This is a genomic window from Kitasatospora sp. NPDC058478, assembly GCF_042720345.1.
Classification (GTDB): Bacteria; Actinomycetota; Actinomycetes; order Streptomycetales; family Streptomycetaceae; genus Kitasatospora.
Map to the genome: position 1 here is coordinate 1 of NZ_JBHXML010000037.1, position 90,137 is coordinate 90,137.

Sequence of the window (90,137 nt, forward strand, 5' to 3'; positions counted from 1 at the left end):
CCACCGAGCGCAGGTGCAGGTCGGCCCCGGTGACGGCCTGGTCGCCGATCACCAGCGCCCGCACGCCGCCCTCGTCGGAGATCCGGACCAGCTTGCCGTCCGGGGTCCAGGACGGGACGCCCTGGAACAGCTCCAGCCAGACGTCGTCGCGCTCCTCGAACAGCACCTCGGTGGCGCCGGTGGCCACGTCGAGGCCGAGGATCAGCTGGCTGCGCTGGTCGCGGGCCTGGACGAGCAGCAGCGGCACGCCGCCCGCGGACCAGTGCACCCGGGCGAGGTACGGGTAGGCCGTGCGGTCCCAGACCACCTCGGTGCGGCCGCCGTCCAGGTCGAGCACCCAGAGGCCGACCTCGGCGTCGGCGGTGCCGGCAGCCGGGTAGGCAACCTCGGCGGGCTCGCGCTGCGGGTTGGCCGGGTCGGCGATCCACCAGCGGCGCACCGGGGTGTCGTCGGCGCGCTCGACCAGCAGCCGGTCGCCGTCGGGGGACCACCAGAAGCCCCGGTCGCGGCTCATCTCCTCCTGGGCGATGAACTCGGCCTGCCCCCAGGTGACGTTCGGGCCGTCGGGCTCGGCGAGCACCCGGTCGGCGGTGCCGTCGGTGCGGGTGAGGCGCAGTTCGCCGGCGGTGTTGGCGTAGGCGACGTGGCTGCCGTCCGGGGAGACCCGCGGGTCCAGCAGCGGGCCCTGGGCGGGCAGTTCGGCGGTGGCGCCGGTGGCCAGGTCGGCGGTGAACAGCCGGCCGGAGAGGGCGAAGGCGGCCAGTCGGCCGGCCGCGTCCAGGGCGTAGCCGACGATGCCGGCCGAGCCTTCGCGGCTGCGCTCGCGGCGGGCCTTCTCGGCGGGCGAGAGGTCCTCCTCGCCGCCGCCGAGCAGCACGGCCGGGTCGGCGGCGATCCGCTCCTCGCCGGTGGCGGTGTCGAGGGTCCAGAGCAGGTTGGCCCGGTCGCCGCCCGACCGGGAGCGCAGGAAGACGACCCGCGAGCCGTCCGGTGCGACGGAGAAGGAGCGGGGCGCGCCGACGGTGTAGCGCAGGGTCCGCGCGTACTGCCGGGGGAAGGTGTCCGCAGGGGTGTGGGAGGTCATGGCATCAGACCCTACGATGCCGTACTCCCGCTGCCGGGCGCCTGGTGATCACTCGTTCGGAGCATCGTTCCCGAGTGCGCCCCAAAGGCGCCCATACCCCCTCCGACCGGCCCATGCGCCCCACGAGTGCCCCCGTACCCCGGCGCGTGGAGACTCACCGAATGTAATGCTCCCCTTACCCATCGGGTATGACTGGTCGGGCGGGTGATCGTCGGGCCCGTCCCGGCCCCGGTCGCCCGACCGCAAGTCCCGTACGGTCCCACCGTCACCCTCCCCAGGGGGTGGCGCACCCGAGAAGGGGTGTGAGCCGACATGGCTTTGTCCGTCTCCGCAGCCATGCTGATGCTGGTCATCGTGGTGGTGCTGATCCGCCGCTCCGGGCTGAAGCTCGCGCACGCGATCATCTGCGCGCTGCTCGGCTTCTACCTGGCGTCCAGCTCGATCGCGCCGTCGATCAGCCAGGTCACCAGCAACCTCGCCGGGATGATCAACGGCCTGAAGCTCTGACCCCGCCACGGCGGTCGTTAGGCTTCCTCCCATGACCGCGACTACCGGCCGCCGCCTGCTCCTGGTGCACGCCCACCCCGACGACGAGTCGATCGGCAACGGCGCCACCATGGCCCGGTACGCCGCCGAGGGCGCCCAGGTCACCCTGGTGACCTGCACCCTCGGCGAGGGCGGCGAGGTGATCCCGCCCGGGCTGGCCCATCTGACGGCCGATCGGGAAGGAACCCTCGGCGCGTACCGGATCGGCGAGCTGACCGCGGCCATGCGCGCGCTCGGCGTCACCGACCTCCGCTTCCTCGGCGGCCCGGGCCGCTACCGCGACTCCGGGATGATGGGCCTGCCCGACAACGACGTGCCCGGCTGCTTCTGGCGGGCCGACGTCGACGAGGCGGCCGGCCACCTGGTCGCGGTGGTCCGCGAGGTCCGGCCGCAGGTGCTGGTCACCTACGACGAGAACGGCGGCTACGGGCACCCGGACCACATCCAGGCGCACCGGGTCGCGATGCGCGCGTACGAGCTGGCGGCCGATCCGACGCACCGCCCGGAGCTGGGCCCGGCCTGGCGGATCGCCAAGGTCTACTGGAACCGGATGCCCCGCTCGGTGATCGAGGCCGGGCTCGCCGAGACCGCCGCCCGGGCGCCCTTCCCCGGGACGGCCCGGCCGGCCGACGTTCCCGGGGTGGTGGCCGACGAGGTGGTCACCACCGTCCTGGACGGCTCCGCCTACGCCGGGCGCAAGGCCGCCGCGATGGCCGCGCACGCCACTCAGATCACCGTGGACGGCGCCTTCTTCGCGCTCTCCAACGACCTCGGCCAGCCGCTGGTCACCACCGAGTACTACCAGCTGGTACGCGGCCAGGCCGGGCCGGAGCGGCCCGAGGACGACCTGTTCGCCGGCCTGTCGCCCGCCGCCGACCCGCTGCCCACAACCGCCACCACCGCCACCGCCACCGCCACCGCCACCGCCGAGGAGAGCGTCCGATGACCGAGCCCGCCGCCGCCCGGCCGCCGCGCCGCTCGTTCCCGGCGGCCGTCCTCGGCACCCGCGAGGAACGGCTGGCCGAGCCTCAGCCCCCGCGCGGCGCCCGGATCACGGCCTACGCCCTGTTCTTCCTGCTGGGTGTCGCGGTGTCGGTCTGCGGATCCTTTGTGCAGGCCTTGTGGCCGCCCGTGGGGGTCCTGCTGGCGCTCGCCGCGACCGGCGCCACCTTCTACGGCGGCCTGCGGGTCACCGGCACCCGGCTGGGCGCGGCGCTGCCCGCGGCCGGCTGGTTCATGGCGATGCTGCTGGTGATCGTGCCCCGGCCGGAGGGCGACAACGTGCTGTGGTCCAACGCCACCTCGCTCGGCTGGCTGTTCGGCGGCTCGGTCCTGGGCGTGATCTGCGCCACCCTGCCGACCCGTAGCGGCTGGTTCCCGGGCGTTCCCGGCCCGCAGCGCTGAACCCGCCCGCGGGGCACGTACGGCACCGCGCACGACGCGCAGTCAGGAGCGCACGGCCGTACTCTCATACCGGAGGAACCGGACGTATCAGGATCTGTCCGAAGCCGTTCGTCGCTCTGTTCTTCCCAGTATGGTGGTCCCGCAGAACGCCGTACCCGACCGCCGCCCGCCCAGGCCCGGCGACCACGAACCGCGGTCGCGCCGCACGGCCCGCCCGCGAACCCGGAGCAGAGCAGCATTGAGCAGCCGCGAATCTGACAACGCCCACCCGACGCCCCGGCGTACGGGTCCGGACGCCTACCCGTCGGGCACCCCGCCCTACGGCACACCGGGACTCCCGGGCGGCGACCGGGCCGGTGCCGCCCAGGGCGCCGCGTCGGGCGGCGAGGACGACGGCCCGAAGACCGAGACCACCCTGACGACCCGGGTCCGGATCAACATCCCCGGGTCGCGTCCGATCCCGCCGGTCGTGGTCCGCAGCACCGTCAAGAACGAGGACGGCCCGGGCGAGGAGGCCCCGGCGGCCGCCCCCGAGCCGGGCGGCCCGCGGCACCGGTCCGCGCCCTCCTCCCCCGTCCTCGGGGTGATGGAGGGCGGCGCCCGCACGGCCACCCCGCCGGAGCTGCCGCCGGAGTGGCAGGTCCCGCCGATCCCGCCGGCGACGTCCGAGGCCGAGTCCACCGGCGCCTGGTTCCGGCCGCGGCAGAAGAAGGCCGAGCCGGCGCCGACCGCCGTACCGGCCGGTGCCCCGAACACCCCGGGCGCGCCGGAGGCCCCGGCCGCGCCCGCCGCCGCCGAGCCCCGGCCGACGGCCGCCCCGGCCCCCGGCGCCCGCCCGAACGGTGCCCGCCCCGCCCAGGGCGCGGCCCGTCCGAACGGCCGACCGGTGCCCGCCCAGGCCCCGAACCCGGCCCCGAACGGCTCGCCCGCCGCGCCGTTCCCCGCCGGCCCCGGTGCGCAGGCCCCGGCGGAGGAGCCCGGCGTGTACGAGGCCGCCTCCCCCTTCGCGCCGCCCACCGCCGACCCGTTCGCCCCGATGGCGCCCACGGCCGGAGCCCGCGGCCGGCGCGACGACCGCCCGCAGCAGGGCGCCCAGCAGAACGGCGGCCAGCAGAGCGGCAGGCAGCGCAACGGCCGGCAGCCCGACGGACGGCCGCAGCAGGGCCCGCGCCCGGGCGCCCGCCCGCAGGGCCCGGCGGCCGGCGCGACGGACCCGGAGGACACCTCGGTCGACGGCTTCGAGCCGATCCGCGAGGGCACCCCGCCGCCCGCCGCCATACCGGGCCTGCCGCAGAACGGCGCCGCGCACGGCGGCGAAGCCCGCCCGCAGCCCGGCCTGTTCGCCTCGGCCCCGGCCGGTGCCGACCCGTTCGCCGCCCAGCGCCCCGCCGGGCCGGGCCAGGACGCCTTCGCCCACCCGGCCCCCGGCGGGCTCTTCCCCGGCGCCCCCGGGCACCCGCAGCAGCAGCCCGGACCGGACCCGGAGGCCACCGAGCTCACCCCGCTGCCGACCCCCGCCCCGGGCTCCCGGCCCGCACCGCAGCCGGCCAAGACCGAGTCCGCGCCCGCGCCCGCGCCCGCCAAGGGTAAGGGCAAGGGCAAGGCCAAGCCGAAGGCCAGCGCCGGCAAGAAGCTGGTCAAGCTGGGCGTGTACGGCGTCGGCTTCGTGCTGTTCCTCGGCGCCGCCGCGTACGGCACCGGTCTGATGCTCAACCAGTCCGACATCCCCAAGGGCACCGTGGTGCTCGGCACCGACATCGGCGGCAACAGCCGCGACCAGGCGATCCACCAGCTCGACGAGACCGTCGGCAAGACCGGCCAGCAGCCGCTCAAGCTGAAGGTCGGCGACCAGGCGCTGAACCTCGACCCGACCGTCGCCGGGCTGAGCTTCGACACCACGGGCACCGTGGACGGCCTCGCCCAGCACAGCTACAGCCCGGTCGACGTCATCAAGTCGCTGAAGGGCGGCACCAAGGCGGTCGCACCGGACGTCAAGGTGGACCGGGCCAAGCTCAAGGCCGCCCTGGACACCCTGGCCTCCGGCTCGGGCCAGGGCCTTCAGGAGGGCTACGTCAAGTTCGCCGAGAACGGCGACCCGGTCGTGGTGCCCGGCCGGGCCGGCCAGGCCGTCGACTCGGCGAGCGCCCTCGACGTGGTCGAGCAGGCCTACCGCGACCGCGCCGCCGGCAAGCCCGACCAGCCGATCGCGCTCGCCGTCACGGCCGCCCAGCCCAAGGTCTCCCCGCAGGCCCTGCAAGCCGCCGCGGACAGCCTCGGCAGGTCCGCGCTCAACGGCAACGTGTACGTCCTGGCCGGCACCAAGAAGTGGATCTTCGGCAAGGTGGTCGCCGCCAAGACGCTCACGCTCGTCCCGGACGCCTCCGGCAAGATCGTGCCCAAGTGGGACCTCGACGCGCTGAACGGCCAGCTGGGCAGCGTGTTCGACAAGGTGAAGGTCAAGAAGAACGGCCAGACCGCCGCGATCACCCCGCAGGACGTCGCGGACGCCGTCACCTCGCTGCTCGACAAGACCGGCGAGAAGGACCGCACCTTCAAGTTCACCGTCGCCTGAGCAACGACCGCACCGATCGGGGGGCGGGCCGGCATCCGGCCCGCCCCTCGACAACTCCCCCTCCCGGTCAGCAAGATGTGACGCCACACCCTCCGCCACACCTTCCGCCACAGCCACCTCGGGGAGCACGCCGATGAGCCGCCGCCTCCAGCACCGGACGGCCCTGCTCGCCGGTCTCACCGCCCTGTCGCTCTCACTGACGCTCTGTTCGTGCGCCTCCGGCCAGGGCGGCGCCGCCGCGGACGGGCCGTCCGCCACCGGGGCCCCCAAGCTCACCTCGATCGACGTCAACCCGCGCGAGCGCTCCCAGCTGCGCCAGGGCGGCACCCTGCACCTGGCGATCGCCCAGTTCTCCCGCCAGTGGTCGCCGATCCAGACCGACGGCAGCGAGTCCTCGACGATCAGCGTCAGCAAGCCGCTGCTGCCGACCTTCTTCCGCTCCGACGCGGCCGGCACCCAGACCGTCAACCCGGCCTACCTGCAAGACGCCCACGCGGAGCTGCGGGACGGCCGGCAGGTCGTCGTCTGGACGCTCAACCCGAAGGCCCACTGGTCCGACGGCACCCCGATCACCTGGCGCGACCTCGAAGCCAACTGGCGCGCGCTGAACGGGAAGGACCCGGCCTACCGGCCCGCCAGCAACACCGGCTTCGAACAGGTCTCCTCGGTCGAGCGGGGCAAGGACGACTTCCAGGCGGTGATGACCTTCGACCGGCCGTTCTCCGAGTGGCAGTCGATGTTCAACGGCGCCGCCAACGCCCCGCTGCTGCCCGCGAGCCGGCTCGCCACCCCGGAGCTGTTCAACTCCGCCTACCTGGACGCGATCCCGGTCACCGCCGGCCCGTTCAAGGTCGAACGGCTGGACCGCGCCTCCCAGACCATCACCCTGGTCGCCGACCCCGCCTGGTGGGGCGACAAGCCGATGCTGGACCGGATCGTCTTCCACGCCATGCTGCCCAACGCCATGGCCCCCGCCTTCGCCAAGGGCGAGATCGACCTCTTCAACAACGGCCCGGACGTCGCTGGCTACCAGACCATCAAGAGCACCAAGGGCGCCGCCGTCCGCCGGGCCGGCGGGCCCGACTTCCGCCAGCTCACGCTCAACGCCCGCACCCCGGCGCTCAGCGACGCGACCGTCCGCCAGGCCGTCTTCCAGGCCGTCAACCGGGACGCCGTCATCCGCTCCGACCTGAACGGCCTGGACTGGCCCGCCGCCCCGCTCAACAACCACCTGCTGGTCGCCAACCAGAACGCCTACCGGGACAACTCCCTCGGCCTCAGCCGCTACGACCCCGCCGAGGCCGCCCGCAAGCTGGACGCGGCCGGCTGGCGGCTCGACGGCGACGTCCGCAAGCGCAACGGCCGCGAGCTGAACCTGCGGATGGTCATCCCGGCCGGCGTCACCCAGGCGCAGAGCGAGGCCGACAGCGCCACCAGGACGCTCAAGGACGTCGGCATCAAGGTCACCACGGTCACCGCCGCCGCCAACGAGTTCTTCGACAAGTACGTCAACCGCGGCGACTTCGACATCACCGCCTACTCGCTGCTCGGCACGCCCTTCCCGGCCAGCGGCAACCGCGCCGACTTCGTCCAGAACGGCGGCACCAACCACGTCGGCGCGGGCAGCCCGGCGGTGGACGCCGCCCTCGACCGGGCCGCCGCCGCACCCGACGCGGCCACCGCCTCCGAGGCGATCAACCAGGCCGACGGCGAGCTGTGGAAGGTGGCCGGCGTGCTGCCGCTCTACCAGCGCCCGCAGCTGTACGGCGCCCGCGCCAACCTCGCCAACATCGGCGCCCAGGGGCTGTCCGACATCGTCTGGGAGAACGTCGGCTTCGAGCGGTAGGCGGCGGCGACGCGTAGGCGCCCTCAGCCGTGCAGGGTCTCCCGCCAGAAGTGGCAGGCGCTGCGACGGCCCGGCAGTTCGGCGCCCTCGGCGTCCACCACCGGCACCAGCGGCGGGAGTTCGCTCAGGCAGCGGTCCTGCACCCGGTTGCAGCGCGGGTTGAACGCGCAGCCCTGCGGGACCTCCAGGAGGCTGGGCGGCAGGCCCTTGATGGCGTGGAGGTTCTGCCCCTTCTGGTCCAGCCGGGGGATCGAGTCGAGCAGGCCCCGGGTGTACGGGTGGGCGGGGCGCGCGTACAGGTCGCGCACCGGGGCCGTCTCGACGATCCGGCCCGCGTACATCACCGCGATCGTGTCCGCGACGTCGGCGACCACGCCGAGGTCGTGGGTGATCAGGATCAGCCCCATGTGGAACTCGTGCTGCAACTCGGCCAGCAGGTCCATCACCTGGGCCTGGACGGTGACGTCCAGCGCGGTGGTGGGCTCGTCCGCGATGATCAGGTCCGGCTCCATGGAGAGCGCCATGGCGATCATGATGCGCTGGCGCATGCCGCCGGAGAACTGGTGCGGGTAGTCGCCGACGCGCTGCCTGGCCGCCGGGATCCGCACCCGGTCCATCAGCTCGATGGCCCTCTCCCTGGCCTCCTTGCGGCTGGCGCCGCGGTGCACCTGGAACATCTCGCCGAGCTGGTAGCCCACGCTGAGCACCGGGTTGAGCGAGGACAGCGCGTCCTGGAAGATCATCGCGATCTTCTGGCCCCGGACGAACCGCCGGGCCTTGGAGCCCATGGTCAGCAGGTCCTCGCCGCGGTAGAGGATCCGCCCGCCGGTGATCCGCCCGGGCGGCACGTCCAGGATGCCCATGATCGCCTGCGCGGTCACCGACTTGCCCGAACCGGACTCGCCCAGCACCGCCAGCGTCTCCCCGGCCGACACCGAGTAGCTCACCCCGTTGACGGCCCTGGCCACGCCGTCCCGGGTACGGAACTCGACGTGCAGGTCGTCGACCTCCAGCAGCGGGGTCCCGGGCACCAGGTTCTCCCGACCGCCGCCGATCACCTCCACCATGTCCATCCGAGCAGCCCTCCCCCAGCGCGGCAGCGAGCACCTATACGCGCAGAGCAACTATCAACGACCCGACCCCACTTGCGGAATTGCGCGGCACGTCTCTTTTCCATCACAAGAAAGGGCGCACCCCCGGTGCGGGGGCGCGCCCTGGATCCCGCGAGCCGCTAACCGGGCCCGGCATCCCCCTGCCCAGCCTCGCGCTCCGCCGCGCCCTGCCCAGCCTCGCGCTCCGCCGCGCCCTGCCCAGCCTCGCGCTCCGCCGCGCTCTGCCCAATCTCGCGCTCCGCAGCGAAGTGACACGCCGAGTCGTGCCGGGCCGCCCCGCCCAGCCAGGACGGCGAGGCGAGCAGCGGGATCTCGGCCGCGCAGCGGTCCTGCGCCTTCCAGCAGCGGGTGCGGAAGCGGCAGCCGGACGGCGGGTTGGCCGGCGAGGGCACGTCCCCGGTGAGCACGATCCGGTCCCGCGACTCCCGGGCCGTCGGGTCCGGCACGGGGACGGCGGAGAGCAGCGCCTGGGTGTACGGGTGGGTGGCGTGGTCGTAGATCTCGGCATCGCTGCCAATCTCGACCATCTTGCCGAGGTACATCACGCCGACCCGGTCCGAGATGTGCCGGACGATGGAGAGGTCGTGCGCGATGAACATGTACGAGAGGTTGAACTCGCCCTGCAGCTTGTCCAGCAGGTTGATCACCTGCGCCTGGACGGACACGTCCAGCGCGGAGACCGGCTCGTCGCAGATGATGATCTCCGGCTTGAGCGCCAACCCCCGTGCGATGCCGATGCGTTGGCGCTGCCCGCCGGAGAACTGGTGCGGATAGCGGTTGATGTACTCGGGGTTGAGCCCGACCACGTCCAGCAGGTCCTGGACGGCCTTGCGGCGGTCGCCCTTGGGCGCCACCTCGGGGTGGATCTCGAACGGCTCCCCGATGATGTCGCCGACCGTCATGCGCGGGTTCAGCGAGGTGTACGGGTCCTGGAACACCATCTGGATGTTGCGGCGGACGGCCTTCAGCGCCGCCCCGGACAGCCGGGAGATCTCCTCTCCCTTGTAGCGGACCGATCCCCCGGTGGCCGGCTCCAGGTTCATCAGCACCTTGGCCAGCGTGGACTTCCCGCAGCCGGACTCGCCGACGACGCCCAGCGTCTCGCCCTGCCTCAGGTCGAAGGAGACCCCGTCGACGGCCTTCACGGCGCCGACCTGCTTCCTGAACAGCACGCCCTTGGTCAGCGGGAAGTGCTTGACCAGGTCCCGGACTTCGAGGATCGGCTCGCCGCGCGGCACCTCCTGGGCGAAGGCGGCCTCCTCCGGCACCGCGGCGCCCAGTGCGCTGGACCCGTTAGCGGCCATGGAGGGTCTCCTTCCAGAAGAAGCAGGCGCTGCCCCGCCCGGCCAGCGGGGCGCCGTCGTCCTCGGCGACCGGGTACAGCTCCGGCACCTCGGCCCGGCAGCGGTCCTGCGCCCGCGGGCAGCGCGGGTTGAAGGCGCAGCCCTGGGGGATCCGCAGCAGGTTGGGCGGCAGGCCCTTGATGGCGTACAGCTCCTGGCCCTTCTGGTCCAGCCGCGGGATGGAGTCCAGCAGGCCGCGGGTGTACGGGTGCGCGGGGCGCGCGTACAGGTCGTGCACCGGGGCGGTCTCGACGATCCGGCCGGCGTACATCACGGCGATCTTGTCGGCGACGTCGGCGACCACGCCGAGGTCGTGGGTGATCAGGATCAGGCCCATGTGGAACTCCGCCTGGAGCTCCGCGAGCAGGTCCATCACCTGGGCCTGCACGGTGACGTCCAGCGCGGTGGTGGGCTCGTCCGCGATGATCAGGTCCGGTTCCAGGGCCAGCGCCATGGCGATCATGATGCGCTGGCGCATGCCGCCGGAGAACTGGTGCGGGTAGTCGTTCACCCGCTGCTTGGCCGCCGGGATACGCACCCGCTCCATCAGCTCGACGGCCTTCTCCTTGGCCTCCTTGCGGGACGCCCCCCGGTGGGCGCGGAACATCTCGCCGAGCTGGAAGCCCACCGTCAGCACGGGGTTGAGCGAGGACAGCGCGTCCTGGAAGATCATCGCGATCTTCTGGCCGCGGATCCTGCGCCGCTCCTCGTTGCCCATCTTCAGCATGTCCCGGCCGCGGAAGCGGATCTCCCCGCGCGGGATCCGGGCCGGCGGCATGTCCAGGATGCCCATGATCGCCTGCGCGGTCACCGACTTGCCCGAGCCGGACTCGCCGAGCACCGCGAGCGTCTCCCCCGCCCGGACGCTGTAGTCGACCCCGTTGACCGCCTTGGCCACGCCGTCCCGGGTGACGAACTCGACGTGCAGGTCGCGGACGTCGAGCAGCGGCCCCTCGTACGACGCGGCCCGCTCGGACCTGGTGGCGTCCACGGCTGTACTCACGTTGCGCTCCCCTCGCTCAGCGAAGCTTCGGGTCTAGGGCGTCGCGCACCGCGTCGCCCAGCATGATGAAGGCCAGCACGGTGACGGAGAGCGCCACGGCCGGGAAGAACAGCACGTACGGCGCCGTCCGGATCACCTTCTGGGCGGAGGAGATGTCGATGCCCCAGGAGATGGTCGGGTCCTGCAGCCCGATGCCGAGGAAGCTCAGCGTCGCCTCGGTGGCGATGTAGCCGCCGAGCGCGATGGTGGCGACGACGATCACGGGGGCGATGGCGTTCGGCAGGATGTGCCGGAACATCAGCCGCCCCGTCCCGGCGCCGAGCGCCCGGCCGGCCACCACGTAGTCGGACTGTTTGACGGTCAGCACGGCGCCGCGCATGACGCGGGCGATCTGGGTCCAGCCGAGGAAGGCCAGCGCGATGACCACGCTCCACACCGTTCGGGTGGTGAAGGCGTTCAGCAGCACCAGGGCGCCGAGCAGCAGCGGGAGGCCGAAGAAGATGTCGGTGATCCGGGAGATCACCGCGTCGACGGCGCCGCCGAAGTAGCCGGCGACCATGCCGGCCAGTCCACCGAGCACGGTGACCGCCAGGGTCACGCAGATGCCGACGGTGATCGAGGCCCGGGCGCCGTACACCACCCGGGCGTAGATCGACCGGCCCTGCCCGTCGTAGCCGAACCAGCCGGCGCCGAAGAAGTCCGTCCAGTCCGGCCGCCTGAGGTAGTCGTGGATCAGGTCGGCCTTGCGCGGGTCGGCGTCGGTGAACGCCCAGGGGAAGATCGCCATGACGACCAGCAGCAGGATCAGCACGGCGGAGATCAGGAAGATCGGCCGCCGGCGCAGGTCCCGCCAGGCGTCGCCCCAGAGGCTGCGGGCCTCCTCCCGCTTGGCCGGGTCGGGCTCGACCAGGGTCTCCTGCTCGACCGCCATGCCCTGCTCCCCGGCGTAGTCGAGGTGTGAGACCCCGGGCTTGGGGTGCGGCTCGTAGGAGTTCTCGTCGTGGATGTCAGGCATAGCGGATCCTCGGGTCCAGGACCGCGTAGAGCAGGTCGACGAGCAGGCTGGCGACGAGGTAGACGATCACCAGGACGGTCACGATGCCGACCACGGTGGGGCCTTCCTTCTGGTTGATCGCCCGGTACAGGACGTTGCCGACGCCCTGCACGTTGAAGATGCCCTCGGTGACGATCGCCCCGCCCATCAGGGCGCCGAGGTCGGTGCCGAGGAAGGTGACCACCGGGATCAGCGAGTTGCGCAGCAGGTGGCGGGAGATGACGGTCCGCCGGGGCAGGCCCTTGGCGACCGCCGTGCGGATGTAGTCGGCCCGCAGGTTCTCGCCGATGGACGTCCGGGTGAGCCGGGCGACGTACGCGAGCGAGAGCGAGCCCAGCACGATCGCGGGCAGGATCAGCTGGGAGAGGTCGGTGGAGTCCTGCACCGTCGGGGTGACCCAGCCGAGGTTGGTGGCGAAGATCGTCTGTGCGATGTAGGCCAGCACGAAGACCGGGATCGAGATCACCACCAGGGTGAGGATCAGCACCAGGGTGTCCTGGATGCTGCCGCGCCGGAGGCCGGAGGCCATGCCGAGGGCGAGGCCGAGGACCACTTCGAAGACGAAGGCCATCAGCGCGAGCCGGATGGTGACCGGGAAGGCGGTCGCCATGATCTCGGAGACGGGACGGCCGGTGAAGCTCGTCCCGAAGTCCCCCTGGAAGAGGTTCCCCATGTAGTGCAGGTACTGCTTCCAGACCGGCTGGTCCAGGAAGTACTTGTGCTTGATGCTGGCCACGATGGCCGGGTCGGCGGCCTTCTCGCCGAACAGCGCCGACACCGGGTCGCCCGGCAGCGTGTAGACCATCAGGAAGATCAGCAGCGTGGTGCCAAAGAACACCGGGATCATCTGCAGCACCCGCCGCAGCACGTAACTGCCCATCCGAGCCTCCTTCCTAGACGTGCCCTGGGTGCACGGCCGGCCGGGGACGGTCGGCCGGGAGGGCCGGGCCCCGCCCTCCGTGCGGGAAGGGCGGGGCCGGCGCGAGGGGTCGGGGGATCAGCCCTTGACCTCGACCTGGGTCCAGGCCGGGTTGCCGAAGGAGTCGAACTTCACGTTCTGCACCTTGGTCGAGTAACCCGAGTTGGTGCGGTAGTACCAGAGCGGGATGGCCGGCATCCCGCTCGGCAGCACCGCCTCGGCCTGCTGGTAGCCGGTCACCGTGTCGGCGACGCTGGCGGCCTCGTCGGCCTTGGTGGCCGCCTGGTCGAACTGCGGGTTGCTGTAGCCGAAGTCGTTGGACGCGGCGCCGGTGCGGTACACGTCGGACAGGAAGTTGGCGTTCAGCGGGTAGTCCTGCACCCAGCCGGTGCGGAAGGCGCCGTTGACCTGGTGCCCGGTGATCGCGGCGCGCGCGGTCTTGAAGTCGGGCTTCGGGTCGCCGAGGCACTCGACGCCGGTGCTCTGCCGGATCGAGTTGCAGACCGCGTCGACCCACTCCTTGTGGCCGCCGTCGGAGTTGTAGGTGATCAGCAGCTTGTTGCCGGGGACGCCGCCGCCGTCGCTGATCAGCTGCTTGGCCTTCGCCGGGTCGAACTTGCAGAAGTCGCCGCAGGCGCCGTCCTTGTAGCCCTCGACGCCCTCGGCCACCCAGGCGGTGGCCGGCTTGCGGGAGTTCTGCAGCACCGTCTTGGTGATGGTGTCGCGGTCGATCGCCATGGACAGGCCCTGGCGCACCTTGGCCTTGTCGGGCGCGGCCCAGTCGGCCTGGTAGAGGGTGAAGCCGATGTTCTGGATGGCGCCCTGCGGGGCGTCGATCGCCCGGTCGCCGAGGTCGCTCTTGTACGTCGCCAGCGCGGACGGCGGCACCTGGTCCATCACGTCCAGGTTGCTGGACTGGAGGTCGGCGTAGGCGGCCTCGGACGTGGTGTACATCTTGAAGACGATGCCGCCGTTCTTCGGCTTGTCGACGCCCTGGTAGTCCGGGAAGGCCTTGGTGACGACCTCGGAGTTGTGGTTCCAGCTGACGAACTGGTAGGGGCCGTTGCCCACCGGCTTCTGCCCGTACCCGGTCGGGTCGTTGAAGAAGGCGTCCGGCAGCGGGGAGAAGGCGATGTAGCCGAGCTTGTACTCGAAGTACGAGACCTTGTTGCTGAGCTTGACGGTGAAGTGCAGGTCGTCGACCACGGTCAGGCCGGACATCTTGGTCGCGGTCGGCTGGCCGCTGACGGGGTGGACGTTCTGGTAGCCCTCGATGTCGGAGAACCAGGAGCTGTTGATCTGGTTGTTGCTGGTGGTCGCGCTCCAGTTCCAGGAGTCCACGAAGTTCTTGGCGTGCACCGGCGTGCCGTCGTGGAACTTCCAGCCGTCCTTCAGCGTGACGTCGAAGGTCTGGGAGTCACTGGTGTCGATCTTGTCGGCGACCTGCATCCGGATCTTGGCGGTGGCGGGGTCGTAGTCGACCAGCCCCTTGAAGAGGTTCTGGATGATGCGACCACCGCCGACCTCGTTCGCGTTGGCGGGCTGCAGCGGGTTCTGCGGCTCACTGCTCTGGTAGCTGAAGCTCTTGCTGCTGTCCGACGAGCTGTTGCTGCTTCCGCCGCCGCCGCTGCTGCACCCGGTGGCCACCAGGGCCACAGATGTCGCAGCGGCGAGGACCCAGCGAGCACGGGCGGCTACGGGCATGGAGGTCCCTCCTCGTGGTGTGTGTCGCATCACACCCCATGAGAAGCGCGCCCGGTCGACGGCGCGAGTCGAATGCACCCGGACGGGTGCGTTGAGCGCCCCGCGAGTTGACGGAACGACGGAAGGGCCCGCGGCGCGAAGCCACGGGCCCTTCCGGGGATGCCACGGGGAGTCAGGCGGCGGCCGGCTCCCGGACCTCGGCGAAGTGACAGGCCGACTCGTGCGCGGCCGGGCCCTTCAGCACCGAGGGCACCGCGAGCAGCGGGATCTCCTCGGCGCAGCGGTCCTCCGCCTTCCAGCAGCGGGTGCGGAAGCGGCAGCCGGACGGCGGGTTGGCCGGCGAGGGGATGTCACCGGTCAGGATGATCCGGTCGCGGTTCTCGCGCGCCGTCGGGTCCGGCACCGGCACCGCGGAGAGCAGCGCCTGGGTGTACGGGTGGGTGGCGTTGTCGTAGATCTGCTCGTCGGTGCCGATCTCGACCATCTTGCCGAGGTACATCACGCCGACGCGGTCGGAGATGTGCCGGACGATGGAGAGGTCGTGCGCGATGAACATGTACGACAGGCCGAAGTCGCCCTGCAGCTTCTCCAGCAGGTTGATCACCTGCGCCTGGACCGACACGTCCAGGGCGGAGACCGGCTCGTCGCAGATGATGATCTCGGGCTTGAGCGCGAGACCGCGGGCGATGCCGATGCGCTGGCGCTGGCCGCCGGAGAACTGGTGCGGGTACCGGTTGATGTACTCCGGGTTCAGACCCACGACGTCCAGCAGGTCCTGGACGGCCTTGCGGCGGTCGCCCTTGGGCGCCACCTCGGGGTGGATCTCGAACGGCTCCCCGATGATGTCGCCGACCGTCATGCGCGGGTTCAGCGAGGTGTACGGGTCCTGGAACACCATCTGGATGTTGCGGCGGACGGCCTTGAGGGCCTGGCCGGACAGCTTGGAGATGTCCTCGCCCTTGAACAGCACCTGGCCGGAGGTCGCCCGCTCCAGGTTCATCAGCACCTTGGCCAGCGTGGACTTGCCACAGCCGGACTCGCCGACGATGCCGAGCGTCTCGCCCTTCGCCAGCTCGAAGGAGATGCCGTCGACCGCCTTGACCGCGCCGACCTGCTTCTTGAAGAGGATGCCCTGGCTCAGCGGGTAGTGCTTGACCAGGTCCTTGACCTCCAGGATGGGCTCAGCCATGGAGGGTCTCCTTCCAGAGGTGGCACGCGCTGCGGCGGCCGGTGAGCTCCTTGCCGTCCTTGTCGGTCACCTGGTGCAGCGCCGGGATCTCCGTGCGGCACAGGTCGGTGGCGACGTCACAGCGGGGGTTGAACGCGCAGCCGGCCGGGACCTTCAGCAGGTTCGGGGGCAGGCCCTGGATCGCGTAGAGCTCCTGACCCTTCTGGTCCAGGCGCGGGATCGAGCGGAGCAGGCCCTTGGTGTACGGGTGCGCCGGGTTGGCGTACAGGTCGTGCACCGGGGCGGTCTCGACGATCCGGCCGGCGTACATCACGGCGATCTTGTCCGCGACGTCGGCGACCACGCCGAGGTCGTGGGTGATCAGGATCAGGCCCATGTTGTACTCGGCCTGGAGCTCCGCGAGCAGGTCCATCACCTGGGCCTGGACGGTGACGTCCAGGGCGGTGGTGGGCTCGTCCGCGATGATCAGGTCGGGCTGCATCGAGAGCGCCATGGCGATCATGATGCGCTGGCGCATGCCGCCGGAGAACTGGTGCGGGTAGTCGCCGACGCGCTGCCTGGCGGCCGGGATGCGCACCCGGTCCATCAGCTCGATGGCCTTCTCCTTGGCGTCCTTCTTGGAGGCGCCCTGGTGCACCCGGAACATCTCGCCGAGCTGGTAGCCCACGCTGAGCACGGGGTTGAGCGAGGACAGCGCGTCCTGGAAGATCATCGCGATCTTCTGGCCGCGGATCCTGCGCCGCTCCTCGTTGCCCATCTTGAGCATGTCCTGGCCGCGGTACAGGATCTCGCCCTGCGTCACCTTGCCGGGCGGCATGTCCAGGATGCCCATGATGGTCTGGGCGGTCACGGACTTGCCGGAGCCGGACTCTCCGAGCACGGCGAGCGTCTCGCCGGCCGCGACGGAGTAGTTGACGCCGTTCACGGCCTTCGCGATGCCGTCCCGGGTGTGGAACTCCACGTGGAGGTTCTTGACCTCCAGCAGCGGGGTGCCAACTTCGAGTCGGCCGCTCTTCTGGTTGTTGTTCTCGATCACGGTGGTCATCGGGTCGTCACCTCTTCTCTCAGCGGAGCTTCGGGTCGAGGGCGTCGCGCACCGCGTCGCCGAGCATGATGAAGGCCAGAACCGTGAGGCTCAGCATTCCGGCGGGGAAGAACAGGGCGAACGGGGCGGTCCGGATCACCTTCTGGGCGGTGTTGATGTCGATGCCCCAGGAGATGGTCGGGTCCTGCAGACCGATGCCGAGGAAGCTCAGCGTCGCCTCGGTGGCGATGTAGCCGCCGAGCGCGATGGTGGCGACGACGATCACCGGGGCGACCGCGTTCGGCAGGATGTGCTTCCACAGGATCCGGCTGGTGCCGGCGCCGAGCGCCTTGGCGGCCGTCACGAAGTCGGCCTGCTTGACCGTGATGACCGAACCGCGCATGACACGGGTCATCTGGGTCCAGCCCAGGGAGACCAGCGCGAAGACCACGCTCCAGATGGTGCGCGAGGTGAAGGCGTTGAGGATGACCAGGGCGCCGAGCAGCAGCGGGATGCCGAAGAAGATGTCGGTGACCCGGGAGATGATCGTGTCGACCCAGCCACCGAAGTAGCCGGCCAGCATGCCGGTGATGCCACCGAGGATGGTCACACCCGCCGTGACGCAGATGCCGACGACGACCGAGGCGCGGGCGCCGTAGATCACCCGGGCGTAGATACTGCGGCCCTGGAGGTCGTAGCCGAACCAGTCCGCCTGGAAGAAGTGGCTGTAGTTCGGCTTGGTCAGGTAGTGCAGACGCAGGTCGCCGGCGCGCGGGTCCGCCGAGGTGAACAGCCCGGGGGCGATCGCGATGACGATCAGCAGCAGGATCAGCAGCGCGGAGATCACGAAGATCGGCTTGCGGCGCAGGTCGTGCCAGGCGTCGGAGCCGAGGCTGCGGGCCTTCTCGGGCTTGGCCGCCGGGGTGTCGGCGCCACGCTGGGCCGGGATCTCCTCGGCCGTCTTCTTCTCGGTCAGGTCAGGCATAACGGATCCTCGGGTCCAGGACCGCGTAAAGCAGGTCGACGATCAGGCCGGCGGCCAGGTACACGAGCACCAGGAAGGCCACGAAGCCGGCGACCGTCGGGCCCTCCTTGTGGTTGATCGCCGCGTAGAGCGCGTTGCCGATGCCCTTGACGTTGAAGATGCCCTCGGTCACGATCGCGCCACCCATCAGGGCGCCCAGGTCGGTGCCGAGGAAGGTGACCACCGGGATCATCGAGTTGCGGAGCAGGTGGGTGCCGATCACCTTGCGCCGGGGCAGGCCCTTGGCCACCGCGGTGCGGACGTAGTCGGCCTTGATGTTCTCGGCTATGGAGGTACGGGTGAGACGCGCCACGTACGCCAGCGACAGCGAGCCGAGCACGAACGCCGGCAACACCAGCTGGGTGATGTCGTTGCTGTCCTGGACGGTCGGCGTGACCCACTTCAGGTTCTGCCCGAAGACCGTCTGGAAGATGAAGCCCAGCACCGGAACCGGGATCGAGATCAGCAGCAGGGTCAGGACCAGGGTGCTCTTGTCGAACGCCTTGCCGCGGCGCAGACCGGCGAAGAGGCCGATGGTGACGCCGAGCACGATCTCGATGGCGAACGCGAACAGCGCCAGCCGGGTGGTGACCGGCAGCGCATCGGTGATCACGTCGAGCACCGGCCGCTGGTCCAGGGTGGTTCCGAAGTCACCGGTGAGCAGCTTCCCCATGTAGTCGAGGTACTGCTGGACCAGCGGCTTGTCGAAGCCCATCTGGTGCCTCAGAGCGGCGAGCTGGGCCGGGTCCGGCGCCTTGTCGCCCCACATCGCGGCCACCGGGTCACCCGGCAGCGCGTGCACCATGAAAAAGATGAGCGCGGTCGTTCCGAGGAAGACCGGGATCATCTGGAGCAGTCGCCTTGCGACAAAGCGCCCCATCGTGCCTCCATGTATGACTCTGCCGGGCCCGTCATCCCGGCCAGAGATAAGTCGGCGTGCCAACGGCCGGTGCCAGTCCTCGCCCTTGTGGGGATGGGACGGGCACCGGCCGTTGTCACCGGGTCAGGCGGTGCCGACCGATTACTTCTTCTTGACCTCGACGTCGGTGTAGACCGGGTTGCCGAAGGAGTCGAACTTCACGTTCTGGACGTTGTTGGACCAGCCGGAGCTGGTCTTGTAGTACCAGAGCGGGATGGCCGGCATGTCCTTGGCCAGGACGGCCTCGGCCTGCTGGTAGAGCTCGGTGGTCTTCTCCACCGTGGTGGCCGCGTCGGCCTCCTTCGAGAGCTTGTCGAACTCCGGGCTGGAGTAGCCGGCGTCGTTCGCCGCCGCACCGGTGCCGTAGACGTCGCGCAGGAAGTTGGCGTTCAGCGGGTAGTCCTGCACCCAGCCGGTACGCATCATGCTCGACACCTGACGCTTGGTCACGATGTCGCGCGAGGTCTTGAAGTCCGGCTTCGGGTCACCGAGGCACTCGACGCCGGTGGCCTGGCGGATCGAGTTGCAGACCGCGTCGACCCACTCCTTGTGACCACCATCGGAGTTGTAGAGGATGGTGATCTTGTTGCCGGGCACACCGTTGCCCTCGGCGATCAGCTGCTTGGCCTTGGCCGGGTCGTACTTGCAGGCGTCACCGCAGGCGCCGGCCTTGTAGCCCATGACGCCGGGCGCCACGAAGCCGTCGGCGGGCTGACGCGTGCCGTTCAGCACGGTCTTGGTGATGGTGTCGCGGTCGATGGCCATCGACAGGCCCTGGCGGACCTTGGCCTTCTCCGGCGCGTTCCAGTCGGCGTTGTACAGCGCGAAGGAGATGTTCTGGATGGCGCCCTGCGGCTGGTCGACCGCGCGCTTGCCCAGGTCGTCCTTGTACTTGGGCAGGTCGGTCGAGTCGACCTGGTCCAGGACGTCGAGGGTGTCCGACATCAGGTCCTTGTACGCGGCCTCACCGGCGGTGTAGTTCCGGAAGACGATGCCGCCGTTCTTGGCCTTGTTCGTGCCCGCGTACTTGTCGAAGGCGGCCAGGGTGATGGCCTTGTTGTGCTCCCACGACACGAACTTGTACGGGCCGTTGCCGACCGGCTTCTGGCCGTAGCCCGCCGGGTCGGAGAAGAACCCGGTCGGCAGCGGGTAGAAGGCCGAGTAGCCGAGCTTGTACGTGAAGTACGAGACCGGGCTGCTCAGCTCGATGGTGAAGTGCGTGTCGTCGACGACCTTCAGACCGGACATGGTGTCGGCGGTCGGGTCACCCTTCTCCGGGTGAACGGCGTCGTAGCCGACGATGTCGGAGAACCAGTCCGAGTTGATCTGGTTGTTCTTGGTGTTCGCCGACCAGTTCCAGGAGTCCACGAAGGACTTGGCCGTCACCGGGGTGCCGTCGTGGAAGGTCCAACCGGACTTCAGCGTGACGGTGTAGTTCTTGGCGTCAGTGGTCTCGATCTTGTCGGCCACCTGGTTACGCAGGGCGCCGGTGGCGGGGTCGTAGTCGACGAGGCCCTGGAAGAGCTGCTTGACGATGCGGCCGCCCTGGTTCTCCATGGCGTTGGCCGGCTGCAGCGGACGCTGCGGCTCGCCGCTCTGGTAGCTGAACACGCCCTGGGCGTTGACCGCAGCGCCATCGGAGCTGCTCCCACCGGTGGAACCGCCACTGCTACAAGCAGTCGCGGCGAGGGCGACCGCAACAGCTGCGACAACCCACTTGGCCTGGCTCCCACCACGCATCGGTGTGCCTCCTGAATTCGACGTTGCAACGAGGAGGGCACTGCGGACGGGTGTTACCTGGCCCGCTGTGCCGTCCGCGCTCGTGGTTTCGGCGCGCACCCCTGCGCGTCACCCTTGACCCGAGCCTGACTGCACCCACTATCCGTCACGCACGGACACGAAAGTGACCAGTGACGATCTCAATTAGGTCACATGAACAGTCGGTAAGTTTCGAAAACCGGACATAAGAGACATAGCCAGACAGGCACCAAACGGACAGTCGTCATGAATGACGAACTGTCACGTTCGCTCAGCGGACACCTGGGAGTGATGAGCGCTATTCCGTTAATACGCCCGTCGACAACTTGGAGTAGTTGAAAAAGTTCGCCCCCCTCTCCATGGGAAAGGGGGGCGAAGCATTCCGGCCAAAGGCCGGTCAAGCCGTCCGGATCACGCCTTCTTGGCGCGCGAGGCGGTGCGGCCGCGGTCCTTCGCGTCGAGGACGACCTTACGGATGCGAACCGTCTCCGGGGTCACCTCGATGCACTCGTCCTCGCGGCAGAACTCCAGCGACTGCTCCAGCGAGAGCTTGCGCGGCGGGACGATCGACTCGGCCACGTCTGCGTTCGAGGAACGCATGTTGGTGAGCTTCTTCTCCTTGGTGATGTTGACGTCCATGTCGTCGGCGCGCGAGTTCTCGCCGACGATCATGCCCTCGTACACCTCGGTGCCCGGCTCGCAGAAGAGCACGCCGCGCTCCTGGAGGTTGGTCATCGCGAAGGCGGTGACCACACCGGACCGGTCGGCGACCAGCGAACCGTTGTTGCGGGTGGTCAGGGTGCCGAACCACGGCTCGTGGCCCTCGTGGATCGAGTGCGCGATGCCGGTGCCGCGGGTGCTGGTGAGGAACTCGGTCCGGAAACCGATCAGACCGCGGGACGGGACGACGAACTCCATCCGGACCCAGCCCGAACCGTGGTTGGACATGTTGTCCATCCGGCCCTTGCGGACGCCCATGAGCTGCGTGACCGCGCCCATGTGCTCCTCCGGCACGTCCACCGTGAGGCGCTCGACCGGCTCGTGGGTCTTGCCGTTGACCTGCTTGGTGACGACCTGCGGCTTGCCGACGGTCAGCTCGAAGCCCTCGCGGCGCATGGTCTCGATCAGGATGGCCAGCGCCAGCTCACCACGGCCCTGCACCTCCCAGGCGTCCGGGCGCTCGGTCTCCAGGACGCGCAGCGAGACGTTACCGATCAGCTCGCGGTCCAGGCGGTCCTTCACCTGGCGGGCGGTGACCTTGCGGTCCACCTTGCCGCTGGACTTCGCGTCCGCGCCCTTGCCGCTGCCGCCACGGCCGACCAGCGGCGAGGTGTTGGTGCCGATGGTCATCGAGATGGCCGGCTCGTCCACCGTGATCAGCGGCAGCGCGATCGGGTTCTCCGGGTCGGCGAGGGTCTCGCCGATCATGATCTCGGAGATGCCGGCGACGGCGCAGATGTCACCCGGGCCCGCCACCTCGGCCGGCTTGCGGGTGAGCGCCTCGGTCATCAGCAGCTCCGAGATGCGGACGCTGGAGATGGTGCCGTCGCGCTTGATCCAGGCCACGGTCTGGCCCTTGCGCAGCTCGCCCTGCTCGACGCGCAGCAGCGCGATGCGGCCGAGGAAGTTGTCGGCGTCGAGGTTGGTGACGTGGGCCTGGAGCGGCGCGTCGGCCTCGTACGTCGGGGCCGGGACGTGCTCCAGCAGGGTGGAGAAGAACGGCTCCAGGCTGGTGCTGTCGGCCGGGACGGTGCCGTTCTCCGGCTTGGTCAGCGAGGCGACGCCGTCACGGGCACAGGCGTAGACGATCGGGAACTCGATCTGGTCCTCGTCCGCGTCCAGGTCCAGGAACAGGTCGTAGGTCTCGTTGATGACCTCGTCGATCCGGGAGTCCGGGCGGTCCGTCTTGTTGATGCAGAGGATGACGGGCAGCCGGGCGGTGAGCGCCTTGCGGAGCACGAAGCGCGTCTGCGGCAGCGGGCCCTCGGAGGCGTCGACCAGCAGGACGACGGCGTCCACCATCGACAGACCGCGCTCGACCTCGCCACCGAAGTCGGCGTGGCCCGGGGTGTCGATGATGTTGATGGTGATCGGCGCGCCACCATCCTTCGGGTGGTACTTGACGGCGGTGTTCTTCGCGAGAATGGTGATGCCCTTCTCGCGCTCCAGGTCGTTCGAGTCCATCATCCGGTCGTCGAGGTGCTGGTGGGCGGCGAAGGCGCCGGCCTGCTTCAGCATGGCGTCGACCAGAGTGGTCTTGCCGTGGTCGACGTGGGCGACGATAGCGACGTTGCGGATGTCGTTGCGCGTGGGCATGCCTAGCTGATTCTCCTGGAATCGTGGGTTGCGGCGCCCGGCCGCGAGACGCCGACCAGCGATCCCTCTGGATCGCCGCCGCCCGTTCCGCCTGCTACTACCGGTCCACCCGCCGTGGCAACGGACATGCCTCGGCTTCCTCCTATCGTACGGGGAAGCGCCCAGGTGAGCAGAAACGGGCAGGTCGGGCGGGATCAAGATCACAGACAGGTCACCCGTTCGTCACCCGGTGTTCGCTCTCCGACCGGCTCCGACGGGCCCGGGGAACGGGCTCAGCCGCTCCACCCCACGTCCTGGAAGCGCGGCCAGCCGTACCCCCAGACCCCGGCGCCCGCGACGCCCGCCCGGACGCCGACCAGCTCGGGCCGCTGGTAGAGCGGCACCGAGTGGCCGAGCTGCCAGATCCGCACGTCCGCCTCCTGGAGCAGGCCGAGCCGGGCGGCCGGGTCGAGCTCGGCGGTGGCGCGGTCGAAGAGCCGGTCGATCTCCTCGGTTCCGCTGCGGGCGTAGTTGCTGCCGGGGTCGAGGGTGCCGTCGGCGTCGGGCCGTGGCTTGGCGTAGACGGGCCGCTGCTCGCTCGCCGGGCTGGTGCCGGCGGGCCAGGAGAACAGGGCGAGGTCGTACTCCCCGGCGGCCAGCTGGTCCTGGACGAAGGTGTCGGCGGACGCCGTCACGGCCTTCACCTCGACACCGGACTCGCCGAGGTCGGCGGTGAGCGCGTCGGCGGTCCGCTTGGCGGTCGCGGAGCCGGCCGGGACGAGCAGGGTGAGGGTGAGCTCCTTGTCGTCCTTGGTGCGGGTGCCGCCGGTGTCGGGCCGCTTCCAGCCCGCCTCGTCGAACAGCCGGGCTGCGTCGGCCGGGCCGGCGGCCGCACTGTTGTCGCGGTAGCCGTCCTGGTCGCCGGCGAGCAGGTGGCTGCCCAGCGGGGCGCCGGGCAGGCCGAGCGGGGTGAGCGCGGCGTCGGCGATCCGCCGCCGGTCGACGGCGCGGGTCAGGGCGAGCCGCAGGGCCGGGTCGGCGAGCGGGCCGTGGGCGGAGTTGAGGGTGAGCTGGGTGAGCGAGGCGCCGACGGCCCGGTGCACGATGACGCCGTGCAGTCCCTCGGCCCGCCGCAGGGCCAGCGCCGCGGCCTCGGGTGCGGCGCCCGGGGGCGCCGCCTCGGCGGTCGGCGTACCGGAGGCGGCCGGGGTGTCGGTCGGCGTGGCGGAGGCGGTGGGCGTTGCGGAGGCGGCCGGAGCGGGCGCGGGCACCGCCTGGTCCACCGCCGCGGTGAGCGGGGCGATGTCCAGCCGGTTCTGGTCGAGCGCGTCCAGCCGGCCCTCCGGCGGCGCGGCGATGAACTCGATCCGGTCGGTCTTCGGCTGGTCCCCCCACCACCGCGGGTTGCGGGCGAGGACGACCTGCCCGCCCGCGGCGTCGTACCCGGAGACGGTGTACGGCCCGGCGCTCAGGTGCTCGCCGCCGGTCAGCGCCCGGTTGAACGCGGCCGGGGTGGCCGTCTCGGCCGCCGGGTAGAGCGGGCCGAACAGCGAGCGCCATTCGGCGTACGGGCGCCGGAAGGTCACCCGGACTTCGTGCGGGTCGGCGCCCTGGGCGATCGCCTCGATGGCGTCGTACCCGGCCGGGCGGCCGCCCTGGTAGGCCGGGTCGAGGCCGGAGAGGGCGGCCCGCTGGGCGGTCAGGTCGGCGGCCGTGAGCGGGGTGCCGTCGCTCCAGACCGCGCGCGGGTTGAGCCGGTAGGTGACGACCTGCGGCTGCTTCCCGGGCGGGGTGGACTCGGCGCCGACCAGGTAGTCCGGGTCGGGGACGAGCCGGCCGTGCCCGTCGGGCCGGAACAGCGAGGGGTAGAGGGCGTGCGCGAGCAGTGCCGAGTCGGCGGTCGCCTCGCCCTGGTAGACGTTGAGCGTGGCCGGGACGCCGTCCACGGCCCAGCGCAGCCTGCCGCCGCCCCGGACGGCGGTGCGGTCGGCGGTCCGGACGTCCCCGGTGCCGGAGGTGGGGTCGGCCGAGGCCGGCGCGGGGTCGGGGGTACGGGCCGGATCCGGGCCGTCGGAGCAGCCGCCGAGGCCGGCGGCGAGCAGCAGCGCGACGGCTGCGGTGGTGAGCTGGCGGACGCGCATGGCGGCCATGGAACGCCGTCCGGGTGCCCGGGCCCGGGCCGACACGGCGGACCGCCCGCCGACTGCACCCGGACGGCCGAACCGCCGGGGCCTCCAGCCGCCCTAGAGCCCCAGCTCGAACCAGACGATCTTGCCCTTGGGTGTCCGCCGGCTGCCCCAGCGCTCGGCCAGCAGGCTGACCAGTTGCAGGCCGCGCCCGCCCTCGTCGGTCTCCTGGGCGCGCCGCTGCCGGGGCTGGGCGTAGCCGTCGTCCCAGACCTCGCAGACCAGGCCGCGGTCGCGCAGCAGCCGCAGCCGGATCTCGCCCCGGCCGTGCTTGAGCGCGTTGGTGACCAGTTCGCTGACCAGCAGCTCGGTGGTGTCCACGAGCTCCTCCAGGCCGCGGGTCAGCAGCCAGCTGCAGGCCAGCTCGCGGGCCTTGGCGACGGAGGTGGGCTCGGGCGGCAGGAACCAGTTGCCGACGGCGTCCTCGGGGAAGGCGTGCACCTTGGCCATCAGCAGGGCGATGTCGTCCTCGCCGTGGTGCGGGTTGAGCTCGCCGAGGACGTGCTCGCAGAGTTCTTCGAGGCCCTTGCCCTTGGCCGACAGCGCGGTGCGGAAGCCGCGCAGGCCCTCGTCCAGCTGGTGCTTGCGGCTCTCCACCAGGCCGTCGGTGTAGAGGCCGAGGATGGCGCCGTCCGGGAGGGTCAGCTCGACCTCCTCGAAGGGCTCGCCGCCGACGCCGAGCGGCAGACCGGGCGGGACGTCGAGCATCCGGGCGGGTTCGCCGGGGCTGAGCAGGACGGGCGGCAGGTGGCCGGCGTTGGCGATCCAGCAGCGCCGGGTGACGGCGTCGTAGACCGCGTAGACGCAGGTGGCCAGGTAGACCTCGCGGGCCTCCTCGTCGGCGGCGGAGGTGAGCCGGCCGTACGGGGTGGGCGGGCCGGCCGCCACGGTGTCGCCGCCGAGGCCGCGGGCGATCTCGTCGAGGGCGGTGAGCACCTCGCCGGGCTCCAGGTCGAGCATGGCGAGGGTGCGGACGGCGGTGCGCAGCTGGCCCATGGCGACGGCGGCGCGCAGGCCGCGCCCCATCACGTCGCCGATGACCAGGGCGGTGCGGTTGCCGGGCAGCGGGATGACGTCGAACCAGTCGCCGCCGACCTCGGTGTTGTTGTTGCTGGGCAGGTAGCGGCAGGCGATCTCCAGGCCGCTGGCGGCCGGGTTGCCCGGGGGCAGCAGGCTGCGCTGGAGGATCAGGGCGCGCTCGTGCTCGCGGCGGTAGAGCCGGGCGTTGTCGATGCAGACGGCGGCGCGGGCGACGAGTTCCTCGGCGATGGCGACGTCGCGGGCGTCGAAGGGCTCGCTGCCGATCGCGCGGGAGAGCTGGACGAGGCCGAGCACCTGGTCGCGGGCGACCAGCGGGACGATCAGGGTGGAGCGCAGCAGCGGGTCGGGCCCGGGCTCGGGGACGACGCTGCGGCCGGTGCGCAGCGCCCGGGCGTGCGGGGAGCGTCGCGGGTAACAGAGGGTGCCGCCGGCCTCGGCGATGGGCAGGCCGGTGACCGAGCCGAGCACCGAGGAGGCGCCGCCGATGACGCTGGAGACGGCGACCCGGCGCAGTTCGCCGCTGCCGTCGGTGAGCACGGTGTCGCCGAGCCGGCCGGCGCTGGGCACGGTCTCGCCGGAGAGCAGCGCGGTGTACAGGTCGACGGTGGCGAGGTCGCAGAACGGCGGGACGACGACGTCGAGCAGTTCCTTGGCGGTGGTCTCCAGGTCGAGGGTGGAGCCGATGTGCGCGCTGGCCTCGTTGAGCAGGGCGAGGTTGCGGCGGACGCCGTCGGCCTCGCGCTCGGCGACGTGCCGGCTGGTGACGTCGGAGACCTGCCCGGCGAGGCCGATCGGCTGTCCGGCCGCGCCGTTGAGGCGGTACAGCGAGACGGCCCAGAGCCGGTTGCCCTCGCGGGTGGGGACGGCGCCGTGGAAGCGCAGGTCGAAGACGGGCTCGCCGGTGGCGAGGACCTTGCGCAGGGCGGCGGTGAGGCGGTCGGCCTCGGACGGCGGGAAGAGGTCGTGCGGGGTGAGGCCTTCGAGGTCGGTGGGGGCCAGGCCCATGCCGGAGGCGAAAGCGTCGTTGACCCGCTGGAGGCGCAGCCGGTCGTCGAAGAGGATGAAGCCGGTGGGCGTCTGCCCGAAGACGGCCTCGGAGGCGGCGAGGTCGGTCTCGACCCGGCGCAGTCGGCCGAGGTCGACGGCCAGGCAGGTGGCGCCGGCGGTGGGCAGGGCGCTGTCGGGCATCAGGTAGAGCTCGGCGAGGCCCTCGCCGCCGGCGGCGTCCCGGTAGGGGGCGGTGCCGACCCACTCCTCGCCGGCCAGGGCGCGTTCCAGCCGCGCGCGGCCGCGCTGCCAGAGTTCGCGGGGGACGAAGGTGGTGATCGGGTCGGCGCCGACGGCGTCGGGGGCGGGGACGCCGAAGAACTCGGCGGCGCGCTCGCTCCACTGGCTGATCCGGCCGTCGGGGCCGATGGTGAAGGTGGCGACCCGGATGTAGTCGTAGATCGACCCGGGGCCGCCCGCGCCCCACGGGTGGTCCGCGGCCCCGGGGTGGTGACCGAGGCCCACGGGGCCGGCGCCGGGCGGGTCCGCCGGTACGGGCAGGTGCGGTGAACCGGCCTGCCCGGGCACGACAGCATGACCGCTGCTGCTCGGCGCGTTCCGCGCCGGGGTGCTGTTCAACGGACCGACCCCTCCAACCCGCGACCGTCCGGATGTCGAGAAGACCGAGTATTCATCATCGAGGGGTACGTTCACACGCCCTCAACATCACAACATCAGATCGGGCGAAGGTTTTTGTCCTACCGCCCGCGCAACCACAATGCCACGTCCGCGCCCCCTTCCGGGCTGCGCGCTCCCCCCGGCCACCTGCTGGCATATGCGGTTCCGTCCTCCTCGCCCCCCGCTCGGGCTCACGCCCCCGACCCGCTGCGCTCCCTATGACTCGTCGGGCTCATTACCCGGCAGCGTCTGCTCGAACCAGACCACCTTGCCGATGCCCTCGGCCCGGGCACCCCAGCGCAGTGCCAGGCGGCGGACCAGTTCCAGGCCCCGGCCGCCCTCGTCGGCCTCGGCCGCGTGCCGCTCCCGGGGCGGGTCGGGCAGCGGGTCGGAGATCTCGACCAGCAGCGTCTCGCCGAGCGTCAGCCGCACGCCGATGGGGGCGCTGGCGTACCGGACGGCATTCGTGACCAGCTCGCTGACCAGCAGCTCCGTGGTGTCGGTGAGCTCCTCGACGCCCCACTCGGCGAGCGCGGAGCGGACCAGCCGGCGGGCCCGGGAGACGGCGGTGGGCTCGGCGGGCAGGGTCCAGCCGACCGTCGGGGTGCCGGCCTGGCCGTGGCCGAGCCGGGCCAGCAGCAGCGCGACGTCGTCCGGCTCGCGGCCCTGCTCCATGGTGCCGAGCACGGCCTCGCAGGCGGCCTGGATGGAGGCGTGCGGCTCCTGGAGCACGGTGACCAGCCGGCCGAGGCCGACGTCGAGGTCCTTGTCCCGGGACTCGACCAGGCCGTCGGTGCAGAGGGCGAGCAGGCTGCCCTCGGGGATCTTCAGTTCGACGGATTCGAACGGGACGCCGCCGACGCCGAGCGGGGCGCCGGAGGGGAGGTCGAGGATCCGGCCCGCGCCGCCGCGCAGCGGGCCGCCGGTCCGGGTCGGCTCCCCGCCCTCCTCGCCCGGCACCACCAGGACGGGCGGGATGTGCCCGGCCTTGGCGACGGTCAGTCTGGCCGTCCCCGGGTCGAACACCGCGTAGACGCAGGTGGCGAGCAGCGCCTCGTCCGGGCCCTGGGCCAGGTCGTCGGCCAGTTCGTGGACGTGCCGCAGCAGGACGTCCGGCGGCAGGTCGAGGGCGGCCAGCACCCGGACGGCGGTGCGCAGCCGGCCCATGGTGGCGGCGGCCCGCAGTCCGTGGCCCATCACGTCGCCGACCACCAGCGCGGTGCGGTCGCCGGGCAGCGGGATGACGTCGAACCAGTCGCCGCCGACCTCGGCGCCGCTGCTGCCGGGCACGTACCGGTAGGCGACCTCGACGCCGGTGGGCTGCGGGACCTGCTGCGGGAGCAGGGTGCGCTGGAGGGTGAGCGCGGCGGTGCGCTCGCGGGCGTACAGCCGGGCGTTGTCCAGCGAGCTGCCGGCCCGGTCCGCCAGCTCGACGGTGAAGGCCAGGTCGTCCCGGTCGAAGCCCTCCCGGTAGCCGCCCCGGCTGACCAGCAGCAGGCCGATCACGATGCCGCGGGCGCGCAGCGGGACGACCAGCATGGAGTGCACGCCCAGGTCGTGGGCGGCCTGCGTCTTCGGGTCGCCGGGGTACGTCACGTCGTCGAGCTGGTCCGCGCCGGAGAGCAGTTCGGGGACGCCGGTGCGCAGCACCCGGCCGCAGGCGGAGTCCTCGGCGAAGGTGATCCGGGCGCCGCGGCGGAGCATCACCTCGACCTCGGGGCCGTCCTGGACGGAGGCGGTGCCGAGCTGGAGCAGCGAGGTGCGGCGGTCGTGGCCGTGCCGGGGCAGGTCGTCGCCGTGCGCGACGGCCTGCAGCAGGATCACCGCGGAGTGGTCGGTGAGCCGGGGGACGACGGAGCTGGCGAGCTCCTGGGCGATCCGGGCGGCGTCGAGCAGGTCGCCGACCCGGGAGCCGAACTCGTTGAGCAGCGAGAGCCGGCGTCGGGCGTGCTCGACCTTGGCGACGGCGCGGTAGCGCTCGGTCACGTCCATCACGGTGCCGGAGATGCCGAGCACCCGGCCTGAGCGGTCGGTCATCCGGCTGTAGGAGATCGAGCGGTAGCCGGAGCGGGCGGTGACCGGGGAGGCCAGGGTGACGTCGATGACCGGCTCGCCGGTGGCCAGCACCTGGCGCTGGATCGCGGTGACCTCGTCGGCGGCCCGCTCGGGCAGGGTCTCGCCGGTGGTCCGGCCGACGTGGTCCTCCAGGGCGACGCCGTTCATCTCGGCCAGGGTCTGGTTGACGGCGGTGTAGCGCAGCTCGGTGTCCATGATCGCGATGCCCAGCGGGGACTGCTCGAACAGCGCGTCACGGACGGCGAGGTCGCGCTCGACGGCCCGGACGGCGGCCGCCTCGGCCATGTTGACCTGGAGGAACGGGGTGCCGTCGCCGTCCACCAGGAGGGAGATCCGGGCGTCCACCGCGATCGGCACGCCGTCCCGGTCGCGCAGTTCGGCGTTGCCGGCCCAGCGGCCGTGCCGCAGGGTGTCCTGGATCGCGGCCCGGATCCGGCCGACCTGCTCCTCGTCGGGGATCAGCTCGTCGATCCGGCGGCCGACCAGCAGCTCGTTCGGCCAGCCGAGCAGTTCCTCGGCGGCCGGGCTCCAGAGCACCACCCGGCCCGCGGTGTCCAGGATCGCGATGGCGACCTTCAGCATGTCGAGCAGGCTGCCCTCGCCCGGCACGCCGGGGCCGTACGGGGCGTCGGACGGCCCGCCGGGGAACGGTCGGGCGGGCCGGCTGCGCAGGCCGGGCCGGGGGCCCGGGTCGGAGACGGGGACGGCCAGGGCCGGCGCCGGCTGGTCGGGCCGCGGGACGTCGGGCCGTGGGACGTCGGGGGCATCGGCGGCGTCCCGCCGACGGCGGCCGGCCGGCGGCTGCGGGGCGGCGGGCTGGGCACCCCGGCGCAGCCGGGCGCGAGCGGCTGCGCTCCCCGCGGCGCCTGTCCGCCGTGCTCCTCCGCCGCCGTTCCCGGTACTCGACACCGACGGGGCCTCCGGCTCTGGTCGGGATCGGCGTCGCCGGCTGGGGCGGCTCACCGATGGTGACGAATAGTGCCGAAAAGTGACATACCCAGCAGAACCCAGGCTATCCCGGCCGCCGGGTCGTCTTGTCTGATTGACCTACCCCGTACCCCGCGCGTCGCACACCGGCTCAGGCCGCCCTATGCATGGAGCAACCGGGCGACGTGCGGCAGGACGTCGCGGTCGTGCTCGATCCAGTCGACGCTGTCCAGCTCGGCCGGGCCGAGCCAGCGCAGCTCGTCATGGTCCTCCAGGGGACGGGGGTCACCGGCCAGCAGCTCGGCCGCCCAGAAGCGCAGTTCCAGACCCGGCCGGACGCTCCACGCGCCCGGCAGCCGCTCCAGCGCCCGCGCCCGGACACCCAGTTCCTCCAGCAGCTCCCGCTCCAGCGCCTGCGCCTCGGTCTCGCCGGGTTCGGCCTTCCCGCCCGGGAACTCCCAGCGCCCCGCCACCGCCGCGGGCGCGCTGCGCCGGGCGGCGAGCACCCGGCCCCGGTGGATGAGGGCGCCGCCGACGACGATCCGGGGCTCGACGGGGTTCTCGCTGGCCTTGTCCATGGGCCCGACCTTAGGGCGTGTCCGCCCCCGCGCCGTCCGCAGCCTCGGGCTCGGGCTCGGCCTCGACCCAGTACAACTGCTTGTGGCCGCGGGCCTCGAAATCGGCCGCCAGCCGATCCGCCGCGAGGCGGTCGAGCCCGCCCGCGACCAGGAAGCGGTTGCCGTTGTCGTCCTGCCGCATCACCCGAAAGGCGCTCATGGCGGGGAGCGTATCCCCGGCCTGCGTGGGGGTCGGGCCGGGGATCCGCCCCCACGACGCTACGGACGGCTCGCTACCGGCAGGTACGGGCGCGGTTAACGGCGGGTAACCCGGCCACGCCCGGCGGCTCAGAACCGTCGGCGGCTCAGACCCCTCGGCGGCTCAGACCTGGAGGTCGGGCACCTGCTCGCCGGTGGACAGGCCGAGCCCGCGCCGGATCTCGATGCTGAGCGGCACCGACTTGGTCACCAGCGCCCGGGCCCGTCGGACGTCGCCCTCCAGGTCGTCGCCGGAGGCCGCCGCGTCCCAGGCGGTCGCGGCCGCCTCCTGGGCCGCGGCCAGCTTGCGGACCGCCGGCTTGACCTCGGCCGGCCACGCCGCCGACGCCTTGTTCAGCGCCGTGGCCTCCGCGTGGGAGGCGGTGGACATCCGCCGGGCCCACGTCCGGTACTCGGACGACGCGTCCGCGAAGCCCTTGCTCGGCTGCTCCGCGTAGGCGTCGTTGAAGCCCCGGACGGCCTCCAGGTAGGCCAGCTGGGCAGGGTTCAGGCTGCCCCGGTCGGTGCGGACCGTCCCCAGGTGCTCGCCGTCGCGGTCCTCGAACGCGCAGGTGACGTAGCGGTCGCCGGACCTCCAGTTGCCCCGGGTCGGGTAGAGGTAGACGTCGTCCATGCCGTCCGGGATCGCCCACTGGTCGAGGGCGTAGTCGTCGAGCACCGTGCGGCACAGGTCGGCGGCCCGCAGGCGGACCGTCGCCTCGCCCGGGTAGGACGGGCCGTCGCTCGCCGGGATCCGGGCGGTGCCGGCCACCTCGCCGTGGTGCGGGGCCGAGCACGGCACCCGGCGGACCCAGTAGAGCGTCTCGTCGCCGCCCTCGGGGTCGGCCCGGCTGCCGTTCTCGGGGGTGTTGTAGCAGTCCCCGGACTTCAGCGCGGCCCACGGGACGGACCCGGCCGGGGCCTTCGTGGACTGGTCGAACCTGCCGCCCCCGGGGAGCTCGAAGGTCGAACCGGCCACGGCGAGCGACAGCAGCACCGTGCCGACCACGCCGAGCACCAGGCCGGTCACCGCCATGCCGAAGCCGCGCTCCTTGCGGCGGTTGATCTGGACCAGCGCGATGATGCCGAACACCAGGGCCACCGGCGCCACCACGACCAGGCCGGTCACCAGGGCGGCGACCGCGAAACCGTTGGTGACGGGGGCGGGCCGGGGGTAGGGGAAGCCGGGCTGGAGGCCGGACTGCGCGGCGGGCGGCACCGATGCCCAGCCGCCGGCGGGCAGCGGCGGGGGCGGTGGCTGCGGCGGGGCCTGCGACGGCAGGGGCGCGGCCCACGGGTTGGCGGGCGCGGGTGGGGCGGTCGGCACGGGCGGGGCGGTCGGCGCGGTCGGCACGGGCGGCGCGGTCGGCGCGGTCGGCACGGGCGGCGCGGACGGGGCGGGCTGCGCCTGCTGCTCCGCCTGCTCCGACTGCCCCGTCCGCTCGGCCTGCTTCGCCGTCGCGGCCTCGTGGGCCGGTATGCGGGGATCGGCCGCGGGCGGCTCGGACGCAGGCTTGGACACGTGGACTCCCCCGGCCCGCCGGTACGGGCATCGACTCGGCAGCTCGACTCGTCGGCTCGCCCCCTCCAGCAGCGGGCCGGACGGGCCCGAACGGCCCCGGTACGAGCGGACGCGCGACTTTACCCGATCTTTCCGAACGCCCGCGCGACCGTTTCCCCCACCCCGCCGCCTCGCCGCCATCTGCGGGGCCGCCCTGGCCCGGCCCCGATCTCGACCCTGCCCCCGGTCAGCCGCGCGCCAGGATCTCGCCGTGCAGCATGGAGAACCAGCCGTCCCCGGCGGCACTCCACTCCTGCCAGCCGGCCGCGATCCGCGCCAGTTCGGCCCGGTCCGCGAAGCCCCGCTCCACCGCCGTCCGGCCGATGGCGGAGCCGGTCACCCGGTCCGCCCACATCCCGCCCCACCAGGCACGCTGCTCGGGCGTCGCGTACGTCCAGGTGGTGGCGGTCGCGGCGATGTCGGTGAAGCCCGCCGCCCGCGCCCAGGACAGCAGCCGCCGCCCGGCGTCCGGCTCGCCGCCGTTGGCGCGGGCGATCCGCTCGTACAGTTCCAGCCAGCGGTCCAGCGCGGGCGCCTCGGGGAACCAGGTCATCGACGCGTAGTCGACGTCCCGGGCCGCGACCACACCGCCCGGCGCCGCGACCCGGCGCATCTCGCGCAGCGCGGCCACCGGGTCGGCCACGTGCTGCAACACCTGATGGGCGTGCACCACGTCGAACTCACCTTCCCTGTACGGCAGTTCGTGGACATCGGCGATCTCGAACACGACATTGGACAGGCCCCGGCCGGCCACGTACGCGGCGGCCTGCTCCAGCACCTCGGCGGAGGTGTCCACGGCCACCACGCGACCGCCCGGGCCGACCAGCTCGGCCAGGTCGGCGGTGATCGTGCCGGGCCCGCAACCGATGTCCAGCAGCGCCTGCCCGGGGCGCAGTTCGGGCAGCAGGTAGGCGGCCGAGTCGGCGGCCGTCCGGGAGCGGTGCGAGCGCAGCACGGCCTCCTGGTAGCCGTGGGTGTAGACGGTGGCGGGCTGCTGTCCGGTCATGGTGTCCCCCTGGGGCGTGGTCGGTTTCCGCGACGCCTTCGACGCTAGCGGACGTTCCGGATGCCGAGAAGATTCGTCTCACCTGTCGATCACCCGGCGACTGCACCACCCCCGGCGGCCGTACCGTGGGGGCGCACCCGAGAGAACGGTCCCCCCGCCCATGCCCGGCCAGCGCCCCTTCGTCCTGCTGAGCGCCGCGATGTCCCTCGACGGCCACCTCGACGACGCCTCCCCCGACCGCCTGCTGCTCTCCAACCGGGCCGACTTCGACCGGGTCGACGCCGAGCGCGCGGCCGCCGACGCCGTCCTGGTCGGCGGCAACACGCTGCGGGCCGACAATCCGCGCCTGCTGGTCAACGACCCCGCACGCCGGGCCGCCCGGCTCGCGGACAGCCGCGCCGAGTACCCGCTGAAGGTGACGCTCAGCGCGAGCGGCGCGCTCGACGCCGGCCTGCGCTTCTGGCACACCGGCGGCGCCCGGCTCGCCTACACCACGGACGCCGGCGCGACCGTGCTGCGGCCCCGCCTGGACGGGCTGGCCGAGGTGATCGCGCTCGGCGGCGCGGTGGACCTCGGCGCGGTTCTGGACGACCTGGGCGCGCGCGGGGTGCGCCGCCTGATGGTCGAGGGCGGCGGCGGCGTGCACACCCAGTTCCTGGCCCAGGGCCTGGCGGACGAGCTCCAGCTGGCGGTCGCCCCGCTGCTGGTCGGCCAGGCCGAGGCGCCGAGGTTCGTCCGCCCGGCCGCTTTCCCGGGTGGCCCGGCCCGGCGGATGCGCCTGCTGGAGGCACGTACGGTGGACGACGTCGTCCTGCTCAGGTACGCCCCGAAGGAGCCCGCCCCGTGACCGGAGCCCGTCCCGCGACCACCGACCTCGACCACCTGCGCCGGGCCGTCGAACTCTCCCGCCGCTGCCCGCCGTCCGCGACGGCCTTCTCGGTCGGCGCGGTGATCGTCGGCGCCGACGGCGAGGTCCTGGCGGAGGGCTACAGCCGGGAGGGCGACGCGCACGACCACGCCGAGGAGGCGGCCCTCGGCAAGCTCCCGGCCGGCGACCCGCGGCTGCGCGGGGCGACCGTCTACAGCTCGCTCGAACCGTGCGGACAGCGCGCCTCGCGGCCGGCGCCGTGCGCCCGGCTGCTGATCGCGGCGGGCGTGCCGCGGGTGGTGGTGGCCTGGCGCGAACCGGACCTGTTCGTCACCGACTGCCAGGGCACGGCCCTGCTGGCGGCGGCCGGGGTCGAGGTGGTGGAGCTGCCGGAGCTCGCCGAGGCGGCCCGCGCGGTCAACGCCCACCTGCTCGGCTGATCTTTTGTATCATCGGGGAACAAAGCTCGTCCTTCCTTGCCCGAGGAGCAGCCCCATGCCCACCGCACCCCTCCAGCTGACCGCTCGCGCCCTCCTCCTGGACATGGATGGCACCCTGGTCAACTCCGACGCCGTGGTCGAGCGCTGCTGGCACCGCTGGGCCGAGCAGCACGGACTCGACCCCGTCGCCGTACTGGCCGTCGCCCACGGCCGCCAGGGCCACGCGACGATGGCCGAACTGCTGCCCGACCGCCCGGTGGAACTCAACCTCGCCGACAACCGGCGGATGCTCGCCGCCGAGCGCGCCGACACCGACGGCGTCGTCCCGATCCCCGGCGCCGCCGCCTTCCTCGCCGCCCTGAACGGCCTGCCGCACGCCCTGGTCACCTCCGCCGACGAACCGCTCGCCCGCGTCCGGATGGGCGCCGCCGGCCTGCCGATGCCGCCCGTCCTGGTCACCGCCGAGTCCGTCGGCGCCAGCAAGCCCGACCCGGAGGGCTTCCTCAAGGGCGCCGCCGCCCTCGGCTTCGCCCCCGCCGACTGCCTCGCCTTCGAGGACTCCGACGCCGGCATCACGGCCGCCCGCGCCGCCGGCATCCGCGTCATCGGCATCGGCCCCCGCGCCACCGCCCACCGACCCGACGCCCACGCCGCCACCCTCGACAACATCACCGTGACCACCACACCGGACGGCGTCATCACCGTCAGCATCCACCCCTGACCGAGCCGACCGCCCGCCCCGCAAGACCGCTCGATACATTGTGTACACATGGAACACTCGGTACTCTTGAGCGCATGACGCAGCCCTTGCCCATAGAGTCCATCCGCGACGTACGCGCGCACCTGGCCGAGGTCGTGGAGCGCGCCGACCGGGACGACGTACCCACGGTGATCACGCGCCGAGGCAAAGAAGTCGCCGCTGTGGTGTCCATCGAGGTACTTCGGAAGTACCAGAAGTGGGAAGAGCGCGAGATCAACCGGATCATCGACGAGCGCATGGCGAATCCGGCAGCCGGCATCCCGATCGAGGACGTCATGAGGGAGACGCTGGCGCGCAATGAGTGAGTTCCGGACGGTCTTCCGACCCGAGGCCCAGGCCGAACTCCGGAAGATCCCTCGCGACATGGCGCTGCGCATCCTGGCCAAGCTGACCGAACTGGAGACCGATCCCCTCGGCTTCAACACCACTGCGCTCGTCTCCCAGCCCGAGCGTCGCCGCCTGCGCGTCGGCGACTACCGCGTCGTCTACACGATCGACAACGGGGAATTGGTGATCTGGGTCGTCCACGTGGGACATCGGTCCACCGTTTACGAGGCTTGACGACCACGGACCCGGCGTCGGAACATCCAGCACCCATCCAGCACGATGACGCGGAAGGGGCCGGACTCGACAGAGCCCGGCCCCTTCCGACCTGCACATTCGACCAATCAGTCAACTTGCAGCAACCAGACGGCTACACGTTGAAGCGGAACTCCACCACGTCGCCGTCCTGCATGATGTATTCCTTGCCCTCGATACGGGCCTTGCCCTTGGAGCGGGCCTCGGCGATGGAGCCGGTCTCGACCAGGTCGGCGAAGGAGATCACCTCGGCCTTGATGAAGCCCTTCTGGAAGTCGGTGTGGATGACTCCGGCGGCCTCGGGGGCGGTGGCGCCCTTCTTGATGGTCCAGGCGCGGGTTTCCTTGGGGCCTGCGGTGAGGTAGGTCTGCAGGCCGAGGGTGTCGAAGCCGACCCGGGCGAGGGTGGCGAGGCCGGGCTCTTCCTGGCCCATCGACTGGAGCAGCTCCAGGGCCTCGTCGTCGTCGAGCTCGATCAGCTCGGACTCGATCTTGGCGTTGAGGAAGATCGCCTCGGCCGGGGCGACCAGCTCGCGCTGGACGTTCTTGAAGTCCTCGTCGGCCAGCTCGGCCTCGTCCACGTTGAAGACGTAGAGGAAGGGCTTGGCGGTCAGCAGGTGGAGGTCGCGGATCGGGGTGGTGTCGAAGCCGGCCTCGAAGAGGGTCTTGCCGGTCTCCAGGACCGCCTGCGCGGCCTCGGCGGCGGCCAGCACGGGGGCGGTCTCCTTCTTCAGGCGCGCCTCCTTCTGGAGCCGCGGCAGGACCTTCTCGACGGTCTGGAGGTCGGCCAGGATCAGCTCGGTGTGGATGGTCTCGATGTCGTCCTTGGGCGACACCTTGCCGTCCACGTGCACCACGTCCGGGTCGGTGAAGGCGCGCACGACCTGGCAGATCGCGTCCGACTCGCGGATGTTGGCGAGGAACTTGTTGCCCAGTCCCTCGCCCTCGCTGGCGCCGCGCACGATGCCGGCGATGTCGACGAAGTCGACGGTGGCCGGGAGGATCCGCTGGGAGCCGAAGATCTCGGCGAGCTTGGCCAGCCGCGCGTCCGGGACGCCGACGACGCCGACGTTCGGCTCGATGGTGGCGAACGGGTAGTTGGCCGCCAGCACGTCGTTCTTGGTCAGGGCGTTGAACAGGGTCGACTTGCCGACGTTCGGCAGGCCGACGATTCCGATCGTGAGCGACATGAAGCGCAGTCCCGTGGGCTTGGAGGAGTTGGGTCGGCACCGTGCGGGCCGACCCCCAAGTCTACGGGCAGCGCCTCACGCCCCGGTCGCCGCCGGGAGGGGCTCCGGGAACTCCGGCCGGGTGCCGGGGTGGCTGGGCCGGACAGGTCAGGCCGCTGAACGACGATCACATCAGCACTCCGCCAGGAGACACGGGACAAGACCTGAACGGTCCATTACACAGTGTGGCGATGATCGGACCGTACGTTGGGCGGGTGGAGCAGAGCATCCGTACCCAGCCGCCAGGGCCCAGACGCCGACCGCCGAACGGCGCGGCCGGGGCCGCCGTCCCCGGGCCCGGCCGGGCTCCCGAGACCGCCGGAGCCCCCGCAGCCCCCGCCGCCGCCCCCGCCGCCCGGCTACGCCCGGTAGCCGGGCCGCCCGCCGCCGCCCGCCCGGCCACCCCCAGGCTGCGGTTGCGGCTGCCGCTGCCCGGACGCTCCGAGACCCCGCTGTACGGGCGGCGCCGGACCGGACGGCCGACCCGGCTGACCGCCATCGGCACGGGTGTGGCCGCCGTGCTGGCGACGCTCGCCGTCGCGGGCCTGGACCGGCTGCTGTTCGACGGCCTCGGCTGGCTGTTCGGCCTCGGCTACCTGGCCGTCTGCTTCCAGCTGGCCGTCCGGGTGCGCTACGTCGACCTGCTGGCCGCACCGATCAGCGGGCCGATCTCCTTCGCGCTGGCGCTGCTGCTGCTCGGGCCGGTCACCTCCTCGGGCGTCACCGCCCAGGTGGTGGCGCTGGCGACCGGGCTGGCGCTGCGGGCCGGCTGGCTGTTCTCCGGCACCGGGCTGGCCGCGCTGATCGTGCTCGCCCGGTTCGTGGCCCAGCGCCGGATCCAGCGCTCCCGCTGAGCGGCGCCTCGGGCGGGCGGCCTCAGCCCGCCGCCCGGGCCGCCGCCATGGCGGCGCCGACGATGCCCGCGTCGTTGCGCAGCTCGGCCGGCACCACCCGCGCCTCCCGCTCCCGCAGCAGCGGCAGGAACTTCTCGTGCTTGCGGCTCACCCCGCCGCCGATCACGACCAGTTGCGGCGAGAACAGCATCTCGACCAGGTCCAGGTACTCGTCGACCCGCCCGGCCCACTGCTCCCAGGTCAGCCCGTGCCGTTCCTTGGCGGCCGAGGAGGCCCGGCGCTCGGCGTCCTTGCCGCGCAGTTCCAGGTGGCCCAGTTCGGTGTTGGGCACCAGCACGCCGTCGACGAAGAGCGCGCTGCCGATGCCGGTACCGAAGGTGAGCACCAGCGCCACGCCCGACTGGTCGCGCCCGGCGCCGTGCACGGTCTCGGCGAGCCCGGCCGCGTCGGCGTCGTTGAGCACGGTCGCGGGCAGGTCGAGCGCCTCGCGGAACAGGCCCGCGGCGTCCAGGCCGATCCAGCCCTTGTCCACGTTGGCGGCGGTTCTGGTCCGGCCACCGACCACCACGCCGGGGAAGGTGAGCCCGACCGGGCCCTGGTGGTCGAACTGGCGGACCACCTCGCAGACGGCGGCGACCACGGCCTCGGGGGCGGACGGCTGCGGGGTGAGCACCTTGTACCGCTCCTGGGCCAGCACGCCCCGGGCGAGGTCGACCGGGGCGCCCTTGATGCCCGAACCGCCGATGTCCACGCCGAATACCGCCGTCATCACGTCCACCCTCCGCCGGGGCCGCGGACCGCTTGTCCACAGCCTGTGCACAAAACTACGAGAGGGCACGGGCGGACGCACAGCAGAAAACCCGGCAACCCCGAGGGAGGTGCCGGGCTCTGCGCGAAGGGCCTGGGAGCGGTCCGGGGAGCGGCCCTACAGCTTGCCCGCCGCCTCGGCGCGCAGGTCGCGGCGCAGTTCCTTGGGCAGCGAGAAGATCAGGTGCTCCTCGGCGGTCTTGACCGTCTCGACCGTGTCGTAGCCGCGCGCGGCCAGCCACTCCAGCACGCCCTCGACCAGGATCTCCGGGACGGAGGCGCCGCTGGTCAGACCGACCGTGCCGACGCCCTCCAGCCAGGCCTCCTGGACCTCCTCGGCGAAGTCCACCAGGTGGGCGGCCTTGGCGCCGTACTCCAGGCCGACCTCGACCAGGCGGACGGAGTTGGACGAGTTCTTGGAGCCGACCACGATCAGCAGGTCGGTCTCGGGGGCCATCTGCTTGACCGCGACCTGGCGGTTCTGGGTGGCGTAGCAGATGTCGTCGCTGGGCGGGCTGACCAGCGCCGGGAAGCGCTTCTTCAGCTCGCCGACGGTGGCCATGGTCTCGTCCACCGACAGGGTGGTCTGGGACAGCCAGACGACCCTGGACTCGTCCCGGACCCGCACGTTGGCGACGTCCTCGGCGCCGTCCACCAGGTGGATCCGGTCCGGGGCCTCGCCCATCGTCCCGACGACCTCCTCGTGGCCCTCGTGGCCCACCAGCAGGATGTCGAAGCCCTCGTCGGCGAAGCGCACGGCTTCCTTGTGCACCTTGGTGACCAGCGGGCAGGTGGCGTCGATGGTGGCCAGCCGGCCGGCCTTCGCCTCGTCGTGGACGGCCGGCGCGACGCCGTGCGCGGAGAAGACCACGATCGAGCCCTCGGGCACCTCCTCCGTCTCGTCGACGAAGATCGCGCCCTTCTTCTCCAGGGTCTGCACCACGTACTTGTTGTGGACGATCTGCTTGCGGACGTAGATGGGCGCCCCGTACTGCTCCAGGGCCTTCTCCACGGCGATCACGGCGCGGTCGACACCCGCGCAGTAGCCCCGGGGAGCGGCGAGCAGGACACGGCGCGGCGCGGTGTTGGACATGGCTCCATCGTACGGGCGGCGCCGAGCCGCGCCGACGGGAGGCGCTTTCCGGACAGACCCGGTCGTCGGTGCTCAAATGTGGTGTCTATGAGCTCTGCGAACGGGCAAACGGAACCGGGCGGCCTGCGCCGCAGCCTGAGCGTCCGCGACCTGATGGTCTACGGCCTGCTGTTCATCGCTCCGATGGCACCGGTCGGCGTGTTCGGCGTCCTGGACGCCAGGAGCCACGGCGCCGTCGCCACCGTCTACCTGGCCGCGACCGTCGCGATGGGCTTCACCGCCTTCTCGTACGCCCAGATGGTGCGCGCGGTGCCGCAGACCGGCTCGGTGTTCGCCTACGCGCGGGCCGGGCTGGGCGAGGGGCCCGGGTTCATCGCCGGCTGGATGGCGATGCTCGACTACCTGCTGATCCCGGCGGTCGCCTACCTGTTCTCCGGGATCGCGCTGAACTCGCTGGTGCCCGGGGTCTCCCGCTGGGTCTGGACGGCGCTCGCGGTGGTGCTGACCACCGCGCTCAACCTGATCGGCGTACGGACGGCGGCCGTGGTCGGCTTCGCGGTGCTCGCCCTGGAGATCGCGGTGCTGGCGGTGTTCGTCGCCGCGGCCGTGGTGGCACTGGTCCAAGGCGGCGCCCGGCGCGGCTGGGACACCCCGTTCACCGCCGTCGGCGCCTTCTCGCTGACCGCGGTGATCTCGGCCGTGTCCGTCGCGGTGCTCTCCTACCTGGGCTTCGACGCGATCGCCACCTTCGTCGAGGAGGCGGTCGGCGCCTCGGCGGCGGTGGCCCGGGCCGTGCTCTGGTGCCTGGCACTGGCCGGGGTGCTGTTCGTCACCCAGACCTACCTGGCGGCACTGCTGGAGCCGCTGGGCCCGCAGCAGCTGGCGGCCGACCCGGCGGCGCAGGGCTCGGCCTTCTACGACACGGTGGAGAGCGGGGTCGGGCACTGGCTGCACGTCCTGGTGGCGGCCAGCAAGGCGATCGGCGCCGCCTTCGCGGCGCTGGCCGGGCAGGCGGCGGCCGGGCGGCTGGTCTACGCGATGGGCCGGGAGGGACGGCTGCCGCGCGTCCTCGGCACGGTCGACCCGGCCACCGCGGTGCCGCGCCGGGCGCTGCTGGCGGCCGCGGTGATCACGATGGCCGCGGCGGTCTGGGCGGCCAACCGGGACGACGGGCTGGACCAGCTGACCTCGGTGGTCAACGTGGGCGCGCTGACCGCCTTCGCGCTGCTGCACGCCTCGGTGATCGGCTGGTACACGGTGCGGCACGGCTCCCGGGACCGGGTGCGGCACCTGCTCGTCCCGGCCCTGGGGATCGCGGTGATCGCCGCAGTGGTCTACGAGGCCTCGACGACCGCGCAGCTCGTCGGGCTGATCTGGCTGGCGGTCGGGCTGGTGGTGCTGGGCGTCCAGGGCTCCCCCGCTCCGGGCGGCCCTGTCGGCCGGCGCCGCTAGCCTCATACGCATGGCCAACACCAGCTCCCCCGAAGCCCCGATCCCGGTCGGCAAGGTCTCCGCGCTGATCGGCGGCTGGATCGACCGGCTCGGCGCGGTCTGGGTGGAGGGGCAGATCACCCAGCTCAGCCGCCGGCCGGGGGCGGGCGTGGTGTTCCTGACCCTGCGCGACCCGCAGGCGGACGTGTCGCTCACGGTGACCTGCTTCCGCTCGGTGTTCGACCAGGTCGCGGACGTGGTGCAGGAGGGCGCGCGGGTCGTCGTGCACGCCAAGCCGGAGTGGTACGCGGCGCGCGGGCAGCTGTCGCTGCGGGCCTCGGAGATCCGGCCGGTCGGGCTGGGCGAGCTGCTGGCCCGGCTGGAGCAGCTGAAGCGGCGGCTCGCCGGGGAGGGCCTGTTCGCGGCCGAGCGCAAGCGCCCGCTGCCGTTCCTGCCGCAGTGCGTCGGGCTGGTCACCGGGCGCGGCTCGGCGGCCGAGCGGGACGTGCTGGAGAACGCCCGGCGGCGCTGGCCGGCCGTCCGCTTCGAGGTGCGCAACGTCCCGGTGCAGGGGGTCAGCGCGGTGGAGCGGGTGAGCGCGGCCGTCCGGGAGCTGGACGAGCACCCCGAGGTGGACGTGATCATCGTGGCCCGCGGCGGGGGCAGCGTCGAGGACCTGCTGCCGTTCTCGGACGAGGGGCTGGTGCGGCTGGTCGCGGCCGCCCGTACGCCGGTGGTCAGCGCGATCGGCCACGAGCCGGACCAGCCGCTGCTGGACTTCGTCGCCGACCTGCGCGCCTCCACCCCGACCGATGCCGCCAAACGGGTGGTTCCGGACGTCGGCGAGGAGCTGGCCAAGGTCCGCCTGCTGCGGGACCGTGCCCGGCGGCACGTCCTCGGCCGGGTCGAGCGCGAGCAGCACGGGCTGGACGGCGTGCGCAGCCGCCCCGCGCTGGCCGCCCCGCACCGGATGCTGGACGGGCGCGGCCAGGAGGTCGCCGCGCTGCTGGAGCGGGCCCGGCGCACCCTGCGGCACCGGCTGGACCACGCGCAGAGCGACCTCGGGCACACCCTCGCCCGGGTGGTCGCGCTGTCCCCGGCGGCCACCCTGGAGCGCGGCTACGCGGTGCTCCAGCGGACGGACGGCACGGTGGTGACCGACCCGGCGCAGGTCACGGCCGGCGAGGGGCTGCACGCCCGGGTCGCGGGCGGGGCCTTCGACGTCGCGGTGGACGACGGTCAGGGCTCGTAGGAGCGCCCGGCGTCGCGGTGGACGACGGTCAGGGCACGTAGGAACGCTGCCGGGAGAGCGCGATGGAGTGCTCGCCGAAGCCGAGGCTGCGGTAGAGCGCCTCGCCGCCACTGCTGGCGTGCAGGTCGATCCGGCCGACCCGCTGGTCGTCGAACCAGTCCAGCAGCGCCTCGGTGCAGGCCCGGGCGTAGCCGCGCAGCCGGTGGCCGGGGTCGGTGCAGATGTTGAAGACGAAGCCGAACCGGCCGTTCGGGTTTCCCGGCGCGGGCAGCCGGTGCTCCAGCGTGCCGACCGCGCAGGCGGCGAGCCGGCCGGGCCGTCGCGGATCGTCCACCACGAAGGACGGCATGGTCAGTTCCCCGGCCGGGACGGCGAGGCGCTCGCGCAGCATCCGCTCGGCGGTGGCCTGCCAGGGCCCCGGCCCGGTCAGGCCGGCCATGCTGGGCATCGCCTCGAACATCAGGTCGCGCAGCCGGACGAGCTCGGGGGCGTCGGCCGGGGCGGCGGGTCGGACCGTGATCATGCGGCGGAGGGTAGCGCCGCCGGCCGGCCGGACGCATCCGATTTCGCCCCGCCGCCTCACCCGCTGCCTTCGCCTCGCCGAGGCCGTTCCGGCTTTCACCCCGCCGCGGCCGTTCCGTCGGTGCTGCGCCGGCTCTGTCGGCTCCAGCCCCTACGCTGGCACGCATGGCAGAGCAGCAGGAGCAGCAGGACGCGGCGGCACCGACCCCGGACGACGCGCTGGGCTACGAGCACGCCCGGGACGCGCTGCTGGAGGTGGTCCGGCAGCTGGAGAACGGCGGGACGTCGCTGGAGGAGTCGCTGGCGCTGTGGGAGCGCGGCGAGCAGTTGGCGAAGGTGTGCCAGCGCTGGCTGGACGGCGCCCGGGCCCGGCTGGACGCGGCGCTGGCCGCCGAGGAGGACGGGGCCGCTGGCGGGGAGTGACGCGGCTCACAGCAGGCCGGGGAATCGTTGAATCTTCACCCATGTTGAGATGGTGTGACCGGCCACGGCCGGTCAATCCGACGAACCCCCTCCCGCATGAGGTGCAGACAAGCATGACCACCGACGCCCTGGTACTCGACGCCGCCGCTCAGGACCTGCTGTTCCGCGAGGCCCGCACCGCGAACACCTTCACCGACGAGCCGGTGACCGAGGAGCAGGTCCAGGCCATCTACGAGCTGGTCAAGTACGGCCCGACCGCCTTCAACCAGCAGCCGCTGCGCGTCGTCCTGGTCCGCTCGACCGAGGGCCGCGAGCGCCTCGTCCAGCACCTGGCGGACGGCAACAAGGCCAAGACCAGCACCGCCCCGCTGGTCGCCATCCTCGCCGCGGACAACGAGTTCCACGAGGAGCTGCCGACCCAGTTCCCGCACTTCCCGCAGGCCAAGGACGTGTTCTTCTCCGAGCGCACCGTCCGTGAGCGCTCCGCCTCGCTGAACGGCGCGCTGCAGGCCGCCTACTTCATCATCGGCGTGCGCGCCGCCGGCCTGGCCGCCGGCCCGATGACCGGCTACGACGCCGAGGGCATCAACAAGGAGTTCTTCGGCGACGGCGAGCACTCGGTGCTGGCCGTGGTCAACATCGGCAAGCCGGGCGACGAGGCGTGGTTCCCGCGCTCGCCGCGCCTGGCGTACGACCAGGTCGTCACCACGGTCTGATCCGCCGCACGCGCGAGGGCCCGCACCGGTTCGTCCGGTGCGGGCCCTTTCCGTATGCGCACGGGGGCGTTCGGGGTCGTACGGGCGCGTCCGCGGGGCGTCCGCGGGGGCGTACGGAGCCGTTCCCCCGGGGGCGGCCCGGGGGGACGGGCTACTTGAGCGCCTGGGCCAGCTCGGCCAGTTCCTCGTAGGAGGCGGTGCCGGTGAGCACGGTGGTCGCGTCACCGGTCTGCACGGTCAGGGCGCGGGACTTCTCGCCCTGCACCCGCTCCCAGGTGCGCCCGGCGACCTCCGAGGTGCCGTCCGGCTTGCCGCCCGCGATCTTGTCGGCCAGCAGCGCGTCGCGGGGGACGTCGCTCTGCTCGACCGCCGCGTACTGGCCGGACGGCGTGACGAAGCCCAGGTGCCAGGCGTTGCCCTTGCCCTTGCTGATCGCGGCCGGCTGGTAGCCGACCGAGGTGGCCCGCCACTGGTCGGACAGCCCGTCCGGGGAGAGCAGCGGGTACGGCGCGCCGCGCTTCGCGGAGGCCGCCGCCACCTTGTACTCGACCACGTGCACCGGGTCGCTGTTCGCGTCGTGCGGAAGGAACAGGTACCCGATCCAGACCACGGCGCCGACCGCCAGCATCGACAGGACCATGTCCCGTACGGTCTCCCGGCCCCTCATGCGTTTGCTCTCTCCAGCCACCCCCACATGGTGACTCATCCCTACGGCGGTACGGCCACCCGGGGTGCCCGCGTACGGGTGAAGCGGGACGAACCGACCAGGTCGGGCGCCGGGTGGCGACCCGCGCCACAGACAGTCATCCCATAGGCAGATACGATCGCAGGACCCTCACCACGGCGTTCGACCAGGCAGTAGTCGGGCGCTTACTGGCCGTCGCGTACAGAGAGGTAACGACGATGACCACGCAGTACCCGAACCACCTTCCCAGCGCCCTGGAGGTCGCGCCCGAGGCTCCGGACCGGAACCTCGCGCTCGAACTCGTCCGGGTCACCGAGGCGGCCGCGATGGCCGCCGGCCGGTGGGTCGGCCGTGGCGACAAGAACGGCGCGGACGGCGCCGCCGTCAAGGCGATGCGCACCCTCGTCTCGACCGTCTCGATGAACGGCGTGGTCGTCATCGGGGAGGGCGAGAAGGACGAAGCCCCGATGCTCTACAACGGCGAGCGGGTCGGCGACGGCACCGGCGCCGAGTGCGACGTCGCGGTCGACCCGGTCGACGGCACCACGCTCACCGCCAAGGGCATGAACAACGCCGTCGCCGTCCTGGCCGTCGCCGACCGCGGCACCATGTTCGACCCCAGCGCCGTGTTCTACATGGACAAGCTGGTGGCCGGCCCCGAGGCCGCCGAGTTCGTCGACATCACCGCCCCCGCGGCCGTCAACATCCGCCGGGTCGCCAAGGCCAAGGGCAGCGCCGTCGAGGACGTCACGGTCGTCGTCCTCGACCGCCCGCGCCACGACGGCCTGGTCCGGGAGATCCGCGAGGCGGGCGCCCGGATCAAGTTCATCTCCGACGGCGACGTGGCCGGCGCCATCATGGCCGCCCGCGAGGGCACCGGCGTCGACCTGCTGATGGGCATCGGCGGCACCCCCGAGGGCATCATCGCGGCCTGCGCCATGAAGTGCATGGGCGGCGTCATCCAGGGCCGGCTGTGGCCCAAGGACGACGCCGAGCGGCAGAAGGCCCTCGACGCCGGCCACGACCTGGACCGGGTGCTCACCACCGACGACCTGGTCAGCGGCGAGAACGTGTTCTTCGTCGCCACCGGCATCACCGACGGCGAGCTGCTGCGCGGCGTGCACTACCGCCAGGAGACCGCCACCACCAGCTCGCTGGTGATGCGTTCCAAGAGCGGCACGATCCGCGAGATCAACTCCGTCCACAAGCTGTCGAAGCTGCGGGCCTACAGCGCGATCGACTTCGACCGCGCCAACTGACACCGGGCAAGCGCACCCGCGGCCTCGGCGGAATCCCCCTCCGCCGAGGCCGCGGCGCGTCCGGCCCGGGGCACACCCGGAGCCCCGTCAGCCCGCTATCCGCCGCTGCCCCGCGACCACCCTGGTCGCCTCGCGCAGCTCCGACTCCCGGCGGCGGCGCCGGGCCAGCACCACCCGCCGCTCGGCGGCCGTCAGCCCGCCCCAGACCCCGTACGGCTCCGGCTGCGCCAGCGCGTGCTCGCGGCACTCCAGCAGCACCGGACACCGGGCGCACACCTGCTTCGCCTGCTCCTCGCGCGACAACCGGGCCGCCGTCGGCTCCTTCGAGGGTGCGAAGAACAGCCCCACCTCGTCCCGCCGGCAGGCCGCGCCGGTGTGCCAGGGACTGTCCTCGCCCGAGGACGCGCCCTGGGCGACGGTCCGGGAGCCCTGGCCGCCCGGGGGGTGCGGCTGCGGACTGCGCTCCAGCAACTGCGCGGCGGCGACGGGCGAGGTGGTGCGGGACTCGATCGGATGCAGCACGGCCGTACTCCTGACGAGACTCTCGGACACGGGGAAGCTCGCTCCCCTGCCCGGCTGCGAGCCCCCGCTGTCCAACCCCGAGTCGGCCGCTGGGCCGCCTCCGGTGCGCAGCCGTACAAGAAGCGATGTGCGGAAGGAACTACCCCGCCCGCCCGCGATTCATGCACACTGCACGCAATCGACTACGGAGCGCACCGGAGACAACGCAGAACGCCCGGCCGGGAGTTGATCCCCGGCCGGGCGTTCGACCCGCCAACCCCGGCTACTCGGTGCCGAGTTGCTTGCGCACCCACTCCTTGAGCTTCTTGCCCCGGCGCGGCTTGGCCTCGCAGCCGCCGAACACCGCGACGCCCTTGACCCGGACCACCGGCGCGTACGGGTCCGCCGCCGTCTGCTCCTTGACGTCGAATCCGCCGAAGATGCCGACGCCGCCGCCGTGCAGGCTCACGTTCTCCGGCACCCGGATCTCGACGCCGCCGAACAGCGCCGTCACCTCGATCTCCACCTCGGGCGACTCGAACACGGCGTCGGTCAGGTCGATCTCCACCCCGCCGAACGCCGCGAACGCCTTCAGGTGCGACCCCACCCGCCAGCGGCCCTTGCGGGACGAGCCGCCGAAGATCGCCACCATCGACGGCGACTCCTGGCGCGCGGGCGGCAGCGCCGGCGTCACCGCACGCGGCGCCGGGGCCTCCAGCGGCGGCTTCTCGAACGACAGCGGCCGGTGGCCCGGCAGGTCCCTGGTCAGCGGCACCAGGTCGCCGAAGGTCTTGGCGGCGTACGCGGCCCCGATCCGGTCCGCGTGCTCGTCCGCGTCCAGCCGGCCCTCGGCGTAGGCGTCCCGCAGCAGCTCCGCGATCCGCTCGCGGTCGGCGTCCGACACCCGCATCTCCGCCTGTGCCACCGGGGCGTGCGACGGCTGGGTCTTCTGCTCCGGCAGCGGCCGGAGTTGCGGCTGCGGCTCGGGCCGGGTCTCGGGCTTGGTCATCGGTACGGGCGCCGGCACGGACGGCTGCCCCGGATCGTCCTGCGACGGCGAGTTGTCCACGGCCCAAGACTAGTCGCTCGCACGTGCGCCCGAGTGAGCCCGGTCACGCAGGCTGCCCTGTCCGCGTGCGACACGGAGCCGGGTCCTACCCTTGAGGGTGCTTCGCCGACGCAGCCGGACCACTGGAAACCTAAGGACCGCCCCCATGGCTCCCACGCCAGACTTCGAGTACAGCGACCTGCTCCCCCTGGGCGCTGACCCGACCCCGTACCGCAAGCTGACCTCCGAGGGTGTCTCCACCTTCGAGGCCGGCGGTCGCACCTTCCTCCAGGTCGAGCCCGAGGCGCTGCGGCTGCTCACCGCCGAGGCGATGCACGACATCTCGCACTACCTGCGCCCCGCCCACCTCGCCCAGCTGCGCCGCATCCTGGACGACCCGGAGGCCAGCCCGAACGACCGCTTCGTCGCGCTCGACCTGCTGAAGAACGTCAACATCTCGGCCGGCGGCATCCTGCCGATGTGCCAGGACACCGGCACCGCCATCGTCATGGGCAAGCGCGGCCAGAACGTGCTCACCGAGGGCGGCGACGAGTCGGCCATCGCGCGCGGCGTCTTCGACGCGTACACCAAGCTCAACCTGCGCTACTCCCAGATGGCCCCGGTGACCATGTGGGACGAGAAGAACACCGGCAACAACCTGCCGGCCCAGATCGAGCTGTACGCCACCGACGGCGGCGCGTACAAGTTCCTCTTCATGGCCAAGGGCGGCGGCTCCGCCAACAAGTCGTACCTGTACCAGGAGACCAAGGCCATCCTGAACGAGGCGAGCATGCTCTCGTTCCTGGAGCAGAAGATCCGCTCCCTCGGCACCGCCGCCTGCCCGCCGTACCACCTGGCGATCGTGATCGGCGGCACCAGCGCCGAGTTCGCGCTCAAGACCGCCAAGTACGCCTCCGCGCACTACCTGGACAACCTGCCGACCTCCGGCGACGCCAAGACCGGCCACGGCTTCCGCGACCTGGAGCTGGAGGCGAAGGTCACCGAGCTGACCCAGAAGATCGGCATCGGCGCCCAGTTCGGCGGCAAGTACTTCTGCCACGACGTGCGGGTCGTCCGCCTGCCGCGCCACGGCGCCTCGCTGCCGGTCGCCATGGCCGTCTCCTGCTCCGCCGACCGCCAGGCGCTCGGCAAGATCACCGCCGAGGGCGTCTTCCTGGAGCAGCTGGAGACCGACCCGGCCAAGTACCTGCCGGACACCACCGACGAGCACCTGGACGACGACGTCGTGCGCGTCGACCTCGACCAGCCGATGTCCGCGATCCGCGCCGAGCTGTCCAAGTACCCGGTCAAGACCCGGCTCTCGCTCACCGGCACCCTGGTCGTCGCCCGCGACATCGCCCACGCCAAGATCAAGGAGCGCCTGGACGCCGGCGAGGGCATGCCCAAGTACCTCCAGGACCACCCCGTCTACTACGCCGGCCCGGCCAAGACCCCCGAGGGCTACGCCTCCGGCTCCTTCGGCCCCACCACCGCCGGCCGGATGGACTCCTACGTCGACCAGTTCCAGGCCGCCGGCGGCTCCATGGTCATGCTCGCCAAGGGCAACCGCAGCAAGCAGGTCACCGACGCCTGCGCCGCCCACGGCGGCTTCTACCTCGGCTCCATCGGCGGCCCGGCCGCCCGCCTCGCCCAGGACTGCATCAAGAAGGTCGAGGTCCTGGAGTACGCCGAGCTCGGCATGGAGGCCGTCTGGCGCATCGAGGTCGAGGACTTCCCGGCCTTCATCGTGGTCGACGACAAGGGCAACGACTTCTTCCGCGAGACCACCGAGGGCCCGCTGATCACCAGCCTCCGGGTCCGCTCCAAGGAGTAACCGCCCCGGCCTCCCCGGCCGCCCCCGCCTCCTCAACCGCCCCGGCCGCGTTCGTCGCGACCGGGGCGGCCGCGTTGCGCGTGCTCACGCGTCGAAGTCGTACTCCAGGACGTAGGAGGCGGCGTCGAGGATCATCTCGTTGAGCTCGACGACCTGGCCCTCGTCGGCGAAGGCGGTGCGGCAGATCAGGATGACCGGGGTGCCCGCCGACAGCTCCAGGCGGGCCGCCTCCTCCGCGCCGGGCATCCGGGAGCGGACCTCCTCGCGGAAGTGGACGGGCTTCGCGCCGATCTCGGCCAGCCGGGCGTAGGTGCCGCCCGGGCCGGTGTCCTCGCGGGTGATGGCCGTGCCGGCGACCAGGCCGGCCGGCAGGTAGGAGGTCGACAGCAGCACCGGCTTGCCGTCCAGCACGAAGCGGCGGTGCCGTACGCACATCGACGCGCCCGGATCCACTCCCAGCACCCGGGCGACGTGCTCCGGCGCGCCCCGTTCGGTGACGGACACCTGGTCGACCACCAGCAGGCGGTTGTCGATGTCCGCCGACCATATCGACCGGCCCGAGCCCCACTGCCCCTGCGCCAGCCGCTGGATCCCGCGCCGGCGCAGCGGCCGGAAGTCCCGGACGAAGACCCCGGCTCCCCGGCGCGCCTCGGCGATGCCCTCGCTCTGCAGCACGCCGAGCGCCTGGCGGGCGGTCATCCGGGCCACGCCGTACTCGTCCATGAGGTCGTTCTCGCCCGGCAGCCGGTCACCCGCGCGGTACCGGCCGTCGTCGATGGCCGCCTTCAGCGTGTCGGCGATCCGTTGGTACTTGGGCTGTTTGTCGCCACTGCTGCCGGTCATCGCCGCTCCCTCTCCCTCGGACAAATCGTAGGCGCGACCGCGGCGGACGGTAAGCGGCTACGACTGTTGACATCTCTAGAGATATTAGCTTCTCTAGAGATGCTGGGTAGTCGCCGAGCACCACACACACGGACAGCGACCAGGGCGCGGCCCCCACCCGGCGCCGCACCCGCACCAGAACAGCGAGGAGCAGTGCGGTGAGCACCCGTCAGCGCGACTCCGCGGCCTACCGGCCGCACGTGGGTGAACTCGTCCTCGACCGGAGGACCGGACGCACCGGCATCTACATGGACACCATCGGCGGGGAGCACTACCTGCGCCCCGAGGGCGGCGGCCTCGAATGGACCGCCGAACCCGGACGGGTCTCGCCCGTTCCCGGGCCCCGCGATTCAGCCGAATACGATCTTCCGCGCTAATTGCGGCAAAAAGCACGCAAACAGCAGCATTCCCACCCGCAATCCCCCCGAGTGAATCCGGAATTCCGGAACGCCCCGCACCCACCGTCGGGCACGTTACGGATATCGCCGGTCACCATGAGTGCACCACGGGCTGGATTCGGCCACCGGGCGGGCACCGGTGCCGAATGGGGCACGCCCAAAACCCACAGCGCCCCCGTGCCCGGACCGGGACACGAGGGGCACGGGGCCTACGGCCGGACCGGCTTACGGGTGGCCGGAGATCATGCCTTCCGGCTCGTACCGCTTGCCCGGCCCGCCCGTGGCCGGCGCGACGGGCTCCACCACGTGCGCGGCCTCGTCCCCGAACAGGTCGTTCTCGATCGCCGCCTTCTGCGCGTCGGACGGCGCGGTGTACTCGGTCGTGTTCGAGGACGCGGCCACCGCGTCCTCGACAGCCTTGCCCGCCTCCACAGCGACGGCCGGGGCATCCGTCGTCGCCGCGTTCTCGGGCGCCGACGCCACCGGGGTCTCGCTCTGGTCGTTGGCCATTGGGCGGCCGCCTTTCGGTCATCAAATGTGTCTCGCCCGACCTCCGTGGCACGGGCGTGCGGACAGTATCGTAGGGTTGATTAAATGTCCGATAAACACCGTGCGGCTTGCGCTGCCGTCCGGCAGAGTCGGGCGTCCGCCTAAGCTGAAGCACCACGGCGGACCGCCGAGCGCCCTTTCACGGAATCGACACCACAGGCCATCGGGGGACTTTCATGGAGTTTCGGGAGACGCCGCAGACCTCTGCGCTGCGCTTCCAAGTCCTCGGTCCGGTCCAGGCCTGGCTCGACGGCAAGCCCCTTTCCCTCGGATCCCCCCAGCAACAGGCAGTTCTGACCACCCTTCTGCTGCATTCCGGACGCCCGGTCACCACACAGGACCTGGTCGACGCGCTCTGGGGCGAGCGACACCCGGCCCAGGCGGTGGCGGCGCTGCGCACCTACGTCTCCCGCCTGCGCTCCGTCATCGAGCCCCGGCGGGAGGTGCGCCGGCCCTCCGAGCTGCTGATCTCGGTCGCCGACGGCTACGCGCTGCGCATCCCGGGCGAGGCCCTCGACCTGACGGTCTTCGAGCGGCTCTCCGCCGAGGCCGCGGCCGCCCGGGCCGCGGGCGACAAGCACGAGGCGCACCGGCTGCTGGCACGGGCGCTGGACCTGTTCAGCGGCCGGCCGCTCACCGGCATCCCCGGCCCCTACGCCGACACCCAGCGGCTGCGGCTCGCCGAACGACAGGTGGCCGCCGCCGAGGAGCTGTGCGCCGTCGCCCTCGACATCGGCCTGCACGCCGAGATCGTCGGCGAGCTGAACAGCCTGACGGCCGAACACCCGCTGCGCGAGCGCCTGAGCGAGCTGCTGATGCTGGCGCTGTACCGCTGCGGGCGCCAGGCCGAGGCGCTCGGCGTCTACACCGACACCCGCAAGCTGCTGATCGAGGAGCTCGGGGTCGAACCCGGTGCCGGCCTGTCCGCGATGCACGCCCGCATCCTGGCGGCGGACCCGACGCTCGCCCTCCCGGCCGTACCGGCCCCGGTGAGCCGCGAGGACGGCCCGGCAGCTCCCCCGGCGCCCGCCCAACTCCCGGCCGACGTATCGGACTTCAGCGGCCGCACCGACCTGGTGAGCGACCTCTCGACGGTCCTGATGAACGCCACCGGCCAGGCCGTGGTGGTGACTTCACTGGCCGGCATCGGCGGGGTCGGGAAGACCACCCTCGCCGTCCACGTCGCCCACCGCGTCCGCGGCGAGTTCCCGGACGGGCAGCTGTACGTCGACCTGCGCGGCGCCGGCACCTCGCCGGCCGACCCGGTGGCCGTCCTGGGCGACTTCCTGCACGCGCTCGGCGTCACCGACAGCCCCGACTCCCTCGAACAGCGCGCCGCCCTCTACCGGTCGCTGCTCGCCAGCCGGCGGATGCTCATCCTGCTCGACAACGCGCGCGACGCCGAGCAGATCCGGCCGCTGATCCCCGGCGTCTCCGGCTGCGCCGTGCTCGCCACCAGCCGCTCCCGGCTGGCCGGCATCCCGGGTGCACAGTTGTTCGACGTCGAGGAGCTGACCCCGAACGAAGCGCTGGCGCTGTTCTCGGCCATCGTCGGCGAGCAGCGGGTCGCCGCCGAACCGGAGGCGGCCATGCAGGTGGTCACCGCCTGCGGGTTCCTGCCGCTCGCCGTCCGCATCGCCGCCGCCCGGCTGGCCAGCCGTCCGCGTTGGAGCGTCTCCGACCTGGCCAGACGGTTAGCCGACCAGCGGCGGCGACTGGACGAACTCCAGCTCGGCAACCTCGCCGTGGAAACCACCATCGGACTCGGCTACGGCCAGCTCTCGGCGGACGAGGCCCGCGCCTTTCGGCTGCTCGCCCTGATCGACTCCCCTGACATCCCGCTGCCCGCCGCCGCGGCGCTGCTCGGCGCGAACGAGTACACCGCCGAGGACCTCGCCGAAGCGCTGGTCGAGGCGAACATGCTGGAGTGCTTCACCCCCGGCCGCTACCGCTACCACGACCTGCTCCGGCTCTACGCCCAGCGGCAGAACGAGCGGATCGGCGACACCACGGAGCAGGAGCGGGCGGTGCTGCGCCTGCTCGACCTGCTGATCCCGACCGTCCGCAACGCGGCCCAGGTGATCGAGCCCGACGACCAGCTCCCGGAACCGCTCAACCCCTTGGGCTCGTCAGGCCTGGACCTGCCGACGAGCCAGGACGCCCGGCAGTGGCTGCGGACGGAGATCACCTTCCTGCTCAGCGCCGTCGAGGCGGCCGTGCGAGGACCGGACTTCGTGCTGCGCCCGGCCGTCGACCTGCTGATCGTCCTGAACAGCCTGGTCACGGATCCCACGCACGGCTCCCGGATGCGCCGGTTCCTGGTGACCGCCGAACGCAACGCCGCCGCCTACGGAGACGCTGCCGCCCTGGCCCGGGTGCACTTCGCCTTCGGCACGCTGCAGTCGATCACCAATGACTTCCAGGGCGCCGAACAGTCGCTCCGCAAGAGCCTGAGCCTTCAGCGCTCCGACGACATGACGATCCTGCGGTCGGCGGCGAGCAACGACCTGGGGATCATCCTCAGCCTGACGAACCGCCCCGCCGAGGCCATCCCGCTCTTCGAGCAGGCCCTGGGCATCAGCCGGGTGGTCCGCGTTCCGATCAACGAAGCCCGGCTGCTCGGCAACATGGCGCGGGCACAGCTCAAGCTGGGAGACACCGAGACCGCTGTCCGCTCGGTCATCGAGGCGGTGGCGACGGCCCGGACGTCGAGCAACGGCCCCTGCCTCGCCGACACCCTGTACCAGACCGGTGTGGTGCTCGCCTCCACCGACGAGCCGAGGGCGGCGGTGGGCTACCTGAGGGAGGCCCACCAGCTGTTCCAGGCCCAGCAGAATCCGCTCTGGGAGGGCTACACCCTCGCCCGCCTGGCCTCCGCCCTGCTCGCCGCCGGACAGCACGCCGAGGCGGCCGAGGCGGCCGGCGAGTCGCTCGTGATCGCCCAGGAACTGGACGCCGCCTACTGCCAGGGCCTCGCGAACGCCACCCTCGGCGAGGCGCTACTGGCGCTGGCGCAGCCCGCCCGCGCGCTCGCCTGCCTGCGCGAGGCGCACGCGATCTTCACGCGGCTCGGTGTGCCGGAGGCCTCCCCCGTGGCGGACCTCATCTCCCAACAGCACACCGAGCCTCCCCCATCTTCCCCAGCGCCGTAGGTCTCCGCCCCCCGGCAGAGCCCCTACCCCCGTTGTGCGCGTCGGCGCCCCCGCAGCCCCCCGGCTGCGGGAGCGCCCTCAACGCTTCCCCGGCGCTGGACTCCACTCTGCACTCCGGCGATTGACGTTCGATAAACGCCCGACGGCCGGCCCTCGGCCCGGCGAAACCGCAGGTCAGCTGTTCCACCACGGCGCGCCATGCGGCGCGCGGAGCCCGCGCGCACCACCCCCGCCCGCACCGTCGTGCTTCCGCAACCCCGTCCACACCGGCCCAAGCATGACGAGTTGGCTGGAAAGGGACCCCATGGCGCAGAGATCACGCATATTCTCAGATGCCAGTACACACACGAGTGTCTGCCGGCAACGTGTGGGCCGGCGAGGCAGGACGGGCGCCGGGGCGGACGGCATCCCGCTCCCGTGCGGCCGCGTGCAGCCGGCCGGAGGCCACGGGTGGAAGGGTGCCTCTCAATCGTGACGACCGGACAGATATCCGACTCGTTCCCCGTCGACGAGGACGCGGGAGACGACGGGCCCGACGTGCGGCGGCGCCGGGCGGCGCGTGCCCTGCAAGCCGTCGCCTTCGACACCATCGGTGCCGGGTACGGCGAGGCGTTCCCGGCCAAGGACGGGCAGCTGGCCTGCGGACGGCAGCTGCTGGCCGAGCTCGAACCCGGCGCGCGGGTGCTGGACGTGGGCTGCGGCACCGGGGACCCGACGGTCCGGCAGCTGGTCGCGGGCGGGCTGCGGGTGACCGGGATAGACCTCTCGGACGTGATGCTCTCGCTGGCCCGGCAGGCCCGGTTCCCGGGCGAACACCCGCCGGAGTTCCATCGGATCGACCTGTTCGATCTGGCCACCGAGCGCGCCGGGCAGGTCTGGAACGCCCCCGGACTGGGACCGCTGGGCAAGGACGGGTTCGCCGCCGTCACCGCGTTCTTCTCGCTGATCCTGCTGCCGCAGGACGAGATCCCGACCGTGCTCGCACGGCTGCGCGAACTCCTCCGGCCGGGCGGACTGCTGGCGCTCGGTATGGTCGAGGCGGATCTGGATCACGTTCCGCTTCCGTTCCTTGGCAGAGAGCTGCGGATCAGTGGGTACCTGAGGGAGGATCTGGAGCGGGTTCTCGTCACGGCGGGCTTCACCGTCGAGGAGTGCTCGGGGCATCCGTACGCGCCGGCCAGCACCACGCTGCCGCCGGAGGAACAGCTGTTCCTGTGCTGTCGACGCGTCGGCTGACCCACCGGACGGCAGCAGGGCCCGCCAGCAGGACACCGCAGACCACCACAGAGACCACACCGAATCCAGGACAGGCAGCCGTGCGCGACCAGCTCAAGACCGAGGGCGGACAGCCGCCTGCCGTCCCGGGCCAGCGCGGCCTGCCCCTGGCACCAGCTTCAGCACCGGTGCCGGCACCGGCACACCAACCGACCGCGCGCCCGGAGCGCGAGGACGTGGCGGGCCGGCTCGGCTACCTCGACCTGGCCACCCGGCGGATCAACAGCGCGCTCGACCTGTCCGCGACGCTGCGCAACATCGGCCGGGTGCTCGTCCCCACGCTGGCCGACGCCGCCGTGGTCCACCTGCGCGATCCGCTGCCCAACGTCGAGCGCGAGCCCGGCTTCCCGGACGAGCTGCGAATCCACCACAGCACCGGCACCCGGATCGGACGGCGCGGCCGGCCCAGCGGAGCAGACGACCGGCACCGCTCCCGGTACGGCTCCCGCTCCACCGCCGACACCGGCCCCGCCACCCCGGTGACCCGCGGCGGGGCGCTCGCGCACGCCCTGCTGAGCCGCCGCCCCGCCGAGTCCGCGGTGCTCGGCGCGCCCGGCGCCGAACGCACCGAGGCACTGCTGCGCGAGCTGTACGGCACCCGCGGGCTGGCCCGGCTGGCCGCGGGCACGTCGGTGCTGGCCCTGCCGCTGCGCGGCCGCAAGGCCGTGCTCGGCCTGCTGGTGCTGATCCGCCGCCCTCCTGAACGCACCGGCCGGCCCGCCTTCGACGCCGCCGACACCGCGACCGCCGCGCACCTCGCCACCCAGGCGGGGCTGGCGGTGGACACCGCCCTGCGGTACGCCCGCGAGTGGGAGATAGCCAACGAACTCCAGCGCAGCATGCTGCCGTTGCGCCTGCCGCAGCCGCACGGCGTCCGCCTCGCCCAGCGCTACCTGCCGGGCGAGCGCGGCGCGCAGGTCGGCGGCGACTGGTACGACGCCGTGCCGCTGCCCGGCAACCGGGTCGCCCTGATCGTCGGCGACGTGATGGGCCACTCGCTCACCTCGGCCGCCATCATGGGCCAACTGCGCACCAGCGCCCAGACCTTGGCCGCCCTCGACCTGCCCCCGCACGAGGTGCTCTACCACCTGGACGAGCAGGCCCAACGGCTCGGCCGCGAACAGCACCTGGCGACCTGCGTGTACGCGGTGTACGACCCGATCGCCAACCGGGTGGTGCTGGCCAACGCCGGGCACGTCCCGCCCGTCCTGGTCCGGCCGGACGGCACCGCCGAGTTGGTGGAGCTGGACTCCGGGGCCCCGATCGGGGTCGGCGGGGTGGACTTCAACTCGGTCGAGCTGCCCGCCCCGCCCGGCTCGGCCCTGCTGCTGTTCACCGACGGCCTGGTGGAGACCCGCAGCCGCCCGATCAGCGACGGCCTGGAGGTGCTCCGCGCCCGGATCGCCGCCGCCCGCTGGCAGTCCCCCGAGCAGTTGTGCCAGGAGGCGCTGCGGATCCTGCCGCCCGGCGACCGCGGCGACGACATCGCCCTGCTGGGCGCGTGCTTCGACGGCATCCCGGCCGGGGACGTCGCGCACTGGTACCTCCAGCCGCGCAACGAGACACCCGGCCGGGCCCGCCGGCTGGCCGCCCACACGCTGCGCCGCTGGGGGCTCGGCGAGCTCAGCGAGGCGACCGAGCTGATGATCAGCGAGCTGGTGACCAACGCCGTCCAGCACGCGACCCGCCCGGTCACCCTGAGCCTGGTGCGCACCACCCGGCTGCGCTGCGAGGTCGGTGACGACAGCCCGCTGCTGCCGCGGCCGCGCCGTACCGGGCCGGAGGACGAACGCGGCCGCGGCCTGCAGATAGTGGCCCGGTGCGCGGACCGCTGGGGCGCCACCCGGCTGGGCACCGGCAAGGTCGTCTGGTTCGAGCAGCGGCTGCCCCAGCCGCCCGTCGAGCCGCGGCTGCCGTAACCGGCCGCGGGCGCCCGACGGGAGCGGCCCGCCGGGCGCCCGGGAGCGGTTCAGACCCCGGCGGGCTCCTTCGCCTGCTGCTCCGCCGGCTCCAGCCGAGCGATCAGCTGCTCGCCCTCCATGTCGACCCTCGGCACGACCTTCTCCAGCCGCTTCGGGAACCACCAGGCGGCCTTGCCGAACAGCGCCATCGCGGCCGGCACCAGCGCCATCCGCACCACGAAGGCGTCCACCAGCACGCCCACCGCGAGGGCGAAGCCGATCGGCTGCACGATCGGGTCGTGACCGAAGACGAACGAGCCGAACACCGACACCATGATCAGCGCCGCCGCCGTGACCACCCGGGCGCCGCCGCGCACCCCGGCCACCACGGCGTCCCGCGGCGCCTTCCCGTGGACGTACTGCTCCTTCATCCCGGAGACCAGGAACAGCTCGTAGTCCATCGCCAGCCCGAACAGCACGCCGATCAGCAGGATCGGCACGAAGCTCACCACCGGCCCGACCTTCGGCACGTCGATCAGGCCGTCCAGCCAGCCCCACTGGTAGACCGCGACCACCGCGCCGAGCGAGGCGGTGATGCTGAGCAGGAAGCCGGCCACCGCCTTGAGCGGGACGAGCACCGAGCGGAACGCCAGCGCCAGCAGCACCACCGCGATGCCGACGATCACCGCGAGGAACGGCGGCAGTGCCTGGCCGAGCTTGGTGGAGACGTCGATGTTGGCGGCGGTGGTGCCGGTGACGGCGATGTCCGCGCCGGTCGAGGTCTTGAGCGGCGCGCGCTGGTCGCGGATCTCGTTGACCAGTGTCCTGGTGCCGGCGTCGTCCGGTCCGGTCTGCGGGATGACGGTGAGCAGGGCGGTGCGCCCGGCCTGGTCGACGGCCGGGGGCAGCAGTGTCCGCACGCCCGGCAGGGTCTGCAGCCTGGCCGCCACCCCCTGCACCGCCTGCTCCGGCTGCGGCGCGCCCCCGGCGTCCACGACGACCACCAGCGGCGCGTTGAAGCCCGGCCCGAAGCTCTCGCCGACCAGGTCGTAGGCCTTGCGCGCATCGGTACCGGCGGCCTGCGAACCGCCGCCCGGCAGGCCGAGCTGGAGGCTGGCGGCGGGCACCGCGAGCAGGCCCAGTCCGGCCAGTCCGACGAGCAGCACGGCCAGCGGGCGGCGGACCACGAAGCGGCCCCAGCGCTCGCCCAGGGTGGTGCGGCCGCCGGTGCGCAGCGCCCGCTTCCAGACCGGCAGCCGGTCGATGGCCCGGCCGGCGAAGCCGAGCAGCGCGGGCAGCAGCGTGATCGCGACCAGGACGGCCACCACGACGGCGCCGGAGGCGGCCAGGCCCATCACGGTCAGGAAGGGGACGCCGGCGACGGCGAGCCCGGCGAGCGCCACGACGACGGTGAGGCCGGCGAAGACGACGGCGCTGCCGGCGGTGGCGGTGGCGCGGGCGGCGGCCTCGTCCGGCTCCAGGCCCTCGTCCAGGTGGCGGCGGTGCCGGGAGAGGATGAACAGCGCGTAGTCGATGCCGACGGCGAGACCGACCATCAGGGCCAGCACCGGCGCGGTGGTGATGATCTCGAACGAGCCGGACAGCGCCATGATCGCGGCCATCGCCACGCCGACCCCGACCAGGGCGGTCAGCAGCGGCAGCCCGGCGGCGACCAACGAGCCGAGGGTGATCACCAGGACCACCCCGGCGATGGCCAGACCGATCGCCTCGCCGCCGTCGACCTGCGCCATCCGGTTGTACGCGTCACCGCCGAAGGCGACGTCCAACCCGGCCGCGCGGGCCGGTTCGGCGGCGGCCTTGACGGCCTCGCGCTGCTGGTCGGTGACGTCGGCGAGCTTGTGGTCGAAGGAGACCAGGGCGATAGCGACCCGGCCGTCCGGTGAGACGGCGTGGGTGGCGTACGGGTCGGGCACCGCGGCCACGCCGGGGACGGCGGCGATCCGGGCGACCGTCTCGCTGACCGCCCTGCCCGCCTCGGGCGTGGTGGCGCCGCCGGGCGCGGGGGCCGCGAAGACGACCTGGGCGGAGCCGTGGCCCTGCTCCGGGAAGGTGTCCTTGATCCGGTCCAGGGTGGTCTGCGCCTCGGTGCCCGGCACCTTGAACTCGTCGCTGGTCTTGCCGGCGAAGGCACCCGCGGCCCCGCCGATCGCGATCAGCACGGCGATCCAGACCGCCAGCACCGCCCGCCGTCTCCGGAAGCAGTAGCGGCCCAGTCGGTAGAGGTACGTGGCCATGGGTGACCCCTCGGTCAGATCGTCGGACAGGCAGGTGCCTGAACAGGTCGCGGTCCACCGTACGCGTAACCTTGTCAGGCGACAAAGTTGGTCGACAGTATCGAGCGACAGAATCTCTCGACGCAGTTGTCCGACCATGGCGATACCCTGGCTGGATGGCTCATGTCCCCGCCTCCGAACGCCGACCGCAACTGGTCCAGGCCGCCCTCGACCTGATGACCCGGGAGGGGGTCGCCGCCGGCAGCACCCGGGCGATCGCGGCCGAGCTGGGCGTGGCGCAGGCGACGGTGCACTACACCTTCGGCACCAAGAAGGACCTCTACCGGGCCGTCGTCGAGCAGCTGACCGCCGAGTTCATCGGCCACGTCCGCGCCGCCTACCCGGGCGACGGCTCCTTCGGCGAGCAGGTCGCCACACTGGTCCACGCGCTCTGGGAGAGCTCGACCGGCACGGACGGGCGCTGCCTGCTGCTGAGCGAGTTCGCGGCGCTGGCGATGCGCGACCCGGACCTCCAGGAGATCATGCGGGCGCTCCAGCACGGGATCGAGCGCACCGCGGCGGAGATGCTCACCACCCTCGCCGAGGCGCACGGCCTCGAACTGGCCGCGCCCGCCGAGGAGATCGCCGTCCACTTCCTCACCGGCTTCGACGGCCTCACCGACCGCTACCTGGCCCTGCGCGCGCCCGGCGAGCAGCCCGACCACGGCACCCTGCGGGCCCTGGACCTGCTGGTGGCCACCACGGTCGGACTCTGCCTCGGCGCCCCGGCGAAGCCGTAACCGCGTAAGGCCGCAGGCCGCTAGGAGGCGATCCGGACCGGGAGTTCGGCCAGCACCTCGCGCAGCGCGGCCGCGAAGCGCTCGTACTCGGCGCTGCGGGCCGAGCCCGGGCGGGTGGCCAGCCCGATCCGGCGGCCGGGGGTCGGGGCGGCGAAGCGGACGGCGGCCAGCCGGTCGGTGCGGCCGGCCTCGACGTCCAGCGCGGTGGCGGGCAGCAGCGTCACCCCGAGGCCGCCGGCGACCAGCTGGACCAGGGTGGACAGGCCGGCCGCGCGGGTGGTGGAGCCCCCGGGATCGGCGCCGACCTCACGGCAGATGTCGAGGGCCTGGTCGCGCAGGCAGTGGCCCTCCTCCAGCAGCAGCACGTCCAGGTCGAGCAGCACGTCGCGCGGGACGTCGATCCGCCCGGCGAGCGGGTGGTCTGGCGGGGTGACCAGGACGAAGTCCTCGTCGAACAGCGGGATGTCGCGGGTCGGCGAGGTGCCGCCGGCCGGGAGCGCGAGCAGCAGGACGTCCAGCCGCCCGGCGGCCAGCCCCTCCAGCAGCGCGGGGGTGCGCTCCTCGTGGACGTGCAGTTCCAGCTCCGGGAAGCGGTCGCGGACCAGCCGCAGCACAGTGGGTAGCAGGTAGGGCGCGACGGTCGGGATGACGCCGAGGTGCAGCGGCCCGGTGAACGGGCGGCGGGCGGCCTCGACCTCCTCGGTGAGGGCTTGCAGCGAGGCGAGCACCCGGCGCGCGTGCTCGCGCACGCGCTCACCCAGAGGGGTGATAATCACCCTGCGCGTCGTACGCTCGACCAGCTGCGCGCCCAGCGACTCCTCCAGTGCCGCGACCGCCCCGGACAGCGCCGGCTGGCTGGTCCCGGTGGCGGCGGCGGCCTCCCGGAAGTGCCGGTGCTCGGCGACCGCGAGGAAGGCCTTGAGCTGGGCGACGGTCGGCGCCCGGGGGCTGCGGACTGTGGCGCTCGCCACAGCGGCCTCGGGTTTGGCGGCGACACCCCTGCGGGGGCGGGGCCGCGACGTGGGCGGTTCGGTACTGATAGCCATCTCCGATCAGACACATCAAGTGTAGCTATTTCCCTGATCAGTCCACGATGTGGAACCGTAGGACGTGTCCGGAATCCGGACAAAACTCCCCTCAGTCTCACTTCAGGAGAAGCGAACGTGCTCACGATCGGTGACAAGTTCCCCGAGTTCGAACTCAACGCCTGCGTCGACCTGGACGCCGCGAACGCCTTCGCCGAGATCAACCACAAGTCCTACGAGGGCAAGTGGAAGATCGTCTTCTTCTGGCCGATGGACTTCACCTTCGTCTGCCCGACCGAGATCGCCGCGTTCGGCAAGCTGAACGACGAGTTCGCGGACCGCGACGCCCAGATCCTCGGCGTCTCCGGCGACTCCGAGTTCGTGCACCACGCCTGGCGCAAGGACCACAAGGACCTGCGCGACCTGCCCTTCCCGATGCTGGCCGACGTCAAGCACGACCTGATGCGCGCCTGCGGCGTCGAGGGCGCCGACGGCACCGCCCAGCGCGCGGTGTTCATCGTCGACCCGAACAACGAGATCCAGTTCGTCATGGTGACCGCCGGCTCCGTCGGCCGTAACCCCAAGGAGGTCCTGCGGGTGCTGGACGCCCTGCAGACCGACGAGCTGTGCCCGTGCAACTGGACCAAGGGCGAGGACACCCTCGACGCCCAGGCCCTGCTGGCGGGCTGACCCATGGCCCTCGACGACCTGAAGGCCGCCCTCCCGGACTACGCCAAGGACCTCAAGCTCAACCTGGGCTCGGTCATCGGCAACTCCGACCTCCCCGCCCAGCAGCTCTGGGGCACCGTGCTGTCCTGCGCGATGGCCACCCGCAGCGCCGCCGTGCTGCGTGAGCTGGAGCCCGAGGCCAAGGCCAACCTCTCCCCGGAGGCGTACACCGCCGCCAAGGGCGCGGCCGCGATCATGGGGATGAACAACGTCTACTACCGGACGCTGCACCTGCTCTCCGACAAGGAGTACAGCACGATGCGGGCCGGTCTGCGGATGAACATCATCGGCACCCCGGGCGTCGAGAAGGTCGACTTCGAGCTCTGGTGCTTCGCCGTCTCGGCCATCAACGGCTGCGGCCAGTGCCTCGACTCGCACGAGGCCGTGCTGCGCAAGGCCGGTGTCGAGCGCGAGGTCGTCCAGGCCTCGATGAAGATCGCCGCCGTCCTCCAGGCCGTGGCGGGCGTCCTCGACTCCGAGGCCGCCCTCGCCGCCGCCGGCGCCTGACGGACCCCGCACCAACGCCGACGGGCCCTCCCGGACACCACGTCCGGGAGGGCCCGTCGGCGTTGTGCTTCGGACTCAGCCGTCCGCGGCCGGGGCGGCGGAGGTACGGCCCGCGGCCTCGCGGGCGGCCTCCATGGCGGTGAAGACGGCCTGGCCGGCCTCGTTGCGGCGGCGCAGGTGGGTGATCACGGTGTTGGTGACGGCGATCAGCGGGACGGCCACCACCGCACCGCCGATGCCGCCGATGATGCCGCCGGCCGCGACGCCGAGGACGACGCCCAGCGGGTGCACCCGGACGGCCCGGCCGAGGATCAGCGGCTGCAGGATGTGGCTCTCTATCTGCATCACCGCGACCAGCACGATCAGCACCATCAGCGCCGTCCACGGCCCCTCGGTGACCAGGGCGATCAGCATCGCGACCGTGCCGGTGACGAGTGCGCCGACCAGCGGGACGAAGGCGCCCAGGAAGATGATCACGGCCAGCGGCATCGCCATCGGCACGCCCAGCAGGTCGATGCCGATGCCGATGCAGACCGCGTCGATGAAGGCCACGCAGACGGTGCCGCGCACGTACGCGGTGAGCGTCGCCCAGGCCTTCGGGCCGGCGCCGGCCATGGCGAAGCGGGAGTGCCGGGGCAGTCCGCGCAGCGCCCAGTTCCAGATCCGCGCGCCGTCGTAGAGGAAGAAGAAGGTGGTGAAGAAGGCCAGCGCCACGGCGGTCAGCACCTCGACGGCGATCTGCGCGCCGGTCAGGCTGGCCGAGGTGATCTGGTCGGTGTTGGTGGTGATCGCCTTGCCGATCTGGTCGGCGTAGTCGTTGATCTGCTGCTGGGTCAGGTGCAGCGGCCCGGTGCTCAGCCAGTCGCGCAGCTGGTCGACGCCGTCCTTCACCTTGCTGGTGACCGTCGACAGGTTGGTGGACACCTGCCAGACCACGAACCAGCCGACCAGCCCGATTCCGGCCAGACCGCTCAGGAACACCCCGCCCGCCGCCAGCGAGCGCGGCACCCCGTGCCGGCGCAGCCAGGAGACCGTCGGCTCCAGCAGCGCGGAGATCAGCAGCGAGGCCAGCACCGCGAAGGCGACCAGCCGCAGCATGTCGACGATGTAGAAGACGACGTAGAGCGCGCCGCCGAGCAGCAGCAGCCGCCAGGTCGACTCGGCGGCCACCCGCAGCCCCCAGGGCACGGCCTCGGCCGGGGTGGCGGGCCGGCCGGGGTGGTACTCCCGCGCCAGGCCGGGCGGTGCCACCGGCGAGGGGGCCGCCGGGGCGGCGGCCGGCACCGCGGCGGGTTCGACCCGCGGGGCCGGCACCGGATCGGGCGCCTCGGCCAGTGCGGGGACGGCGAGCTCGTGCGGATCGGCCGCCATCGCGGCGCGCCGGCGCCGTTCGATCACGGCGGCCGCGCTCGCCACCACGGCCATGCCCTTGGCCACGGCCTTGAAGGCCTTTCCGCCCCGCGCCATCCTCGCTACCACCGCTCCCCTGCTGAGCCGCCGTGCCCGGCGGTACGCCGTGGGTCCCGCCACGGCCGTCAGGGATGACGCTACCCGGCGGCGGCCCGGCCAGTCCGGCCCCCGCCGGGTTCGGCTCGAACAACCTCGCCATCAAACCGGGGCAAAACGCCAGGTTTCAGATGGTTTCGGACCGAGATCGCTGGGGAGGAGTCGGGACGAGGCCCCCAGGGGAGAGCGAGGCCTCGGGCCACGGACCAACTGTCGGCGGACCGGCCGGCGCGGGAAGCAACCAGGACCCCTTCCCGCGCCCCGCGTCCGCACCGGGCCCGCACCGCCCGCAGGCGCACTGGTCAGCGCAGCCCGGGCGGCGCGGCCCGACCCGGCTCCCGGTGGGCGGGAACGCGACGGCCCCCGGTCGCTCGTCGGGCGAGACGAGCGGCCGGGGGCCGTACGGGAGTCCACCGCCGGACGGTGGCGGCTCCTAGTACCAGTTGTGGGACTGCCAGAACGACCAGGCGCCACAGGGGCTGCCGTAGCGGCTGTTCATGTAGCCCAGGCCCCACTTGATCTGGGTGGCCGGGTTGGTGCGCCAGTCGGCACCGGCCGAGGCCATCTTGGTGCCGGGCAGCGCCTGGACCAGGCCGTACGCGCCGGAGCTCCGGTTGGTCGCGGTGTAGTCCCAGCCGCTCTCGCGCTTCACGATCTGGCTGAAGCACTGGAACTGGGTGTCGTCACCGACGACCTGCCGGGCGATGTCCTGGACGGATCCGGGGCTGGTCGAGACCGGCGGGGCGCTGTTGTCGGTGGCGGCCATCGCCGAACGCGCCTTGGAACGGTTGGCAGCGGCCTCGTCGGCCTTGCGCTTGTCCTCGGCGGCCTTGGCAGCCTTGTCCGCGTCGGCCTTGGCCTGGGCATCGGCCTTCGCCTGGGCGTCCGCGGCGGCCTTCTGGCGCGCGGCCTCCTCGGCGGCCTTCTGCTCGGCGGCGGCCTTGGCCGCGGCGTCGGCGGAGGCCTGCTGGGCGGATGCCTGCTGGCCGATGTTGTCACTGATGGTCTGCGCCTGGGCGCCAGAGGGGACTTCGGCAAGCAGGGTCGCGCCCGCGACGTCGACCGTCTGCGTCGTCTTGCCCTCGCTGCCCGAGGCCACACCCACGACGGCACCGACAGCGGTGACGGCGGTGGCGGAGGCCACAGCGACTCCCCGGACCGAGATCCGAGTCACATGGATTCCTTCCAGCATCGCCCACGCGTGACCGTGCGGGCGCAACATGCCCCTTGGCACTGACCTCCGCAGGTGCTCTGGTCACGGGAGGTGCTGGCCCGGCGTCCGGCCGAGGTGAGGCGACCGGGCGTTGGAATCGGGCGGCGTACGGCTCATCGGTCTTCAATTGTGCGTCCACCGACCGGAGTTGGTGGACCATCCGGGGCCGGACTCGTGGAGTCCGGAAGCCCTGCCACGCCGTACGCGGGGCCTGACAGAACCCTCACCATGCCGCACCGGACGCTGTCGACGCAATTCCCGTTCGCGTGGCGCACATCACATTCACCGCACGGGAGTTCTTCGGACGGAAAGCACTCGATGTGATGAAAGGGATGAGGGCCCGCCCCGTCAGGAGCGGGCCCCGCATCAAGAGTTGACCGTATTGTCCGACTATGTCCTGGTCAGGGACGGATCACGGGTGGATGTCCTCCAGCATCTCCGTGACCAGCGCCGCGATCGGCGAACGCTCCGAGCGGGTGAGCGTGATGTGCGCGAAGAGCGGATGCCCCTTCAGCTTCTCCACCACCGCCACCACGCCGTCGTACCGGCCCACCCGGAGGTTGTCGCGCTGCGCCACGTCGTGGGTGAGCACCACCCGCGAACCCTGGCCGATCCGGGACAGCACCGTCAGCAGGACGTTCCGCTCCAGCGACTGGGCCTCGTCCACGATCACGAAGGCGTCGTGCAGCGAACGACCCCGGATGTGGGTCAGCGGCAGCACCTCCAGCATCCCGCGGGAGATCACCTCCTCGATCACGTCCGGGGTGGTGACGGCGGAGAGGGTGTCGAAGACCGCCTGCGCCCAGGGGCTCATCTTCTCCGTCTCTGAGCCCGGCAGGTAGCCGAGCTCCTGCCCGCCGACCGCGTACAGCGGCCGGAAGACCATCACCTTGCGGTGCTGCCCCCGCTCCAGCACCGCCTCCAGCCCCGCGCACAGCGCCAGCGCGGACTTGCCGGTGCCCGCCCGGCCGCCCATCGAGACGATGCCGACGTCCGGATCGAGCAGCAGGTCCAGCGCCACCCGCTGCTCGGCGCTGCGCCCGCGCAGCCCGAACGCCTCGCGCTCGCCGCGCACCAGCCGGACCCGGCCGTCGCCGGTCACCCGGCCGAGCGCCCGGCCGCGCTCCGAGGTGAGCACCAGACCGGTGTGCACCGGCAGCTCGTCCGCCCCCTCGACGTCCACCGCGGCGTCGTGGCCGGCCGCGAACAGCGCGTCCACCTGCTCCGCCGGGACGTGCAGCTCGGACATCCCCGTCCAGCCGGAGGTGATGGCGAGCTCGGCCCGGTACTCCTCGGCGAGCAGGCCCACCGAGCTGGCCTTGATCCGCAGCGGCAGGTCCTTGGAGACGACCGTGACGTCGTACCCCTCGGCCTGGAGGTTGCGGGCGACCGCGAGGATCCGCGAGTCCGCCTCGCCGCCGCCGACCCGGTAGCCGGCCGGCAGTATCGACAGGTCGGAGTGGTTGAGCTCGACCCTGATGGTGCCGCCGAGCTCGCCGACCGGGATCGGCTCGTCGAGCCGGCCGTGGCGGATGCGGTAGTCGTCGAGCAGTCGCAGCGCCTGGCGGGCGAAGTAGCCCAGCTCCGGGTGGTGCCGCTTGGCCTCCAGCTCGGTGACGACCACCACCGGCAGGACGACCTCGTGCTCCTCGAAGCGGGTCATGGCGAGCGGGTCCGCCAGGAGCACGCTGGTGTCGAGAACGTACGTGCGCCGGTCTGGCGTCCGGCGGCTCTTGGAACTGACCACTAGGCCTCCAGAGCGGATGACCCTGCGTCATCCGCGGCAAGCCGGCCCCCGCTGCCCCGGTGGCCTCGGGACCGGACTGCCTGGAGTATTCCCAGGCGAGGGGCGGTGCATTCGCGCCCCCGGCGAACTGACGGATCATTGCCGGTGAACGTTTGGCCTCACCAGGGCTCCGGGTAGGCCAGCCCTACGGCGGTCACTTCACCCGTTCAGAGGCCCAGTCGCCGGTTGCGCTGCTCGAACGCCCGCAGCGCCCGCAGGAAGTCGACCTTGCGGAAGGCCGGCCAGTACGCCTCGCAGAAGTAGAACTCGCTGTGCGCGCTCTGCCAGAGCAGGAAACCGGACAGGCGCTGCTCGCCCGAGGTGCGGATGATCAGGTCCGGGTCGGGCTGGTTGCGGGTGTAGAGGTGCTCGGCGATGTGCTCGACGTCGAGGATCTCGGCCAGTTCCTCGATCGAGGTGCCGCGCCCGGCGTGCTCCTGGAGCAGCGAGCGGACGGCGTCGGCGATCTCGTGCCGGCCCCCGTAGCCGACCGCGACGTTGACCGTGATGCCGTCGATGTCGGCGGTCTCCTCGGCGGCCCGCTTGAGCACGTCGGCGGTGTGCTGCGGGAGCAGGTCCAGCGCGCCGACCGGGTGGACCTTCCAGCGGCGGGCGGCGGCCAGCCCGGTGACGGCGTCCTCGATGATGCCCAGCAGCGGGACGAGCTCGTCGGCGGGGCGGTCGAGGTTGTCGGTGGAGAGCATCCAGAGGGTGACGACCTTGACGTGGGTCTCGTCGCACCAGCCGAGGAACTCGCTGATCTTGTCGGCGCCGCGCTGGTGGCCGTACACGGTGGTGCCCCCGGCGGCCTTCGCCCAGCGGCGGTTGCCGTCCAGGATCACGCCGATGTGGTGCGGGGTGCGGGCGAGGTGGACCTCGACCCGACGGCCGTAGAGCCCGTACATCCCGCCCAGCAGGGTACGCAGACCCGGCGTCCGTTCGGCGACATCGCGCAGACCCATGATTCCCGGCCCCTCCGTGCTCGTTCAGCTGGTGCGTCAACGCCCCGGCGCAGCCTACTCCGGCGGGCAGGCACACGGTAAAGCCGCAGGTAGCGGTCTGGTCACGGTCCTGTACGGAGTCCGTCCCGGCAGGCGTGTCGCGGGCCTTCCCCGGCGGTTCCGACGGCGGACACGGAACGGTCTCCGAATCCTTAAAGAATCCGTAAGCCGACTGTCCAATGCTTGACGACCGGCAATGGTCTAGTCCAGCTTTTGATCCAAGGCGGAACGAACCCCACGGTCCCGCCCCACCCCCACGCACCACCGTGCACCACCATGCACCACCGCGGTCGCCCACCCCCACGTACGACGACCCCACGCACCACGACGGACCTCCCCTCCCCCACACGCGGCCGCCGCGCCCCCCACCGCGGCGGCCGCTCCCTCCCCAGGAGCGTCACCCCATGGCCCGTACGCTGAACCAGCCCGCGCACAAGCGCCGGCGCAGCCCCCTCCCGGCCGTCGCGGCCGGCGCCACCGCCCTCGCCCTGGCCGGCGGCGGCCTGGCCCTCTTCGCCGGCGGCGCCAGCGCGGCCGTCGGCAACCTGGTCACCAACGGCGGCTTCGACAGCGGGCTGGGCGGCTGGAACTGCGCCGGCGCGGCGACCACCGTCTCCTCCCCGGTCCACTCCGGCACCGGCGCGCTGCAGGCCACCCCGGGCGCCGGCGACACCGCCGAGTGCACCCAGACCATCAGCGTGCTGCCCAACACCAGCTACACGCTGAGCGCCTGGGTCCAGGGCCCGTACGTCTACCTCGGCGCGCGCGGCACCGGCGGCACCGACCCGTCCAGCTGGTCGAACCAGAACAGCTGGAACCAGCTGTCCTCCACCTTCACCACCGGCGCGAACGCCACCAGCGTCACCGTCTACCTGCACGGCTGGTACGGCCAGAGCGCCTACCTCGCCGACGACGTGAGCCTGATCGGCCCCGGCGGCCCGTCCACCCCGAGCCCGACCGCCACCGCCACCCCGTCGCCGACCGCCACGCCCACCGCGACCTCCTCCCCCACCGCGACCGGCACGCCGACGGCCACCGCCACCCCGACCGCGACGCCCACCCAGACCGCCACGCCGACCCCCACGGCCACCGCGACCTCCACCACCCCGCCCGCCACCGGCCTGCCCGCGCACGCCGTCACCGGCTACTGGCAGAACTTCGACAACGGCTCGACCCCGCAGCGCCTCGGCGACGTGCAGAGCGCCTACGACATCATCGCGGTGTCCTTCGCCGACTCCGTGCCCACCCAGACCGGCGCGATCAGCTTCACCCTCGACCCCGGCCTGTCCAAGGCCCTCGGCGGCTACAGCGACGCGCAGTTCCGCGCCGACATCAAGGCCAAGCAGGCGGCCGGCAAGAAGGTCGTCCTCTCCATCGGCGGCCAGAACGGCGCGATCACCGTCGGCGACGCCACCGCCGGCAACAACTTCGCCAACAGCGCCTACGCGATCATCAAGGACTACGGCTTCGACGGCATCGACGTCGACCTGGAGAACGGCGTCCAGGCCGGCCCGCTCGGCAACGCGCTGCACACCCTCCAGGCCAAGGTCGGCCCCGGCTTCATCCTGACCATGGCGCCCGAGACGATCGGGATGTACAGCACCGCCGGCGCCTACTTCCAGCTGGCGCTGAACACCAAGGACATCCTCACCGTCGTCAACACCCAGTTCTACAACTCGGGCGGCATGAACGGCTGCGACGGCAAGGTCTACAACCAGGGCACCATCGACTTCATCACCTCGCAGGTCTGCACCCACATCCAGGGCGGCCTGCGGCCCGACCAGGTCGGCATCGGCGTCCCCGCCTCCGCCAAGGCGGCCGGCGGCGGCTACGTCTCGCCGACCGTGGTGAACAACGCGCTGGACTGCCTGGCCACCGGCAACAACTGCGGCAGCTTCGTCCCGCCGGCCAAGTGGCCGACCATCCGCGGCGCGATGACCTGGTCCACCAACTGGGACGCCAACAACGGCAACGCGTTCTCCAACGCGGTCGGCCCGTTCGTCCACAAGATGCCGTAACCCCCCACCGCCAATCCCCCACCGGCGCGCCGCTCCTTGAGGGTGGGGCCCGCGCGCCGGCGGCGGGGCCCGCCGTACCCGACCCGGTACGGCGGGCCCTCCCGCGTCCGGGCCGGTCCGGGCGCCACCGGGCCCGGACGCTACCGGGCCAGCACCGCCAGCAGCGCGCCGAGCAGCAGGAACGGTCCGACCGGGAGGTCGAGCCCGCGCACCGGGCGCCGACGGGCCAGCGCGACGGCGGCCCGCAGGATCGCCCAGAGCCCGGCGAGCACCACCGCGGCGAACAGCCCGCCGACCGCCACCGGCCAGCCGTACCAGCCGAGCAGCCCGCCCAGCGCGAACCCCAGCGGGGAGTCACCCGGGCCCAACGCGCCGATCCAGACCGCCAGTTCGAGCAGCGCCCCGACCGCGAGGGCCACCAGCAGGCAGCGCAGCAGCACCCCCGGGCGCCCCGCCACCAGCGCCGCCACCGACAGCAGGGCGGCCACCCCGCCGGCCAGCGGCAGGGTCAGCCGGTACGGCAGCCGGCGCACCCTGGCGTCGACGAAGCCGAGCACCACGCCGAGCCCGGCCGCCCAGCCCAGCGCCGCGGCCGACGGCCCGTCCGCCGCGTACGCCAGCCCGGCGGCGACCACGGCCGCCACCAGCTCCACCGACCAGGCCCCCGCGCCCAACCGCTCCCGGCAGCCCGGACAGCGCCCGGTGGGCGGCAGCAGCCGCACCTCGCGCCCGCACAACGGGCAGGCACCGCACCAGGGTTCGCCCTCCGGCACGGCGAACCGGGCGACCAGCCCGCGTAGCAGCGGAGCCACCAGAAATCCGGCCAGCACCGCACCGACTGCGGCTACCATCACCGGCGCACCCCCTTTTCGATCAACGCCCGCACGTCCGTGCGGCACCCGGGGACCGGGCGGGGCGCACCGACCACATCATCCAACGGGGGAACGACCATGACGAAGACCCAGTCCATCCGGAGAATCGCGGCCGGCCTGCCGGCGGCGGCGCTCGTCCTGGCGCTGTCGGCCTGCGGGCCGGACAACGCCGACCCGGCGGCCGCCCCGACCGCGCCGCCCACCGGCGCCGCCAGCGCATCCGGCGCCGCCACGGCTCCCGGCGCCCCGACCGGCGCCGCGGCCCCCACCACCCCGGGCGCCCCGGCGGCCCCGACCACCCCGGCCGGACCGCAGCCGTCCGTCACCGCCGGCGGCAACAACGTCACCCAGGTCAGCTACGACCGCCCGCTGCCGCTCGGCAGCGCCGGCCGCTACGTCGGCAAGAGCTCGGTGGTGGACGCCGCCGCGGTCTCGATCGTCAAGGGCACCGCCGCGGAGATCGCCCCGTTCAACCTCCCGTCGACGACCACCAGCGGCAAGACGCCGTACTACGTCACCGTCTCCTTCACCAACCGCACCGGCGCCCCGCTGGCCGAGGACGCCTACATGATGCGGGTCTGGGTGAAGCCCAAGGACCACTCGGCGGGCGCGCTGCCGGCCGCGACCCTGCAGAAGGCGATCCCGCAGTGCGACACCCGGTCGCTGGTCACGCTCGCGGACGGGCAGTCCGTCAAGCTGTGTGCCGTCTATCTCGTCCCGAACGAGGCCCCGCCCAGCTTCCTCACGTACGGGAACATCCTGGACACCGCGCCCCTGGTTTGGAAGGTCGGCTGACACCCCCGCCTGCCGATCCAAGGAGGCCGCTCCGGGCGGTCCGGTGCGCGTCCCGGGACGCGCACCGGAGTGCCCGGAGGTGCCCCTAAAGTAGGCAGGCATGCAGGTCATCCAGTCCAGCAAGCTCGCCAATGTCTGCTACGACATCCGCGGCCCGGTCCTCGACGAGGCGATGCGGCTGGAGGAACAGGGCCACCGCATCCTCAAGCTCAACACCGGCAACCCCGCCGTCTTCGGCTTCGAGGCGCCGCCGGAGATCCTCCAGGACATCCTGCGCAACCTCTCGACCGCGCACGGGTACGGCGACTCCAAGGGCCTGCTCGCCGCCCGCCGCGCCGTGGTCATGCACTACGAGGACCGCGGCCTGCACGGGCTGAGCGTCGAGGACGTCTTCCTCGGCAACGGCGTCTCCGAGCTGATCCAGCTGGCCATGACCGCCCTGCTGGACGACGGCGACGAGGTACTCGTCCCGGCGCCCGACTACCCGCTGTGGACGGCCTCGGTCTCGCTGGCCGGCGGCACCGCGGTGCACTACCGCTGCGACGAGCAGGCCGAGTGGTACCCGGACCTCGCCGACATCGAGGCCAAGGTCACCGACCGGACCCGGGCCATCGTGGTGATCAACCCGAACAACCCGACCGGCGCGGTCTACCCGCGCGAGGTGCTGGAGGGCATCGTCGAGATCGCCCGCCGGCACCGGCTGGTGGTCTACGCGGACGAGATCTACGACAAGATCCTCTACGACGACGCCGAGCACATCCCGCTGGCCACCCTGGCGCCCGACCTCTTCTGCGTCACCTTCAACGGCCTGTCCAAGGCGTACCGGGTCGCGGGCTTCCGCTCCGGCTGGATGGTGCTCTCCGGCGACCGGCAGCGGGCCCACAGCTACATCGAGGGCCTGGCCGTGCTGGCCTCGATGCGGCTGTGCGCCAACATGCCCGCCCAGCACGCGGTGGCCGCCGCGCTCGGCGGCCGGCAGTCGATCCGCGACCTGGTGCTGCCCGGCGGGCGGCTGCTCGCCTCGCGCGACGCGGCGTACCGGCTGCTCAACGAGATCCCGGGGGTCAGCTGCGTCAAGCCCAAGGGCGCGCTGTACGCGTTCCCGCGGCTGGACCCGAAGGTCTACAAGATCAAGGACGACGCCCAGATGGTGCTGGACCTGCTGCGCTCCCAGCGCATCCTGCTGGTCCAGGGCACCGGCTTCAACTGGCCCGAGCCGGACCACTTCCGGCTGGTCACGCTGCCCCGGGCGGAGGAGATCACCGACGCGGTGACCCGGATCGGCGACTTCCTGAGCGGCTACACCCAGCCGTAGCGCCGGAACAGCTGCACGCAGCCGCAACCGCAGCCGCGACCCCCGCGCCCGGCGCGCGGGGAAAAGCACTACGGCCGGAGTCCCGGCCCGGGCGGTCTCCTTGGTCGGGGAAAGACCGTCCGGGGGAACTCCGGCCGTCCTGTCACTCGGCGGGCGCGCGGTTCGTGCCGCGCGACCGCCTCTCGCTCTGCTGAGGCTCAGGCTCAGCCGAGACGCGCGACGAGGCTCCGGTACTCGTCCCACAGCTCCTTCGGGGTGTGGTCGCCGAACAGCTCCAGGTGGGCCGGCACCAGCGCGGCCTCCTGGCGCCAGATGTCGGCGTCCACGGTGAAGAGCAGGTCGAGGTCCTCCTTGGACAGCTTCAGGTCGCCGAGGTCGAAGCCGTCGACGGTCGGCAGCACGCCGATCGGGGTCTCGACGCCCTCGCCGGTGCCCTCCAGGCGCTCGACGATCCACTTGAGGACGCGGCTGTTCTCGCCGTAGCCCGGCCAGACGAACGCGCCCTCGGCGTTCTTGCGGAACCAGTTGACGTAGTAGATCTTCGGCAGCTTCGCGGCGTCCGCCTGGGCGCCGACCTTCAGCCAGTGGGCGAAGTAGTCGCCCATGTTGTAGCCGCAGAACGGCAGCATCGCGAACGGGTCGCGGCGCAGCTCGCCGACGGTGCCCTCGGCGGCGGCGGTCTTCTCGGACGCGATGTTGGCGCCGAGGAAGACGCCGTGCTGCCAGGTGAAGGACTCGGTCACCAGCGGGACGGCGGTGGCGCGGCGGCCGCCGAACAGGATCGCCGAGATCGGCACGCCCGACTGGTCCTCCCACTCGGGGGCGATGGTCGGGCACTGCGCGGCCGGGACGGCGAAGCGGGCGTTCGGGTGGGCGGCCGGGGTGCCGGACTCGGGGGTCCAGTCGTTGCCGCGCCAGTCGGTGAGGTGCGCCGGGGGCTCCTCGGTCAGGCCCTCCCACCACACGTCGCCGTCGTCGGTCAGCGCGACGTTGGTGAAGACCGTGTTGCCCCACAGGGTGTCGATGGCGTTGGCGTTGGTGTCCACGCCGGTGCCGGGGGCGACGCCGAAGAAACCGGCCTCGGGGTTGATCGCGTAGAGCTGGCCGTCGGCGCCGAAGCGCATCCAGGCGATGTCGTCGCCGATCGTCTCGACCTTCCAGCCCGGGACGGTCGGCTGGAGCATGGCCAGGTTGGTCTTGCCGCAGGCCGACGGGAAGGCGGCGGCGACGTACTTGACCTCGCCGGACGGCGGGGTGAGCTTCAGGATCAGCATGTGCTCGGCCAGCCAGCCCTCGTCACGGGCCATGGTCGAGGCGATGCGCAGCGCGTAGCACTTCTTGCCGAGCAGCGCGTTGCCGCCGTAGCCGGAGCCGAAGGACCAGATCTCCCTGGTCTCCGGGAAGTGCGAGATGTACTTGGTGCTGTTGCACGGCCACGGCACGTCCGCCTGGCCCTCGGCCAGCGGGGCGCCGACGGTGTGCACGGCCTTGACGAAGTCGCCGTCCTCGCCGAGCTGGTCCAGCACCGCCTTGCCCATGCGGGTCATCACGCGCATCGACACGGCGACGTAGGCGGAGTCGGTGATCTCGACGCCGTACGCGGCCAGCGGGGAACCGACCGGGCCCATCGAGAAGGGCACGACGTACATCGTGCGGCCCTTCATCGCGCCGCGGAACAGTCCCTTCTCGCCCTGGAAGACCTCCCGCATCTCGGCCGGGGCCTTCCAGTTGTTGGTCGGACCGGCGTCCTTCTCCTGCTCGGAGCAGATGTAGGTGCGGTCCTCCACGCGCGCCACGTCCGTCGGGTCCGAGGCGGCGTAGTAGGAGTTGGGGCGCTTTTCCTCGTTGAGCTTCTTGAAGGTGCCCTGAGCCACCAGCAGGTCCGCGAGGCGCTGGTACTCCTCGTCGGAGCCGTCGCACCACTCGACGCGGTCCGGCTGGGTGAGCTCGGCGATCTCGTTCACCCACGCGAGCAGGCGCTGGTGGCGGGTGGGCGCGGAGGCGCTGAGAGCAGAGATCTCGTACGACACGATCGCTCCGTTTCACACCATCTCGGCGAGGAGGTGGCGTAGCGGGGGTCTGAGGGTGCTTGCAGCGTAGCTCCGGCTTCGACGCCAAACTGAGGCACAGCGTCGAAATTGACTCATCTTTTACTACAGTAAGTACGATTACCGGCCAGTAATAGGTCGCCCACATCCCGGCCCGGACACCCTCGCGGACACCTCGAACACTCCAAAACGTCCAAGAGTGATGATCGCCACTTTCCTACGCGTCAGTAACCTACGGCCCCGTAGGTAGCGGGTAGCATGCTGCGCATGACTGCTGAGCTCGTCGAGAGCACGGAGAACGAGGGCGCGGAGAACGAGGCCTCGGGACGCAAGCCGAAGTGGCGCGGCTGGCTGCACGCCGGGATGTTCCCCGCCACCGTCGCCGCCGGGATCGTGCTGATCTGCCTGGCCGACTCCACCCCCGCCAAGATCGCCTGCGCGATCTACTCGATCAGCGCCTGGCTGCTGTTCGGGGTCAGCGCGGTCTACCACCGCTTCGACTGGGGCCCGCGCGGGGACGCCGTGCTGCGGCGGCTGGACCACGCGAACATCTTCCTGATCATCGCGGGCACCTACACGCCGTTCACGATCCTGCTGCTCAAGGGCGCCGACCAGCAGGTGCTGCTCTGGGTGGCCTGGGGCGGCGCGCTGGCCGGAATAGCGTTCCGGGTGTTCTGGGTCGGCGCGCCGCGCTGGCTGTACACGCCGGTGTACATCGCGCTCGGCTGGGCCGCCGCTTTCTTCCTGCCGGACTTCCTGCACGCCGGCGGCGTCGCCGTCCTGGTGCTGATGATCGTCGGCGGAGTGCTCTACAGCATCGGCGGCGTGGTGTACGGGCTCAAGCGGCCCAATCCGTCACCGCGCTGGTTCGGCTTCCACGAGGTGTTCCACGCCTTCACCCTGGGCGCGTTCATCGTGCAGTACGTCGGGGTCTCACTGGTGGCGTACAGCGCGGCCGGCTGAACCCGGCGCGCCACGGCGGGCGGCCGCGCGGTCCACGGACCGGGCGACCGCCCGTTCCGCTGTCCAGGGGCGCTCGTACGGCGCCCGGCCCTGCGGGCGGCGCGAGTACGGCGGGTGGTCCGCCGCGCCGGCCTCCGGCCACGGCTCCACCGCCGGCCCGGCGGTGCGGCCGCGCGCCTGCCGGGCGTCCAGCGCCTCGCGGGCCCGGCGGCAGCGCTCGCAGTGCGCGGCGTCCGGGGTGACGGCCGACGGCCGGTGCCCCCGCGGGGCGGCCGGCCGGTGGAGCGCCCGCCAACGGCGACCCACGTAGACCATGAGCAGCAGCACCTCGACCCCGGCGACGACCAGGACCAGCATCGCCCCGTTGATCAGATAGGCCGCGACCACGGCGAGCGCGGACGCCACCACCACCGCCGCACCCCACACCTGGGCGCTCGACTCCCTGCCGGCCATTCGACTCCCCTTTCCCGGCGCCGGGCTCGTGGTCGGCTCCGGCCGCCCCACCCCTTCTCCGCTCTCGGCACGCGTCAGTCAGCACTGACCGATTGCCACATGGTATCTACCGTCCGTCACCCGGAGCTGCCCCCGGGCGGCGAACGACAGATCAACGTTGCGTCAATTCCTTGTGCGGAAGCATTACTTCCAGGACACACCACGCAGCGCGCCCGCTCGGCTACAGGTTGACGCGCCGGGGCCGCACGCAGCACGGCGGGGCCCGGCTGTATCAGCCGGACCCCGCCGCATGTCTCGCATGGCGTACGTGTCGTGCACGTCGCACACGTCGCGCATGTCGCGCCCGAGAGGCCCTACCCCCGTCGGACACCCGCCCTGCGCCGCACGGCCGCACCCGCGCCCACGAGCGCGGTGACGCCCAGGGCCGCGGCCGCCGTCACGGCCGGCAGCGCCGAACCGCCGCCCGCCGCCCGCTCCCGGTCGGCCGCCAGCTGGTAGCCGCCGCCCTTGCCCTCCCGGTCGTACGCCGAGCCGGGCAGCTTGTCCCCGTACCGCTCGTGCACCAGCTTCTGGTACGCGGCCAGCGACACCCCGCCCGCGCCCACCGAGCGCCGGGCCTCGTCGTCCAGCGGCAGCACCCGGCCGTCGCGCAGCACGTACCAGGCGTTCACCTGCGGCTCGCGGAACGCCGTACCGCCCCCGCCGCCGGCCGCCTTCGCCGCGTAGTCGCTCTCGTCACCACCGGAGGCGATGTTGACCACCCGCCAGGAGTCGCCCTGCCGGACCGTCCACACCGAGGCCGTCTGCCCGTCCGCCGCGACCACCTTGCTCGCGGTGAACTCGGCCTTCGCCACCGGCGCACCCGGGGCGCCGGCCACGAAACCCGCGTCCAGGGTGTACACCGGCACGGTGTCGCCGGCCAGCCGCGGCGCGGCCGCGCTCGCCGCCTGCGCCTCCTGCGCCGCACCGATGGTCAGCTGCTGGGTCGGCGGGACGCCCTTGCGGGCGAAGAAGTGGCCCACCTTGTCGAGGACGGCCTGGTCCTGGACCACGCCACGAGCGTTCGCCAGGTCCGCGGCGGGCACCGGCACCGGGGCGCCGGCCGGCCCGTCCGCGTGCGCGGCCGGGGCCAGCGCCAGCCCGAGGCCGGCGGCGAGCAGGGCGGTGACGGCGGCCCGACGGGCCTTTCCGAGGTCAGTCATGGTCGCCCTCACGCGCCGATCCGGTACAGGGAGTGGGTCCACGAGAACGTGTTGTTGTTCACGTAGTAGTTGTAGTCCGCCCAGTTGTAGCGGTAGTTGGACGGCCACGGGTCGCCCCAGTACACCCAGTTGCTGCTGGTGTCGTAGCCGTAGACGACGTGCATGTGCCCACCGCCGGAACTCCACTGGATCCGGGTCTCGATCGGCCGGTTCGCGTCCACCTCGGCCTGCACGGTGCTGTAGCGCAGGTAGCCGGTGACGTACGAACCCGGGTTGATGCCGGCCCAGTCCAGCCCGTTCTGCACATCGGCCAGCGAAGCCTGGCTATTGGGGCAGCTGGAGTTGGCCGAACGGCCGAACGCGGCGTTGCAGAACTGGTTCTGGCTGTAGTTGTAGCCGAACCAGGTGGCGATGGTGTTCCCGCTCGCCGCCCAGCACCAGTTGGTCTGCTGTTGCTGCTGCATGGTGATGTTGAGCTTCTTGAACGTGCCGGCCAGATCGGCCGTGCTGCCGGGCGCGGCAGCCTGGCGAACCTGCGCCGGGGCGCGGTCCTGGACGGGAGCGAGGTCCTGGGCGGGGGCGGCGAGCGCCGGAGCGGCCGCCACTGCGGTCAGCGCCGGGCCCAGCACGCCGAGGGCGAGCAGCGAGACCGCGCGGCGCAGCCGTATCCGTGGAACTGGCATGGGGGAAATGCCTCCTTGCACAAGCGGAGCGAGGTGCTGTGTGGGGGCGCGGTCCGGATCGCGCCATGAGCATCCCGCCACCCTCGGAGGCCGGTCAACGACCCTAAGGACCACCACAGTTCAGGTGTGAACGACCGGTCACAGGTGTGAACGCCACCCCGAAAACCCCCGCGTGGCACACCAGGACCGGTGACAAACCGCCGCCCTGATGTGAATATTCACGGTCAAACACGGTCTGCCCGCACCCGTCCCCCAGGAGGCCGTCATCCACCGCACCGACCAGGCCGACCTCACCGCCGCCCTCCGCACCGGCCCCTTCCACCTCGCCCTGCGCACCGCCATCGCCACCCGCGGCCTCGCCCTCCACCGCGTCCGACGCCACCTCGCCCTGCGCGGCGTCCACGTCGGCCTCACCAGCCTCAGCTACTGGCAACAAGGCCGCCGCCGCCCCGAACGCCCCGAATCCCTCCGCGCCGTCGCCGCCCTCGAAGACGTCCTCGACCTCCCCGAACACTCCCTCACCCGCCTGCTCGGCCCCCGCCGCGCCGCCGACACCACCCCCGCCGGCCCACCCGTACGCCCCTACCGCGACCTCATCTCCCCCGCCACCGCCGTCGACGACCTGCTCGCCACCATCGCCGGCCCCCGCGACACCGGCCTGCACACCATCACCCACATCGAACGCATCCGCCTCGGCCCCGACCGCCAACTCGCCCGCCGCGACTCCCAACACGCCCTCCGCGCCCACCGCGACGGCATCGACCGCTACCTCGCCCTCTACCAGGGCGACCCCGGCAGCGACATCACCCGCGTCGGCGTCCGCGCCGAAGAGAACTGCCGCCCCGGCCGCATCCGCCGCGACCAGACCCACCACCTGCTCGTCGCCGAACTCCTCCTCGACCGCCGCCTACGCGCCGGCGACACCCACCTCCTCGGCTACGGCTTCGACGACACCCCCTCCCCCGACCCCAGCTGCGAATACGTCCGCGGCTTCAACTCCGGCGCCGGCCAGTACGTCCTCCAGATCACCTTCCACCCCGCCGCCCTCCCCGTCCGCTGCCACCGCTTCGCCCTCCACTCCCCGGGCGAAGCCCCCTACGAGACGGAGGAACTGACCCTGGACGGCCACCACTGCGTCCACCTGGTCGCAACGGCACTGCGGCCGTGCCTGCTGGGAATCAGGTGGGACTGGGAGTGACGGGGGCGACGTCAGTGCGACCAGTACGGGTCGTCGACCACATCGACCTTGGCGTCGAGCGATGTTCGGACGAGCGGGGGCACGGGCTTGTACTCATGGGCGGTCTGGTACAGCACCCCGATGGCCTCTGCCCTGAACGTCACCAGGTAGCTCGAGTCTTGCTGGGCCCTCGCGTAGAACGTCAGGAACGTCTCCCCACCCACGTCTCCCATACCCCGCAGGGCCTGAGTCTCATCGGCGGGGTCCGACCGATCGACCACCCGGCTCCCAAGTGCCTTCCAGGCTTGGGTCACCTGATCCATCAAGGTCGGCAGTTTTGCCCGCGAGACCGCGGTCCGCACGGTGACGATCTCGGTGACGGCCGAACCCATACTCCGCTCGCCGTCCCAGAGATCGTCCTCCCTCCGCACCTCGAACTCTGCCCCCGCATAGGTGAATGAAGGCGAAACTCCATCCATGGTGGCGCGCAGGGCATGGTCGATCCGGCCCTTCCCCTCGCCTGTCCCCACCCGGCCCGATCGATCGGCCAACGCCAATGGCCCGTACCCGTTGGCGAACAGCACCGCACCGAGGGCCACCGTGACGACGAACGACAGCACGATCGAGCCGATCACCTTCCAGCGGGTCGTCATCGGCCCTCCGTCAGGTGAACGTCGTCGGCCTTGCCCGTCACGATCGAGGCGATGTTGCCCAGCGAGGGGCCGCCGGTCTCCGGGGCCAGGTACTTGGTGTGCATCCCGAAGTCCTCCCAGCTCCACGACTTGCTCCAACCGTCGACGGTGAAGCGCTTGGCCCCGAAGGACTCGCTCGCGGGGTCTCTCCCGTACCAGAGGTCGTGCGGGTCGGCACCGACCAAGCCGCCGAAGGGCCAGGGCACCGTCGCGGCGTTCGCCGAGGGGATTTGGGTGACCGGGTCGTTGCCGGCCGCTCCCGCCCACACATGTCCGGCGGGCATCCCCAGGTCCGAGGCGTGTGTCACGCCGACACCGGGACTGCCGATGATCACCACGTCGTCCGGCAGCGTGTAGTTTCCCTGGTGGGCGGCCATCTTCGTGGCCTGCCCGACGAGGAGCGAGCCGTAACTGTGCCCCATCGAGGTGATGTGCGGGCCCTGGCCGCTCGTATTGGTCGCCCGGAGCCCGGTGACGAACCTCGCGTAATCGGGTGCACCCTTGACCGCCCGCTCGGGCGTGGCCGCTTTGATGTCGATGTCCGGCGGGTCGTAGCCGAGCCAGATGATGGAGGCCGCCGATCCACCGGGCTTGATCTTCTTGTTGGCCTCTCGCCAGACGTTCAACGCGTTTTCCGACTCGTTGGTGCCGGGCGTCGTGCCTGGCTTCGCCGCGCCGAGCGAATCGGGGGTGGTCGTGATCCCGGGCACGTAGGAGGAGATGTCGGTGGCGGTGTCGGGGTTTCCGAAGGACAGGATCGCGCGGCCTTGGCCTTCCGCTCCGACGCCGATCAGGTAGGTGGGTGGCCGACCGTCCTTCGCCTGGGAATCCTGGGCGAGGCGCTCTTGGATGGGCTTGAGCTTCTGGTATTCCGCCTCTTCTTCCTTCGTCCGGTTCCTGCCTTCGAGTTCCCTCATCCGCTTGTCCAGGTACGTCTGGTTGACCCGGTCTCGCACCTCCACCGGGACCCCGTCCAGGTTTCCGATGTTCTCCGGGTGGTGGTCGATGTACCACTGCCGGCCCGCCGGGTCGAGGCCGTTCCACCAGTTGTTGACCTCCGTCGGGGGCGCCCCCACGGCGGGCATGTCCCTGAGGTAGGGGGAGCCCGGGCTGTTCGCGGCCTTCTGGTCGGCCTCGGCGACGGCGAGGGTCAGCCCCGACTTGCTGGTGGCGTGCTGGGTGAAGCCCTTGAGCAGCCCCGCCAGGGTCTGGTCGGCCGCACTCGCCTCCGTGATGGCGGCATTGATCCGCTTGGCGACGTCCTCGGCCGCCGTCTTCTGTTTCGTCTCCCAGGTGGCGTCCACGGGGCCGGTCGCCGGGGGCCAGCTCACCGTCCCGGTGTCGCTGACCGCCAGTCCCTTGGCGGTGGCGTCGACGAGGGCCTGCCGGAGTTTCGACTGGGCGAGCCCGAAGAGGTCCGCGTGGTCCCGTAGGGTCTGGCCGATGGCGGCCAGTTCGGTTTCGGCGGCGTGCAGTTGGCTGGTGGTGCCGTCCAGTGAGCGGAAGGCGGCGTCGGCCGCCGGGCCGGTCCAGCCGGATCCGTGGACCCGGTCGGCGGTACCGCTCTTCCAGTCGGCGGTGTGCTGCGTGTACGCCTTGTGCAGCGCGTCGTAGGCGTCCGCCGCCGTGTGCAGGTCCTCCGGCTTGGCGTTCTTCAGGCTCGCGAGATCGAGGCGGTTCTCTCCCGCTTGCCGATCCGTGTCAACCATGAGTGCACCCCCCAGTACTCGCCGCTACCATAGCCCACGACCGACATCGGACGTCCGGGGGGACATCGTGCCGAGCGACCCAGGATTCACCGTCAAACCGGGCGAGTTGACCGCGGCCGGGAACAGCGCGCTGACCGTCGCCGGGAAAGTGCCCGACGAGACCGCGAAGTTGGCCGAGCCGAGCGCCAAGGCGGCCGGGAGTCTGGCGGGTTGGCAGAGCGGGGCGGCGTTGCAGGGGTGCGGTGCGGCCTGGAAGGCGCTGTTGGACGGCCTGGCCGGTGACATGAGGTCGGCCGGCGGCAATCTGCTGACCTGCGCGCAGACGTATGTGAACGCGGACCATCTGCCGGCACCCGTCGCGACTTCGGCCGCCGACCCCTTCAACACGAAGGTGGTCGGCGGCCGTCCGGTCGACTACGCGTGACTTCCGTCCTGCGTCGTGAAGTCCAGGGTCAGGCAGTCCTCGACCGGCCGGTAGCCGATCTGCTGGTAGATGGAGTTGCTGGTCGGGTTGGCGAGGTCGGTGTAGAGCAGGACCTCGGCCGCCCCCTGGGCGAGGGCGTGTGCGGAGGCGGCGGCGGTGACGGCGCTGGCGTAGCCGCGTCCGCGCTGGTCGGTCGGGGTGTAGACGGGGCCGATGCGGGACATGCCGGCGATCACCGGGCTGCTGCCGGCCAGGGCGACGGGGCGGCGGCCGTCCTCCCACAGGTGGAGGCCGCCGGTGGCGATCCGGTCGTCGACGGACTGGGGGACGTTGGGCAGGTCGACCCCGGCTTCGGTGAGGAACTCCTCGTACCAGCGGATCGCCAGTTCGCGGTCGGCCGGTGTGGCGGGTCGGTGGTGGCCGGCGGGCGGACGGGGCGGGTCGGTCAACTCGCCGAGCCGGTAGAGCCGTTCGTTGAAGCGGACGGACTGGTCGGCGCCGGTGGCGACGGTCCAGGCCGCGGCGAAGGCCCGGACCGCGTCCGCGCCTCCGCCGACGCCGGACACCTCGGTGAACTCGCTCCCGGCGGCGGCCAGTTCGACCGCCAGCTCGGCTGCCGCCGCCGGTGTGCAGGAGAGCCGGGGGCTGAACGGCGGCGTCTGGAGGAAGGCTCCTTCGACCGGGCCGCCGTCCGCCGGGTGCCACCAGCCGAAGACCGGTGGCCGCTGCCCGAACACGTCCAGGCCGCGTTCGGCCAGCCGGTGGACGACCGTGAGCAGGACGGTGCTCTCGGCCGGGCGGGCGGCGAGGAATTCTTCCGCGTGGCGCCGGAAGTCGTCGAACGAGCTGCTCAAGGTCCAGGTCATGGCCCATTCTGGCCCGGCCGCGCCCCTCCCACCAGCGGATTATTCGACGACGACGCCCAGCCGCTCGCCGAGGACTGCCGGGTCGGTGGTCGGCGCTTCGCAGGCGAAGTGCCGGCAGACGTAGGCGGCGGGCGCTCCGCCGACCAGCGGCCGGTCCGCCAGCAGCGGCACCTCCGCACCGCCGTCCTCCACTGAACCATCCGCCGAACTATCCGCCGGGCGCGCCGCCGGACCATCCGCCGGACCCGCCGGCGAGCCCACCGCGACGACCGCCCCGGGCGCGGTGCCGAGCAGCGCGGCCCGGCGCAGTGCGGCGGTGGCCGGGTCGTCGGCCGGGCCGACGACGGCGACTTCGCGCGGCCCGTCGAGCAGCGCCTCGGCGACGGCGAGGCCCCAGCCGATGAACCGGGGGGCCCGGGACGCGAGCGAGCCGACGATGCCGAGGGCCCGTTCGGCGGCCGTCCGGTGCCGGTCGGAGCCGGTGTAGGCGGCGTAGGTGAGCAGGGCGCCGGCGGCGGCGGTCCAGCCGGACGGGGTGGCGTTGTCGGTGGGGTCCTGGGGGCGCCGGATGAGTTCCTCGGCGTCGTCGGCGGTGTCGTAGAGCGCGCCGGAGGCCTCGTCGGTGAAGTGCTTGAGCACGGTGTCGAGGAGTCCGCCGGCCAGTTGCAGCCAGGCGGCGTCGCCGGTGACGGCGTACAGGGCCAGGAAGCCCTCGGCGGTGTCGGCGTAGTCCTCCAGGACGCCCGCGTTGGTGCCGGCCCGGCCGTCGCGGGAGGTGCGCAGCAGCCGGCCGTCGGGGGTGAGGTGGACGGCGAGCAGCAGGTCGGCGGCGCGTTCGGCGGCCTCGACGAGGTCGGGGCGCTCCAGGAGGGCGCCGGTCTCGGCGAGGGCGGCGATGGCGAGGCCGTTCCAGGCGGCGACGACCTTGTCGTCGCGGGCGGGGGCGGGCCGCCGGGTGCGGGCTTCGAACAGCCGGGCCCGGATGGTCTCGTACTCGGCGAAGTCCTCGGGATCGACGAGGAGTTGGAGGACGGAAGTGCCGTGTTCGAAGGTGCCGCCGGCGGTGACGGTGAACAGCCGGGCGGCGGTGGCCGCGTCGGCGGGGCCGAGCAGGTCGACCAACTGGCCTGGCTCCCACACGTAGTAGGCGCCTTCGGTGGACTGCCCGGTCTCCTCGTCGAGGCTGTCGGCGTCCAGCGCGGATGCGAACGCGCCTTCGGGGGTGCGCAGTTCGCGCAGCAGGAAGTCGGCGGTGGTCAGCGCGGTCCGGCGGGCCAGCGGGGAGCCGGTGGACCGCCACAGGTGCAGGTAGGCGCGCAGCAGCAGGGCGTTGTCGTACAGCATCTTCTCGAAGTGCGGCACGACCCAGCCGGCGTCGACCGCGTACCGGGCGAAGCCGCCGCCGAGTTGGTCGTGGATGCCGCCGCGGGCCATCGCTTCGCCGGTGCGGACGGCCATCTCCAGGGCCGCCTCGGAGCCGGTGCGGGCGTGGTGGCGCAGCAGGAACTCGACGACCATGGCCGGCGGGAACTTGGGCGCACCCCCGAAGCCGCCGTGCCGGTCGTCGAACTCCCGGCTGAGGGTGACCAGCGCCTGGTGCAGATCGGCGCCGGCGGGCGGGTGGTGGGCACCGGCCGAGTAGACGGCGGCACGCTCGGCGAGGTCGGCCCGGATCCGCCCGGCGACCTCCGCGACCTCCTGCCGCCGGCCCCGCCAGGCGGCGTCGACGCCTTCCAGCACCTGCCGGAAGGACGGCATCCCGTGCCGGGGCTCGGGCGGGAAGTAGGTGCCGAAGTAGAACGGCTCCTTGTCGGGCGTGAGGAACACCGTCATGGGCCAGCCGCCCTGCCCGGTGGCGGCCTGCACGGCCTCCATGTAGACGGCGTCGACGTCGGGCCGCTCCTCCCGGTCCACCTTGACGGCGACGAACCGCTCGTTCAGGTACCCGGCGACCCCGGCATCCTCGAAGCTCTCGTGGGCCATCACATGACACCAGTTGATTTGTCGTCAGAAGCGGTAACCAATGGCAGGATGCGTACCCTACCGAGAGGAGGATGGGTACGTCCCGCCTTGCTGCTTCTGACATCGCCTCCTCTCCCCACTCCCACCAGTCCACAGGATTGGTGGCGTGCTGCTGGAGATACGGCGACTGGGCGTGCACCAGTCGATTCACCATGGGAGCAGTATCCCAGACCCCTGGCCCACCGCTCGGATCGTTCTGCCAACACGCCGAGACGCCAACATCCAAAGCCGTCGACACACCTTCAGGGCACAGGACGCAGGTTGCGCCACTGGTGTCCCACCGCTCACGAGGACGGCGTGTCGGCAACGGGTGAAATGAGGTTCTGGGTCACTTTCCGTGCTGGGCTGACGGAGCGTCACCGAAACCGCGATCATGAACGGTTGTGGCTGACGATCTCCTCCAAGACCTCTGGCTTCACCGGACTACTGACGTCGCGGTGAACTCCCTGACCATCCGCGCCGACCGCGTGACCGTTCACGCCGCCACGACCGGCGACGAGGCGGGCTGTCCGTCGTGCGGAACTGTCTCGACCCGGGTACACAGCAGCTACCTGCGGCGGGTGGACGACAGCGCGTCGGGCGGGCGTCGGGTGGTCGTCGAGTTACGGGTCCGCCGGTTCCGCTGCCCTGAACGAGCTTGCCTCCGGGGCACGTTCGTCGAGCAGGCGGCAGGGCTGACCTTCCGCCATGGGCGGCGGAGCCAGGGCCTGCAGACTGCGCTGCGGCAGCTCGCCCTGGCCCTGGCCGGCCGGGCCGGCTCCCGCCTGGCCGAGACCTTCGCGGTCCCGGTGAGCCGCTCCACGCTTCTGCGGCTGATACGCGCCCTGCCCGATCCGGCGCACTCGGTGCCGTGCGTGCTGGGCATCGACGAGTTCGCCCTGCGCAAGGGCCACGTCTACGCCACGATCCTGGTCGACATCGAGACCCGCCGCCCGGTCGATCTGCTGCCCGACCGCACGGTCGAAACCGTCCGGTCCTGGCTGGCCGACCACCCGGGGGTCAAAGTCGTCTGCCGCGACCGATCGGCCTCCTATGCCGAAGCCGTACGGCTCAGTGCCCCGGACGCGATCCACGTCGCCGACCGATTCCACCTGTGGCAGAACCTCGCCGACGCGGTGGAGAAGACCGTGCTCCAGCACCGTGCCCTGCTGCCCGAACCAGCCCCTGCGGCCGAGTCGGTCCCGGCTGTCGCCTTGGCGCCCGTCAGCTCCGAGCCCCGCCGGACCGGCCGACTGTCCGACCGGGTCCGCGAACAGCACGCCGCCGTCCACGCACTCATGGAGGACGGGTTCAGCCTGCGCGTCATCGCCCGCAGACTGGACCTGGCTCGCGGCACAGTTCGCCGACTGGCCCGCGCGAAGGACCCCGACGAACTGCTCGTCGGCCGCTGGACGGGACGCACCAGCATCCTCGACCCCTACAAGCCCTACATCGACCAGCGTTTCGCTGAGGGTCACACGATCGCCCGGCGCCTGATCGAGGAGATCCGGCAGCGCGGATTCCCCGGGCAGGAACAGATCGTCCGCGAGTACGTCCGCCGGCTTCGAGCAGCGTTCCCGCACCAGGACCCGCCACGCCGAAAGCCCTCCGTCAGGGACGTGACCAGCTGGATCACCCGCCGCCCCGAACGCCTCCGCAGCGAAGAGGCCGAGCAGCTCAAGGAGCTTCTCGCCCGAGTCCCGGCGCTGGCCACCACCGCCGAGCAGGTCAGGGCCTTCGCCGAGCTGATGAACGACCGCCGCGGAAGCGAGCTCAAGGACTGGATCACACGCGTCCAGCAGGACCATGTCCCGGCCCTTCGCAGCTTCGCCAACGGTCTCCTGCAGGACCTCGATGCGGTCGTCGCCGGCCTGACCCTGCCCTACAGCTCCGGCGCGGTCGAGGGCCACAATAACAAGATCAAAATGCTGAAGCGGCAGATGTTCGGCCGAGCCAACTTCGATCTCCTACCCCTCTCTGTCAGCCTTGGGTGAGACATCCCGCTTTGTCGGGTTAGCCTGAGAGGGCCCGAGTAGGAGTTCCACCCCTGATGACCAGCACCAATCCGTCCGCAGCCGACCCGGCTCCCCGGCCGAAACGCCGCACGTTCAGTCCCGAGTACAAGCTGCGGATCGTCGCCGAGTACGACGCCGCGCCCGAGGGCGAGAAGGGCGCGGTCCTGCGCCGCGAGCGCCTGTACCACTCACACGTCACCGAGTGGCGGGCCGCGCGCGACGCCGGGGCCCTGGAGAACCTGGTCGACCGGCGCACGAGCCCGGCCCGTCCGAAGAAGTCCGCCGCCGAGGTCGAGAACGAGAAACTGCGCCGGCAGGTGGAACGGCTGGAGAAGGAGCTCGCCCGGAACAAGGCCGCGCTGGAGGTTCTGGGAAAAGCGTCGGCGCTCTTGGAAATGATCTCCGAGAGCGCGGACTGAGGCACGCCGCCGATCCCGTCGTGGACGAGGCGTTCACCGCCGTCGAACACGAGCTGGGCATCACGGCCGCGTGCCGGTTGACCGGCCGCTCCCGGGCCACCCACTACCGCAGGCTGAAGCCGCCTCCCCCGCGCGGGCCCAGGTCCCCGCAGGTCCAGCCGTCGGCCCTGACGGCCGAAGAGCGAGATGCGGTCCTGGCGTTGATGAACAGCGCCGAGTACGCCGAACTGCCTCCCGCGCAGATCTGGGCCCGCGAGCTGGACACCGGGCGCTACCACTGCTCGGTCTCCACGATGTACCGGATCCTGCGCGAGCGGGGGCAGTCGGGTGAGCGCCGCCGCCAGGCCACCCACCCGGCCAAGACGGTGCCCGAACTGGTCGCCGACGGCCCCTCCCAGGTGTTCACCTGGGACATCACCAAAGCGGCCGGCCCCCGCAAGGGCATCTGGTACCACGCCTACGTCATCATCGACATCTTCAGCCGCTACATCGTCGGCCACACCGTCGAACTGGCCGAATCAGCCGAACGGGCCGAAGAGTTGATCCGCGATGCAATCGAGCGCAACAGCATCGTTCCCGAGACCGTGCACGCCGACCGCGGCACTTCGATGACCTCCAAGAAGGTCTCCCAACTGCTGATCGACCTCGGCGTCACCCGAAGCCACTCGCGTCCCAAGGTCTCCAACGACAACCCGTACAGCGAGGCCCAGTTCAAGACCACCAAGTACATGGCCGACTTCCCACAGCGGTTCGACTCCCTGGCCCACGCCCGGGAATGGTTCGACGCCTTCATCTCGTACTACAACCACGAGCACCGGCATTCGGGAATCGGCCTCCACACACCTGCCAGCGTCCACTTCGGCACCGCCGAGGAGGTCCGCGACCAGCGGGCCGTCACCCTTGCCGAGGCATACGCCCGGCATCCCGAACGCTTCGGCCGCCGTCCCCGACCGCCCGAGATCCCGCAGACAGCATGGATCAACGACCCCAGCAAGCGCAGGGAACCCGCCCCACAAACCTCCTAACATCCCGACCGTCTCACTGGACTTGAAATCTTCCGCCACGGTTCGCCAGCTCCGGTAGCACACGCCGGGCGTTGTCGGCTGGGCGACCGGCCCGGCGAGGCTGTCGAACAAGAGCTTCAGTGGGGTCGG

At 72.1% G+C, this 90,137-nt stretch carries 74 protein-coding genes and 2 pseudogenes; 32 read left to right on the top strand and 44 right to left on the bottom strand.

Features of this window, described 5'->3' with window-relative positions; all coding sequences use genetic code 11:
- Positions 1 to 1,084, bottom strand: a 1,084-nt coding sequence (locus tag ACFWPT_RS21420; RefSeq protein WP_380483519.1) for a DPP IV N-terminal domain-containing protein, incomplete at its 3' end; no start/stop codon positions are given.
- Between the two features lie 312 nt (positions 1,085 to 1,396).
- Here ACFWPT_RS21420 and ACFWPT_RS21425 point away from each other — a divergent pair.
- From ACFWPT_RS21425 to ACFWPT_RS21445, 5 genes are all read left to right on the top strand, one after another.
- Complete coding sequence (locus ACFWPT_RS21425; RefSeq protein WP_063347949.1) at positions 1,397 to 1,591, top strand: DUF2304 family protein; 195 nt, start codon at positions 1,397 to 1,399, stop codon at positions 1,589 to 1,591.
- Between the two features lie 31 nt (positions 1,592 to 1,622).
- A complete protein-coding gene (gene mshB / locus ACFWPT_RS21430; protein ID WP_380483521.1) occupies positions 1,623 to 2,576 on the top strand; it encodes an N-acetyl-1-D-myo-inositol-2-amino-2-deoxy-alpha-D-glucopyranoside deacetylase in 954 nt (317 codons plus the stop codon).
- Entirely contained in the window at positions 2,573 to 3,034 is a 462-nt protein-coding gene (locus ACFWPT_RS21435; RefSeq protein WP_380374689.1) for a DUF6113 family protein, read from the top strand. Before mshB ends, ACFWPT_RS21435 begins: the two co-directional genes overlap by 4 nt.
- A gap of 238 nt (positions 3,035 to 3,272) precedes the next feature.
- Entirely contained in the window at positions 3,273 to 5,606 is a 2,334-nt protein-coding gene (locus ACFWPT_RS21440; protein ID WP_380483523.1) for a peptidoglycan binding domain-containing protein, read from the top strand.
- 133 nt (positions 5,607 to 5,739) lie between these two features.
- Entirely contained in the window at positions 5,740 to 7,452 is a 1,713-nt protein-coding gene (locus tag ACFWPT_RS21445) for an ABC transporter family substrate-binding protein (RefSeq protein WP_380483525.1), read from the top strand.
- Positions 7,453 to 7,475: 23 nt separating this feature from the next.
- Here ACFWPT_RS21445 and ACFWPT_RS21450 read toward each other — a convergent pair whose 3' ends face one another.
- From ACFWPT_RS21450 to ACFWPT_RS21540, 19 genes are all read right to left on the bottom strand, one after another.
- The gene (locus ACFWPT_RS21450) at positions 7,476 to 8,525 is read right to left on the bottom strand and encodes an ABC transporter ATP-binding protein (protein WP_363372537.1); all 1,050 of its coding nucleotides are present in this window, start codon (positions 8,523 to 8,525) and stop codon (positions 7,476 to 7,478) included.
- Between the two features lie 158 nt (positions 8,526 to 8,683).
- On the bottom strand, positions 8,684 to 9,868 hold the full coding sequence (locus ACFWPT_RS21455) for an ABC transporter ATP-binding protein (protein ID WP_380483527.1): 1,185 nt from the start codon (positions 9,866 to 9,868) through the stop codon (positions 8,684 to 8,686).
- On the bottom strand, positions 9,858 to 10,910 hold the full coding sequence (locus ACFWPT_RS21460; protein ID WP_063347954.1) for an ABC transporter ATP-binding protein: 1,053 nt from the start codon (positions 10,908 to 10,910) through the stop codon (positions 9,858 to 9,860). The genes ACFWPT_RS21455 and ACFWPT_RS21460 overlap by 11 nt, the downstream gene beginning before the upstream one ends.
- Positions 10,911 to 10,926: 16 nt before the next feature.
- Complete coding sequence (locus tag ACFWPT_RS21465) at positions 10,927 to 11,841, bottom strand: ABC transporter permease (protein ID WP_063351165.1); 915 nt, start codon at positions 11,839 to 11,841, stop codon at positions 10,927 to 10,929.
- A 76-nt stretch (positions 11,842 to 11,917) separates the two neighbouring features.
- Positions 11,918 to 12,844 carry an ABC transporter permease gene (locus tag ACFWPT_RS21470; RefSeq protein ID WP_063347955.1) on the bottom strand — a complete coding sequence of 309 codons (927 nt, stop codon included), beginning with the start codon at positions 12,842 to 12,844 and terminating at the stop codon, positions 11,918 to 11,920.
- A gap of 117 nt (positions 12,845 to 12,961) precedes the next feature.
- Positions 12,962 to 14,587 (bottom strand): ABC transporter substrate-binding protein, encoded by a 1,626-nt coding sequence (locus ACFWPT_RS21475; protein ID WP_380374694.1) that lies wholly within the window; start codon positions 14,585 to 14,587, stop codon positions 12,962 to 12,964.
- A gap of 172 nt (positions 14,588 to 14,759) precedes the next feature.
- A complete protein-coding gene (locus ACFWPT_RS21480; protein WP_350879925.1) occupies positions 14,760 to 15,776 on the bottom strand; it encodes a dipeptide ABC transporter ATP-binding protein in 1,017 nt (338 codons plus the stop codon).
- Complete coding sequence (locus tag ACFWPT_RS21485) at positions 15,769 to 16,821, bottom strand: ABC transporter ATP-binding protein (RefSeq protein ID WP_363585425.1); 1,053 nt, start codon at positions 16,819 to 16,821, stop codon at positions 15,769 to 15,771. The genes ACFWPT_RS21480 and ACFWPT_RS21485 overlap by 8 nt, the downstream gene beginning before the upstream one ends.
- Positions 16,822 to 16,840: 19 nt before the next feature.
- Entirely contained in the window at positions 16,841 to 17,785 is a 945-nt protein-coding gene (locus tag ACFWPT_RS21490) for an ABC transporter permease (protein ID WP_363621417.1), read from the bottom strand.
- Positions 17,778 to 18,704 carry an ABC transporter permease gene (locus ACFWPT_RS21495; RefSeq protein WP_363372519.1) on the bottom strand — a complete coding sequence of 309 codons (927 nt, stop codon included), beginning with the start codon at positions 18,702 to 18,704 and terminating at the stop codon, positions 17,778 to 17,780. Before ACFWPT_RS21495 ends, ACFWPT_RS21490 begins: the two co-directional genes overlap by 8 nt.
- Positions 18,705 to 18,845: 141 nt before the next feature.
- On the bottom strand, positions 18,846 to 20,483 hold the full coding sequence (locus ACFWPT_RS21500) for an ABC transporter substrate-binding protein (protein ID WP_363372516.1): 1,638 nt from the start codon (positions 20,481 to 20,483) through the stop codon (positions 18,846 to 18,848).
- Positions 20,484 to 20,912: 429 nt separating this feature from the next.
- On the bottom strand, positions 20,913 to 22,817 hold the full coding sequence (gene typA / locus ACFWPT_RS21505) for a translational GTPase TypA (protein ID WP_063347962.1): 1,905 nt from the start codon (positions 22,815 to 22,817) through the stop codon (positions 20,913 to 20,915).
- Positions 22,818 to 23,089: 272 nt separating this feature from the next.
- Positions 23,090 to 24,937 (bottom strand): ABC transporter family substrate-binding protein, encoded by a 1,848-nt coding sequence (locus ACFWPT_RS21510; RefSeq protein WP_380483530.1) that lies wholly within the window; start codon positions 24,935 to 24,937, stop codon positions 23,090 to 23,092.
- 102 nt (positions 24,938 to 25,039) lie between these two features.
- Complete coding sequence (locus ACFWPT_RS21515) at positions 25,040 to 27,649, bottom strand: SpoIIE family protein phosphatase (RefSeq protein ID WP_380423917.1); 2,610 nt, start codon at positions 27,647 to 27,649, stop codon at positions 25,040 to 25,042.
- A 255-nt stretch (positions 27,650 to 27,904) separates the two neighbouring features.
- Positions 27,905 to 30,673, bottom strand: a complete 2,769-nt coding sequence (locus ACFWPT_RS21520) for a SpoIIE family protein phosphatase (protein ID WP_380374704.1) — start codon at positions 30,671 to 30,673, stop codon at positions 27,905 to 27,907.
- A gap of 179 nt (positions 30,674 to 30,852) precedes the next feature.
- Positions 30,853 to 31,269 carry an NUDIX domain-containing protein gene (locus ACFWPT_RS21525; protein WP_063347964.1) on the bottom strand — a complete coding sequence of 139 codons (417 nt, stop codon included), beginning with the start codon at positions 31,267 to 31,269 and terminating at the stop codon, positions 30,853 to 30,855.
- A gap of 10 nt (positions 31,270 to 31,279) precedes the next feature.
- Positions 31,280 to 31,468, bottom strand: coding sequence for an SPOR domain-containing protein (locus ACFWPT_RS21530; RefSeq protein WP_380483532.1), 189 nt, complete (start codon positions 31,466 to 31,468; stop codon positions 31,280 to 31,282).
- Between the two features lie 162 nt (positions 31,469 to 31,630).
- Entirely contained in the window at positions 31,631 to 33,028 is a 1,398-nt protein-coding gene (locus ACFWPT_RS21535) for a DUF4190 domain-containing protein (protein ID WP_380483534.1), read from the bottom strand.
- 226 nt (positions 33,029 to 33,254) lie between these two features.
- Complete coding sequence (locus ACFWPT_RS21540) at positions 33,255 to 34,073, bottom strand: methyltransferase domain-containing protein (protein ID WP_380374710.1); 819 nt, start codon at positions 34,071 to 34,073, stop codon at positions 33,255 to 33,257.
- 160 nt (positions 34,074 to 34,233) lie between these two features.
- On the opposite strand from ACFWPT_RS21540, the pseudogene ACFWPT_RS21545 reads away from it, so the two are divergent.
- The 4 genes and pseudogenes from ACFWPT_RS21545 (at position 34,234) to ACFWPT_RS21560 (ending at position 36,702) form a co-directional block, all read left to right on the top strand.
- Positions 34,234 to 35,381 (top strand): annotated as a pseudogene (locus ACFWPT_RS21545) (dihydrofolate reductase family protein).
- A gap of 55 nt (positions 35,382 to 35,436) precedes the next feature.
- Complete coding sequence (locus ACFWPT_RS21550) at positions 35,437 to 36,102, top strand: HAD-IA family hydrolase (protein ID WP_380374712.1); 666 nt, start codon at positions 35,437 to 35,439, stop codon at positions 36,100 to 36,102.
- A gap of 74 nt (positions 36,103 to 36,176) precedes the next feature.
- Positions 36,177 to 36,446, top strand: coding sequence for a type II toxin-antitoxin system Phd/YefM family antitoxin (locus ACFWPT_RS21555; RefSeq protein ID WP_371517249.1), 270 nt, complete (start codon positions 36,177 to 36,179; stop codon positions 36,444 to 36,446).
- Entirely contained in the window at positions 36,439 to 36,702 is a 264-nt protein-coding gene (locus ACFWPT_RS21560) for a type II toxin-antitoxin system RelE/ParE family toxin (RefSeq protein WP_371517250.1), read from the top strand. The genes ACFWPT_RS21555 and ACFWPT_RS21560 overlap by 8 nt, the downstream gene beginning before the upstream one ends.
- Positions 36,703 to 36,835: 133 nt before the next feature.
- Here ACFWPT_RS21560 and ychF read toward each other — a convergent pair whose 3' ends face one another.
- On the bottom strand, positions 36,836 to 37,909 hold the full coding sequence (gene ychF, locus ACFWPT_RS21565; RefSeq protein WP_063347971.1) for a redox-regulated ATPase YchF: 1,074 nt from the start codon (positions 37,907 to 37,909) through the stop codon (positions 36,836 to 36,838).
- 254 nt (positions 37,910 to 38,163) lie between these two features.
- Between ychF and ACFWPT_RS21570 the strand changes: the two genes are divergently transcribed.
- Complete coding sequence (locus ACFWPT_RS21570) at positions 38,164 to 38,802, top strand: DUF6542 domain-containing protein (protein WP_380483537.1); 639 nt, start codon at positions 38,164 to 38,166, stop codon at positions 38,800 to 38,802.
- Positions 38,803 to 38,824: 22 nt separating this feature from the next.
- Here the strand turns inward: ACFWPT_RS21570 and ppgK are convergent, their stop codons facing one another.
- Together ppgK and ACFWPT_RS21580 are read right to left on the bottom strand one after the other, a co-directional pair.
- The gene (gene ppgK / locus ACFWPT_RS21575) at positions 38,825 to 39,571 is read right to left on the bottom strand and encodes a polyphosphate--glucose phosphotransferase (protein WP_063347972.1); all 747 of its coding nucleotides are present in this window, start codon (positions 39,569 to 39,571) and stop codon (positions 38,825 to 38,827) included.
- A 156-nt stretch (positions 39,572 to 39,727) separates the two neighbouring features.
- A complete protein-coding gene (locus ACFWPT_RS21580; RefSeq protein ID WP_063347973.1) occupies positions 39,728 to 40,702 on the bottom strand; it encodes a 4-hydroxy-3-methylbut-2-enyl diphosphate reductase in 975 nt (324 codons plus the stop codon).
- 87 nt (positions 40,703 to 40,789) lie between these two features.
- Between ACFWPT_RS21580 and ACFWPT_RS21585 the strand changes: the two genes are divergently transcribed.
- Both ACFWPT_RS21585 and xseA read left to right on the top strand, forming a co-directional pair.
- Positions 40,790 to 42,154, top strand: a complete 1,365-nt coding sequence (locus ACFWPT_RS21585; protein ID WP_380374720.1) for an APC family permease — start codon at positions 40,790 to 40,792, stop codon at positions 42,152 to 42,154.
- Between the two features lie 10 nt (positions 42,155 to 42,164).
- Positions 42,165 to 43,385: an exodeoxyribonuclease VII large subunit gene (xseA, locus tag ACFWPT_RS21590; protein WP_380483540.1), complete on the top strand. Its 1,221-nt coding sequence runs from the start codon at positions 42,165 to 42,167 to the stop codon at positions 43,383 to 43,385.
- Between the two features lie 28 nt (positions 43,386 to 43,413).
- Here the strand turns inward: xseA and ACFWPT_RS21595 are convergent, their stop codons facing one another.
- Entirely contained in the window at positions 43,414 to 43,908 is a 495-nt protein-coding gene (locus ACFWPT_RS21595; protein WP_380483542.1) for a GNAT family N-acetyltransferase, read from the bottom strand.
- 164 nt (positions 43,909 to 44,072) lie between these two features.
- On the opposite strand from ACFWPT_RS21595, the gene ACFWPT_RS21600 reads away from it, so the two are divergent.
- Complete coding sequence (locus ACFWPT_RS21600) at positions 44,073 to 44,330, top strand: exodeoxyribonuclease VII small subunit (protein WP_063347976.1); 258 nt, start codon at positions 44,073 to 44,075, stop codon at positions 44,328 to 44,330.
- Between the two features lie 113 nt (positions 44,331 to 44,443).
- Positions 44,444 to 45,046, top strand: coding sequence for a malonic semialdehyde reductase (locus tag ACFWPT_RS21605; RefSeq protein WP_063347977.1), 603 nt, complete (start codon positions 44,444 to 44,446; stop codon positions 45,044 to 45,046).
- Positions 45,047 to 45,197: 151 nt separating this feature from the next.
- Here the strand turns inward: ACFWPT_RS21605 and ACFWPT_RS21610 are convergent, their stop codons facing one another.
- Entirely contained in the window at positions 45,198 to 45,713 is a 516-nt protein-coding gene (locus ACFWPT_RS21610) for a DUF4245 domain-containing protein (protein ID WP_063347978.1), read from the bottom strand.
- Between the two features lie 236 nt (positions 45,714 to 45,949).
- On the opposite strand from ACFWPT_RS21610, the gene glpX reads away from it, so the two are divergent.
- Positions 45,950 to 46,990 (top strand): class II fructose-bisphosphatase, encoded by a 1,041-nt coding sequence (gene glpX, locus ACFWPT_RS21615; RefSeq protein WP_063347979.1) that lies wholly within the window; start codon positions 45,950 to 45,952, stop codon positions 46,988 to 46,990.
- An 87-nt stretch (positions 46,991 to 47,077) separates the two neighbouring features.
- On the opposite strand, the gene ACFWPT_RS21620 is transcribed toward glpX, so the two are convergent.
- Positions 47,078 to 47,461 (bottom strand): WhiB family transcriptional regulator, encoded by a 384-nt coding sequence (locus ACFWPT_RS21620; RefSeq protein WP_380342135.1) that lies wholly within the window; start codon positions 47,459 to 47,461, stop codon positions 47,078 to 47,080.
- Positions 47,462 to 47,774: 313 nt separating this feature from the next.
- The gene (locus ACFWPT_RS21625) at positions 47,775 to 48,560 is read right to left on the bottom strand and encodes a DUF1707 domain-containing protein (RefSeq protein ID WP_244293381.1); all 786 of its coding nucleotides are present in this window, start codon (positions 48,558 to 48,560) and stop codon (positions 47,775 to 47,777) included.
- A 145-nt stretch (positions 48,561 to 48,705) separates the two neighbouring features.
- On the opposite strand from ACFWPT_RS21625, the gene ACFWPT_RS21630 reads away from it, so the two are divergent.
- Complete coding sequence (locus ACFWPT_RS21630) at positions 48,706 to 50,373, top strand: fumarate hydratase (protein ID WP_063347981.1); 1,668 nt, start codon at positions 48,706 to 48,708, stop codon at positions 50,371 to 50,373.
- Positions 50,374 to 50,457: 84 nt separating this feature from the next.
- On the opposite strand, the gene ACFWPT_RS21635 is transcribed toward ACFWPT_RS21630, so the two are convergent.
- Positions 50,458 to 51,216 (bottom strand): GntR family transcriptional regulator, encoded by a 759-nt coding sequence (locus ACFWPT_RS21635; RefSeq protein ID WP_063347983.1) that lies wholly within the window; start codon positions 51,214 to 51,216, stop codon positions 50,458 to 50,460.
- Between the two features lie 197 nt (positions 51,217 to 51,413).
- Between ACFWPT_RS21635 and ACFWPT_RS21640 the strand changes: the two genes are divergently transcribed.
- Positions 51,414 to 51,632: a hypothetical protein gene (locus ACFWPT_RS21640; RefSeq protein WP_063347984.1), complete on the top strand. Its 219-nt coding sequence runs from the start codon at positions 51,414 to 51,416 to the stop codon at positions 51,630 to 51,632.
- Between the two features lie 246 nt (positions 51,633 to 51,878).
- Here ACFWPT_RS21640 and ACFWPT_RS21645 read toward each other — a convergent pair whose 3' ends face one another.
- Positions 51,879 to 52,163, bottom strand: coding sequence for a hypothetical protein (locus tag ACFWPT_RS21645; protein WP_063347985.1), 285 nt, complete (start codon positions 52,161 to 52,163; stop codon positions 51,879 to 51,881).
- A gap of 215 nt (positions 52,164 to 52,378) precedes the next feature.
- On the opposite strand from ACFWPT_RS21645, the gene ACFWPT_RS21650 reads away from it, so the two are divergent.
- The 3 genes from ACFWPT_RS21650 (at position 52,379) to ACFWPT_RS21660 (ending at position 58,548) form a co-directional block, all read left to right on the top strand.
- Complete coding sequence (locus tag ACFWPT_RS21650; RefSeq protein WP_079135649.1) at positions 52,379 to 55,354, top strand: BTAD domain-containing putative transcriptional regulator; 2,976 nt, start codon at positions 52,379 to 52,381, stop codon at positions 55,352 to 55,354.
- A 471-nt stretch (positions 55,355 to 55,825) separates the two neighbouring features.
- Positions 55,826 to 56,590, top strand: coding sequence for a class I SAM-dependent methyltransferase (locus ACFWPT_RS21655; RefSeq protein WP_079135650.1), 765 nt, complete (start codon positions 55,826 to 55,828; stop codon positions 56,588 to 56,590).
- An 80-nt stretch (positions 56,591 to 56,670) separates the two neighbouring features.
- On the top strand, positions 56,671 to 58,548 hold the full coding sequence (locus ACFWPT_RS21660; RefSeq protein WP_380483545.1) for a SpoIIE family protein phosphatase: 1,878 nt from the start codon (positions 56,671 to 56,673) through the stop codon (positions 58,546 to 58,548).
- Between the two features lie 50 nt (positions 58,549 to 58,598).
- Here the strand turns inward: ACFWPT_RS21660 and ACFWPT_RS21665 are convergent, their stop codons facing one another.
- Positions 58,599 to 60,785, bottom strand: coding sequence for an MMPL family transporter (locus tag ACFWPT_RS21665; RefSeq protein WP_380483547.1), 2,187 nt, complete (start codon positions 60,783 to 60,785; stop codon positions 58,599 to 58,601).
- A 155-nt stretch (positions 60,786 to 60,940) separates the two neighbouring features.
- On the opposite strand from ACFWPT_RS21665, the gene ACFWPT_RS21670 reads away from it, so the two are divergent.
- Entirely contained in the window at positions 60,941 to 61,564 is a 624-nt protein-coding gene (locus ACFWPT_RS21670) for a TetR family transcriptional regulator (RefSeq protein ID WP_363372459.1), read from the top strand.
- A gap of 20 nt (positions 61,565 to 61,584) precedes the next feature.
- Here ACFWPT_RS21670 and ACFWPT_RS21675 read toward each other — a convergent pair whose 3' ends face one another.
- Positions 61,585 to 62,535 (bottom strand): LysR substrate-binding domain-containing protein, encoded by a 951-nt coding sequence (locus ACFWPT_RS21675; RefSeq protein WP_063347990.1) that lies wholly within the window; start codon positions 62,533 to 62,535, stop codon positions 61,585 to 61,587.
- Positions 62,536 to 62,727: 192 nt separating this feature from the next.
- Between ACFWPT_RS21675 and ACFWPT_RS21680 the strand changes: the two genes are divergently transcribed.
- Both ACFWPT_RS21680 and ACFWPT_RS21685 read left to right on the top strand, forming a co-directional pair.
- Positions 62,728 to 63,279, top strand: coding sequence for a peroxiredoxin (locus tag ACFWPT_RS21680; RefSeq protein WP_063347991.1), 552 nt, complete (start codon positions 62,728 to 62,730; stop codon positions 63,277 to 63,279).
- A gap of 3 nt (positions 63,280 to 63,282) precedes the next feature.
- Positions 63,283 to 63,825: an alkyl hydroperoxide reductase gene (locus tag ACFWPT_RS21685; protein WP_063347992.1), complete on the top strand. Its 543-nt coding sequence runs from the start codon at positions 63,283 to 63,285 to the stop codon at positions 63,823 to 63,825.
- Positions 63,826 to 63,900: 75 nt separating this feature from the next.
- On the opposite strand, the gene ACFWPT_RS21690 is transcribed toward ACFWPT_RS21685, so the two are convergent.
- From ACFWPT_RS21690 to ACFWPT_RS21705, 4 genes are all read right to left on the bottom strand, one after another.
- Positions 63,901 to 65,292: an AI-2E family transporter gene (locus tag ACFWPT_RS21690; RefSeq protein WP_363372455.1), complete on the bottom strand. Its 1,392-nt coding sequence runs from the start codon at positions 65,290 to 65,292 to the stop codon at positions 63,901 to 63,903.
- 472 nt (positions 65,293 to 65,764) lie between these two features.
- A complete protein-coding gene (locus ACFWPT_RS21695) occupies positions 65,765 to 66,523 on the bottom strand; it encodes a transglycosylase SLT domain-containing protein (protein ID WP_208869075.1) in 759 nt (252 codons plus the stop codon).
- Positions 66,524 to 66,956: 433 nt separating this feature from the next.
- Positions 66,957 to 68,291, bottom strand: a complete 1,335-nt coding sequence (locus tag ACFWPT_RS21700; protein ID WP_063347994.1) for a PhoH family protein — start codon at positions 68,289 to 68,291, stop codon at positions 66,957 to 66,959.
- Between the two features lie 206 nt (positions 68,292 to 68,497).
- Positions 68,498 to 69,292, bottom strand: a complete 795-nt coding sequence (locus ACFWPT_RS21705; RefSeq protein ID WP_208869076.1) for an isoprenyl transferase — start codon at positions 69,290 to 69,292, stop codon at positions 68,498 to 68,500.
- Positions 69,293 to 69,735: 443 nt separating this feature from the next.
- Here ACFWPT_RS21705 and ACFWPT_RS21710 point away from each other — a divergent pair, with 443 nt between their 5' ends.
- Positions 69,736 to 71,349 (top strand): chitinase, encoded by a 1,614-nt coding sequence (locus ACFWPT_RS21710; protein WP_380345597.1) that lies wholly within the window; start codon positions 69,736 to 69,738, stop codon positions 71,347 to 71,349.
- A gap of 140 nt (positions 71,350 to 71,489) precedes the next feature.
- On the opposite strand, the gene ACFWPT_RS21715 is transcribed toward ACFWPT_RS21710, so the two are convergent.
- The gene (locus tag ACFWPT_RS21715) at positions 71,490 to 72,200 is read right to left on the bottom strand and encodes a prepilin peptidase (RefSeq protein ID WP_380377429.1); all 711 of its coding nucleotides are present in this window, start codon (positions 72,198 to 72,200) and stop codon (positions 71,490 to 71,492) included.
- A 99-nt stretch (positions 72,201 to 72,299) separates the two neighbouring features.
- Between ACFWPT_RS21715 and ACFWPT_RS21720 the strand changes: the two genes are divergently transcribed.
- Both ACFWPT_RS21720 and ACFWPT_RS21725 read left to right on the top strand, forming a co-directional pair.
- Positions 72,300 to 73,016 carry a hypothetical protein gene (locus ACFWPT_RS21720; RefSeq protein WP_380483550.1) on the top strand — a complete coding sequence of 239 codons (717 nt, stop codon included), beginning with the start codon at positions 72,300 to 72,302 and terminating at the stop codon, positions 73,014 to 73,016.
- Between the two features lie 100 nt (positions 73,017 to 73,116).
- Complete coding sequence (locus ACFWPT_RS21725) at positions 73,117 to 74,331, top strand: pyridoxal phosphate-dependent aminotransferase (RefSeq protein WP_363372446.1); 1,215 nt, start codon at positions 73,117 to 73,119, stop codon at positions 74,329 to 74,331.
- A gap of 203 nt (positions 74,332 to 74,534) precedes the next feature.
- On the opposite strand, the gene ACFWPT_RS21730 is transcribed toward ACFWPT_RS21725, so the two are convergent.
- Complete coding sequence (locus ACFWPT_RS21730; RefSeq protein ID WP_350879979.1) at positions 74,535 to 76,361, bottom strand: phosphoenolpyruvate carboxykinase (GTP); 1,827 nt, start codon at positions 76,359 to 76,361, stop codon at positions 74,535 to 74,537.
- A 276-nt stretch (positions 76,362 to 76,637) separates the two neighbouring features.
- Here ACFWPT_RS21730 and ACFWPT_RS21735 point away from each other — a divergent pair, with 276 nt between their 5' ends.
- Positions 76,638 to 77,342 carry a hemolysin III family protein gene (locus ACFWPT_RS21735; protein ID WP_380345602.1) on the top strand — a complete coding sequence of 235 codons (705 nt, stop codon included), beginning with the start codon at positions 76,638 to 76,640 and terminating at the stop codon, positions 77,340 to 77,342.
- On the opposite strand, the gene ACFWPT_RS21740 is transcribed toward ACFWPT_RS21735, so the two are convergent.
- From ACFWPT_RS21740 to ACFWPT_RS21750, 3 genes are all read right to left on the bottom strand, one after another.
- Positions 77,313 to 77,795: a hypothetical protein gene (locus ACFWPT_RS21740; RefSeq protein WP_159398445.1), complete on the bottom strand. Its 483-nt coding sequence runs from the start codon at positions 77,793 to 77,795 to the stop codon at positions 77,313 to 77,315. The two genes, ACFWPT_RS21735 and ACFWPT_RS21740, sit on opposite strands and share 30 nt — an antisense overlap.
- A gap of 353 nt (positions 77,796 to 78,148) precedes the next feature.
- Positions 78,149 to 78,997, bottom strand: coding sequence for a hypothetical protein (locus ACFWPT_RS21745; protein ID WP_380483553.1), 849 nt, complete (start codon positions 78,995 to 78,997; stop codon positions 78,149 to 78,151).
- An 8-nt stretch (positions 78,998 to 79,005) separates the two neighbouring features.
- A complete protein-coding gene (locus ACFWPT_RS21750) occupies positions 79,006 to 79,680 on the bottom strand; it encodes a papain-like cysteine protease family protein (protein WP_380345604.1) in 675 nt (224 codons plus the stop codon).
- Between the two features lie 265 nt (positions 79,681 to 79,945).
- Between ACFWPT_RS21750 and ACFWPT_RS21755 the strand changes: the two genes are divergently transcribed.
- Positions 79,946 to 80,878, top strand: a complete 933-nt coding sequence (locus tag ACFWPT_RS21755; protein WP_380483565.1) for a hypothetical protein — start codon at positions 79,946 to 79,948, stop codon at positions 80,876 to 80,878.
- Between the two features lie 11 nt (positions 80,879 to 80,889).
- Here ACFWPT_RS21755 and ACFWPT_RS21760 read toward each other — a convergent pair whose 3' ends face one another.
- Entirely contained in the window at positions 80,890 to 81,510 is a 621-nt protein-coding gene (locus tag ACFWPT_RS21760) for a hypothetical protein (RefSeq protein ID WP_380377417.1), read from the bottom strand.
- Positions 81,507 to 83,258, bottom strand: coding sequence for an alpha/beta hydrolase (locus tag ACFWPT_RS21765; RefSeq protein ID WP_380377415.1), 1,752 nt, complete (start codon positions 83,256 to 83,258; stop codon positions 81,507 to 81,509). The genes ACFWPT_RS21760 and ACFWPT_RS21765 overlap by 4 nt, the downstream gene beginning before the upstream one ends.
- Positions 83,259 to 83,325: 67 nt before the next feature.
- Here ACFWPT_RS21765 and ACFWPT_RS21770 point away from each other — a divergent pair, with 67 nt between their 5' ends.
- Positions 83,326 to 83,682, top strand: a complete 357-nt coding sequence (locus tag ACFWPT_RS21770) for a hypothetical protein (protein WP_380483556.1) — start codon at positions 83,326 to 83,328, stop codon at positions 83,680 to 83,682.
- Here ACFWPT_RS21770 and ACFWPT_RS21775 read toward each other — a convergent pair.
- Positions 83,673 to 84,548: a GNAT family N-acetyltransferase gene (locus ACFWPT_RS21775; protein ID WP_380483558.1), complete on the bottom strand. Its 876-nt coding sequence runs from the start codon at positions 84,546 to 84,548 to the stop codon at positions 83,673 to 83,675. The genes ACFWPT_RS21770 and ACFWPT_RS21775 overlap by 10 nt on opposite strands.
- Positions 84,549 to 84,587: 39 nt before the next feature.
- Positions 84,588 to 86,724, bottom strand: a pseudogene (locus ACFWPT_RS21780) (thioredoxin domain-containing protein).
- A gap of 283 nt (positions 86,725 to 87,007) precedes the next feature.
- Here ACFWPT_RS21780 and ACFWPT_RS21785 point away from each other — a divergent pair.
- Genes ACFWPT_RS21785 through ACFWPT_RS21795 form a run of 3 tightly spaced genes read left to right on the top strand, consistent with a single transcriptional unit; the run spans position 87,008 to position 90,008 of the window.
- Positions 87,008 to 88,543 carry an ISL3 family transposase gene (locus tag ACFWPT_RS21785; protein WP_380483560.1) on the top strand — a complete coding sequence of 512 codons (1,536 nt, stop codon included), beginning with the start codon at positions 87,008 to 87,010 and terminating at the stop codon, positions 88,541 to 88,543.
- Between the two features lie 56 nt (positions 88,544 to 88,599).
- Positions 88,600 to 88,983 carry a transposase gene (locus tag ACFWPT_RS21790; protein ID WP_380381112.1) on the top strand — a complete coding sequence of 128 codons (384 nt, stop codon included), beginning with the start codon at positions 88,600 to 88,602 and terminating at the stop codon, positions 88,981 to 88,983.
- Between the two features lie 20 nt (positions 88,984 to 89,003).
- A complete protein-coding gene (locus ACFWPT_RS21795; protein WP_380483562.1) occupies positions 89,004 to 90,008 on the top strand; it encodes an IS3 family transposase in 1,005 nt (334 codons plus the stop codon).
- The last annotated feature ends 129 nt before the right edge of the window (positions 90,009 to 90,137 follow it).

Excerpts from the sequence above, each read along its gene's own strand:
- ACFWPT_RS21750 (WP_380345604.1), bottom strand. The coding sequence starts at position 79,680 with ATGCCAGTTCCACGGATACGGCTGCGCCGCGCGGTCTCGCTGCTCGCC.
- ACFWPT_RS21445 (WP_380483525.1), top strand. The coding sequence starts at position 5,740 with ATGAGCCGCCGCCTCCAGCACCGGACGGCCCTGCTCGCCGGTCTCACC.
- ACFWPT_RS21585 (WP_380374720.1), top strand. The coding sequence starts at position 40,790 with ATGAGCTCTGCGAACGGGCAAACGGAACCGGGCGGCCTGCGCCGCAGC.
- ACFWPT_RS21695 (WP_208869075.1), bottom strand. The coding sequence starts at position 66,523 with ATGCTGGAAGGAATCCATGTGACTCGGATCTCGGTCCGGGGAGTCGCT.
- ACFWPT_RS21760 (WP_380377417.1), bottom strand. The coding sequence starts at position 81,510 with ATGACGACCCGCTGGAAGGTGATCGGCTCGATCGTGCTGTCGTTCGTC.
- ACFWPT_RS21475 (WP_380374694.1), bottom strand. The coding sequence starts at position 14,587 with ATGCCCGTAGCCGCCCGTGCTCGCTGGGTCCTCGCCGCTGCGACATCT.
- ACFWPT_RS21540 (WP_380374710.1), bottom strand. The coding sequence starts at position 34,073 with ATGACCGGACAGCAGCCCGCCACCGTCTACACCCACGGCTACCAGGAG.
- ACFWPT_RS21500 (WP_363372516.1), bottom strand. The coding sequence starts at position 20,483 with ATGCGTGGTGGGAGCCAGGCCAAGTGGGTTGTCGCAGCTGTTGCGGTC.
- ACFWPT_RS21485 (WP_363585425.1), bottom strand. The coding sequence starts at position 16,821 with ATGACCACCGTGATCGAGAACAACAACCAGAAGAGCGGCCGACTCGAA.
- ACFWPT_RS21435 (WP_380374689.1), top strand. The coding sequence starts at position 2,573 with ATGACCGAGCCCGCCGCCGCCCGGCCGCCGCGCCGCTCGTTCCCGGCG.
- ACFWPT_RS21490 (WP_363621417.1), bottom strand. The coding sequence starts at position 17,785 with ATGCCTGACCTGACCGAGAAGAAGACGGCCGAGGAGATCCCGGCCCAG.
- ACFWPT_RS21600 (WP_063347976.1), top strand. The coding sequence starts at position 44,073 with ATGGCAGAGCAGCAGGAGCAGCAGGACGCGGCGGCACCGACCCCGGAC.
- ACFWPT_RS21720 (WP_380483550.1), top strand. The coding sequence starts at position 72,300 with ATGACGAAGACCCAGTCCATCCGGAGAATCGCGGCCGGCCTGCCGGCG.
- ACFWPT_RS21635 (WP_063347983.1), bottom strand. The coding sequence starts at position 51,216 with ATGACCGGCAGCAGTGGCGACAAACAGCCCAAGTACCAACGGATCGCC.
- ACFWPT_RS21455 (WP_380483527.1), bottom strand. The coding sequence starts at position 9,868 with ATGGCCGCTAACGGGTCCAGCGCACTGGGCGCCGCGGTGCCGGAGGAG.
- ACFWPT_RS21550 (WP_380374712.1), top strand. The coding sequence starts at position 35,437 with ATGCCCACCGCACCCCTCCAGCTGACCGCTCGCGCCCTCCTCCTGGAC.
- ppgK (WP_063347972.1), bottom strand. The coding sequence starts at position 39,571 with ATGACGGCGGTATTCGGCGTGGACATCGGCGGTTCGGGCATCAAGGGC.
- ACFWPT_RS21775 (WP_380483558.1), bottom strand. The coding sequence starts at position 84,548 with ATGACCTGGACCTTGAGCAGCTCGTTCGACGACTTCCGGCGCCACGCG.
- ACFWPT_RS21495 (WP_363372519.1), bottom strand. The coding sequence starts at position 18,704 with ATGGGGCGCTTTGTCGCAAGGCGACTGCTCCAGATGATCCCGGTCTTC.
- ACFWPT_RS21425 (WP_063347949.1), top strand. The coding sequence starts at position 1,397 with ATGGCTTTGTCCGTCTCCGCAGCCATGCTGATGCTGGTCATCGTGGTG.
- ACFWPT_RS21715 (WP_380377429.1), bottom strand. The coding sequence starts at position 72,200 with ATGGTAGCCGCAGTCGGTGCGGTGCTGGCCGGATTTCTGGTGGCTCCG.
- ACFWPT_RS21610 (WP_063347978.1), bottom strand. The coding sequence starts at position 45,713 with ATGAGGGGCCGGGAGACCGTACGGGACATGGTCCTGTCGATGCTGGCG.
- ACFWPT_RS21725 (WP_363372446.1), top strand. The coding sequence starts at position 73,117 with ATGCAGGTCATCCAGTCCAGCAAGCTCGCCAATGTCTGCTACGACATC.
- ACFWPT_RS21705 (WP_208869076.1), bottom strand. The coding sequence starts at position 69,292 with ATGGGTCTGCGCGATGTCGCCGAACGGACGCCGGGTCTGCGTACCCTG.
- ACFWPT_RS21560 (WP_371517250.1), top strand. The coding sequence starts at position 36,439 with ATGAGTGAGTTCCGGACGGTCTTCCGACCCGAGGCCCAGGCCGAACTC.
- mshB (WP_380483521.1), top strand. The coding sequence starts at position 1,623 with ATGACCGCGACTACCGGCCGCCGCCTGCTCCTGGTGCACGCCCACCCC.
- ACFWPT_RS21630 (WP_063347981.1), top strand. The coding sequence starts at position 48,706 with ATGGCTCCCACGCCAGACTTCGAGTACAGCGACCTGCTCCCCCTGGGC.
- ACFWPT_RS21685 (WP_063347992.1), top strand. The coding sequence starts at position 63,283 with ATGGCCCTCGACGACCTGAAGGCCGCCCTCCCGGACTACGCCAAGGAC.
- ACFWPT_RS21470 (WP_063347955.1), bottom strand. The coding sequence starts at position 12,844 with ATGGGCAGTTACGTGCTGCGGCGGGTGCTGCAGATGATCCCGGTGTTC.
- glpX (WP_063347979.1), top strand. The coding sequence starts at position 45,950 with ATGACCACGCAGTACCCGAACCACCTTCCCAGCGCCCTGGAGGTCGCG.
- ACFWPT_RS21465 (WP_063351165.1), bottom strand. The coding sequence starts at position 11,841 with ATGGCGGTCGAGCAGGAGACCCTGGTCGAGCCCGACCCGGCCAAGCGG.
- ACFWPT_RS21690 (WP_363372455.1), bottom strand. The coding sequence starts at position 65,292 with ATGGCGCGGGGCGGAAAGGCCTTCAAGGCCGTGGCCAAGGGCATGGCC.
- ACFWPT_RS21580 (WP_063347973.1), bottom strand. The coding sequence starts at position 40,702 with ATGTCCAACACCGCGCCGCGCCGTGTCCTGCTCGCCGCTCCCCGGGGC.
- ACFWPT_RS21480 (WP_350879925.1), bottom strand. The coding sequence starts at position 15,776 with ATGGCTGAGCCCATCCTGGAGGTCAAGGACCTGGTCAAGCACTACCCG.
- ACFWPT_RS21790 (WP_380381112.1), top strand. The coding sequence starts at position 88,600 with ATGACCAGCACCAATCCGTCCGCAGCCGACCCGGCTCCCCGGCCGAAA.
- xseA (WP_380483540.1), top strand. The coding sequence starts at position 42,165 with ATGGCCAACACCAGCTCCCCCGAAGCCCCGATCCCGGTCGGCAAGGTC.
- ACFWPT_RS21450 (WP_363372537.1), bottom strand. The coding sequence starts at position 8,525 with ATGGACATGGTGGAGGTGATCGGCGGCGGTCGGGAGAACCTGGTGCCC.
- ACFWPT_RS21745 (WP_380483553.1), bottom strand. The coding sequence starts at position 78,997 with ATGACTGACCTCGGAAAGGCCCGTCGGGCCGCCGTCACCGCCCTGCTC.
- ychF (WP_063347971.1), bottom strand. The coding sequence starts at position 37,909 with ATGTCGCTCACGATCGGAATCGTCGGCCTGCCGAACGTCGGCAAGTCG.
- ACFWPT_RS21525 (WP_063347964.1), bottom strand. The coding sequence starts at position 31,269 with ATGGACAAGGCCAGCGAGAACCCCGTCGAGCCCCGGATCGTCGTCGGC.
- ACFWPT_RS21740 (WP_159398445.1), bottom strand. The coding sequence starts at position 77,795 with ATGGCCGGCAGGGAGTCGAGCGCCCAGGTGTGGGGTGCGGCGGTGGTG.
- ACFWPT_RS21555 (WP_371517249.1), top strand. The coding sequence starts at position 36,177 with ATGACGCAGCCCTTGCCCATAGAGTCCATCCGCGACGTACGCGCGCAC.
- ACFWPT_RS21710 (WP_380345597.1), top strand. The coding sequence starts at position 69,736 with ATGGCCCGTACGCTGAACCAGCCCGCGCACAAGCGCCGGCGCAGCCCC.
- ACFWPT_RS21650 (WP_079135649.1), top strand. The coding sequence starts at position 52,379 with ATGGAGTTTCGGGAGACGCCGCAGACCTCTGCGCTGCGCTTCCAAGTC.
- typA (WP_063347962.1), bottom strand. The coding sequence starts at position 22,817 with ATGCCCACGCGCAACGACATCCGCAACGTCGCTATCGTCGCCCACGTC.
- ACFWPT_RS21735 (WP_380345602.1), top strand. The coding sequence starts at position 76,638 with ATGCTGCGCATGACTGCTGAGCTCGTCGAGAGCACGGAGAACGAGGGC.
- ACFWPT_RS21645 (WP_063347985.1), bottom strand. The coding sequence starts at position 52,163 with ATGGCCAACGACCAGAGCGAGACCCCGGTGGCGTCGGCGCCCGAGAAC.
- ACFWPT_RS21665 (WP_380483547.1), bottom strand. The coding sequence starts at position 60,785 with ATGGCCACGTACCTCTACCGACTGGGCCGCTACTGCTTCCGGAGACGG.
- ACFWPT_RS21530 (WP_380483532.1), bottom strand. The coding sequence starts at position 31,468 with ATGAGCGCCTTTCGGGTGATGCGGCAGGACGACAACGGCAACCGCTTC.
- ACFWPT_RS21765 (WP_380377415.1), bottom strand. The coding sequence starts at position 83,258 with ATGGTTGACACGGATCGGCAAGCGGGAGAGAACCGCCTCGATCTCGCG.
- ACFWPT_RS21595 (WP_380483542.1), bottom strand. The coding sequence starts at position 43,908 with ATGATCACGGTCCGACCCGCCGCCCCGGCCGACGCCCCCGAGCTCGTC.
- ACFWPT_RS21670 (WP_363372459.1), top strand. The coding sequence starts at position 60,941 with ATGGCTCATGTCCCCGCCTCCGAACGCCGACCGCAACTGGTCCAGGCC.
- ACFWPT_RS21605 (WP_063347977.1), top strand. The coding sequence starts at position 44,444 with ATGACCACCGACGCCCTGGTACTCGACGCCGCCGCTCAGGACCTGCTG.
- ACFWPT_RS21510 (WP_380483530.1), bottom strand. The coding sequence starts at position 24,937 with ATGCGCGTCCGCCAGCTCACCACCGCAGCCGTCGCGCTGCTGCTCGCC.